77 protein-coding genes and 6 pseudogenes are annotated in these 85,861 nt (G+C 69.0%); 37 read left to right on the plus strand and 46 right to left on the minus strand.

Features of this window, described 5'->3' with window-relative positions; translation table 11 throughout:
• Positions 1-294 (minus strand): WXG100 family type VII secretion target (locus tag IEY89_RS32720; protein ID WP_506004856.1); only part of this gene is annotated, 294 nt, incomplete at its 3' end.
• An 83-nt stretch (positions 295-377) separates the two neighbouring features.
• Entirely contained in the window at positions 378-1,025 is a 648-nt protein-coding gene (locus IEY89_RS32725; protein ID WP_189151160.1) for a hypothetical protein, read from the minus strand.
• A gap of 123 nt (positions 1,026-1,148) precedes the next feature.
• Here IEY89_RS32725 and IEY89_RS32730 point away from each other — a divergent pair, with 123 nt between their 5' ends.
• Positions 1,149-1,502 (plus strand): hypothetical protein, encoded by a 354-nt coding sequence (locus IEY89_RS32730; protein ID WP_189151161.1) that lies wholly within the window; start codon positions 1,149-1,151, stop codon positions 1,500-1,502.
• Positions 1,503-1,522: 20 nt separating this feature from the next.
• On the opposite strand, the gene IEY89_RS32735 is transcribed toward IEY89_RS32730, so the two are convergent.
• From IEY89_RS32735 to IEY89_RS32775, 9 genes are all read right to left on the minus strand, one after another.
• Complete coding sequence (locus IEY89_RS32735; RefSeq protein WP_189151216.1) at positions 1,523-1,993, minus strand: pilus assembly protein TadG-related protein; 471 nt, start codon at positions 1,991-1,993, stop codon at positions 1,523-1,525.
• Positions 1,994-2,007: 14 nt separating this feature from the next.
• Complete coding sequence (locus IEY89_RS32740; RefSeq protein ID WP_189151162.1) at positions 2,008-2,439, minus strand: TadE/TadG family type IV pilus assembly protein; 432 nt, start codon at positions 2,437-2,439, stop codon at positions 2,008-2,010.
• Entirely contained in the window at positions 2,439-2,987 is a 549-nt protein-coding gene (locus IEY89_RS32745; protein WP_373287323.1) for a TadE family protein, read from the minus strand. The genes IEY89_RS32740 and IEY89_RS32745 overlap by 1 nt, the downstream gene beginning before the upstream one ends.
• Positions 2,988-3,036: 49 nt before the next feature.
• On the minus strand, positions 3,037-3,288 hold the full coding sequence (locus IEY89_RS32750) for a hypothetical protein (RefSeq protein WP_189151218.1): 252 nt from the start codon (positions 3,286-3,288) through the stop codon (positions 3,037-3,039).
• 76 nt (positions 3,289-3,364) lie between these two features.
• Positions 3,365-4,288, minus strand: coding sequence for a type II secretion system F family protein (locus IEY89_RS32755; protein WP_189151163.1), 924 nt, complete (start codon positions 4,286-4,288; stop codon positions 3,365-3,367).
• Positions 4,285-5,289: a type II secretion system F family protein gene (locus tag IEY89_RS32760; RefSeq protein ID WP_189151219.1), complete on the minus strand. Its 1,005-nt coding sequence runs from the start codon at positions 5,287-5,289 to the stop codon at positions 4,285-4,287. Before IEY89_RS32760 ends, IEY89_RS32755 begins: the two co-directional genes overlap by 4 nt.
• 83 nt (positions 5,290-5,372) lie before the next feature.
• Positions 5,373-6,683 (minus strand): TadA family conjugal transfer-associated ATPase, encoded by a 1,311-nt coding sequence (locus IEY89_RS32765; protein WP_189151164.1) that lies wholly within the window; start codon positions 6,681-6,683, stop codon positions 5,373-5,375.
• Positions 6,680-7,597, minus strand: a complete 918-nt coding sequence (locus IEY89_RS32770) for a hypothetical protein (protein WP_189151165.1) — start codon at positions 7,595-7,597, stop codon at positions 6,680-6,682. Before IEY89_RS32770 ends, IEY89_RS32765 begins: the two co-directional genes overlap by 4 nt.
• Positions 7,598-7,613: 16 nt before the next feature.
• Positions 7,614-8,342 carry a hypothetical protein gene (locus IEY89_RS32775; protein WP_189151166.1) on the minus strand — a complete coding sequence of 243 codons (729 nt, stop codon included), beginning with the start codon at positions 8,340-8,342 and terminating at the stop codon, positions 7,614-7,616.
• Between the two features lie 980 nt (positions 8,343-9,322).
• Between IEY89_RS32775 and IEY89_RS32780 the strand changes: the two are divergent.
• From IEY89_RS32780 to IEY89_RS32810, 7 genes and pseudogenes are all read left to right on the plus strand, one after another.
• Positions 9,323-9,998: pseudogene (locus IEY89_RS32780) on the plus strand (hypothetical protein).
• A complete protein-coding gene (locus IEY89_RS32785) occupies positions 9,995-11,080 on the plus strand; it encodes a hypothetical protein (RefSeq protein WP_189151167.1) in 1,086 nt (361 codons plus the stop codon). Before IEY89_RS32780 ends, IEY89_RS32785 begins: the two are co-directional and overlap by 4 nt.
• A 103-nt stretch (positions 11,081-11,183) precedes the next feature.
• The gene (locus tag IEY89_RS32790) at positions 11,184-11,471 is read left to right on the plus strand and encodes a hypothetical protein (protein WP_189151168.1); all 288 of its coding nucleotides are present in this window, start codon (positions 11,184-11,186) and stop codon (positions 11,469-11,471) included.
• Between the two features lie 48 nt (positions 11,472-11,519).
• Positions 11,520-12,875 (plus strand): putative T7SS-secreted protein, encoded by a 1,356-nt coding sequence (locus IEY89_RS32795; RefSeq protein WP_189151169.1) that lies wholly within the window; start codon positions 11,520-11,522, stop codon positions 12,873-12,875.
• A gap of 13 nt (positions 12,876-12,888) precedes the next feature.
• Complete coding sequence (locus IEY89_RS32800) at positions 12,889-13,308, plus strand: hypothetical protein (RefSeq protein ID WP_189151170.1); 420 nt, start codon at positions 12,889-12,891, stop codon at positions 13,306-13,308.
• On the plus strand, positions 13,298-13,975 hold the full coding sequence (locus IEY89_RS32805; RefSeq protein WP_189151171.1) for a hypothetical protein: 678 nt from the start codon (positions 13,298-13,300) through the stop codon (positions 13,973-13,975). Before IEY89_RS32800 ends, IEY89_RS32805 begins: the two co-directional genes overlap by 11 nt.
• Positions 13,972-14,586: a hypothetical protein gene (locus tag IEY89_RS32810; protein ID WP_189151172.1), complete on the plus strand. Its 615-nt coding sequence runs from the start codon at positions 13,972-13,974 to the stop codon at positions 14,584-14,586. Before IEY89_RS32805 ends, IEY89_RS32810 begins: the two co-directional genes overlap by 4 nt.
• Before the next feature lie 229 nt (positions 14,587-14,815).
• On the opposite strand, the gene IEY89_RS32820 is transcribed toward IEY89_RS32810, so the two are convergent.
• Positions 14,816-15,409, minus strand: a complete 594-nt coding sequence (locus IEY89_RS32820; RefSeq protein WP_189151173.1) for a hypothetical protein — start codon at positions 15,407-15,409, stop codon at positions 14,816-14,818.
• A 591-nt stretch (positions 15,410-16,000) separates the two neighbouring features.
• The gene (locus IEY89_RS32825; RefSeq protein WP_189151174.1) at positions 16,001-16,300 is read right to left on the minus strand and encodes a WXG100 family type VII secretion target; all 300 of its coding nucleotides are present in this window, start codon (positions 16,298-16,300) and stop codon (positions 16,001-16,003) included.
• A 275-nt stretch (positions 16,301-16,575) separates the two neighbouring features.
• On the opposite strand from IEY89_RS32825, the gene IEY89_RS32830 reads away from it, so the two are divergent.
• Both IEY89_RS32830 and IEY89_RS32835 read left to right on the plus strand, forming a co-directional pair.
• Entirely contained in the window at positions 16,576-21,168 is a 4,593-nt protein-coding gene (locus IEY89_RS32830) for an FtsK/SpoIIIE domain-containing protein (RefSeq protein ID WP_189151175.1), read from the plus strand.
• A gap of 103 nt (positions 21,169-21,271) precedes the next feature.
• Entirely contained in the window at positions 21,272-21,880 is a 609-nt protein-coding gene (locus tag IEY89_RS32835) for a hypothetical protein (protein ID WP_189151176.1), read from the plus strand.
• Positions 21,881-21,890: 10 nt separating this feature from the next.
• Here IEY89_RS32835 and IEY89_RS32840 read toward each other — a convergent pair whose 3' ends face one another.
• Positions 21,891-23,624 carry a serine/threonine-protein kinase gene (locus IEY89_RS32840; RefSeq protein WP_189151177.1) on the minus strand — a complete coding sequence of 578 codons (1,734 nt, stop codon included), beginning with the start codon at positions 23,622-23,624 and terminating at the stop codon, positions 21,891-21,893.
• Between the two features lie 111 nt (positions 23,625-23,735).
• The gene (locus IEY89_RS32845) at positions 23,736-24,584 is read right to left on the minus strand and encodes a menaquinone biosynthetic enzyme MqnA/MqnD family protein (RefSeq protein WP_189151178.1); all 849 of its coding nucleotides are present in this window, start codon (positions 24,582-24,584) and stop codon (positions 23,736-23,738) included.
• 288 nt (positions 24,585-24,872) lie between these two features.
• Here IEY89_RS32845 and IEY89_RS32850 point away from each other — a divergent pair, with 288 nt between their 5' ends.
• A complete protein-coding gene (locus tag IEY89_RS32850) occupies positions 24,873-25,076 on the plus strand; it encodes a cold-shock protein (protein WP_006380707.1) in 204 nt (67 codons plus the stop codon).
• A 167-nt stretch (positions 25,077-25,243) separates the two neighbouring features.
• Positions 25,244-25,945 (plus strand): class I SAM-dependent methyltransferase, encoded by a 702-nt coding sequence (locus IEY89_RS32855; protein ID WP_189151179.1) that lies wholly within the window; start codon positions 25,244-25,246, stop codon positions 25,943-25,945.
• A gap of 28 nt (positions 25,946-25,973) precedes the next feature.
• On the opposite strand, the gene kstD is transcribed toward IEY89_RS32855, so the two are convergent.
• From kstD to IEY89_RS32870, 3 genes are all read right to left on the minus strand, one after another.
• Positions 25,974-27,725: a 3-oxosteroid 1-dehydrogenase gene (gene kstD, locus IEY89_RS32860; protein ID WP_268240774.1), complete on the minus strand. Its 1,752-nt coding sequence runs from the start codon at positions 27,723-27,725 to the stop codon at positions 25,974-25,976.
• A gap of 166 nt (positions 27,726-27,891) precedes the next feature.
• The gene (locus IEY89_RS32865; protein ID WP_229695534.1) at positions 27,892-28,404 is read right to left on the minus strand and encodes a CPCC family cysteine-rich protein; all 513 of its coding nucleotides are present in this window, start codon (positions 28,402-28,404) and stop codon (positions 27,892-27,894) included.
• Positions 28,405-28,443: 39 nt separating this feature from the next.
• Entirely contained in the window at positions 28,444-28,869 is a 426-nt protein-coding gene (locus IEY89_RS32870; protein ID WP_189151180.1) for an ATP-binding protein, read from the minus strand.
• 120 nt (positions 28,870-28,989) lie between these two features.
• On the opposite strand from IEY89_RS32870, the gene IEY89_RS32875 reads away from it, so the two are divergent.
• Together IEY89_RS32875 and IEY89_RS32880 are read left to right on the plus strand one after the other, a co-directional pair.
• On the plus strand, positions 28,990-29,877 hold the full coding sequence (locus tag IEY89_RS32875) for a helix-turn-helix domain-containing protein (RefSeq protein WP_189151181.1): 888 nt from the start codon (positions 28,990-28,992) through the stop codon (positions 29,875-29,877).
• Positions 29,874-30,104 carry a DUF397 domain-containing protein gene (locus IEY89_RS32880; protein WP_189151182.1) on the plus strand — a complete coding sequence of 77 codons (231 nt, stop codon included), beginning with the start codon at positions 29,874-29,876 and terminating at the stop codon, positions 30,102-30,104. The genes IEY89_RS32875 and IEY89_RS32880 overlap by 4 nt, the downstream gene beginning before the upstream one ends.
• 20 nt (positions 30,105-30,124) lie before the next feature.
• On the opposite strand, the gene IEY89_RS32885 is transcribed toward IEY89_RS32880, so the two are convergent.
• Together IEY89_RS32885 and IEY89_RS32890 are read right to left on the minus strand one after the other, a co-directional pair.
• On the minus strand, positions 30,125-31,285 hold the full coding sequence (locus IEY89_RS32885; RefSeq protein WP_189151183.1) for a N(5)-(carboxyethyl)ornithine synthase: 1,161 nt from the start codon (positions 31,283-31,285) through the stop codon (positions 30,125-30,127).
• Positions 31,286-31,459: 174 nt separating this feature from the next.
• On the minus strand, positions 31,460-32,059 hold the full coding sequence (locus IEY89_RS32890) for a DUF6817 domain-containing protein (protein ID WP_229695535.1): 600 nt from the start codon (positions 32,057-32,059) through the stop codon (positions 31,460-31,462).
• Positions 32,060-32,241: 182 nt separating this feature from the next.
• On the opposite strand from IEY89_RS32890, the gene IEY89_RS32895 reads away from it, so the two are divergent.
• Entirely contained in the window at positions 32,242-33,132 is an 891-nt protein-coding gene (locus IEY89_RS32895; RefSeq protein ID WP_189151184.1) for a LysR family transcriptional regulator, read from the plus strand.
• A gap of 146 nt (positions 33,133-33,278) precedes the next feature.
• Here the strand turns inward: IEY89_RS32895 and IEY89_RS32900 are convergent, their stop codons facing one another.
• Both IEY89_RS32900 and IEY89_RS32905 read right to left on the minus strand, forming a co-directional pair.
• Positions 33,279-34,403: a hypothetical protein gene (locus tag IEY89_RS32900; protein ID WP_189151185.1), complete on the minus strand. Its 1,125-nt coding sequence runs from the start codon at positions 34,401-34,403 to the stop codon at positions 33,279-33,281.
• Positions 34,404-34,513: 110 nt separating this feature from the next.
• On the minus strand, positions 34,514-36,412 hold the full coding sequence (locus tag IEY89_RS32905; RefSeq protein ID WP_229695540.1) for an AMP-dependent synthetase/ligase: 1,899 nt from the start codon (positions 36,410-36,412) through the stop codon (positions 34,514-34,516).
• A 458-nt stretch (positions 36,413-36,870) separates the two neighbouring features.
• Between IEY89_RS32905 and IEY89_RS32910 the strand changes: the two genes are divergently transcribed.
• Positions 36,871-37,746 carry a MaoC family dehydratase gene (locus tag IEY89_RS32910; RefSeq protein ID WP_189151186.1) on the plus strand — a complete coding sequence of 292 codons (876 nt, stop codon included), beginning with the start codon at positions 36,871-36,873 and terminating at the stop codon, positions 37,744-37,746.
• An 85-nt stretch (positions 37,747-37,831) separates the two neighbouring features.
• Here the strand turns inward: IEY89_RS32910 and IEY89_RS32915 are convergent, their stop codons facing one another.
• From IEY89_RS32915 to IEY89_RS32950, 8 genes are all read right to left on the minus strand, one after another.
• Positions 37,832-38,503, minus strand: a complete 672-nt coding sequence (locus IEY89_RS32915; protein ID WP_189151187.1) for a TetR/AcrR family transcriptional regulator — start codon at positions 38,501-38,503, stop codon at positions 37,832-37,834.
• Between the two features lie 27 nt (positions 38,504-38,530).
• Positions 38,531-38,839 carry a DUF4229 domain-containing protein gene (locus IEY89_RS32920; RefSeq protein WP_189151188.1) on the minus strand — a complete coding sequence of 103 codons (309 nt, stop codon included), beginning with the start codon at positions 38,837-38,839 and terminating at the stop codon, positions 38,531-38,533.
• A gap of 85 nt (positions 38,840-38,924) precedes the next feature.
• Complete coding sequence (locus tag IEY89_RS32925) at positions 38,925-39,449, minus strand: GNAT family N-acetyltransferase (protein ID WP_189151189.1); 525 nt, start codon at positions 39,447-39,449, stop codon at positions 38,925-38,927.
• 58 nt (positions 39,450-39,507) lie between these two features.
• A complete protein-coding gene (mqnE, locus tag IEY89_RS32930) occupies positions 39,508-40,671 on the minus strand; it encodes an aminofutalosine synthase MqnE (protein WP_189151224.1) in 1,164 nt (387 codons plus the stop codon).
• A gap of 81 nt (positions 40,672-40,752) precedes the next feature.
• On the minus strand, positions 40,753-41,208 hold the full coding sequence (locus IEY89_RS32935; RefSeq protein WP_189151190.1) for an Lrp/AsnC family transcriptional regulator: 456 nt from the start codon (positions 41,206-41,208) through the stop codon (positions 40,753-40,755).
• Positions 41,209-41,367: 159 nt separating this feature from the next.
• Positions 41,368-42,066 carry a UbiX family flavin prenyltransferase gene (locus IEY89_RS32940; RefSeq protein ID WP_189151191.1) on the minus strand — a complete coding sequence of 233 codons (699 nt, stop codon included), beginning with the start codon at positions 42,064-42,066 and terminating at the stop codon, positions 41,368-41,370.
• A gap of 35 nt (positions 42,067-42,101) precedes the next feature.
• Complete coding sequence (mqnP, locus tag IEY89_RS32945; RefSeq protein WP_189151192.1) at positions 42,102-43,016, minus strand: menaquinone biosynthesis prenyltransferase MqnP; 915 nt, start codon at positions 43,014-43,016, stop codon at positions 42,102-42,104.
• Positions 43,013-44,470 carry a menaquinone biosynthesis decarboxylase gene (locus IEY89_RS32950; RefSeq protein ID WP_189151193.1) on the minus strand — a complete coding sequence of 486 codons (1,458 nt, stop codon included), beginning with the start codon at positions 44,468-44,470 and terminating at the stop codon, positions 43,013-43,015. Before IEY89_RS32950 ends, mqnP begins: the two co-directional genes overlap by 4 nt.
• 97 nt (positions 44,471-44,567) lie before the next feature.
• On the opposite strand from IEY89_RS32950, the gene IEY89_RS32955 reads away from it, so the two are divergent.
• On the plus strand, positions 44,568-44,963 hold the full coding sequence (locus IEY89_RS32955) for a PLD nuclease N-terminal domain-containing protein (RefSeq protein ID WP_189151194.1): 396 nt from the start codon (positions 44,568-44,570) through the stop codon (positions 44,961-44,963).
• A 264-nt stretch (positions 44,964-45,227) separates the two neighbouring features.
• On the opposite strand, the gene IEY89_RS32960 is transcribed toward IEY89_RS32955, so the two are convergent.
• Entirely contained in the window at positions 45,228-47,018 is a 1,791-nt protein-coding gene (locus tag IEY89_RS32960) for an acyl-CoA dehydrogenase family protein (RefSeq protein WP_229695536.1), read from the minus strand.
• Between the two features lie 278 nt (positions 47,019-47,296).
• Between IEY89_RS32960 and IEY89_RS32965 the strand changes: the two genes are divergently transcribed.
• The 3 genes and pseudogenes from IEY89_RS32965 to IEY89_RS32975 form a co-directional block, all read left to right on the plus strand.
• On the plus strand, positions 47,297-47,923 hold the full coding sequence (locus IEY89_RS32965; protein WP_189151195.1) for an RNA polymerase sigma factor: 627 nt from the start codon (positions 47,297-47,299) through the stop codon (positions 47,921-47,923).
• On the plus strand, positions 47,920-48,504 hold the full coding sequence (locus IEY89_RS32970; protein WP_189151196.1) for a hypothetical protein: 585 nt from the start codon (positions 47,920-47,922) through the stop codon (positions 48,502-48,504). Before IEY89_RS32965 ends, IEY89_RS32970 begins: the two co-directional genes overlap by 4 nt.
• A 38-nt stretch (positions 48,505-48,542) precedes the next feature.
• A pseudogene (locus IEY89_RS32975) lies at positions 48,543-49,706 on the plus strand (acyltransferase family protein); the annotation flags it as partial.
• A gap of 374 nt (positions 49,707-50,080) precedes the next feature.
• Here IEY89_RS32975 and IEY89_RS32980 read toward each other — a convergent pair.
• The 3 genes from IEY89_RS32980 to uvrA all read right to left on the minus strand — a co-directional run bounded on the left by IEY89_RS32980 (position 50,081) and on the right by uvrA (position 53,641).
• Entirely contained in the window at positions 50,081-50,425 is a 345-nt protein-coding gene (locus IEY89_RS32980; protein WP_373287321.1) for an SCO0607 family lipoprotein, read from the minus strand.
• A 268-nt stretch (positions 50,426-50,693) separates the two neighbouring features.
• A complete protein-coding gene (locus IEY89_RS32985; RefSeq protein ID WP_189151197.1) occupies positions 50,694-51,059 on the minus strand; it encodes a hypothetical protein in 366 nt (121 codons plus the stop codon).
• Positions 51,059-53,641: an excinuclease ABC subunit UvrA gene (gene uvrA / locus IEY89_RS32990; RefSeq protein WP_229695542.1), complete on the minus strand. Its 2,583-nt coding sequence runs from the start codon at positions 53,639-53,641 to the stop codon at positions 51,059-51,061. The genes IEY89_RS32985 and uvrA overlap by 1 nt, the downstream gene beginning before the upstream one ends.
• Before the next feature lie 140 nt (positions 53,642-53,781).
• On the opposite strand from uvrA, the gene IEY89_RS32995 reads away from it, so the two are divergent.
• The 6 genes from IEY89_RS32995 to IEY89_RS33020 all read left to right on the plus strand — a co-directional run bounded on the left by IEY89_RS32995 (position 53,782) and on the right by IEY89_RS33020 (position 60,440).
• On the plus strand, positions 53,782-54,531 hold the full coding sequence (locus IEY89_RS32995) for a MerR family transcriptional regulator (protein WP_189151199.1): 750 nt from the start codon (positions 53,782-53,784) through the stop codon (positions 54,529-54,531).
• A gap of 125 nt (positions 54,532-54,656) precedes the next feature.
• The gene (locus IEY89_RS33000; RefSeq protein WP_189151200.1) at positions 54,657-55,019 is read left to right on the plus strand and encodes a hypothetical protein; all 363 of its coding nucleotides are present in this window, start codon (positions 54,657-54,659) and stop codon (positions 55,017-55,019) included.
• Positions 55,020-55,053: 34 nt separating this feature from the next.
• Positions 55,054-55,569 carry a nucleoside deaminase gene (locus IEY89_RS33005; protein WP_229695537.1) on the plus strand — a complete coding sequence of 172 codons (516 nt, stop codon included), beginning with the start codon at positions 55,054-55,056 and terminating at the stop codon, positions 55,567-55,569.
• Positions 55,550-56,590, plus strand: coding sequence for an isopenicillin N synthase family dioxygenase (locus IEY89_RS33010; RefSeq protein WP_189151201.1), 1,041 nt, complete (start codon positions 55,550-55,552; stop codon positions 56,588-56,590). The genes IEY89_RS33005 and IEY89_RS33010 overlap by 20 nt, the downstream gene beginning before the upstream one ends.
• Positions 56,591-56,724: 134 nt before the next feature.
• On the plus strand, positions 56,725-58,854 hold the full coding sequence (locus IEY89_RS33015; protein ID WP_189151202.1) for a hypothetical protein: 2,130 nt from the start codon (positions 56,725-56,727) through the stop codon (positions 58,852-58,854).
• Positions 58,854-60,440 (plus strand): ABC transporter substrate-binding protein, encoded by a 1,587-nt coding sequence (locus IEY89_RS33020; protein WP_189151203.1) that lies wholly within the window; start codon positions 58,854-58,856, stop codon positions 60,438-60,440. The genes IEY89_RS33015 and IEY89_RS33020 overlap by 1 nt, the downstream gene beginning before the upstream one ends.
• Before the next feature lie 18 nt (positions 60,441-60,458).
• On the opposite strand, the gene ccsB is transcribed toward IEY89_RS33020, so the two are convergent.
• The 7 genes from ccsB to hemL form a co-directional block, all read right to left on the minus strand.
• Positions 60,459-61,586 carry a c-type cytochrome biogenesis protein CcsB gene (gene ccsB, locus IEY89_RS33025; protein WP_189151204.1) on the minus strand — a complete coding sequence of 376 codons (1,128 nt, stop codon included), beginning with the start codon at positions 61,584-61,586 and terminating at the stop codon, positions 60,459-60,461.
• Positions 61,587-63,329, minus strand: a complete 1,743-nt coding sequence (gene resB, locus IEY89_RS33030) for a cytochrome c biogenesis protein ResB (protein ID WP_189151205.1) — start codon at positions 63,327-63,329, stop codon at positions 61,587-61,589. It abuts the gene before it with no gap.
• Between the two features lie 3 nt (positions 63,330-63,332).
• A complete protein-coding gene (locus IEY89_RS33035; protein WP_189151229.1) occupies positions 63,333-64,109 on the minus strand; it encodes a cytochrome c biogenesis CcdA family protein in 777 nt (258 codons plus the stop codon).
• Between the two features lie 22 nt (positions 64,110-64,131).
• A complete protein-coding gene (locus IEY89_RS33040; RefSeq protein WP_189151206.1) occupies positions 64,132-64,770 on the minus strand; it encodes a TlpA family protein disulfide reductase in 639 nt (212 codons plus the stop codon).
• Positions 64,771-64,928: 158 nt separating this feature from the next.
• A complete protein-coding gene (locus IEY89_RS33045; protein WP_189151207.1) occupies positions 64,929-66,251 on the minus strand; it encodes a polysaccharide deacetylase family protein in 1,323 nt (440 codons plus the stop codon).
• A gap of 152 nt (positions 66,252-66,403) precedes the next feature.
• Positions 66,404-67,138 (minus strand): histidine phosphatase family protein, encoded by a 735-nt coding sequence (locus IEY89_RS33050; protein WP_373287322.1) that lies wholly within the window; start codon positions 67,136-67,138, stop codon positions 66,404-66,406.
• Positions 67,135-68,457 (minus strand): glutamate-1-semialdehyde 2,1-aminomutase, encoded by a 1,323-nt coding sequence (gene hemL / locus IEY89_RS33055; RefSeq protein WP_189151231.1) that lies wholly within the window; start codon positions 68,455-68,457, stop codon positions 67,135-67,137. The genes IEY89_RS33050 and hemL overlap by 4 nt, the downstream gene beginning before the upstream one ends.
• Positions 68,458-69,085: 628 nt before the next feature.
• On the opposite strand from hemL, the gene IEY89_RS33060 reads away from it, so the two are divergent.
• A complete protein-coding gene (locus IEY89_RS33060; protein WP_019061278.1) occupies positions 69,086-69,523 on the plus strand; it encodes a hypothetical protein in 438 nt (145 codons plus the stop codon).
• A 67-nt stretch (positions 69,524-69,590) separates the two neighbouring features.
• Here the strand turns inward: IEY89_RS33060 and IEY89_RS33065 are convergent.
• The 3 genes and pseudogenes from IEY89_RS33065 to IEY89_RS33075 form a co-directional block, all read right to left on the minus strand.
• A pseudogene (locus IEY89_RS33065) lies at positions 69,591-70,459 on the minus strand (tyrosine-type recombinase/integrase); the annotation flags it as partial.
• Entirely contained in the window at positions 70,456-71,010 is a 555-nt protein-coding gene (locus tag IEY89_RS33070) for a flavoprotein (protein ID WP_189151208.1), read from the minus strand. The pseudogene IEY89_RS33065 and the gene IEY89_RS33070, both read right to left, overlap by 4 nt.
• Positions 71,007-72,278 (minus strand): helix-turn-helix domain-containing protein, encoded by a 1,272-nt coding sequence (locus tag IEY89_RS33075; protein ID WP_189151209.1) that lies wholly within the window; start codon positions 72,276-72,278, stop codon positions 71,007-71,009. Before IEY89_RS33075 ends, IEY89_RS33070 begins: the two co-directional genes overlap by 4 nt.
• A 247-nt stretch (positions 72,279-72,525) precedes the next feature.
• On the opposite strand from IEY89_RS33075, the pseudogene IEY89_RS41725 reads away from it, so the two are divergent.
• Positions 72,526-72,756 (plus strand): annotated as a pseudogene (locus IEY89_RS41725) (ATP-binding protein); the annotation flags it as partial.
• Here the strand turns inward: IEY89_RS41725 and IEY89_RS41730 are convergent.
• Positions 72,673-72,945: a hypothetical protein gene (locus tag IEY89_RS41730; protein ID WP_308437470.1), complete on the minus strand. Its 273-nt coding sequence runs from the start codon at positions 72,943-72,945 to the stop codon at positions 72,673-72,675. The pseudogene IEY89_RS41725 and the gene IEY89_RS41730 overlap by 84 nt on opposite strands.
• 19 nt (positions 72,946-72,964) lie before the next feature.
• Between IEY89_RS41730 and IEY89_RS33085 the strand changes: the two are divergent.
• The 3 genes and pseudogenes from IEY89_RS33085 to IEY89_RS33095 all read left to right on the plus strand — a co-directional run.
• Positions 72,965-73,333 (plus strand): annotated as a pseudogene (locus IEY89_RS33085) (carboxyvinyltransferase); the annotation flags it as partial.
• Positions 73,308-74,272 (plus strand): annotated as a pseudogene (locus tag IEY89_RS33090) (glycosyltransferase family 4 protein); the annotation flags it as partial. The pseudogenes IEY89_RS33085 and IEY89_RS33090, both read left to right, overlap by 26 nt.
• A gap of 92 nt (positions 74,273-74,364) precedes the next feature.
• A complete protein-coding gene (locus IEY89_RS33095) occupies positions 74,365-75,417 on the plus strand; it encodes a serine hydrolase domain-containing protein (RefSeq protein ID WP_189151210.1) in 1,053 nt (350 codons plus the stop codon).
• Positions 75,418-75,429: 12 nt separating this feature from the next.
• On the opposite strand, the gene IEY89_RS33100 is transcribed toward IEY89_RS33095, so the two are convergent.
• The gene (locus tag IEY89_RS33100; protein WP_189151211.1) at positions 75,430-76,119 is read right to left on the minus strand and encodes a YdcF family protein; all 690 of its coding nucleotides are present in this window, start codon (positions 76,117-76,119) and stop codon (positions 75,430-75,432) included.
• A 540-nt stretch (positions 76,120-76,659) separates the two neighbouring features.
• Here IEY89_RS33100 and IEY89_RS33105 point away from each other — a divergent pair.
• From IEY89_RS33105 to IEY89_RS33130, 6 genes are all read left to right on the plus strand, one after another.
• The gene (locus tag IEY89_RS33105) at positions 76,660-77,667 is read left to right on the plus strand and encodes a LacI family DNA-binding transcriptional regulator (RefSeq protein WP_189151232.1); all 1,008 of its coding nucleotides are present in this window, start codon (positions 76,660-76,662) and stop codon (positions 77,665-77,667) included.
• Between the two features lie 397 nt (positions 77,668-78,064).
• Positions 78,065-79,363 (plus strand): extracellular solute-binding protein, encoded by a 1,299-nt coding sequence (locus tag IEY89_RS33110; RefSeq protein WP_189151212.1) that lies wholly within the window; start codon positions 78,065-78,067, stop codon positions 79,361-79,363.
• 34 nt (positions 79,364-79,397) lie between these two features.
• The gene (locus tag IEY89_RS33115; RefSeq protein ID WP_189151213.1) at positions 79,398-80,381 is read left to right on the plus strand and encodes a carbohydrate ABC transporter permease; all 984 of its coding nucleotides are present in this window, start codon (positions 79,398-79,400) and stop codon (positions 80,379-80,381) included.
• A gap of 6 nt (positions 80,382-80,387) precedes the next feature.
• Positions 80,388-81,275 (plus strand): carbohydrate ABC transporter permease, encoded by an 888-nt coding sequence (locus IEY89_RS33120; protein ID WP_189151214.1) that lies wholly within the window; start codon positions 80,388-80,390, stop codon positions 81,273-81,275.
• 246 nt (positions 81,276-81,521) lie between these two features.
• Entirely contained in the window at positions 81,522-83,738 is a 2,217-nt protein-coding gene (locus IEY89_RS33125) for a glycoside hydrolase family 3 N-terminal domain-containing protein (RefSeq protein ID WP_373287324.1), read from the plus strand.
• Between the two features lie 121 nt (positions 83,739-83,859).
• A complete protein-coding gene (locus IEY89_RS33130) occupies positions 83,860-85,335 on the plus strand; it encodes a glycoside hydrolase family 32 protein (RefSeq protein WP_189151215.1) in 1,476 nt (491 codons plus the stop codon).
• The last annotated feature ends 526 nt before the right edge of the window (positions 85,336-85,861 follow it).

Genomic DNA, 85,861 nt, shown 5'->3' on the forward strand with positions numbered 1-85,861 from the left:
GTAACCCACCAGCGCATCGCCGCACAGGTCGTACGACTTCTTCAACTTCTTCAAGTTCTTCAAGTTCTTCGGCACATCCGAGAACTCGTCCTGGAACACCTCAGCGGTCTTGCCCGCCCACTCCAGCGTCTCGTTCTCCGACGCCATCCCCTTGACCAACCGCAACGCGTCCGCGACATCATCCGCGAAGTCATGCAACGTACGAGCCAGTTGACGCACCCGATCCGGATCACCCGGCGTCGGGTCCTTGTCGAGGTCCAGCACATGCCAATCCGCCGGCCGATACCCCACCATCCCGCAACCCCCGTCACATACACGTCATCAACAACCGTGTGCACACGTGAACCTACAAGGAAGGGTCGTTCGATGTGAAGGAGCTACTCGGCGAACCGGAACGTTGAGGTGATCGCGTCGAAGATGTCGAAGAACGACTCCGCGAGGTCCAGCACCTGGCTGCTGCCCGCCACCAGCGCCACCTTGCCCTCCTGGCCCGGCACCGGGATGAACGTCTGCATCAGCACAGCGCGGATGGTGCGGCCGAGTTCGTCGCCCGGTACGGCGATGTCCTCGACGCCGTACGTACGCGCCGCCGAGCCGACACCGGGGATGTCGACGGTCGTGACCTTGCGCCAGGAGTCGCCCTCCCTCTTCGCCTCCTTGACCGCCAACTGGGCGGCGATGACCGCCGGGTCGGTCGAGAGCGGCTCGCCGTCCGCCTTACGGCCGCCGACCATCGAGACGGTCACCGAGCCGGTGATCGGGGTGTCCCCGCCGAAGCTCTCCGCCATGCAACCGCAGTACAGCGCGCCCGACTTCCACGCGTCCGCCGCCGCCTTCCGCAGGAACTCGGTGTAGGTGTCGCGGTACGGGGCCAACTCCGTGCGCTGCCGCACCCGTTCGTCAACCATGCGCCGGATGGAGTCGTCACGGGACTCGGGGCGCACGTCGAACTCCCACCACGACTCGGGCACCTTGATCCGGAACCCACCTCGCTCGACCGTCTGCGTTTCGCTGTAGCGGGCCATGTCCTCACTCCACCCCGTTCACTCGACCACTCGTCGACTCGATCTCCCGTGCCCGCATCGTTCCGTTGTACGGTGCCGATCAGACGTTGGTCAGACTACGAGGCGCTCCTGGGGGACTCACACATGGGCAAGGGCAAGTCCGACCTCACGCTCCCGCTGAGCGAACTGGAGGAGTACGGCAGCCGGCTGCGGTCCGTCAAGACCCGGCTGAACCACACCAAGAAGCTCTTCGAGTCCTACAAGGACGACATCGGCGACGGCAGCGTGAACAACGCGCTGGAGGACTTCGAGTCCAACTGGGAGGACGGCCGCGAGGACATCACCCAGCAGCTCGACGCCCTCGCCGACATGTCCGACGCCGTCGTACGCGAGTTCAAGAAGCTCGACGACGAACTCGCCAAGCAGGTCAACGAGAAGATGACGACCAAGGACACCCGGGGTGGCGGCGGCCAGGGCAACAGCGGTGGCGCCCAGTGAGCTGAGGGCTACCTACCCCCTCACCCCACCTCGTTCTCCGCCACCGCCTCGCCCCGTACCGTCACGTCCCCGCCGTAGAACAGCCCCGTGAACACCGGTGAGTACGTCAACTGCACCTCGACCTGCACCTCGTCGGCGTTCGCCGCCACGCAGTGGGACGCGCCCGTGTCCGCGGCGGACATGCCCATCTCCTGGGCGAAGGCCTTCACGCGTGCGTCGCAGTTCTGGAAGTTGATCGGGGCTCCGCCCGCCGCGTTGCCGTAGAGGGCTTCGAGGTCTATGTCCTGGGCGGCGTAACGCGCCGCCTGTTCCGCGATGTCCGCCGCCCGTTCCCGCTTCGAGATGGACATGCCGCCGTCGATCACGAAGGCGGAGAGGGAGAGGAAGAGGAGGGCGAAGATGATCACCGCGCCCGCCCCCGAGCCTCGGTCGTCCAGGCGGGCCCACCGACGCTCGGACCAGTCGCGCCAGTCGCGTACGGCAGAGGGCACTCTCGGTCTCGGCGTCACACTGTCCTCCGGAACGGGTCCAGCGGTGAGCTGAAGGTCGCTGTCAGTGTCGTCGGGATGTCCAGGCCGAGCATCGCCAGGCCCCGCACCTCGCAGCTCACCTCGACCGAGAAGATGGTGTCGGGCTCGAAACCGGCGCTGGTCTGGGTCACGGTGACCGGGCCCGAGCAGACGTCCGTCAGGTCGGCCTCGGCCGCCTTCTTGGCCTCCGCCATCGCCGTCACATGATCCTTCTGGATCGACCCGGCCCGGGCCGCGTCCCGCGCCGCCCCGTCAAGTGCCCCGCGCCCGTCGACCAGTTGCCCGAAGGCCACCAGCACCAGGATGAACATGATCATCACGGGGGCGAGGATCACCACCTCGATGGTGGAGAGGCCTCGGTCGCCGTGGTTCCGCGCGAAGGAAGGCACCCAGGACGGCAGGTTCATCAGTTCTCCCCCTCCCGCACGAACCGCTCCACCGGTCCCACCGACTGCGCGTGCACGGTCAGATCGAAGCCCGGGAACACCATGGGCACCCGTGCCGTGATCTCCACGCCCACCGTGTTCTGCTCCGGCTGGAGCATCGTCACGTCCGGCGACAGGACCAGGGTCGGGCCCAGTTGCTGGATGTAGCTGTCCACCACGTCCTGCGCCTCACCCCGCCACGCGCCCGGCTGGTCGTGCGCCATGGCGCGGGCCTTGCGGGCACCGGCCTGGGCCGCCGCCTGGGCCACGTGGTCCGCGAAGAAGTACAGCGCGAACTGCACTGTCGCGAAGATCATGAAGAAGAGCACGGGCGTCAGCAGCACGAACTCGATCGCGGTCATGCCGGAGTCGGACGTACGGGAGCCGGACCTGGCGGAACCGGACGTGCCGGAGCCGGACCTGCCGGAGCCGGACCTGCCGGAGTCCGACGTCCCGGCGTCGCCGCGGGCGGACGCCGACTTCCGTGCGGCCTCCACCCTGCGGCGTACCCATCTGCCTGCGCCACCCACGAGCAACCCCGTCAACTCGACCCCGTACACCCCGTTTTCGTACGTACGATCAGCAGGTGCCGCTTGCCTTGGCGCCCTTGATGCAGTCGCCGACCTTGTTGGCGCCGTCGCTCAGCGCGGTGTTGATGATCGCGGCGACCACGCCGACGATCGCCACGACGACCGCGGAGATGATGACCCACTCGACCGCGGACGCACCGCGGTCCAGTTCACCGGAGCGGGCGCGCTGCACACGGCCCTGCAGGAAGGTGACCAGGAAGTCCATTGCCGGGATCCCGGTGCCGAAGTTCCGTCCGTTCAATCCGTTCATGGTGAGTTGTCCTCTCAAAACATCTTGGGGCATTGGCCATGGGCCATGGGCAGTACGGGAAACGACTTCAGACCTGGAACACGCGCATCGCCGCCGGATAGATCAGGAACACCAGGAACCCCGCACACAGGAGCAGTTGGGCCACGAGCATCGACTGTGACTTCTCGCCCGCGCTGCCCTCGATCTCCGCCAGTTCGCGGTGCCGCATCGTCTCCGCGCGGGAGGCGAGCGACTCGCGGACCTTCGCGCCGTCGTCCGCGACCAGGGCGAGGGAGGCGGAGAGGTCCTTGAGTTCCTCTACGCCCAGTTCCTCGCCCAGCGAACCGAGCGCCTGCCACTGGCTGGTGCCGGTGATACGGGCGTCCGCGAGAGCGTTGCGGATGCGCTGGGTGGCCCAGCCGTCCGACACCTCCGCCGCCGCCATCAACGCCTCGGGCAGACCCCGGCCGCCGGCCAGGCTCATCGACACCAGGTCGAGATACGCCCCGATCACGCGCCGCAGGTCACGCCGTTTGTCGGCAGCGTCCCGCCGTACCTCCAGGTCGGGCAGGAAGAAGAAGACCAGCGCGAAGAGCAGCGCCATCCAGACCGGGATGGCCGGGCTCCTGCCGAGGCCCAGCGTCAGGACGATGACGAAGAGGAACGGGCCGAAGAACAGACCGGCCGCCCCCAGCAGCACCTTAGTTGCGAGGAAGTTCTCCCAACTCCGGTCCAGGACGGCCAGGTCGGCCCGCAGTGAGCGCTGCTCCCAGCCCTGCTGGAAGTAGAAGTCCGAGACGCGGGCACCCACTTGGGCGCGGAACGAGCCGATCCGGCCGGCGTCCTGCGTGCGATGGGCCGACTCGTACGCCGTCCCCCGCGCCCGCATCGCGTCGACGCGCGCGACCTGCGAGACCGCGCTCCGCTTCGACGGCATCAACGCCCGTACGAGGACGTAGATGCCGAGGCCCAGGACGGCGCCGACCAGCACGGGCATGGTCAGATCGTTCATCGACGTACCCCCTCTTCAGCGCCAGCGCCGGCACCGGCCCCGTACGGCGGCTGTCCCTGCGCGCCTTGCACGCCATGCGCTCCTTGCGCCCCTGGGTTCGGCGTCCGGGCCGGCCGCACGAACTGCACGGACGTGTCATCCCGTACCAGGAAGCGTTCGGGCGTCTCGATGGTCGACAGCTTGCGCAACCACCAGAAACCGAGCGCGAACAGGCCGCAGACACAGGCGAGTACGAGCTGTCCGATCGGCGTTCCGTACGGCTCGACGAACTCCCGGTTGAAGATGGCGAGTCCGAGGACGAAGCCGACCGACACCACGACAACGATCTGTACGGAGCGGCGAGTCGACGACCGCTGGGCCATGACGCGCTGACGCATGTCGACCTCCTCGCGTGCCGACTTCGCGAGTGCGCCCAGGACTTGACGCAGACCCGGGCCGCGCAGCCGCGAGTTGAGGATGAGCGCCGCGACGATGATGTCGGCGGACGCGTCGTCGATCTCGTCCGCGAGCTGCTGGAGCGCCTCGGGAAGCGGGGTGCGGGAGCGGAGCCGGTCGACCATCGCGTCCAGGTGCGGACGCAGTACGGGTGCCGCCGCGCGCGCCGACGCCGGGATCGCCTGCTCCAGACCGACCGCACCGGCGATCGTGTCGCGCAGCGACTCCGTCCAGGAGGCGAGGGCCTCCACGCGCCGCATGCCGGCCCGTTCCTCGGCCGCGCCGCCGAAGAGGCGGTCCCAGAAGAAGACGAGGACGCCGGCAGCGATACCGGCCACCGCCCACCGGGTGAGCACCAGCACGGCGAGTCCGACGAGGGCGGCGAGCGAGCCGCGCTGGCCCGCGAACCGGATGAGTTCGTTCGCGCGCTCGGTGGCCTTCTGCTTCTCGTGCTCGGGCTTGACCGGCAAACCGCGGATCGCGACCGCGAGCAGCGCGAGCCCGCCGCCGACAGCGACGCCTGCTCCGAGCGAGTACAGGACCTCGATGGAGAACAGTCCGCCCATGGAGCCGAGCGAGCCGACGGCCGCCGAGTACGTGTGCCCGTACGAGTCCCCGTAGGTATGCATATTGCTGTACGTCGTCATGGTCACCCCCAGTTCCCGCCGGGCAACCGGTACCCGTGCGCGACCAGATCGTCGAGGCAGGAGATGGGCGCGTGCGGCACGATGCGGCCGTCCGGGGTCTCGGCGAAGACCTCGCTGGACAGCACGCGGCCGTCCACGCCGTTGACCTCGCGGACCGACGTCACCATGCGCTGAAGCCGGCCGCCCGTATGGAAGTTGTTGCGCCGCGTGATGAAGACGACGAAGTTGACGGCGCCCGCGACGAGCATCTGGCTGGCCTCGATGGGCAGCCGCTCCGTCGCCTGGAGGGCGTAGGTGGAAATACGGTTGAAGACCTCGTGCGAGCTGTTGGCGTGGATCGTGGAGAGCGAACCGTCGTTGCCCTGCGACATCGCGTTGAGCATCGTCACGATCTCGTCGCCGAGCACCTCACCGACGATGACGCGCGAGGGGTTCATACGCAGCGACCGCCTCACCAGCTCGGCCATCGAAATCATGCCCTGGCCCTCGGAGTTGGGCAGCCGCTCCTCGAACGCCACGACGTTGGGGTGGAGTTCGGGAAACTGGTCGAGGCCCAGCTCCAGCGCACGTTCGACGGTGATGAGGCGCTCGTGCGGCGGGATCTCGTTGGCGAGGGCCCGAAGCAGCGTCGTCTTACCGGCGTTGGTCGCACCCGCGATCATGATGTTCTTCCGGGCGCGCACGGCACAGGCCATGAAGTGCGCGACCTCCGGAGTCACGGTGCCGTTGCCGACAAGATCGGAGATGAAGACTTTCCCCATACGCGCACGACGGATGGAGAGCGCCGGCCGCCGGGTCACGTCCATGACCGCCGACAGACGCGACCCGTCAGGCAGCCGCAGGTCGAGCTGCGGATTGGCGGAGTCGAAGGGCCGGGAGGAGAGACCGGAGTACGCGCCGAGCACCTGAATGAGCTCGATGAGCTCCTCGTCGGACTCGGCGACGGGATCCCCCGCGACCTCGCGCCCGTCCGAGTACCCGACGAAGACCTGGTCGTACCCGTTGATGTCGATGTTCTCGACGTCGACGTTGTCGAGCAGCGGCTGCAGCCGCCCGACGCCGAACAGCGCGGCGTGCACGGCAGCCGCGTACTGCTCCTCGGTCTCGGCATCCAGCGGCGTACGCCCGGCGTTGATCTCCGTCCGGGCATGGTCCTCAAGGATCTGGGCGATGACGGCCCGCGCGTACTGCCGCTCGTCCTCACCGGACATCGGCGTGACGTTGGAAGCCTGGTCGAGCCGACGCTGCTCGGAGATCCGGTCACCGGCTTCCTGCCGGAACCGCTTGACCAGCGAGTGGTCGACAGCGGTCATCGGCCGGCTCCGGCATGGCCGGGTTGACCACCGGCGTGACCGGGCTGCCCGTGCATCGGAGGCTGGTGGCCCTGGCCCGGCACCTGCCCCTGGATCTGGACCTGGCTGGGTACGGTCCAGGCGGCCCCGTACTGCTGATACAGGTCCGAAGTCACCTTGCGGGCCGACCGGATGAGCATCGACTTGTCGAGCCGCCCGCGCTTGCGCCCGGCCAACTGCTCGGCCCCGGCCGGGTCTTCGGCGAGCGTGCCGACGACGCGTGCACCCGTCTGCGCGTGTACGAGCATGTCGTTGACCTGGTTGACCAGCTTGCCCGAGTTGTTCGGATCGGCGATGAGGACGACCCCGATGAGGGGTGTGGCGAGACTGGCGGCACCGCGCGGACCACCGTGCAGCTTGGCGGAGAGGGCGGCGGCACGGTCGCGCACGCGGGCGATGGCCTCGGGCTCGGTACGCGAGATGAGCAGCACGAGCGCGGCATGCGGAAACAGCTCGACGACAGGCGTGTCCCCGCTGATGCGTCCGCAGTCGGCGATGACGTCGGCGGGCGCGTTCGGGGAGTCACCGAGCTGCGCGAAGGCACTGCCGAGGGTGGGCCAGAGCCCGGCGAGCCCGGCGGCCTGTTCGGCGATGCCGAGCCCGACGAGCACTTCGAGGCCACCGCTCAACGGCTGTACGTGGTCCCAGAGTTGATCAGGAACGAGCCCGCGCCGCGCGGTCGCGGCAATCGACAGCATGCCGGTGTTGGGGTTGAGCATCCCGCCGTGCGCGGCGGCACTGCGGTAGACGAGGTCACCGCCGGCCGGGTCGGTCTCGGCGAGCAGCGCCCGCCGAGGCCAGACCGCCGCGAGCGCGACGGCCGCGGTGGTCACGCCGGGTGAGCCCTTGTCGGCGGCAAGAACGATGAGCGCCATGGTTCCGGGGCCGCCTTCAGCTGCTGGGGATAAGCACGAGAGCCACTTGGCCCGCGGCAGCGGCCTGAGCCAGCTCGGCGGCCTTGGTGGCGTCTACGGTGAGGGTGACGGGCAGGTTGGTGCTGCTTATCACCTCACTGTCATCGGCCTTCTTCAAGTCGGTGACCTTCGCCTTGTCCACGATCAGGCTGGTGCCGGCGCCGGACGAGGAGGAGTCAGTGGAGCCCGTACTCGATCCGGTACCGGTGCCGTTGGAGGTGACGCGGTAGGCGGCGACGAGGTCACCCTGCTTGAGGCTCCCCGGGTACTGCCCCTCCTTGAGGGAGAGCCCGACGATGGCCTGCCCGGCGGCAAGGCCGGTCTCGCCGGTGAACATCTGCCCGACAGGAACGACTCCCGCAGGGATCGCGCTGACAGCCTTCAGCTTCATCAGACCGTTCAACTGCTCCCACGGGATGTAGTCGATGCCGTCGTCGGCCGCGACCAGGACAGACGCCGTGTTCGCCTTGCTGACGGACCCCCCGGCCGGGATGGGAGCGGTCACCTTGACGACCTCGATCCGGTCCCCCGCCCGCAGCACGAGCATCGTCGCGCCCAGCGCACCGACCAGAATCAGAAGCACCGCAAGGGCGGCAAGAGCCGGTTTGCGCTCGCGAGGCGGTGCCGGGAGTCGCTCACCGGACATCGGCTGAGCGGGCACCGAGGAACGGCCGCCGCCCGCACCCGTACGCTCTTGGATCTTCACGCAACAGCTCCCCGTACACCCAAGAAAATTCTGCCAATTTACGTGCTAAATAGGACACTTCACTCGCGGCATGCGCGACGCACGCTATACACCCTTGCTGGACGTACCGCCCGATCCGGCCGATTAGCCAGCGCTGGAGTGAGTGTCAAGCCATGGCACCGTATCAGCCGCACATAAGCCCCTCAAGGCGCGTTCTGGATCGTGAACAGCCCGGGACACAACGTTATTCACGTGCAACTTCGACCGTGCGGTTCCCCGTTGAGCACAGCGATATGAATACGAGACCCGCTGTGCACGCGCGAATCCGTTGCCGACCCGACATCCGCAGGCCAGACAACCCGGGCCACCGCCCCACCCTTCACCACGGGTCTGCCATGAGCCCTGCACGATTCGCTCACGCGACGCCGGGACGGGTCCGGAAGAGGCCGCGCCATGATCCCCTACTGCTCCCCTTCAGGGGACGCCCGATTCCGTCGCACGAGGGACATCGGTCACTACCGCGTTCCCTCCCACAGCGCCCCCTCGAAGAACTCCAGGACCTCGTCCAGGCTCATAGAAAGTCACGCTGCTGTCGGAGCCGCACGCCTCCGGATATGGACGGGCTATCGAGACCCCGTACGGGGGAACCGGTCAGCTTCACTCTGGCTACCGGAGAGCGCGTGAAGGTCGACACCAGCACTTTCCCGACGCGGGAAGCGTGACAGACAGCCAGGCGGACCGGGTCCCTGAGGTGCCGGGTACCCCAACGGGCCCGTAGCTGCCGCGAAGACGGCCGAAATATCCTGCCCTCTGACGTCGTCCCACCGTCCGGGCCACGTGCATCCGTGGGTGGACACGATCAGGACACAGGGCGCATCGATTTTGCACCAATAGATTCACAAACACCCCCGCTGTGAAGGCAGTCCAGGCTGGCAGGACCACAGGCGCCCCAGATACCGTCAGGGCTCTCAGCTGTATCGACATCTCACGGGGAGCCCACCTTGAAGCGCCGTTCTTTGCCCGTTGCTGCCGCGCTCGTCGCGTCCGCCGCCCTGCTGACGGCCTGCGGCAGCGGAGACGGCAAGTCCACCGACAACGACAAAATCGCCGGCGCCGAACAGAGCACGGCGACACCGGCAACGTCGACGGAACCCTCGGCGTCAGCGGCGGCGGACAAGCCGGACGGCGTGGACGTGTCCCTGCCCAAGGACATCAACCTGGTCTTCGATTGGACCAAGCCGACCAACAAGAACGAAGCGGCTGCGATGGACGACGCCGCCAACTACATCCGTGCCATCTACCGGGGCGTCGACAAGCGCACGACCAAGGACGCGGCCCTGACCGCCTACTCCACCGGCAATGGGCTGAAGTACGCGAAGACACAGATCGACGTCAGGCTCAAAGGCGACTGGACGGCAACCGGCAACCGGCACCCGGCGCCACTACCAGGCCACCACCCGGTCCGCCTCGAACGGGAACTCGGTGGAGGTCGCATTCTGTGTGGACTCGACCAAGTTCTACTCCAAAGAGGTCAAGACCGGAAAGGTCCTGAAGGGCGCGCCCAGCATCACGGACTTCGACTACTTCAAGATCATCATGGTCAAGTTCCCCACTGGAGACAGTCTGTGGCAGGCGTCCAAGGTGTACGTCGAGGCGAAGGCGGCGAAGTGTCAGTGAACAGGTCACGGCGTGCAGCCCTCAGCACCCGCGCTACTGCCCTAACGCTGGCCTTGGGCATCCTTGCCCTTGCAGAACCGGCCTACGCGGGAGAGCTGCCGGGCAACACCCAAGGCTCGGACACAAAACAATCGGGCGGCAGTGACGACACCGGCATCTACGCCGCCGCCAAGATCCAGTACTCCGGTTCAGTCGCCAAGGGCGGCAACACCGGCAACGTAACGTCGGCCGACGTCAACTGGACGCCCCCCGCCTGCTGGTACGCCCCTTACCTCGGCGCCAAGGACTTCAAGGCGAAGATGTCCAAGAGCATCGAGGACTCGCTGAGCACTCCCGGTATGGGAGGCACCGCAGGCTCGGCGATCGGCGAGGTGCAGCGCCACTACGAGGACGACTACGGCTGGACCGACACCCCCGGCTACAAGGACTACAACGTCGACAAGGACGGTGAGGGGATGTTCTGGGCCGGCGTCGAGAACCCCAACGAGCCGGACGTCCTCAAGCGAACCGCTTGCAGCGACCTCCCCTTCTGGGTGGACAACGGCGAAGCCCCGCCACCGCAGTACGAACAGGCCATCAGCCCGGAGATACTGGCCGGCCTCGCCTACCAGCACATGCAACTCCCCGACACCAAGGTCACCCTCGCCCCCGCGGCCAACACCAAGGTGAACCTGCCGACTTGGGCCTGGCTCGACAAAGCCGTCTTCGACGAGGTCCAGGCGACGGCCGCCCTCAACGCCCCGGGTTTCAACATCCAGGCCACGACCACCGCCAGGCCGGTGTCCCTCAGGCTGGAGCCGGGCACCGAGGACGCAGAGATCTACCCGGCCTCCGGCGAGTGCGTCATCAACGCCGACGGTTCCATCGGCGAGCCCTACGCTCAAGGCAAGTCCAACCTGACACCGCCTTGCGGGCTCAAGTACCTCCGCTCCTCGGGCGACGGAACGTACAAGCTCAGGGCGACCATCACCTGGGACATCGCCTGGACCGGCACCGGCGGCGCGGGCGGCGACCTGCCCAACGGCACCTTCGGCAGCGAACAGGCGATCACCGTCCAGGAGATCCAGGCCGTCAACCGGTGAGCGCGGAACCATCACCACCTGGGTCTCGTACTGCCCATAAAAACCGCCCTGCGCCTACATCTCCACCACTCGCGCCTCACTACGGACATTCGGGGGAATGTCAATGTCGGACCTGATCGTCGATTTCGATCTGCTCAATACGTCGGCAAAACAACTCAACACCATTCAGCGCGAGTTCAAGAACCTCGGCGAATGGAAGGACGAAATCAAGTCGGTCGTGGGAGCCTCCGAACTCAAGGAAGCCATGACCGAATTCATCGACAACTGGGACGACAACCGCAAGCGTCTACTGGAGTCGCTGGAGTCCGTCGGGAAGATGGTCGAGGGGACTCGGGACACGTTCAAGAACCTCGACGACGAGCTGGCCAAGGCCGGCAAAAAGAAGAAATAGAGGCCGTACGTCCCGTACGCCGGCTGAACGCCTTCTTCTGGGGGAGAAATGGCACGACCGAAGGACTGGCACCCACTACGCGAGAGTGATCCCGTACCAGGGGATCCCGAGGGCATCCGCAGCCAGGTCACGCACATGAAGAAGATCGCCGAGTTCTTGCGTACGCAGGCCGCGGCGCTCACGGCGATGGCCGACGCCGACAATCTCAAGGGCCAGTACGCCGAGAAGCTGGGCGAAGACGCCCGCGGCCTGGGCCGTAAGCTCGACGAGGCGGAGGACCGCTATCGCGAGGTGAAGGGACACCTGTCCAACTGGGCAGACGAGCTGGAGGAGTTCCAGAAGAAGGCCGACAAGGCTCTCGGTGACGCTCAAGAAGCCCAGCGCATCATCGACCGTCACGCTGCCAAGGCAGAAGACAAGGCGGACTCAGAAAAGAAGAAGGACAAGAACGGGGAGAGCGGGAAGGACGACGGTACCCCTGCGGAGGACCCCGAACTCAAGCGCGCCAAGGAGGACTTGGAGGACGCGCGGAAGCGGGTCAACACGGCGGCCGGCGACTACGAGGAGCGGGCCGGCCACTTCGCGGGCAAGATTCGGTCGTCCATTGATGACGACATGAAGGACAGCTGGTGGAACGACGTCAAGGGGTGGGTGGCTGACGCCGAATGGCTCGGCGATTGGGCCGAGTATCTGAGCTGGGCCGCGACGATCGTGGGCATCGCCGCCATGTTCTTCCCTTTCCTCGGGCCCCTGGCACTCGCGCTGACCATCGCCGTGACACTGATCCATCTCACCCAAGCGCTCACCGGGAACGGCTCATGGTTCGACGTCATCATGGACATCGGTGCGCTCAAAATGGCACGGAACGGCATCAAGGCAGCCAAGGCGGTCAAAGCCCTCCAGGCAAGTTCCCGAAAGACCGCGGCCGGGCTGGCCAAGGACAAGGCCGCGGCGCAGGCTTCACGGGGAAACGCGGGAGCAAGGAATACCGCGGCCCGCGAGGGGCGGAAACGTGGTGGCACGTCGCGCAAGAACCGTGAAGCTGCCCGCGCCCGCCGCCTGCGCATGGAAGGCGAGAACCGCGCGGCCGGCAAGCGTGCTTCCGACGAGGTGCGCGACGCCGAGATGCCCCAGGTCAACGCGCAGGAAACAGCCGACGCGCTGGGCGACAAGGCACTCGGCCGCCAGATGAAGGACATCAACAAGCTGCGGGACGAGTACCCAGACAGCAGCATCCTCGCCGACAACGCTCGACAGGCAGCGCGCCACAAGGATGTCATCCGGGGCTCGTGGGGTGTTTCCACCGTGCTGGACGTGTCCGACAAGAGCGGGGACGCTGTCAGCGGTGGCGAGTACGGCAGGATGAAGGACGGAATGACCGCGCCCGTAGGCTCGCAATGGTGAAGGAAACCCGCTGATGACCGACGTCCCTGGCACTGGGGAAGCCGACCAGGCCAACCTGCGAGCGCCGAACCTTCTGTACGGCATGGCAGCCGTCAAAGTGGTCTTTATCCTGGCGTTGCTGCGTGTCTTCGTCGGCCCCATGACCAAGGATTTCTTCGACAAGGAACTGATCTCGATGCCGACCTGGGAGTGGGCCCTGTGCTCGCTCACTCCGGGAATCTTGGTCTTTCTGGCGCGGCGCCCGCAGGACTGGGCCTCGTTCGCAGGTGAGCGTAATTTTCTTAGGATTCCGCTGAGTTTCTACTTCCTCTACGGGCTAGCTTTCGCGGTTTTCCAAGGCGTGTGGATCCTCTGGATCGCGGTCGCCGCGAGCATCGGAACCTTCGTGGGCATCCGGTACCTCAACGGCAAGGAGGCCGCCCGTGACCACTGACCAAGCCACCACATCGGATAAAGCCGCCACACTGGTCTCTGGCTACCGTCTCCTCCTCCCCGACCAGTGGGCCCAGATCCCTCTGCGCCACGGCACCGAGGAAGCCATACACCACATCCTTGAAGATGCCTTTACCCGGATTCCCAAGGACGCGCCACCCGACAAGGTTGGCCCGTACAAGCGGGAGCTGGCTCGAAGGTTCCGGCGGGGCGTCGCGCAGGCCCAGCAGACCAAGGGCCTTGACCTCTACCTGCCGGTGAAGCCTATGGGCGGCAGCGAGTTCAACTTCAGCCTGGGCGCCTCAATCCTCGTCTCGGAAAGCGTGCTTCCACGGCGCCCCGGGGCGAACAGCACAGCTGAACCAACCGACGTAGCCGTGCAACTACTGTCCCGTGACGCGGCGGAAGGGGCCGATCTCAGCTCGGGGGAGATCGACGGTGCCCTCGCAGTGCGCCACGAGTACGTGGCCGCAGCCAACCCGGACCGGGGCGCGGAGCTGCCCTCACGGCGGGTGGAATACATCGTGGCCGTACCGGGCGATCCCGACCGCTGGTTCGTGGCCGCCTTCTCCACCATCGGAGGCGGGAACCCGCGCGACGAGTTGGCCGAGGTTCTCGTGGAGTGGTTCGACGCCGTGATGGCGAACTTCCGCTGGAGGCGGGGATGAGCGAGTTCTGGCCGATCATCGACATCGAGTACGTCGACGAGTACAACTGGGTCGTCGTTCCGCCCCGCGCGGGCCCGTCGGCCCCGTTCGAGGAGTGGGACGACATCCAGGCCTGGGGTCGTGAGTACGCGAAGGACCTGTGGGAGGACCGTGGACTCGATCCGGGTCCGAACGGCGTGGATTTCGTAGGCACCACCCTCACCCGCTGCGCCGAGTCCTTCTGCCCGCCCGGCTCGCAGCACTGGCTCTTCCTGCACCTCGACCACCCCACCGACCTCCCGATCCCCGTCTGCGTGGCCATCGGGCCGGCCGAACGTCCCCGCGAGGAGACTCTTCGGTCCCTGACTCTGGCGGACGATCCGGAGGCCGTCGAACCGCCGGTCGTCAAGACCTTCAAGGCCGAGCGGCTGGGGGAAGGCCTGACAACCTTCCGGTACGTCCCCCAGGACGACTCACCGCACCTGCTCGCCTGCGTGCGTTACGCGTGGCAGGTCGAGGAACACGGGGCAGATGTAGTGATGTGGACCGCGATCGATGACATTCCGCGTCTCATGAGCGCCTCCGAGGATCTGGAGAACCTCGCGCACTCCCTGGCGATCTGGATTCCCTGAACTGAAAAGTCTGGGCAGCGGAGGCCACTCGGTCTTGCCTCCGCCGGCCTGGAGAGCGGCGGCGAGAACTGGGTCGGTAGGTCACGGTCAGGCGGCCGTGCGCGAAGCGAAGCGACGGCCTCGGTTACCTCGACGAACACCGCGAAGGCTCCGAAGCGGAAGGCCAGTGTGGCTTCGGCCGGGGCATTTGAGTCGCGTATGGCCACCTGGGCGGACGATGCGGCCCGTCTCAGGTGGCGTCGTACTCCCGGTCCCATCGGCTCTGCCGCACCCCACCCCACGTACCCATCACCACGGCCGCCACCATGAGATACGCGAGCAACTCCCCGTACGAGGCCGTGTCCACGTCATCAACCGGTCGGGCGACGCCTTCGGGGTCGTAGCGGACACGCAGTGTGTCCCCCTCCGATACCGACTCCCTACAGCCGTCTCCCTCCGAAAGTGAAGGCCAGATCTCACGCCCGCCGGACGTCCGCATCATGCACCTGTCGGTCTTGCCCTCCTCCTTGTGCACCACCACGGCCTCGGTCCACCGGCCGCGATCCGCCAACCCGACCTGATCACCCGCCTGTTTGCCGAGCACGCCCAGTACCACTCCCGCGACAACAGGCATGATGAACTGCCACGCGACCTTTCGCTGCTTGAGCGGAATTCGGCGCAGCCACAGCAGGGGTACCAGTACGGCCGCGAACGGCAGCACGATCCAGGCCAGCAGCAGAGCCGCGCCGTCGAAAGGGTTCGGCAGAGGTGCCGCGGGGACGAGCCAGCCCAGTCCTGCGGAACCGCCGGCGCACGCGAGGGCACAGAGAGACCAGCGGATCATCGCGGTTCGCCGCGAGGAGACCTCATCCGCACGCCCTGGGCTCACGTCGGCCCGGGACGATTTCACTGTCATTTTTCTCCGCACTCACCACTCGACGGTCCAGGACAGGAGGGTGACCCAACACGCTCTCGGCGCCGGTCGGCAGCACTCCATACATGAGTGTCTCCAGCCTGGCTCCCGGCCGCCGAGGGAGACAGCGGTCGTCCCTCTGGACGATCGGAGTCACGACGGCTCCCCAGCATCGAGCCGGTCACAGGACAAACAGCTGGTGAACTGGTGAACTGGTGAGCTGATGCGCAAGAAGGGGCCCAACACATCAACGACGGTCAGAGCAGAGAGGATCCGCGCCGCTCGCGCCGAGTCGGCCTCCGCGGAGAGGACGTACTCCGACAACCCCTCCCGAGCAGTCCCCGCAGTGCCCGTAGTTCCCACCCCAACAGCTGACGAGGCCAAAGTCGACGCAGGGGACACGACCGGGCGCCGCCCGGTGCGTACAGCATCCGCTGCCGCACCAGGTCGGCGCCTCGCAGTCCCTGCCTCTGAACTGTGCCTCGGCTACTGCCTCGACTGCCGCTTCGGCAACCTCTTCGCCTACCGCTTCGCCGACTTAGCCAGTTCCTCGTCGATCTGCTCGAACTTGTCCGCGGCCATGGTCAGGTAGTCGCCCATGCCGTCCAGGCCGTCCAGCGTGTCCTTCGCGCCGCGGGTGAACTCCTCGAAGTTCTCGTCGAAGGCCTTCGACGAGCTCTTCGTGACGTAGCCGGACTCGACCAGGTTCGCGATGTACTTGCGCAGGCCGTCCAGCTTCTCCTGGAGCCGTTCCTTCTCCTTCACGACATGCTTGGCAGCATCCCGCATGTCCTGGTATGTGACATCAAGGTCTTTGGCCATGAAGCCGCTCCCTCGTCAAAGTGCCGCAGGGCCAACCCCCGTGGCTTCCCTGTTCCAAGTTCCAACTGGCTGAGGCAGCAGCTTACGGGTGTGGCACGAGTGGAGACATCCCGGTTCTGGAACAAGACTGTTCCACACCTTTCCGTCACCGATTCACCATAGGGAAGAGTCCCGATCGCACCCGTTGCCCTTCTGTCATAGGGAGCGGATATCGTCGCTCTGTACGGTGGCCGGCGTTGTCGAAGCGGCCACGGGGGCCGTTGGGGAGGACAACCGTGCGCCTGACTCTGACCGTCGTCGATCCGTTCGGCGGGAGTACCGCCGACGTCGTGCTCGACGCGGATCCCGAGTCCACCGTCGGGGACATCGCCCAGGAACTGGCCAAACAGGTCGGCCACAGCGGTGCCCAGATCATTCCGCTCGGGCATCACGGGCAGGTACCGGCCAACAACTCCCCCCTTGTCTATGTCGACGGTTACGCCGTCGACCCGAGTTCGAACGTCTCCGGATCGCCCTTGCGTGAAGGGGCCGTTGTCAGCCTGCAGGATCCGGCCGGGTGTCTGCCCGGGGAGCCGACCGGGCTCGTCGAGCTGCGGGTCGTGGGCGGGCCCGTCGCCGGGTTCGTGCACCGGCTCGGGGTCGGGCGGTACGACATCGGCAGCGGGCCCGGCTCGTACATCCGGATCGACGATCCCGAGGTCGACGCCCGCGCCCTCACGTTGTCAGTTGCAACCGATGGCACCTGCCAGGTCAAAGTGCACGGCGGGAAGGGCGGGGGTGAGGATGAGGACGAGGGTGGTGTCACCCTCGACGGCAAGCCGATCAAGGACATCGAGGGTGACGAGTGGCCCCTCGGCGGGCAGATCGCCATCGGCAACTCCCTTGTCGAGCTGGCCCGTTACACCCCGCCCAACGCCGCCCTCAAGTGGTCCGAGGACGGCGTCGGCCTCGACTACAACCGGCCGCCCCGGCTGCGTGCCCCCGACCGGCAGACCAAGTTCCGGCTGCCGTCGCCGCCCCGGGACTTCGAGGCCCGGCCGCTGCCCTGGCTGATGGCGTTGACGCCCCTGGTGGGCGCGATCGTGGCCGTGGCGATCTTCGGGCGCTGGTACTACCTGATCATGGCCGGCCTCAGCCCGATCCTGCTCTTCGCCAACTACTTCATGGACAAGAAGCACGGGCGCAAGTCCCATGCCAAGCAGGTCAAGGAGTACAAGGAGCAGAAGGCGCGGATCGAGAAGGACGCTCAGGACGCCCTTGTCGCGGAGCGGCAGGACCGGCGGCACGCCATTCCCGACCCCGCCACCGTGCTCTCCCTCGGCACCGGGCCTCGTACGCGGCTGTGGGAGCGGCGACGCACCGACCGCGACCATCTGCTGCTGCGGGTCGGCACCGGGCAGTTGCCGTCCGAGGTCGTGCTCGACGACCCGGAGCAGGACGAGCACCGGCGTCAGGTGACCTGGAAGATCGACGACGCCCCTGTCGCCCTGTCGCTGCGCTCGCTCGGGGTGATCGGTATGGCCGGTCCCGGGGATTCGGCCCGCGCGCTCGGGCGGTGGGCCATCGCCCAGACCGCCGCGTTGCAGAGCCCCATGGACGTCCAGTTCTACGTGCTCAGCGAGAGCACCGCGCAGGACAGCTGGGACTGGGTCCGCTGGCTGCCGCACACCAGGCCGTCCGGCGGGCAGGACGTCAACGTCCTCATCGGGACCGATGCCGAAACCGTCGGCGCGCGTATCGGTGAGCTGACGCAGATCCTCGACGCGCGCAAGAAGGCTCTTGAGCAGAACAAGGGGCAGCGGGCGTCGTTCAGCGACCCGGACATTGTTGTCGTGTGGGACGGGTCCCGGCGGCTGCGGTCGCTTCCCGGTGTCGTCAAGCTGCTGCGGGAGGGGCCGGCGGTGGCGATGTACGCCCTCTGCCTCGACGCCGAGGAGCGGTTCCTGCCCGGTGAGTGCCAGGCCTTCGTGGTCGCCGAGCCCAAGGCCGAGGAGCACGCCGACCCGGCGTACGCCAGCGGCACACCGTCTCCACCGCAGGTCGCGGGCGGTTTCCCGTCCTTCCACGCCTGGCATGCCGCCGACAGCGAGCCCGACCCGCGGGCCCAGGCCGACAAGCTGCGGCTGCGCGTCGAGGAGGAGAGCGCGGAGCGCGTGCGTGACGTACGGCCCGACTTCGTCTCCGCCGCCTGGTGTCTGCGTCTGGCCCGGTCCCTGTCCGCGCTGCGTGACATCAGCGGCGAGACCGAGGACTCGGCGCTGCCCGGCTCGAGCCGGTTGCTCGACGTACTTCAGCTGGAGCCGCCGACGCCCGACGCGATCGCCGCGCGCTGGCGCATGGGCGGGCAGTCGACGATGGCGGTCATCGGTGAGTCGTACGACGGCGCGTTCGGCATCGACATCCGGAAGGACGGTCCGCACGGGCTCATCGCCGGTACGACCGGTTCCGGCAAGTCGGAGCTGCTGCAGACCATCGTGGCGGCGCTCGCCGTCGCCAACACCCCCGAGAACATGACGTTCGTGCTCGTGGACTACAAGGGTGGCGCCGCCTTCAAGGACTGTGTGCATCTCCCGCACACCGTCGGCATGGTGACCGACCTCGACGCCCACCTCGTCGAGCGGGCCCTCGAATCGCTCGGCGCCGAACTGCACCGCCGGGAACACATCCTGGCGGCTGCCGACGCCAAGGACATCGAGGACTACCAGGATCTCGTGCGCAGGGATCCCTCGCACGCGCCCGTTCCCCGACTCCTCATCGTCATCGACGAGTTCGCCTCGATGGTGCGCGACCTCCCGGACTTCGTCACCGGGCTGGTCAACATCGCCCAGCGAGGCCGTTCCCTCGGTATCCACCTGCTGCTGGCCACGCAGCGGCCGTCGGGTGTCGTGTCGCCGGAGATCCGCGCCAACACCAACCTCCGTATCGCGCTGCGCGTGACGGACGGCGGTGAGTCGTCCGACGTCATCGACTCGCCGGAGGCCGGGCACATCTCCAAGAACACCCCCGGGCGCGCGTACGTACGGCTCGGGCACGCCTCCCTCGTCCCCTTCCAGTCCGGACGGGTCGGTGGTCGCCGGCCCGGGGCCGCGGACCCCGCGGTCCTCATGCCCTGGTCGGGCCCGCTGGCCTGGGAGGACCTGGGCCGGGCCGCGCTGAAGAAGCCGAAGGTGGAGGCACGGGAGGACGAGGAGATCACCGACCTCAAGGTGCTCGTCGACGCGGTGCGCGACGCCAACCGGTCGCTCGGCATCCCTCCCCAGCACAGCCCCTGGCTGCCCGCGCTCTCCGAGACGCTGCTGCTCGACGAGATCGAGGTCCCGGCCTTCGCCGACCACGGCACGGGCAAGCTGGCGCCCGTCCCGTACGGCATCGAGGACCTGCCGGCCGCCCAGGCGCGCCGCCCGGTCGTCGTCGACTTCTCCACCTTCGGGCATCTGATGATCGGCGGTGCCCCGCGCAGCGGCCGTTCGCAGATCCTGCGGACGATCGCGGCCTCGCTGGCCCGCACCCACTCCACCGCCGACGTCCACCTGTACGGCATCGACTGCGGCAACGGCGCGCTCAACGCGCTGAGCCGGCTGCCGCACTGCGGGGCTGTCGTCAGCCGTAACCAGACCGAGCGCGTGATCCGGCTGGTCAACCGGCTCAAGGGGGAGATGTCGCGCCGCCAGGACCTGTTGGCGGAGAAGGGGTTCGCGGACATCGGTGAGCAGCGGGCCGCGTCTGCGGCGGACGAGCGGCTGCCGCACATCGTCGTGCTGCTGGACCGCTGGGAGGGCTGGGTGCCCACCCTCGGCGAGGTCGACCACGGTTCGCTGACCGACGAGTTGACCACGATGATGCGTGAGGGTGCGAGCGTCGGCATCCATCTTGTCCTGACCGGTGACCGCACGCTGCTGGTCGGCCGGATCGCCACGCTCACCGAGGAGAAGTACGGGCTGCGGCTCGCCGACCGCAGCGACTTCTCGACGCTCGGTATCCCGCACCGCAAGGTCCCGGAGGAGATTCCGCCGGGCCGTGGCTACAAGAACGAGTCCGGTATCGAGACCCAGTTCGCGCTGTTGTCGGAGGACACGACCGGTCAGGGCCAGGCCGCCGCGATCACGGCGATCGGTGAGGCCGCGGCGGCCCGGGACGCCCAAGTCCCGCGCTCCCGGCGCCCGTTCCGCGTCGACAGCCTCCCCTCCCGGATCTCCTTCGCGGACGCGTGGGGGATGCGCGACCCGGAGACCTCCGGCTCCCGCCTTTGGGGCCTCGTGGGTATCGGTGGCGACGACATCACCGGCTTCGGTCCCGACCTCGCGACCGGTGTGCCGACGTTCGTCATCGCCGGGCCGGCCAAGTCGGGCCGCTCGACGGTGCTGATGAACTTCGCGCAGTCGTATCTGTCCCAGGGCGTACGTCTGGTCATCGCGGCCCCGCGTCAGTCGCCGTTGCGTCAACTGGACGGTGCGGACGGGGTGTTGAAGATGTACACGGGCGACGACATCGACGAGGACGACTTCGAGGAGCTCATCGACCAGGCGTCGGTCGAGGAGCCGATCGTGGTTCTCATCGACGACGGGGAGATCCTCGAGGACTGTGACGCCGCCAGCCAGATGAAGAAGATCGTCTCGCGGGGTGCGGAGCGCGGGCTCGGGCTGGTCATCGCCGGTGACGAGGAGGATGTCTGCAGCGGGTTCAGCGGCTGGCAGGTCGACGCGAAGAAGGGGCGGCGGGGGATTCTGCTGTCCCCGCAGGAGTCTTCGAGCGGGGATCTGATCGGGGTGCGCATCAACCGGAGCATGGTGGGTGGGCAGGTCGCGCCGGGCAAGGGGATGTTGCATCTGGGGGATGGGGAGTTGCGGACGGTCGTCATCCCTGGATGAGTCCGAGAAGAGGCGAGCAGCAGCACGGGTGTGCCCGGTCCCGGTCGACCGGGACCGGGCACACCGGGCGTTGACGTGAAGTGATGCGAGGGGTGCGGTACTCATGGCTGGGGGCTCGGCCAGGCCGAAGCGGCGACGAGCGGCGAAGGGCTCGCTGGTGTACGAGCGGGCGCGAGGGCGTACGGTCGCACCGGCCGCCCCCGAGCGTCGGCGGCGTGGCCCGAGCCGGGCCGGTGTGCTCCGCTGGAGCGGCGGCGTCCTGGGGGTCGCCGCGATCAGCGGGCTGTTCGCCGGCGGCCAGGTATGGGGGCCCGGTATCTGGAGCGGCCTGGCTCCCCGCTGGCCGGGGGACGGGTACGGATTCGCCGTCTCGGCCGGGGTGTTGCTTCCGTGGGCCTCAGCCGCTGCCGTCATGCCGCTGCGTGGCGTCAACTGGCGTACACCTGAACGGGGTTGGTTCACCCGGGGAGCGATCTCGTTTTCCGGTACGGCGGTCGGCGCGGCGATCCTCGTCGTGTTCATGGGCGCTTTCCGCCCCAAGCCGCGCCACCGAGGCCCCGACTGCTACCGCGAGGGTGCTCCCTGCTGGGTGCACGAGCAGAACCCGTACATCTGGGCCGTGATCCTCGGCGCCCTGCTCATCGGCGCGGCCTCGCTCTACAGGTACGCCACCAAGCACACAGCCAACTCGACTTCCCCCGAAGGCACTTGACCTTCGCCGGCTACTCGACCCTTGACATCCGGGCCACCGGATCCCCCGCCTCCGGGTTGTCCGTCTCGTACTTCAGGTCGTCGCCGACCGGAGTGAGCAGCACCCTGTGCGACCCCGTGGTGCACACGTTCCTGTTCGACTTGTCGGCGATCGAGGTGACGACGAGCCGGGTCTTCGTCACCTGTTTCAGGATCAGTACGTCGTCGCAGATGCCGCCGATCTGGTCGGTCTGCCGGAAGGTGCCCAACTTGTCGCCCACGGCTGCCTGTTGGACCGTCACCCGGAACGTCCCCATCGGCAGCGCACCGTCGAGGGCGACGGCCGGCCCCTCCCAGGTGCCGACGTAGGACGCGGGGACCGCACCCGTGCCAGTCGCCGGGTCCGGCACCGTGCTCTGTGACGGGCTCTCCGCGGACTGGTCGGAGTCGGAGCCGGAGTCCTCGCTCGCCGTCGGAGAACTGGCCGCCTCGGAACCGCTGCTCTTCGCCGCGCCGTTGTCCCCGTCCCCGCCCGGCAGCAGGTCGAACACGAACGCCGAGCCCACCGTCACCGCGGCCATCGCACCCGCCACCGCGAGAGCCACCGTGCAGCTCAGCTTCCTCCCGCGCCCGCCGGCGACGGGTGCCGAGGTGGCCGCCACGCTCACGGAGACCTTGCCGGGCGTACGATCGGCCGGCTCCGGATCCGGATCCGGCTCCGCGTCCCGAGGTCCCGGCAGCCCCGGAAGGACCGACCCCGGCATGACCGGCGGCGGCCCGAACTCTCCCACCCCGACCCCCGCCCCACTCACCGCAGGCGCCCCGAACCCCACCGGCCCGGACAGCGCACCCTCCTGAGCCTCCGCCTCCGCGACCTCCAGATTCAGCAGTGCCACCGCGCTCCGGCTGACCCGCTCCACCACCGGCCCCGGCAGCCACCCGCCCGCCACCAGCCGCGCCGCCCCCTCCGGAGCGAGCCGCCGGGCCACCTCACCGGGCGCCGGTCGCGCCGACGGGTCCTTCGCCAGGCACCCCTCGACCACCTCCCGCAACTCACCACCGAGTCCGTCGAGTTGGGGTTCCTCGTGGACGACCCTGTAGAGCAGGGCCGCCGAGGAGTCACCGGGGAAAGGGGATCTGCCGGTCGCCGCGTAGGCCAGTACCGCGCCCAGGGAGAAGACGTCCGCCGCTCCTGTGACCGGCTTGCCGAGGATCTGTTCCGGTGACATGTAGCCGGGCGAGCCGACCGAGACACCGGTCGACGTCAGGGACGCCGTGCCGTCCGTGGCCCGGGCGATGCCGAAGTCGATCAGGAGGGGGCCGTCGAGGGTGAGGAGGACGTTCGAGGGCTTCACGTCCCGGTGGACGAGGCTGAGCGCGTGGACGGCGGTCAGCGCCTCGGCGAGGCCGGCGCCCAGTGCCCGTACGGAATCCAGGGGCAGCGGACCGTCGTCCGTGATCGCCGCCGTCAGGGAGGGGCCGGCCGCGTACGCCGTGGCCACCCAGGGCACCGGGGCCTCCGGGTCCGCGTCCAGGACGGAGGCCGTCCAGGCGCCACCGACCCGCCGGGCGGCCTCGACCTCGCGCCGGAACCGGGCCCTGAACTCCTCGTCGAGCGCGAAGTGCGGGTGCACGATCTTGACCGCGACGGTACGGCCGCCGGCGCTGCGCCCCAGGTAGACGCGGCCCATCCCGCCCGAGCCGAGCCGCCCGAGCAGCCGGTAGGGCCCCACGACGGTCGACTCACCGACATCCAGCGGCTGCATGGCGCCCACCTCTCCCCCGTACACACCTCATACGCCCGCATGCACACGCATACGCCCGCATCACGCGCGCCGGTCCCGTAGCGCGCCGGTCCCGTCTCCGCGACCAGCAGCCTACGGCTCCAGGAGGTCGACCTCCACGTCCGCGGGGAAGCCTGTCGTGGGGCCCACCCTGCGGGCGAACTCCCGCACGGCCGCCAGCTGCGGTCCGCCGAAGCGGAAGTCGAGGGTCGTGAAGTAGCGTTCCAGGACCTGCGCGTCGAACTCCTCCCAGCGGGCCGCCTGTTCGGCGACCTTGGCGACCTCCTCCAGGGAGACGTCACGGGAGGCGAGGAACGCTTCGTGGACCTTCCGGGTCAGTGCCGGTTCGCGCTCCAGGTAGTCCCGCCGGGCCGCCCACACCGCGAAGACGAACGGCAGACCCGTCCACTCCTTCCACAGGGTGCCCAGGTCGTGCACCTCAAGGCCGTAGCGCGGGCCGTCCAGGAGGTTGGCGCGCAGGGCGGCGTCCCCGATCAGCACCGCCGCGTCCGCCTCCCGCATCATCAGGCTGAGGTCGGGCGGACACGTGTAGTAGTCGGGCTGTACGCCGAAACGCTCGGCCAGGAGCAGTTGCGCCAGGCGTACGGAGGTGCGGGAGGTCGAGCCGAGTGCCACCCGTGCGCCGTCCAGGCGGTCCAACGGGACCTGGGAGACGAGCACGCACGACATCACCGGGCCGTCGCAGCCGACGGCGATGTCGGGGAAGGCGACCAGGTCGTCGGCGTTGCGGAGGAACTCGACGAGCGTGATGGGCCCGATGTCGAGGTCGCCGCGCACCAGCTTCTCGCTGAGCTTCTCAGGGGTGTCCTTGGTCAGCTCGAAGTCGAGGAGCGTGCCTGTTCTCGCGAGCCCCCAGTACAGGGGCAGGCAGTTCAGGAACTGGATGTGGCCGACGCGCGGCCGGGTGCGAGAATTGTCCACATCGCGAGGCTAACGGGCACGAGGAACAGTGCGCCCTCCCGGGGGTTGTCAAGGCCACGCGCCGCCTCTCAAACGTCCGGGTGACGTGATCTTGACCTCTATTGCATTCGGGTGCCTGCATGCTAGGCTCGCCCCAAGTTGCAGTTTGGTTTCCCTTGCAGTACAGAGCCTGCGGAGCATCTGACCGCGGGCTCTCGTCGTATTCAGATGAATGCAGTTGTTTACAAGTCTTTGTTTACACCTTGCAGGTTCTGGAGCAGGGCAACCCTTTGGGCCCAGGGAGGGCTTATGGCTACCGGAACCGTGAAGTGGTTCAACGCCGAAAAGGGCTTTGGTTTCATTGCCCAGGAAGGCGGCGGCCCGGACGTCTTCGTCCACTACTCCGCGATCAACGCGAGCGGATTCCGCTCTCTCGAAGAGAACCAGGCGGTTTCCTTCGATGTCACGCAGGGCCCGAAGGGCCCGCAGGCGGAGAACGTCAGCCCGATCTAAGTTGTCGGCTCAGCTGAGCCGCATGCTCTGATCCGGAACGTGTGCAGTACCCCAAGGAGCTCCGAGCCGTCACGACGGCATCGGAGCTCCTGCCTTTTGCTCCTGCCTTCTGCTCCTGTCTTTCCGGACGCGTCGGGTTGTCAGTGGGCCCCGCTAGGGTCCCCGCCATGACTGACGCAGCGGCCACCGCCGCCACCCCGGGTGACGACACCGACACCGAAACCGACTTCGTCGCCGCCACCCGCGTCTTCTACGACGCCATCGCCGAGGACTACTTCGACCGCTTCCGCGCCGGGCACGCCGCCCAGCCGCTGGAGCGGGCCGTGCTCGCCGCGTACGCCGAGTTCGTACGGGGTTCAGGGGGCGGTAGCGGCCAGGTCGCCGATCTCGGGTGCGGGCCGGGGTGGGTCACCGGGTTCCTCGACTCGCTCGGGCTGTCGGTGTTCGGCCTGGACCTGTCGGCGTCGATGCTCGCGGTGGCCCGGCGGGAGCATCCGGGGCTGCGCTTCGAGCAGGGCTCGATGCTGGAGCTGGACCTCGCCGACGGGACGCTCGCCGGAGTCGTGTCCTGGTACTCGACCGTCCACACTCCGGCCGACCGACTGCCCGCCCTCTTCGCCGAGTTCTGCCGCGTGCTCGCGCCGGGCGGGCATCTGCTGCTCGGCTTCCAGGTGGGGGACGTGCACAAGCACCACGACCAGCCCTTCGGACGTCCCGTGTCCATGACCTTCCAGCGGCGCCGGCCCGAGCGGATCGCCGAACTGCTGACGGAGGCCGGGTTGACGCTCGTGTCGCAGACCGTGCGGGCGGCGGACGAGCAGGCCGGGGAGTCGTCCCCACAGGCGTTCCTGATGGCCCGCAAGCCATGACGGCCTGCGGGCCTGCGGGCCCCGGTGGTCAGAGCACCCCCGCCGCCGCCAGTGCCGCCACGTACCCGAACGTCATCGCCGGGCCGATCGTCGAGCCCGCGCCCGCGTAGCTGTGGCCCATGACGGCGGCGCTGGCGTTGCCCGCCGCGTACAGGCCGGGGATCGCCGTGCCGTCGGCCCGCAGGACGCGCGCCCGGGCGTCCGTCCGTAGGCCGCCCTTGGTGCCGAGGTCGCCGGGGACGATCCGGAAGGCGTAGTACGGGGGCAGCCACAGGGGGGCCAGGCAGGAGTTCGGGAGGACGGCCGGGTCGGTGTAGTAGTGGTCGTACGCGCTGTCGCCGCGCCCGAAGTCGGTGTCGTCGCCGTTCAGGGCAAGGGAGTTGAAGCGGCTGACCGTGGTGCGCAGGGCCGCGGACGGGACGCCGATCGAGGTCGCCAGGGCGTCGAGGCTCCACGCCTTGTACGCGGCACCGGAGTTGTACCAGTCGGCCGGGAGTACGAAGGTCGGCGAGACGTCCTTGAAGAGGTAGCGGTTGCGGTAGTTCTGGTCGACGATCAGCCAGGCCGGGATGTCCGGGTCGGTGGCGTTGCGCTCGTACATGGTGTGGACGACGTCGCTGTAGGGACCCGCCTCGTTGACGAAGCGGGAGCCCGCCGCGTTCACCAACAGGCCGCCGGGAAGGGTGCGTTCGGCAAGGCAGAAGTAGGGCTCACCGGGGAGCGGGATCGCCGGACCCCACCAGGCGTCGTCCATCAGGGCCAGGGAACCGCCGGCGCGCTCGCCCGCCCGGATTCCGTCCCCCGTGTTCTCCTTCGCGCCGACCGTCCACTGCGTACCGATGGGCTGTTGCTGGTACTGGGCGCGCATCGCCCCGTTGTGCTCGAAGCCGCCCGAGCCGACGATCACGCCACGTCGGGCGCGCAGGAGACCCGGGGAGCCGCTACGAGTGACGACGGCACCGGTGACAGCTCCGGACTCCAGGTGGAGGTCGGTGAGAGGGGTGTTGAGCCACACCGGCACCCCGGCCGACGCCAGCCCCGCACGGAGTCCGGCCGCGAGGGCCTGGCCCATGGTGAGTGGGGTCTGCCCCTTGAGGGCGGCCTTCGTGCCACGCGCCAGGCACTCGACGGCGACAGCGGCGCCCTTCGCGTTCACGGCGGCGAGGGCCAGCCACTTGTAGTCGGCGCTGAAGACGACCATGCCGGAAGGGACGGCGAGATAGGGCGGGTTGAGACGGGCGAGTTCGGCGCCCAGGACCTTCCCGTCGAGCTGATCGGGCTCTATGGAACGGCCACCCGGGAGCCCGCCGGGCAACTCCGGGTAGTAGTCGCTGTATCCCTCCATCCAGCGGAAGCGGAGGGGACTGTTCGCCATGACGAAGGAGAGCATGGCGGGTCCGTGGGCGAGGAAGGCCTGTTGGCGGGCGGCGGGGACGTCCGGTCCGACGACCGCCGCGAGGTAGGTGGCGGCCTTGGCCGGGGTGTCCGGTACCCCGGCCGCCAGGATCACGGGGTTGTTCGGAATCCAGATCCCGGCGCCGGACCGGGCGGCCGACCCACCAAATGTGGGCGCCTTCTCGACAACAACGCAGCTCAGCCCCTGCTTTGCGGCCGTGAGCGCGGCGGTCATCCCAGCGGCGCCCGCGCCGACCACGACGACGTCGTACGTCCCGAGGAGGGGTGGCGGGGCCGCGGCAGTGGCGGCGTGGGCTGTTCCCTGCCCCGCCGCGACACCCACCCCGACGGCGACACCCGCCGCGGCGGCGGCGCCGGTCAACAAGCCTCGCCTGGAGGGCAGTCGGGTGCCTCCGGAGGGTTCGGTACGGTCGGTAGGTTCGATACGTCTGGCGGGGTCCGCTTCTGGGTTCATGGGGCGGGAATGTCGTACTTGGGTCTTGTGAAGTCAAGGCCCATACCTGACCGACAGTGAAACCCGCTCGGCCGGCTCAACCCTCAGACGGTGAAGAGGGGGTTGCCGGGTGCTCGTCACGCCGCCAGAAGGTAGGACGCCACCAGTACAGGACCGTCAGGTCGTCGGGCCACGCGGCGCTGCCGCCTGGCTCTTCGAACGAGTCCCGGGACAAGTCGATCGGACGCCACCCAGGGTCCAACGGTTCGTCCTGCGCAGGCGGCCGCACATTCTTGACGAAACGCTCTTCCATGGCGCCGAAGCGCTGGTAGTTGCGCTGCGCCTCCACCAGCCCCGGGCCGTTGGCTCCGCAGGTCCACGGCCATCGCAGCTGTGGCAGGTCGTCCTCCCAGTAACAGACTGAGCAGATCTCATAGGCGCCGTGCTCGGCGAACATCTGGTGTCCGCAGCAGGGGCACGGAAGCCAGCCCTCTTCGGGGGGCGTCAGGCCACTCCCCGGGGTCACCAGCGGCTCCCCTCGCGCCTCCGCCGCCTCAAGAGCCTCCAGCTCAGCCAGCTCGGCGAGTACGACCGGATCTGCATCGTTCACGAGAACAACCCTACGAGCCGGTCCCGCGCACATGGGCACTCACGTGTCCTTGAGAGGCAGCTCCACCCACACCGTCTTGCCGACGTCCCGTTCCGCCACGCCCCAGATGCGGGCGAGGACCGACACGATGATCAGGCCCCGGCCACCTTCGTCGATCTCCCATCTGGGCACCATGCGCAGCCGCCGGTCGCCTCGTGCGTCGCTCATCTCGATACGCAGGGTGTCCGGCGAGAGCAGCAAGAGGCGGAGCTCGACATCGCGTCCCGGTACACGGCCGTGCGTGACGGCGTTCGCGGCGAGTTCGGCGACGACGTGCTGTGCGGCCTCGTTCACGTCGCTGTCGTGCGGGTATCCCCACTCGGCGAGCTGCTGGGCGGTGAGGCGTCTGGCCAGGCGGGCGCCGCGTGGGGTGCAGCTGAGGCGCTGGGTGAGTTCGTCGGGGTGGGTGGAGATTTGTGAGTTCACGTCACCGAGCGTGGCCGCCTGGTCCTACCCTGACCAGGGGCGACGGGTGGACTCCGGGTATCCGTACGGGTGCGGTGGGTGAGAGGTACGGGTTGTCGGCCGTGACCATGGGCGTCCACGATGAGGGTGAGGGCGGTGGCGTACGTGACCGAGGACGCGGAGCGGAAGCCGGAGACTCCGGCGGAGGAAGAGGGTACGACGGGACTGTTCACCGCGCTGGGCAAGATGCTCAAGCGATTGCGGGAACGGGCGGGGCTGACCCAGAAACAGTTCGGGGAGTTGGTGGGGTACGGGCCGGACGCCATCTCCGCCATGGAGCGGGGGGTGCGTATCACGAGGCCCGAGCTGCTGGAGAAGGCCGACGACATCCTCAACGCCGGTGGGCTGTTGAAGGACGCGATCCCCGAGGTCGAGGAGACGATGAGGAGGGCACGGACTCGTCACCCCGAGTGGTACCAGGGCTACGCCAACCTGGAGAACGTGGCGGTCTCACTGTACGACTACAGCACGATGGGCGTGCTTGGGTTGTTGCAGACGGAGAACCACGCACGTGCGGTGTTCACCAACCGGTACCTGCCGCTCGACGAGGCGACCATCGAGCGGCGGGTGGCAGATCGTCTCTCACGGCAGCAACTCTTCGAGCGGTGGCCACCGGTGGAGTGCAGCTTCGTGATGGAGGAAGCGCTGCTGGAGCGGTCGATCGGCGGACCCGAGGTACACGCGGGGCAGTTGCAGCGGTTCCTGCACATCGGAAACATGCGGAACGTGCAACTACAGGTGATGCCGACCCGCAGCCCTAACCACCCTTGTCTGGGCGGCTCGTTCACCTTGCTGACTCCCAAGGGGAAAGAGCAGGTGCGGTACATGGAGATCCAGGGATATCCGAGGCTGATCACCGACCGCGAAGAAGTCCGTGTCCTCGCCGCCCGCTTTGGGATCATCCGGGCACAGGCGCTAACCCCGTTCGAGCCCCTGGCCCTGATCGAGAAGATGCTGGAAACGCTATGACCATAGAGCAGTTGAGCTGGTTCAAGTCGAGCTACAGCGACGCCGAGGGCGGCCAGTGCCTCGAAGCCGCCTACACCTGGCGCAAGTCCAGCCACAGCAGCGGCGGGGGCGAACGCGTAGAGATCGCCACCTGCCCCCACGCCATCCACCTCCGCGACTCCAAGGACCCCACCGGCCCCTACCTCACCCTCTCCCCCACCGCCTGGTCCGCCTTCCTCCAGCGCTGATGAGGGCATGAGGATCATCCCTAGGGAGCTGCCGGGCTCAGCAAAGGCGCATGGGGATAGGCCTCCGACCGGTGCTGGAAGCTGAGGATCTTCGGGTTCTGGACGACGCCGTCGCGGATCTCGATGGCCTTGCTGACCGTCACGTCGGCGTCCCATTCCTCCGGGCCGCTCATCACCTTGCGCAGGTACGGCAGCAGCGCCTCGCTGATTTCCCAGGTGGCGGAGTTCCACAGGTGGGACGGGCTGTGATCGACCGCGTAGTAGTGGCAGCCAGGTCCCACCGTGTGCATGGGCTCGCCGAAGGTGGTCGGGCGGGCCCACTCGAAGCCCATGCCCTCGTCGCAGGAGACGTCGACGAAGAAGGTCCCCGGCCGGAACAGGGCGAGTTCCTCGTCGTTGACGAAGGTGAGCGGCGCGTCGGTGTCCTGCAGGATGCAGTTGACGACGATGTCGAAGCCGGCCAGGTACTCCGCCAGCGGCACCGGACCGGTCGGGGTGGCTGCCTGCAGGCGGGACGGATCGTCCTCCTGCTCCTCGAAGTGGGCCATCACGACCGAGGGCATCGGCGAGGCCACCGCAGCCGCGGCACGCTGGGTGAGCACGGTGACGTCGGTGACCCCCATGGCGCCCAGGCCCGTGACCGCTCCGCGTGCCGTGGCGCCGAAGCTGATGACCACCGCGCGCAGGCGACGGCCGTAGTGGCCGGTCAGCCCGCCGAGCTGGAGGGCGTGCAGGACCGAGCAGTAGCCGGCCAGCTCGTTGTTCTTGTGGAACACATGGACGCTGAAGGCGCCCGTGGAGGTCCAGTGGTTCATGGCCTCCCAGGCGATCAGGGTCAGCCGGCGGTCGATGGCGAGCTGGGTCATCTTCTCGTCCTGCACACAGTGCGGCCAGCCCCACAGCACCTGGCCCTCGCGCAGCTCGGCGACGTCGTCGTGCGTCGGCTTGGGCAGCAGCAGAATGTCGCACTCGGCGAGGAGCTGCTCACGGGAGCGCAGGCCCGCCACGAGAGGGCTCAGCGCGTCGTCGGCGACGCCGAAGCGCTCGCCGTAGCCCTGTTCGAGGAAAATCTTGTCGCGCAGGTCGGGTGCGATTCGGTCGAGGTGGCGGGGGTGCAGCGGCAGGCGGAACTCGTTCTCCTTGTGCGAGGAGGCGAGTACTCCGAGAGTCATCAGGCTCATGTGGGGCGGCTCATTTCCGACCGGACGCGTTGCGTCCCGGCATTGCCGTTCCCCGAGGGCGACGCCGACATGGATGACGGCGTGCGAAGTGCGCTCGGTACCGCCACCGTACTCCGGTCCAGGCCCGCGAAGTGCCCACCGCGCGTCCGAGCCGGAGGGACCGGCCTCAGCGGCTCAGTACCTTCGGCGCCCCAGCGTCACCGCCACGTCCTCCCAGGCCAGGCCGCTCAGCAGTGGCCGGAGGCCGGTGAAGAGGGCGAGGAGGTCCGGGCCCCACTGTTCGCGGAACACCGGGCTCACGCGGACCAGGTCCAGCTCGTTCGCGGCCGTCAGCTCGGCGAGGTCCTCGCGCCGGCTCCGGTACACCGTCCGTGTGCCGCCGGTGAAACGGTCGTGGAACGGCGCGTCCGGGGTGGCCAGGCCCGGGTAGGTGGCCTTGCGGTCCATGGCGGCGTAGACGTGGACGATCTCCTCCGCCTCCGGGCCGATCACCCCGGCCAGTTCGGCTCGGCGGTCGAGGGAGAGCAGGGCCGTGGGGAAGCCGTCGCTGCCGTAGGCCGCGTGGCAGAGGCCTGCCAGGCGGAGGGCGGGACGGGCCTCCCAGGCGGCGAGCAGACGGTAGACCCGGCAGAGGTGGGCGAGCAGGGTGCCGCCGGGGTGCGCTATCTGTTCGGCGCCCAACTGCCTCAGGAATCCAACGGCTTGGGCGGCGGCGGAGGGAGCGAGGGCGGGGGGAGCGGGAGGCGAAGGCAGAGACGGAGGGGAAGCGGACATGGGGTGGCGTCCTCTCGGTGCGCGAAAGGTCGGCACCCGTCCGCTCCCCACCCTGTGGTCCGGACCCCGGCGGGGGCGCGGGACGGGTTGCCGCCTGGGCCCTGTGCTGATCGTGACGCAGCCGCCCGCGCCCAGTCAATCCTAAGGTTCTGTCACCAACTCCAAGTGTTAGCTTGGGCGTTGTGACCCTGGACGACCTCCGTGTCTTCGTCGCCGTGTGCCGGGCGGGCAGCCTGAGCGCGGTGGCCCGTGACCTCGCGTGTACGCAGTCGGCCGTGAGCCAGCATGTGAAGCGGCTGGAGCGGGAGACGGGCGTCGCACTGCTGGAGCGGCACGCGCGAGGCGTCGTACCCACCGAGGCCGGGCGGGTGTTGCAGACCGCCGCCTCGGAGGGCATCGCCGGGCTGGATCTCGCGCTGAGGCGGCTCAGGGATCTTGTCGACGGGGAGAGCGGATCGGTGCGGGTCGCCACCGGCGCGACGACCGTACGGCACTTCATGGCCGACGCCGTGGTCACCTTCCGGCGTCAACACCCCAAGGTGAGCCTGGAGTTCCGTACGGAGAACTCCAGCCGTGGGTGTTTCGCCGCGCTGGCCGACAGTGAGCTGGATCTGGCGTGGATCACCATCGGGGGGCCGGTGCGGGGGATCGAGCAGCGGGTGGTGATGGAGTTGCCGTGGGTGCTTGCCGTGGGCACCGGTGACGCCCTCGCGCGACAGGCGTATGCCGAGGTCGACGATCTGCGCGACCTGCGGTTGATTCGGTTGCCGCCCAACTCCACTTCCGCCGCGCGCCTGGACGCGGCGTTCGCGGAGGTGGGGGCGCGGCCGGTGTTCGACACGAGTGTCGCCGACTGGGACACGGCACTGCTCCTCGCCGAACTGGGCCTCGGGTACGCCATAGTCCCCGCCGTCCCCGACCTCGCGGTGCCGGGCACGGACGGGCCGGTACGGCTGATTCCGGTGCCCGCGCTGCGGCCGTTGGCGGTGGGGTGGGCTGTGCGGCGGTGGGACGCGCTGAGTCCTCTTGCGCGGGTGTTCGCGGACACCGTCGCTGAGAGTTGCGGTCGTTAGGTTGTTCGTCGGCTGCGGGCCGGTGGGGGCTTGTCGCGCTCCGCGGCGGAGCCGCAGATCGGTACAGCTCCGCGCCCCTGTCGGGCGCGTGTCCGCAGCCCCTTCGCGAAGTCCCCCCGCAGTCCGCCTCCCCGAGCCGGAAGGTGTCAGCCCTGCGCCGGACTGCGGCGTATGACCTCGCCCTTGCCGTCCGCCACCAGGGACGCCGTGTCGCCGCCCGCCCCCGTCACGCTCACCCTGATGTTGAGGGAGCCCGTGAGGCGGTCTGCCGTCAGCTGCCAGGACTCGGGAGAGCGGACCCCGAGAGTCGTCCTCGCCTCGTTCACCAGGGCCGGGATGCGCTCGTACGGCAGGGAGTTCGGGTCGAAGAGCGGGATCTGGGGGCCCTTGGGCGGGAACACCACCGACAGCGTGCTGTCCTGTAGGGCCACCGTGAGCGCCCGGCCCTTGTCGCCGCCCCCGGTCAACGACTCGACGGCCTTCCGCAGCTCGCCCCTGTCGAGGAACGACTTCCCCGAGCCCAGGACGACCGTGCCGGACCCCGACGACACCACCGTCGTGGTGGACGAGGAGGACGTCGAGGTCGAGGACGACGAAGTGACCGAGGGCCTGCCCGCGTCGGACTCCGAGCCGTCGAAGCGGGCCGTCAGGTCGGTGCGGAACGACAGCAGCACGACCGCCACCCCGACCAGCAGGCCGACGACGACGGCCGCTCCGTACGCCCGGCCCTTCGGCGGCTCCCGCACGAGCGTCGACTCGTGCGCCGAGTCGAGGACGGCGTCGGCCGCCCGGCGCTTCCATTCCGGGGGCGGTTCCTTGACGAGCTTCACCTGCCAGGGCCGGTCCGGCGGATACTCGACGACCAGGATGTCGCGCGGCCGGTAGTCGGGCACGTCCACGAGGTTGACGTGGTCGCTCATCACGACGCGGAACGCGGGTGCGTCGTCCGGGGCGACGGTGAGGTCGAAGTCGATCGGTACGTTGGCCGACAGTTCGGACCCGGTGGCGTGCAGGCTCTCGATCATGGCGAGTGCCCTGACGGGGAGGACGGCCGCCGTACGGGCCCGTTTCGGCGCGCCGGCAAGGTGGTTGAGCAGGACGTACACCACCGGCAGGACGAGGCTGCCGACGATCAGCTGCACGCTCTCGATGACGCAGCCCACCGCGAACGCGGCAAGTGAGGCTCCTGACACGCAACTCGTCAGGAACCCCCGGACGAGGGCCACCGGATTGCCGTGCGTGGTCGGCGGCGCGCTCGTGATGATCGGCATGCCGTGATGGTGACCCACCGGGATGACCGGCGGAAGACGCGGGCGCGACCACGATCCCAACGCCCGCCCAGGGTTGCCCCAGGCCACCGTCCCGACGACCCCACCCGGGCCTACGTCTCGTAGAGCCCTTCCACCTCCGCCGCGAAGTCCCGCATGATCTCGAACCGTCGCAGCTTCATCGACGGCGTCAGATGACCGGCCTCCTCCGTGAAGTCGACGGGGAGGATGGCGAAGCGGCGGATCGACTCCGGGCGGGAGACGAGCTTGTTGGCCTCCTCCACCGCCCGTTGGATGACCGCTCTCAAGTCGGCGTCGTCCAGGAGGAGTTCGACCGGCACCGGGTGCTTGTCCTGCATCTGGCGCCAATGGGTGAGGCCCGGGGGGTCGAGGGTGATCAGGGCCGAGATGTAGGGGCGGCCGTCGCCCACGATCATCGCCTGCGAGATCAGGGGGTGGGCCCGCAGCCAGTTCTCCATGGGTGCCGGGGCCACGCTCTTGCCGCCGGCCGTGATCAGGATCTCCTTCTTGCGGCCGGTGATCGTCAGATAGCCCTCTTCGTCGAGGGAGCCGATGTCACCGGTCGCCAGCCAGCCCTCCGGCGCCGCCGGGACGACACCGCCCGCGCCCGGGTCCCAGTAGCCGCGCAGGATCTGCTCGCCCGCCAGCAGCACCTCGCCGTCGGCGGCGATCCTCACCCGGGTGCCGGGGAGTGGCCAACCCACCGTGCCCACCCGGGGTTTGAGCGGAGGCGTGACCGTGGCCGCGCCCGTGGACTCGGTCAGGCCGTACCCCTCGTAGATCTCGATGCCCGCGCCGGCGAAGAACCCGGCCAGGGGACGGCCGAGCGGGGAGCCGCCGCAGATCATGTAACGGACCCTGCCGCCCATGGCGTTGCGGATACGGCGGTAGACCAGGGGGTCGTAGAAGGCGCGCGCGGTGCGCAGCGCCCGGCTGGGGCCGCTGCCGACGCCGTGCCGCTGCTCCTCCACGGCCTCGCTGTAGCGGCGGGCCACGCCCACCGCCCGGTCGAAGGACGAGACCCGCTTGGCCGTCTCGGCCTTCGCTCGGGCCGTGTTGAAGACCTTTTCCAGCATGTAGGGGATGGCGAGCAGACAGGTGGGCTTGAAGGCCGCCAAGTCCCCCAGCAGGTCTTCCGACTTGAGGCTCGGCGCGTGGCCGAGCCGCACGCCCGCGCGGATGCACGCGATGGCCACCATCCGGCCGAAGACGTGCGACATCGGCAGGAACAGCAGCACCGACGCCTCCTCCTTCGTCCGTTCCCGGAAGACGGGGTAGAGAAGTTCGATGGCGTTGTCGACCTCGGCGAAGAAGTTGCCGTGCGTGAGCGCGCAGCCCTTCGGTCGGCCGGTGGTGCCCGAGGTGTAGATGAGCGTGGCGAGGGTGTCGGGGCCCAACACCCCACGGCGTACGGCGACTTCCTGGTCCGGCACGTCCTTGCCGAGTTCCGCGAGCCGCTCGACGTGCCCCTTCTCGAAGACCCACATGTGCTTGAGGTCGGGGATGCGGTCGCGTTCCGGGCCGAGGGCTGCGGCCTGCGCGAGGGTCTCCGCGGCGAGGGCCACGGCGCCGGAGTCCTGGAGGATCCAGCGGGTCTGGAAGGCGGAGGACGTGGGGTAGATGGGTACGGTCACCAGGCCCGCCGCCCACGCGGCGAAGTCCATGAGCGTCCACTCGTATGCCGTCCGCGCCATGATGGCCAGCCGGTCGCCCGGCACCAGGCCCTCGGCTATCAGCCCTTTGGCCACCGCGAGGACCTGCTCGGCGAAGTCGGCCGCCGTGACGTCCTCCCAGATCCCGTCGGGAGTACGGCGGCTGAGGGCCGTCGCCTCGGGGTCCTCGTTCGCGTTGTCGAAGGGGATGTCCGCGAGGGATCCGTATGTCACGGGCGCGACGAACGCCGGTACGGACACCTCCCGCACGGCCCCGTCCAGTCGCCGGATCTCGGGCTCGACCAGGAGCGGCTCGCCGTCGTAGCCGACGGCGGTCACGATCCGCTGGGAGGCCGGGGAGGACGGAGAGGACGGGAACGACGACGACACGAGCGGCTCCTGTGGCGTGCAGCGGCCTTCCGGTGGGCGTGCACCTCCGGTGGGTTCACCACAGATGTACGGATTCGGCGCCGCCGCTGTTCAGAAACCGGATCGTACGGCTCGCACGTGTGGGGGTCGTGCGGGTTCGGGGGTGGTGGAGCGGCGGGGGTGTGCAAGCTCAGCCGTCACACAGGTTACCGATGGGTCACCTTGCCCTGTCCTGAGTATTTTTCACGCCAGTACCGGCCATGGGCGCCTCCCTGCCCCTTCTTCACACATCCCACACCGGACGAGTCGTGTCCGTCAGGGGCGACTTGCGGCTTACCTCCGGTAACCTTACTTCAGAGTAAGTAAGCCGTCGAGCCGTTCGAACCCACCCGTAGAGACTCGTATCGAGCCGGGAGTCGCGTCGCCGTATGCCTGCTCACCCCCTCGACCGGACACCTTCCCTCGCTCCCCTGCTCACCCGGGGCGCCCTCCTCTCCCCCTTCAAGAAAGCCGCCCTCAACAGGCCCCGCCCGGACGCCGGCCTCCCTAGCGCCCGCCTCGTCCTGCCCGACGTACGCATCGATCTCGCCCGCCTCGCCGCCTACGAGCGGGTCTGCGGCTTCCCCGTCGGCGACGACAGCCTCCCCCTCACCTATCCGCACGTCCTCGGCTTCCCCCTTGCCATGCTCCTGATGACCGACCGCAGCTTCCCGCTTCCGCTGCTCGGGCTGGTCCACACCTCGGTGGAGATCGTCCGCCGGCGCGCGCTCCCCGCCACCGGTTCCTACGAACTGTCCGTGTACGTCGACGAGTTGACGCCCCACCGGCGCGGTACCGAAGCCTCGGTGCGGACGGAGGTGCGGGAGGGCGGGGAACTGGTGTGGGAGTCGCGGAGCACCTATCTGGCCCGGCACCGGCGTGGGCAGCCCGCCACCGCTGCGCGGCCCGCCGACGGGGAACGCGAGGCGCTGCCCCTGGTCGCCGAGTGGCGGCTCGGTGAGGACGTCGGCCGGCGGTACGCCGCCGCCTCCGGCGACCGCAATCCCATCCACCTGCACGCTCTCACCGCCCGCCTCTTCGGCTTCCGGCGCGCGATCGCCCACGGCATGTGGACCGCCGCCCGCTGCCTCGCCGCCCACGGCACCCCCGAATCGGCCCTGGTCCGGACCGACTTCAGGGCGCCCGTGCTGCTGCCGGGCACGGTGGAGTACGGGGCGGACGGCTTCGGGAGCTTCGAACTGCGGGGCGGGGGACGCGTACATCTGCGGGGCGAGGTACGAAGGGCTCCGCCGGTAGCGCGGTGAAGGGCTGCCGGTTGTCGATTCGCTGCGGCGCCGTCGTGGCTGGTCGCGCAGTTCCCCGCGCCCCTGAGAGGGGCCGGCGGCCCTCTCAGGTTTCCTTGTCGGCGGCGCCCGGGGGCTCCGCCGGGGGTGACCAGGGGTTTCCCTCCATCAGGTTGTCCAGGCCCGCCCAGGCGAAGTTCATCAGGGTCGTCGCCGCCTGTCTCGCGGTGACGCCCGGGGTGGCGTTGGCCCAGGCTGCGAGGGACTCGGCGGCGCCGACGAGGGCCACGGCGAGGCCGGCGACCTCCCGCTCCGGCAGCGAGGGGTTCCGGTGGGCCTCACGGGCGGCGACCACGATCAACTGGGTGACGAACGCGACGAGTTCCTCGCGCATCACGGCGACCTCGGTCGCGAACGGCTCGCCGTGCGTACGGGCCTGGAGGTGCAGCACCGACCAGCCGTCCGGGTTCTGGGCGGTGTGCGTGAAGAACGCGCGCAGGCCGTCCCAGAGCTGGCGGTCGGCGGGCAGAGCCGGTTCGACGCCGGCGCGGACCGCTTCGGTGAGCGTCCTGGCCTCGCGCCGGATGCAGGCGGTGAAGAGGTCTTCCTTCGAGTTCAGGTACAGATAGACCAGCGGCTTGGAGACACCGGCGAGTTCGGCGATCTCGTCCATCGACGCGGCCATGTAGCCGCGCTGGCCGAAGGTCCGTACGGCGGCGTCCAGCATCTGCTGCTCACGGACGGCACGCGGCATCCGTTTGTTCTTCACAGCGCCCATGGGGGCAAGGGTAGTTGGGCTTTCGCGTCAGGAGGGCTGACCCTGGGCCCGGGCGCGGGCCGCCTCGTCGACGGCCTCGTCCTCCTGGCTGCGGTTGGCGTCCAGGTTGGCCTTGACGCGGTCCACCTTCTCGACGATCTGGATCGACGCCCGGTCCCGCTCCTTGCGGAGCGCCACGAAGCTGATCGGGGCGGAGATCACGAGGGAGAGCAGGATGATCCACATGCCGTTGGAGCTGCCCAGGCCACGCGGGGCGATACCGGAGTACACGAGGCCCCATACGGCCAGCAGGCAGGCCACCAGGATGCCGAGGCGCATCAGCGTGTAGCGGAGCATGTCAATCCACTCTTCCGGTTCCAGACGGGGGCACCGTCCAGTGAAGCACGGCGGGGTCCCGATCTTGCAGGTGGGTGCGGGGGGCTCACGTCAGGGGCAGCAGCATGACGATGTCGTCGCGGTCGTCGCCGGGTGCGACCCGTATCGCGCCGGGTATGCGGCCGACCTCCTTGTAGCCGCAGGAGCCGTAGAAACGCTCCAGGCCGTGGCCGCCGCGGCAGGTGAGGCGGATCGCCTCCGTGCCCTCGAAGGTGCGGGCCGCGTCGGCCGCCGCCGCCAGCAGATCGCGGCCGTAGCCCCTCCCCTGATGGCGGGGGTGCACCATCACCGTGTACAGCCACACCCAGTGGGTCATCAGACGGTGGGTGTTGAAGGCGAGGAAGGCGGTGGCGGCGACCCGTCCGCCCTCGTCGTGCGCGACCAGGAGCCGGGTCCGCCCGCCCGCCATCCCCGCGAAGTGCTTCACCAGCTCGGGCCGGATCGTCTCCCGGTCCACGGGTGCGACGAAACCGACGGCACCGCCCGCGTTGGACACGTCCGTCCACAGGTCGAGCAGCCCGTCGCGGAGGTCGGGGGTCACGGCGGGATCGAGGGTGAAGGTAAGCGTCACAGCCGTAGAATACCCATTACCTCACCGACGCCCCGTACCGGCGTTCGAAGTCGTACCCTCACACCCGCATCGGCTGCGGCGAATCCCGGCGTGCCGGGTCCGGGCCGTCGTACTCGCGGATGATCTCGTACCGCGTGTTGCGCTCCACCGGGCGGAAGCCTGCGTCCCGGATCAGGTCGAGCAGGTCCTCGCGGGTGAGCTTGCTGGGGGTGCCGTAGTTGTCGGCGTCGTGGGTGATCTTGTACTCGACGACCGAGCCGTCCATGTCGTCGGCGCCGTGCTGAAGGGCGAGCTGGGCCGTCTGGACGCCGTGCATGACCCAGAAGACCTTGACGTGCGGGACGTTGTCGAAGAGCAGCCGGGAGACCGCGAAGGTCTTCAGGGCCTCGGCGCCGGTCGCCATCTGGGTGCGTGCCTGGAGGCGGTTCCTGACCTTGCCGTCCTTCATGTCCACGAAGTCGTGCTGGTAGCGCAGCGGGATGAAGACCTGGAAGCCGCCGGTCTCGTCCTGGAGTTCGCGCAGGCGCAGGACGTGGTCGACGCGGTGCCGGGGCTCCTCGATGTGGCCGTACAGCATCGTGCTCGGGGTCTTGAGACCCTTCTCGTGCGCGAGGCGGTGGATGCGCGACCAGTCCTCCCAGTGCGTCCGGTGGTCCACGATGTGCTGGCGGACCTCCCAGTCGAAGATCTCGGCGCCGCCGCCGGTCAGCGACTCCAGGCCCGCGTCGATCAGCTCGTCGAGGATCTCGGACGCCGACAGGCCGCTGATCGTCTCGAAGTGGTGGATCTCCGTCGCCGTGAACGCCTTGAGGGAGACGCTCGGGAGGGCCGCCTTCAACTCCCGCAGGGAGCGCGGGTAGTACCGCCACGGGAGGCTCGGGTGCAGTCCGTTGACGATGTGCAGCTCGGTGAGGTTCTCGCCCTCCATCGTCTTGGCGAGCTTGACCGCCTCCTCGATGCGCATCGTGTACGCGTCCTTCTCGCCCGGCTTGCGCTGGAACGAGCAGTAGGCGCAGGAGGCGGTGCACACGTTGGTCATGTTGAGGTGCCGGTTGACGTTGAAGTGCACGACGTCACCGTTCTTACGGGTCCGCACCTCGTGCGCCAGCCCGCCCAGCCAGGCCAGGTCGTCCGACTCGTAGAGCGCGACGCCGTCCTCGCGGGTCAGCCGCTCACCGGCCCTGACCTTCTCCTCCAGCTCGCGCTTGAGCCCGACGTCCATGCTCATCCCTCGCTCATCCCTGTCCCCGGACAGACCTCGTGCAGACCTCGTACAGACCCCGTCAACCGTACGCCCACCCCCCTACTGCTCTTCCGGCAGCTCACCGACCCTGTTCTCCCACTTCGTGGAGAGCACGATGGTCGTACGGGTCCTGGAGACGCCCTGGGTCCCGCTGAGCCGCCGGATGGTCTTCTCCAGCCCGTCGACGTCGCTCGCCCGCACCTTGAGCATGAACGAGTCGTCGCCCGCGATGAACCAGCAGTCCTCGATCTCGCCGAGGTCCCTCAGCCGGCTCGCCACGTCCTCGTGGTCGGCCGCGTCGGAGAGCGAGATGCCGATGAGCGCGATGACGCCGAGCCCGAGCGAGGCGGAGTCGACGGTGGCGCGGTACCCGGTGATGACACCGGCCGCCTCCAGCCGGTTGATGCGGTCGGTGACGCTGGGTCCCGACAGACCGACGAGGCGCCCCAGCTCGGCGTAGGAGGCCCTGCCGTTCTCCCTCAGGGCCTGGATGAGCTGCCTGTCCACGGCGTCCATGCGATCGAGCCTTCCGATGAAGAATCCTGAAAATTACCGAAGGTGCAGATTGCTGCGGGTACTTGGGTACTGAGGTCCTGAAAGTGATGTGCGGTGGTGAAGTGACGAGCGGTGGTGAAGTGATGAGCGGTACTGCCAGTTGCTGATACGTACGCCGGCTCAGTCGTTATCAGTGAGGGACGCACGCGACCCCCCGGCCCCGCCGCCGAGTTCACCCTTCCAACGCCGGTACAGCCCGTGCGGGACACCCGCCGCGTCGAGCACGCGCCCGGCGACGAAGTCCACGAGGTCCTGGATGTGGGTGGCACCGGCGTAGAAGGCGGGCGAGGCCGGTACGACGCTCGCGCCGGCGTCGTCCAGGGTCACCAGGTGACGGAGGGTCTGCCCGTTCAACGGGGACTCCCGTACGGCGACGACGAGTGCGCGCCGTTCCTTGAGGGTGACACTGGCAGCCCGCTGCAGCAGGTCCTTCGACAGCCCGAGCGCGACCCCGGCCACGCAGGCTGTGGAGGCCGGCACGATCAGCATCCCCTTGGTGACGTACGACCCGGAGGACGGCCCGGCCGCCAGGTCCCCGGCACTCCAGTGCCGTACGCCGCTGATGTCCACGTCGAAGGTGTCGGGCTTGCCGTCGGCGCCCCTGCTCAGCCATTCCCGCAGGTCGTCCTGCCAGTGGGCGTCCCGGAAGGAGATCCCGGTCTCGTCGAGCAGCGTGAGCCGGGAGGCCCGGCTGACGACCAGATCGACGGCTTCCCCCGCCGCCAGCAGCGCGCGCAGCACAGCAGCCGCATACGGCGTCCCTGAGGCTCCGGACACCCCCACGATCCAAGGCGTGCGCTGCGTTTCTCCTGCGTTCACACCCTGAGCCTACCGGCGGTCACCCCCAACGGATGTCAGACCGTGAGCCCACGGACGACCAGATCGAGCAGCGCACACCCGAAAAGAGCGATGCCGATGAACCCGTTGACGCTGAAGAACGCCCTGTTGAGTCGCGAGAGATCATGCGGCCGGACAATTCTGTGCTCGTACACGAACGCGCCCGCCACGATCAGCAGTCCCAGCCAGAAGAACGCGCCCGCGTCCGTGACCAGCGCGTACCAGACGAACAGGCCCGTCGTCAGCGCGTGGCAGACCCGCGCGCTCCACACCGCCGCCGGGATGCCGAAGCGGGCGGGCACGGACAGCACGCCGGTCTCGCGGTCCGTCTCGACGTCCTGGCAGGCGTAGATCAGGTCGAAGCCGCCGATCCAGATGCCGACCGCCAGCCCCAGGATCACCGCGTCCCAGGACCACTCCCCCGTGATCGCCAGCCAGCCGCCGACCGGGCCCATGGCCTGGGCGAGGCCCAGGATGGCCTGGGGGAAGTTCGTGAACCGCTTGCCGTACGGGTACACCACCATCGGGATCACCGCGACGGGGGCGAGGGCCAGGCACAGGGGGTTCAGCAGGGCCGCCGAGCCGAGGAAGACGACGAGGGCGATCAGGGCGCCGGTCCAGGCGTGCTTCACGGACATCGCGCCCGTGACCAGTTCACGGTGGGCCGTGCGCGGGTTACGGGCGTCGATCTCGCGGTCGATGATCCGGTTGACCGCCATCGCGAAGGTGCGCAGGCCGACCATGCAGACGGTGACCAGGAGGAGTCGGACCCAGTGGATGTTCCGGTCCGTCTGGAACATCGCCGTCAGCGCCGCGATGTAGGCGAAGGGCAGCGCGAAGATCGAGTGTTCGATCATCACCAGGCGCAGGAATGCCTTCGTACGGCCCGGCTGGGGCAGTGCGGCGGATGCGTCTGCGGATGCGGAACTCACAGCCCGTATTCCTTCCAGCGTCTGTCGACCTTCGCCGCCGTGTCCGGGTCCGACACCACCATCTCCGGCCAGCCGCCGTCCCGCGTGTACCCCTCCTCGGGCCACTTGCGGGTCGCGTCGATGCCCGCCTTGCCGCCCCAGAACTGCTGGTAGGAGGCGTGGTCAAGGTGGTCGACGGGGCCTTCGACAACGGTCAGGTCGCGGGCGTAGTCCGTGTTGCCGAGGGCGCGCCAGGCGACTTCGTGCAGGTCGTGGACGTCGCAGTCCGAGTCGACGACGATGATCAGCTTGGTCAGGGACATCATGTGGGCGCCCCAGACGGCGTGCATCACCTTCTGCGCGTGCTTGGGGTACTTCTTGTCGATCGCCAGGATCGCGCAGTTGTGGAAGCCGCCGGCCTCGGGCAGGTGGTAGTCCACGATGTCCGGGATGATGATCTTCAGCAGCGGCAGGAAGAAGCGCTCCGTGGCCCGGCCCAGCGGGCCGTCCTCCGTAGGCGGCCTGCCGACGACGATCGACTGGAGCAGCGGACGGCGCCGCATCGTCACACAGTCGATGGTGAGCGCCGGGAAGGGCTCCTGCGGGGTGTAGAAGCCCGTGTGGTCGCCGAAGGGCCCTTCCGGAAGCATCTCTCCGGGCTCCAGCCAGCCCTCCAGCACCACCTCCGCCTGCGCCGGCACCTGCAACGGCACCGTCTGGCAGTCGACCATCTCGATCCGCTTGCCCGCGATGAACCCGGCGAACAGGTATTCGTCGATGTCACCGGGGAGGGGCGCCGTGGACGCGTACGTGACGGCGGGCGGGCAGCCGAACGCGATGGCGACCGGCAGCCGCTCGCCCTTGCGCGCCGCCACCTGGTAGTGGTTCCGGCTGTCCTTGTGGATCTGCCAGTGCATACCGATCGTGCGCTTGTCGTGCCGCTGAAGGCGGTAGAGGCCCAGGTTGCGTACGCCGGACTCCGGGTCCTTGGTGTGCGTCAGCCCCAGGTTGAAGAAGGAGCCGCCGTCCTCCGGCCAGGTGAAGAGCGCCGGGAGGCGGTCGAGGTCCACCTCGTCGCCCTTGAGGACGACCTCCTGCACCGGCGCGTTGTCGGACTTCACCTTCTTCGGCGGTACGTGCGTCATCGCGCCGAGCTTGCCGAAGGCCTCCCGCACGCCCACGAACCCCTGCGGCAGCTCGGGCTTCAGCAGCCCGCCGATCCGGTCGCTGATGTCCGCGTACGACTTCAGCCCCAGCGACTTGAGCAGCCGCCGGTCGGTGCCGAACACGTTCATCGCCAGCGGCATCGCCGACCCGCGCACGTTCTCGAAGAGCAGCGCGGGCCCGCCTGCCTTCTGCACGCGGTCGACGATCTCCCCGACCTCCAGATACGGGTCCACCTCGGCCTTGATGCGCTTGAGGTCGCCCTCGCGCTCCAGCGCCCTGAGCAGGGAGCGAAGATCGTCGTAAGCCATGCGTTCCAGTATCCGTTACGCACTACCCTGGACTGGTCAGCGGGGGCCGGACGCGACCGTCGGAGCGCCCGGACAGCGACTCAAGGGGACCGAATACATGCTGCGGGTGCTGTTGATCCTGGTGCCTCTCGCACTGAGCATCTACGCGTTCATCGACTGCGTCACCACGCAGGAGAAGGACGTCCGCTTCATGCCCAAGCCCGTGTGGGCCATCCTGATCCTCCTGTTCCCGCTGGTCGGCTCCATCTCCTGGCTGATCATCGGCCGCAACCGTGCCACCTCCCGGCGCATCGGCGGTGCCTCGGGCGGCCAGTGGGTCGCCCCGGACGACAACCCCGAGTTCCTGAAGTCCCTCAAGGACGAGAAGAAGGACGAGAAGACCGAGGACGCGGTCGAGGACGACGACGCCCACCTGCGGGACTGGGAAGCCGACCTGCGTCGCCGCGAGGAGGAGCTGAAGCGCCGGGAGAGCGGCGAGGATCCCAAGGAGTAGCCCCTCCGCCCCCGTGACCCCGGCCCCCGGCCCCCGGCCCCCGAGAAGGGCGACGACTGCGATCGGGCGGTTCTCCTTCGGACCGGGCGTGCGTCCCCACACGCCCGGCGCACATCGGATACATCGGATACATCGGTTCGCATTACGTCGGTTCAGTACGCGTCGTTCGCATACATCGGTTGAGCTCGGACACACAGATGAGCGTCATGTGCACGTCATTTTTAGGCCAAGAATCGTCCCGCCACAGCCCGGCGGAAAGACGGGTCAGGCGCCGCTCAGCATCGGCAGCGACGACAGGTGTTCCTCCGGGACCTCGAAGGCCCGCGTCAGGGTGTCGAGGTGCGGGGCCAGCCGGGTCCTGAGGGTGTGCAGGACCTGCGGGAGGTCGCGTACCTGGTCGGCGGTGAGCGCCTGTTCGGCGAGCAGCAGGCCGCTGCGGGCGCTGACCTGACGGAGGAGGAACAGCGCGCTCAGGTCCTCCAGGACCGTGCGCGCGATCGGGTCGGACACACGGGCGCAGGCGGCGAGTAAGGCGTCGGCGGCCTTGCCCACCGTGTACACCTCCACAAGTTCCAGGGCGGCGCCTGACGCGTTGTTCCAGCGGCCAAGGGCGTCGCCACCCTGACCGGCGCGCAGGTCGCGGCGGGCGGCGAGGTGCCAGTAGCGCTCGGCGGTGGTGAGGGCGCGGCGCAGCAGACCCGGGTCGGTCAACTGCTCGGCGCCGGTGGGCCGGACGGGCTCCTCGGCCAGGTCGTGCCCGAAGATCATCTCGGCGCCGGCCTTGCAGCAGATCGCCAGGTTGTCACCCTCGGCGGTGATGCCGCCGTCGATGTTGGCGGCCATGTCGGCGAGCCCGTTCACGGGAAACAGCCCCCGGGCACCGCACCGCTCCCGGCTCTCGGTCGCGATGTCGCGGGCCTGCCAGGTGATCCAGGCCTTGGTGACGGCGACCGTCCGCTCGGCGTCCTCCCGCTCCTCGGGCGTGTGGGTGACCCAGCGTTCGGTGGCCACCCGGTGCAGGAAGGTCATGGCGTAGGCGGTGGCGGTGTGGTCGAGGAGGCGGCTGTGGTGGCTGCGGTGCGCGGCGAGCGGGACGCGCTGCCCGGCCACCGGCCCGGATATGTGCCGGGTGTACGCGTACCGGACGGCGATGGCGAGCGCCGCACGGGCCACTCCGAGGCCGGCGGCGCTCATGCACAGCTTCCCGACGGTGACCCGGCCGATGGCGTGCAGGAACCGCTTGCGCGGACTGCCGACGGCACTGACGAGGGTTCCGTCGGGCAGGAGTTGCCCGTGGGCGCCCTGGAGGAGGGCGGTGCGGGGCAGCCGTACGGTGTCGAAGTTCGTGACGCAGTGGTCCACCGGACTGCCGGTGCGCTCCGGCAGCAGGGTGACGGTGACGCCGGGCAGGGTGCCGTACTCGTCGCTCAGCGGGGTGAGGAAGAGGAAGGCGCCCAGGTCCTTGTCGTCGACGACGAGGCGCGCGGCGACCACGGCGGTCTTGGGCCCGCCCGCGGAACTGGTGTTGGGCATGTACTTCTGCGCCCCCGGATGCGGGGTGTGCAGGACGAACTCGTCGCTCTCACGGTCGTAGCGGGCGACTGTCTCCAGCGCCGCCGCGTCGTTCCCGTGCGCGCGCTCGGTGCACAGGAAGGTCCCCATCCGGGCCATGGTGGTGAAGTCCGTCAACTCGCGCGGCGGGGACACCCGGTCGTCGACGACGCTGCCGAGGAAGAGGTTGTAGTGGATGCCGGCCACCGTGATCGTCGCCACGTCCATGGGGGCGGCCCACTCGTGCAGCGCCGCGATTCCGCGGGGGTCGTCGGCGAACCGTTCGGGCGACGGAACCTCGTTGTTGAGGGCGCGCAGCCGCTCGTACGCGAGCTGCCGCCGTTGCCGGGTGCTCAGTTCGGGTCGATACCGGAACAGTGCGCTCGCGACCGCTCTCTGCCATCGGTCGTGGAGGTCTTTTCCCTCCGGTCCGTCCTGGAAGAGGAGGCTGGCGACGGCAGCTTGATCAAGGACTGGATGGGGCGTGCGCGTCTCGGTTTTCATGGTGATCGGGATGCCCATTGTCATGGGGGGATCAACCAATAGTGACCAGGAGCACTTAAGAAATCGACCAATATGCGTCATTAATAGACAGGAATCGGCCGAAGTGCGACAGCGGCGATTCAGGCGACTTCGAACACCTAATCGACCCTAACGCGACGCCCGGAGCCGGTTAACCGGAATCCGGATCGGGCCGTCTTCCTCGTAACGCTTTTCGTGTCCCGGCCCAAGAACGGGTGAAGGGCGAGTGACGCTACGAACAGGACGCGAAGGAGACTTCAGTGGACGGTGCGGAGCCGGAGAGGTTACGGGGTGGCCCCGCCGAGGCCGTGCGGGACCCGGCGCTCTTCGAGGCGTTCTACCGGCGTCATGTCGACGCGGTGATGCGCTTCGTGGCCCGGCGGGTCGACGACCCCCACACGGCGGCCGACCTGACGGCTGAGATCTTCCTCGCGGTTCTCGACTCGGCCCACACCTACCGGCCGCGCCTGGGCAGCGAGACGGCCTGGCTGTACGGCATCGCGCGCAACGTCGTGTCGTCGGAGCGCCGCCGGGTCGCCCGGGAGGCCGAGCGGGACCGTCGCTTCTCCGGGCGCCGGTTGCTGGAGGCCGACGACATCGTCCGCATCGAGGACAGACTCGACGCGGAGAGTCCGGGGCGGCGCGCCCTGGCCGCTCTCGAACGGCTCCCCGAGGGCGAACGGGCCGTCCTGGAGCTGATCGTGGTCGACCAGCTCACGATCCCGGAGGCGGCAGCCGCGCTGGGTATCCGCCAGGTCACGGCCCGGGTCCGACTCCACCGGGCGCGAAAGGCACTGCGCGGCGAGGCGAACTCCGAGGCGGCTCCCAAGGGCGCGGAGCCGACGCCGGACACATCACTTCTGTACGTCAGTAGGGGCGAGGCATGAGCACGAGGACGACAAGGTTCGAGGACCGGCTCCTGGCTGAGCTGAAGCGGGAGATAGAGCTGCGCGAAGGCCTGTCGACAGAGGTCGACACGGGCGGGCGCGGGACGAACACCCCCGTAGGGCGCCTGGTCACCCCGCGCCGGATCGCCCTCGTCGCGGCGACCTGCGCGGTGGCCGGGCTCGCCATGGTGCTCGTACCGGGTACGTCGGCCGACTCGGTGGCGTACGCGGTGGAGAGCCACGGTGACGGCAGTGTCACGCTCACCATCAAGGACCAGAAGATCGGTATCGAGGCACAGAACGAACTCGCGGAGAAACTGCGCCCGAAGGACATCCAGGTGATGGTGAACGTGCTCGCCCCCGGCTATGTCTGCGACTACGACGTCGTGGTCTGGGCGACCGGCAAGCAGGGCAAACGTGAACCCATCGTCGCCCTTCAGTGGAACCGGGAGATCACCCTGGGCCCCGGCAACGTGCTGGTGTTCGAGAACCTCAGCGGCCACACCGAGCCGCACAGAGTCAACGCCTACACGGGCAAGAGGGAAATCAAGCCCTGCGTCCCCGTGAAGTCCGCCCCGTGACCGGCCCCCCGGACGCCTCGGCGGAACGTACAGGCCGACTGGGCTGGCTGGACGCCCTGCGCGGGATCGCCGCGCTCGTCGTCGTGTTCGACCACTCGGCGTACTCCTTCCTCCCCGAGTTCCGGCGGGAGTTGATGCCGGAGTTCAACACCAGCCGGTTCGGCATCATGGTGTTCTTCCTGGTGAGCGGGTACATCATCCCGGCGTCACTGGAACGCCGGGGCTGTGTACGGACGTTCTGGATCGGGCGGGTCTTCCGCATCTACCCCCTGTGCGTGGCCACCGTCGCCGCGCTTCTCGCCCTCAGCCTGCTGGGCGTCGCCGAGTTGCGCACCGACCTCGGCACCGTCACCTCTGCCATCGCCCATCTCACCCTGTTCCAGGAGCTGTTGGGCACCCCCAGCATCCTTCTCGTCCTGTGGACGCTCTCCTACGAGATGGCGTTCTATCTCCTGGTCGTCGCCCTGTTCACGGTTCGCCGGCACGAGCGGCCGGCGCCGGTCGCCGCCACCCTGGCCGTGCTCGCCGCCGCGAGTGTGGCGGCGGGGGTCGCTGTCCCGGCCTCCGCGCTCTCCGGCGCGGTCGGCACCGGCCGGCTGGTCGCGGTCGCCGCGGTCGCGCTGGTGATCGCCGTCTGCTGTTCGAGCGCCGGATCGCCCCGACTCCGGGTGTTCGGGGGTGTGGTGGCCGGTTCGCTGGCGCTCGTGCTGGTTCTCTTCAACGGCACGGTTCCGGTGTGGGAAGGCCTGGTGATCCTCGCCGTGATGTTCCTCGGCACGGTCGTCCATCGCGCCGAGCACGGTCGGACCAGTTGGCAGTACGCCGCCGGCACAGCCGTCGTGGTCGTCGCCTGCGCCGTGGGGAGCGCCTACGGGTTCGGTGACGGGGACCACTTCACGCGGCGCGCCTGGATCACGGCGTTCCTGCTGGCCGTCCTCACCTTCGGCGCCGGACTGGCGCTGCGCGACCGCCGCGTACCGCGTGCGCTCATCGCCCTGGGGACGATCAGCTACTCGGTCTATCTGCTGCACCCGGTACTGCTGACGGTCACCGACAGCACGATCGGCCGGTGGCGGCAGGACAGCCCCGTACTCGAAGTGGCCTTCTTCGCCGTGCTGTTGCCGCTGTGCGCGCTGACCTATCTCTGCATCGAGGCGCCGGGGCAGGCGTGGGGGCGGCGGCTGGCGCGGCGGTGGCGGCCGAACAGACCTGGTGGGAGCGGGTCAGGCCCGGCCGGGCCAGGTGCCGATGCCGGCACCGACCGAATACGTTGGCGCGCGGCGGCGATGACGACGACGCGTCACCACCCAGGAGGCGTCGCCGCTCGCGAGTGGCTGTCAACTCCCGTGAGGCTGACAGTAGTTCCACCGCGGGAAGTGCTGGTGCCACTCGGCCCGAGTGATCGTCGGAGAGGCGGTTTCGCAGATCCGTTGGCGCGACGGGCACCCCCGATGTCCCGTGCCCGGAGCTCCGAAAGCGCCCTGTGGGTGCTGCCTGATCGACGCTGCTGACGGGCGGCCTGCCCGGCCTCGGCTCGTCGGTCAGTGGGCGCTACCAGGAGGGTGGGTTGTCCGGATCAGCCCGCGTCGGGGACGGTGATTATCTTGCCGTCCTTGTCGAACGTGTGGGTCTCCCAGTACACGTCCCACTTGTCGCCGACCTCCTGCGGCACCTTGCCCTTCGGATAGCGCACCGATCCTGCCGGCGGCTCTTCCTTGTCCGACACACAGGAGCTGCCTGTGCTGCCTACGGACAGGACGGGGTACTCGTCGCTGCCGCAGACGTTCTCCACGTACTCGAAGCCGGAACATCCGGTGAGGGCCACGACCGCTGCCGCGCTCACGAGAGCAGCAGCGGCGATACGGACCCTTCCGGGCCGAATGGCAGTGGCGGCTCGGCCGGTTCTGCGGGGCAGGTGCATGGTCGTCTCCAGTCGTCTTGGTCCGTCTGCCGCTACTCTCGCCTCCAGGGAGCGCCCCTTCCATGAGTACGCGTACTCAGCACCGCACTCGCGGATACTCAACCGCTTTGATTCCAGGGGGATTTGAAGGGGTCGGGCTCGCATCGGCCAACCTGAACCGCACGTCACGAGGCTGGCGTGGGCGAGGTTGGGGTGGTCCTACTGGTGACGCCGTCACCAAGCACACCCAGGAGACCCGCCACACGCGCTACCGCCGTTGCTTCGCGGACTACTCCGTACTGGAGCCGCAGGCGGCCTTCTGACCTGCGCGGCGCGGAAGGAGATCCTTCGCGCAACGCCCCACCGATCCCACCACGCATACGCCGGTCAGCAGTGCCAGTACGACGACGGCCGGGTTGACCCACACCGGCACGAGGTCGTGGTCGGCGTCGCACTTGTTGCGCAGCGGGAACCACTGACCCGGCTCCCGCCAGTGCTCGGCGCGGTACTGATCGTCCATGGGCCGGCCGACGGAGGCGCATGTCTCGTCGATCTCGTGGCCGCCGGAGAACATGCCCACGAAGTAGGTGATCCCCAGCAGGAACGAGGAGGCGACAGCCACGGCCAGCCATGCCAAGGGGCTCAACCGGCGCATCAACCACTCCCCCGGCTCATCGTCCGTACGCCCTCCCGCAGAAACCCGCCCGTCCGAGAACCGGTCGTCCCCTCGGCCACCGCGTCCGCGACCTGCTCCGGTGTCCCCTCCGCCACCACGAGTCCTCCCCCGGCGCCGCCCTCCGGGCCGAGGTCGATGATCCAGTCGGAGGCGCGCATGACGTCGAGGTTGTGCTCGATGGTCACCACCGAGTGCCCTGCGTCGACGAGGCGTTGGAGTACGTCGAGCAGGCGCGCGGTGTCGGCGGCGTGCAGGCCTGTGGTCGGCTCGTCGAGGAGGTAGAGCGTGCGGCCGGTCGTGCGGCGGCCCAACTCCTTGGCCAGTTTGAGTCGTTGGGCCTCGCCGCCGGAGATGGTGGTGGCGGGCTGGCCCAGGGGGAGGTAGCCGAGGCCCACGTCCGAGAGCCGTTGCAGGCGGGTGGCGATCTGCCGTACGCCCCGGAAGACGGTGAGTGCCTCGTCCACCGTGGCGGCCAGCACCTCGGCGATGTCGTACCCGTCGTAGCGCACCGCGAGCACCTCGCTCCGGAACCGGCGGCCCCGGCAGCCCGGGCACCGCACCTCCACCGCGGGCAGGAAGTGCATGTGCACGGCGAGCACACCGGCGCCCTCGCACCGTTCGCAGCGTCCGCCGGGCACGTTGAAGGAGAAGGCGGCCGGAGTCAGCCCCCTCGACCTGGCCGCCTCCTGCGCGGCGAAGAGTTCCCTGACCGGGGTGAAGACGTCCGCGTACGTCGCCGCGTTCGAGCGCGGGAGGCGGCTGATCGGCTCCTGGTCGATCGTCACGACCCTGTCGAGGTGCTCCCACCCGTCGATACCGTCATGCTCTCCCGGCGCCACAGTAGACATCGACAACACCCTTGGCGGGTCAAGACGTTGGTGCGCCACCCTGCCCAGCACATCCAGTATCAGCGTCGACTTGCCGGAGCCGGACGGCCCGGTGACCGTCACCAGCCGCCCGAGCGGAATCCGTACGGTGACGTCCCCGAGGTTGTGGGCACGGGCTCCGCGAACCACCAACTCCGCGCTGGACAAGGGCCGTTGCTTGCGTACGGGGTGCTGGAGCCGACCCGACAGATACGCCCCGGTGACGGACCCCTCCGTCGCCGCCACCTCCTCCGGAGTTCCCTCGGCCACGACCCGGCCGCCGTCCCGGCCCGCGCCCGGACCGATGTCGACGACATGGTCGGCGGCCCACAGCACGTCCAGGTCGTGCTCGATGACGAGGACCGTGTTGCCCAGGTCCCGCAGGCGGCGCAGTACGTCGATGAGGCGGGCCGTGTCCGCGGGGTGCAGTCCGATGGTCGGCTCGTCGAGGACGTACAGCATGCCGGTGAGGCCGGAGCCGAGCAGCGCGGCCAGGCGCAGCCGCTGGGACTCGCCCGCGGAGAGGCTGGTGCTCGACTGGTCGAGGGTCAGATAGCCGACCCCGGTGTCGACGAGCCGGCGTACCCGCTCCTCCAGGTCGGCGACGACGGGTTCGGCGAACCGCCACTCGTCCCCGGTGGAGAACGCCTTCAACTCCGCTACCCAGTCGGCGAGTTCGTCCAGGGGCAGGCGGGACGCGTCCGTGATGCCGAGCCCGTGCACGGTGACGGCCCGACTCTCGGCGCGCAACCGTGTCCCCGCGCACGCCCCGCAGGTCTCCTTCACCATCGAGCGCTCGGCCTTCTGCCGGTAGGCGGTGTCGTCGACGCGGTCGGCGTAGCGCCGCATGAACGCGGTGACGACGCCCTCGAAACGCCCCGCCGAGACGGTGGCCGGGGGCTCGATGCCGGGGACGGGGAGGTGGCTGCGGAACTCGGGCGACTCGACCCCGTACAGCAGCAAGTCCCTTGAAGACACGGCCAGTTCGGCCACGGGAGCGTCGGTGTCGAAGGTGAGGTCGTAGTGGCGGGCCGCGGCTCGCAGCAGGGGCAGGTTCCGCTCGACGAGCTGCCTGGGCCAGCCGCGCACCGCACCGGCGGCGACACTCGACTCCTCGTCGACCAGGGTCCGTACGTCCACCCGGATCACCTCGCCGAGTCCGGTGCAGGACGGGCAGGCCCCGGCGGGCTTGTTGAAGGAGAAGGAACCCATGACGAGTGCGGGCACGGGGGCGGAGCAGTGCGGGCAGGCGGCGCCCTCCCCCTCGGCTCCCGCCTCCACTCCCCCCTCGTCCGCCTCCTCGTCGCCCTCCGGGGCGTGGGCGTACGAAGGAGGGATCTCCGCACCGCAGTTGGGGCAGGGGCGTACGCCGATCCGGGACCAGAGCAGCCGCAGATAGGTGAAGACCTCGGTCGCGGTGCCGACCGTCGAACGCGGGCCGCGTCCCGCCGGACGCTGGTCGACGCTGACGGACGGGGACAGACCGGTGATCGAGTCGACGGAGGGCCGGCTGACACCGGCGGTCGCCACGCCCCACGCCTCCATGTACTGCCGGTGACTCTCCCGGTGGAGGGTGTCGAGGACGAGCGTGGACTTGCCGGAGCCGGAGAGACCGGTCACGACGACCAGTTTCTGCTTCGGGATCGTGAGCGAGACGTTCTTGAGGTTGTGCAGACGGGCGCCTTCGATGTGCATCACGGGAGTTCGGTGGTCAGCCGTACCTTCAACCAGGCCTTCATCCATGCCTTCAAGTTTTTCATTGAAGCTCCTGTTGAGGCTTTGAGCGGGAGACTCCCGGGAAACCCGTGCCCGTACTGCCTCTAAGCTTCAAATCCGTGACGAACCATGAGGTACGGCTGCGGCCCGTCGACCTGGCCCGGCTGTCGGGCCTGTCGACGCAGCAGATCCGCAACTACGAGGACGCGGGCGTGCTGCCCCCGGCGACGCGGACGGAGTCGGGGTACCGCGTCTTCGGGGACGTGCACCGCCGCGCGCTGCTCACCTACCGCGCCCTGCAGCCCGGGTACGGGCCACTGGCGGCGACCGCCGTCATGCGCACCCTGCACGACGGGGACCTGCCCGGCGCCCTCGCGCTCGTCGACGCGGCGCACGCCGGACTGCACGAGCAGCGGACCGCCCTGCGGGCGACGCGCGAGGCCCTGGAGACGCTGGCCGGCCGGCGGACGCCGAAGGCGACGCCCCGTACGGCCGACCTGCGCATCGGCGAGGTGGCCGCACTGCTCGGCGTACGGACGTCCGCGCTGCGGGTGTGGGAGGCGGCGGGCCTGCTCACCCCGGCCCGCGAACGGGGCACGCGCTACCGGCAGTTCGGGCCCGACGACATCCGAGACGCCCGCCTGATCCAGACCCTCCGGCGCAGCCACTACCTCCTGGACCAGATCCGTCCCGTACTGGAGGAACTGCGCCGGGAGGGCGGCACGGAGGCACTACGAGCAGCGGTCACGGCACGCGGGGAGGCACTGGCGGGACGTACACGGGCGATGCTGGCGGGGTCGGGACGGCTGGCGGAGTACATGGACTCCCTGGACTGCACGGACGGCACCGAGCGGGCCGCGAACAGCTAAAGCAGCAGATCCAGCATCACCGCACAAGGCAGCGACTGATCGCCGGCCGCCGCCTCCACCACCCGCGCTCTTGTTCCGGTCGCCGGGCTGTGGCTGACTGGCGGCGGCGCCGAGGGGGAGTGAGCATGGGCAACTGGGCCGTGGTCTCGCAGTACGGGTTCGGGGAAGCGTACGTGACCGAGTTCGTCTGCAGTGGGCTGGAGACGAAGGAACAGGCACTGGCGAAACTCCGTGCTGTCCTCCGCACGTATCTGCCGAGGAAGAGCATTCGTGAGCGGTGGCGCCACGTGTACCGCTTCACCGACCAGGAGACCTATCTGGTGGTGATCAAGGGTGCGACCTCGACATTCGAGTGCACCCTGCGCGTCGCGGAGCTGATCTCGGACTCGCCCGACTCGACCGTGGCCGCGCGGGCGCGGGCGCGATGGGAGGACAGGCGCGCCGGAGGCGGCGACGGGCCGCAGGACCGGACCCCGCCCGGCCGCTGAGCGGCGACGCACCGAGCTGGGGCAGAGTGGACCCATGGGTCAGGTGGATGACGCGGATCCCGCGCAGGCAGAGGCACAGGCACCGGTGCCGCTACAGGCACAGGTACAGGCACAGGCGCGTTCATGGCTCTCCGTCGCCGTTGCCGAGGCCCGCGCCGGGCTCGCCGAGGGCGGGATTCCGATCGGCGCCGCGCTCTACGGGGCCGACGGCACGCTGCTCGGGCGTGGGCACAACCGGCGGGTTCAGGACGGCGACCCCTCCATGCACGCGGAGACGGCGGCGTTCCGGAACGCGGGACGACAGCGTTCGTACCGTGGGACGACCATGGTCACCACGCTCTCGCCGTGCTGGTACTGCTCCGGTCTGGTCCGGCAGTTCGGTATCTCGCGGGTGGTCGTGGGCGAGGCCGTCACCTTTCACGGCGGCCACGACTGGCTCGCCGAGCACGGCGTCGGGATCGTGCTCCTCGACGACCCCGAGTGCGTCGACATGATGCGTGACTTCATCACGACCAATCCCGCACTGTGGAATGAGGACATCGGTGAGTGATCCCACGTCGGCGCAGCCCCCCGCCACCGCCCCCCGTATCCCCACCGTCGACCTGCGCCCCTGGCTCTCCGGTGACCCCGAGGCCCGTGCCGCCATCGCCCGTACCGTCGACGAGGCCCTGCAGACCGCCGGTTTCCTGCTGATCACCGGGCACGGCGTCGACCCCGCCCTGCGGGCCGGTATCCGGGAGGCGGCCCGTGCCTTCTTCGCGCTGCCCGCCGAGGTGAAGGAGCGGTACGCGGCGAAGGTCGGCGGGAGGGGGTGGCTGGGGCCGGGGGCCGAGGCCAACGGGTACTCGGAGGGGACCGAGACTCCGCCGGACCTCAAGGAGTCGCTGACCTTCGCCACGCACGAGCCCTTCGACGACCCGGCCGTCAACGCCGAGTGGTACGCGCCCAACGTGTGGCCCGCCGAGGCGCCCGAGCTGCGGAGGCTGTGCGCGGAGTACCTCGACCGGATGGGTGCGCTGGAGAAGGAGCTGCTGACTCTTCTCGGGTCCGCTCTCGGGCTCGAACCCGACTTCTTCTCGCGGCACATGGACCATCCGACGTACGGCTTCAACATCAACTGGTATCCGGGGGTCGAGGTCGTCGGCGAGCCGGAGCCCGGGCAGTTCAGGATCGGGCCGCACACCGACTTCGGGACCGTCACCATCCTCGACCGGCAGGCCGGGAAGGGCGGCCTACAGGTCTACACGGACGAGGGCGGCTGGGAGGACGCGCCCTTCGACCCCGCGGCGTTTACCATCAACATCGGTGACCTGATGGCCCGTTGGACCGGCGACCGGTGGCGCTCGGGCCGGCACCGGGTGCTGCCGCCGCCGGCCGACTCCCCCACCGAGGAGCTGATGTCCCTCGTCTACTTCGGCGAGTGCACCCCGGGCACGATCGTCGAGTCGGTACCCGCGCCGGTGGGCCGGGTCACCTACAAGGCCTTCGACTCGCACGTCTACCTGCGGGGCCAGCTGGACTCGATCACGGTCAAGGAGGGCTCCACGCAAAGGTCAGCGCCGGATCGATAATTTCGTAACACAACGGACATCCGGCGCTCTGGTCCGATCCAACTCCCTCTTCTTACACTGGTGTTGCTGTACTGCACACCACACTGCACACCACACTGAACAGCACTTTGGACCGCGCCAGGGGGAGGGATGCGGTGCTCAGACGGCTGCACGGACGCGGGGCGCTCTTCGACACCGAACCGCCGGGGCTCGCGCCCCGGCTCGTCGGACTGCGACCGCACCACCACATCGCCGCTCCCCTGGAGCATCCGCGGGAGCTGCCGTTCGTGGTGCTCACCGCGGGGCGCGGGCTCGGCAAGAGCGCGGTCCTCGGTGAACTGCGCGCCGCCTACCAGCGGCACACCCCGGTCGCCCTGATCGACTGCGAGGACCCGCAGTTCACCCTGTCGCCCGAGCGGCACCCGGCGCAGGCCTGGTCACCGCTCGCACAGGCGCTCCTGGTGATCGCCGAGCAGCTAGCCGAACCGGTCACCGGCGCCCGCCGGATCGCCTTCCCGCGGCTGATGTCGGGCCTGATCGCGGTGGCCGCCGGCGGCTGGGGCAACGCCGACACCGAGCGCATCCGGTGGGAGGTCCAGCGGATGCTGCTGCTGGGCGAGAGCGGCTCGTGGTTCAACGGCTTCGCCGCGCGCTGGGCGGGCCGGGTCGCCGCGAAGGCGGTCGCGGCGGCGATCAGCGACGACCCGCTGGTGGCGGCGGTCATCGAGGCGACGCTGGAGGCGATGACGGAACGTTCCGCGGGCGCACGGCAGCGCAGGGCGTCCACCTGGTACCGGACGTACCCGAACGCCGGTGACCGCGCCGAACTCGGACTCCGCCTGCTCTCCGACCACTTCAGGGCCGGCGGCACCTCCCGCGAGCACGCCGAGCGCTATCTCGTACGCGCCCTGCTCGCCGACCTCACCGACGCGTACGCCGGGATGCGGGCGCAGCTGCAGCGTCTGGGCCGCCCGCTCGTCCTGGTCGACAACGCGCAGGGATCTCCGGGGCGCGAACTGATCGAGCAGGTGCTGCGCGACCGCGCCGAGGGCATCGCCGACCAGGTCGCGTTCATCACCGCCGTGCGCGGCAGCGGCGGCCAGTCCTCGCTGCGCAACGCGGTACGCCGGGACCTGCGCGAGACCGCCCAGCGCACCCGCTGGACACCGGGCGACACGGTCTCCTCCCGAGCCCTGCTGGTGTCGCTGCCGCCACTGTCCTCCGACGACACGCTGCACATCGTCGACGCGGTCTGTACGGCGGTATCCGTGCCCGCCGAACTCCCGCCCGCCACGCACCGGTTGACGTGCGGGAACCCGCTGGGCATCGCGCTGGTCGCCGAATCGGCGCGGCAGAACCTGAGCCGACTGCCGCCCACCGCACCCTTCGGCGCCCTGCTGACCGCCGAACTCGCCCTGCACGAGGACCGCGAGGGTCACCCCGCCTACCGCGAACTCCTCGACCGGCTCGTCCCCGCCGACCGGCTCGACGAGCTGACCGTGCTGGCCGCAGCCCACGACCACGACTCGGCCTGCGTGCTCGCCGCCGCCGGGCTCCCGGACGACTTCGGCCCGTCGAGCGTCCGCGCGCTGGAGACCCGGCTCGTGACGGAGGGACTGCCCGCCGTTCCCGGCCAGTTCGTCGGCGACGCCTTCGTCCGCACCCTGCTCCTGCTGCGGCTGCACCACCGGCACGCCGACCACGGCAAGTGGCGGGACGTCCACGAGACCCTCATCCAGCACTACGAGGGACCCGAGCCGTCGAAGGCCCGCTACCGCCTCCACCACGAACTCGCCCTCGGCGACACCGGACCGGCGGTCGCGTATCTGCGTGACACCTTCCACACCCTCGACACCCGCATCTGGCTCGACAGCCTCCTGTTCATCGCGTCCGCGCCCTACTTCCACGCCCACGACGCCGAGGGCCACGACTTCGTCGGCGGCGACCACCAGCGCGCCCGGATCGCCTTCGGCCACACCGACGCCGAGCAACGGCCGCCCAACGACGTGGACGCCGTACTGCATCTGCGGGTACGCCGACTCCTGCACGCCGTCTGGCAGTTGACCGATCCGCTGGTGCTGCCCGACCGGAAGCTGTGCGACCGGCTGCGCTACGAGCTGGAGCAGCTGTCCAACGACCCGCGCGCGAGCAACGCACTGCTGTGGCAGGCCTCGCAGGAGTGGCCCGAGGCGGCGCTGGCCGGCCGTCCGCCGCGCACCCCGGGTGACGACGAGGACGCCGCCTCCGACGACCAGAACCGGAACCGCAACGACGGAGGCACGTGATGGCTCGCAGCGGTTTGAGGGGTGTCGGGGTGTGGCTGCGCGAGGGGGTGTGGGCGATCCCGCTGCGCCGCTATCTGGCCCTGCTGGTCACGGCGGCGCTGGTGGCCGGGATCGGCTTCGCGGTCAGGTCGCTCACGCAGGACGACCGGTCCTGCGCGCCGGGGGTCGTCCGGCCGGCGGGCAGCGACGAGTGCGTGGGCGTGTCGACGACCGACTACGCCTTCGGCCGGAAGCAACTCGCCGACACGATCAGGGCGATCGACCGCGAGAACGACTCCCTCAGGAAGGGTTACGTCACCGTCGCCCTGTTCGAGCCCTTCACCGCGACCGACGCGGACAACCTCGGGGATGTGCTGCATGAGCTCCAGGGCGCGTATCTCGCCCAGTGGAAGGTGAACCACGACGCGAACGGTGAGGGTCCGCCGATCCGGCTCGTGCTCGCCAACCCGGGCCGTACGGGCGCCCATTGGGAGCACACGGTCGACCAGCTGGAGCGGATGACGAAGACCTCGGACCGGCTGCGCGCGGTCACCGGGATAGGGCTGAGCACCGAAGAGAACACCCGGGCCGTGAAGGAGCTGACGAGGCGCGGCATCCCCGTCGTCGGCACGTCCATCACGGCCGACAGCCTCGCCAACGGCCAGCAGGGCAACCCGGAGGGCCTGAAGCCCTTCCCGGGGCTGGCCCGCACCTCCCCCACCAACACCGACGAGGCCCGCGCACTCGCCTCCTTCGCCGACGTGGCGGCCGACAAGGCGGTGCTGGTGTACGACGATCCGGGCGACCCGTACACGCTCACGCTCCAGGCGTCGTTCGAGAAGCTGCTGACGGGCTCGCGCTATCAGCCGTGGCCCTTCACCCCGCTCACCGACCGCAGCAAGGAGGGGACCACCGCCAACGACTTCCGGCAGATCAGGGAGCTGCTGTGCGACACCGCGCCCGGCGTGGACACAGTCCTGTTCGCCGGACGCCACACCCAGCTGCGCCAGTTCATCAACGCGCTCGGCGAACGAGGCTGCCAGCAACGGAAGTTCACCATCCTGACCGGGGACGACGCCTCGTACCTCACCGGCGACAGGAAGCTCGACCCCGAAGCCCTCAAGCACGGCGTCTCGGTGCGCTACAGCGCCCTCGCCCACCCGGACGCCTGGATCGAGAACCCCCCGAAGACCGGGGGTTCGGCGGCGGACGCCCAGGATCTGAACGAACTGCTGAGCGCCGCCCAGGCCAACAGGACCGCCAGGAGCGACAGGCCCTCACCGATCGGCCCCATCGACCTGGAGGACGGCCAGCTGATCATCGCGTACGACGCGATGCGGCTCACCGTCGAGGGCATCCGCGAGGCCACGCCCCGCGGTCGGAGCGCGCCGACACTCGCGGACGTGGGCGACGAGTGGACGCTCATCAAGGGCTCGTCGGGGCGGGTGAACGGCGCGAGCGGCTGGATCTGCCTGGACAACTACGGCAACCCGTACGACAAGGCGGTGCCGATCGTGGAACTGACCCCCGACCGGCACGCCCGCTTCGTGGAGATCGCCTGGCCGACCGGAAAGCCCCCGGAGAGGGACTGCCTGCCGCCGTCGTAGCCAACCGGACCAAGGGAGTCACACGCCCGCGTACGAGTGCTTGCCGCTGACGAAGATGTTGACGCCGTAGTAGTTGAAGAGGAAGCACGCGAAGGCGATCAGGGCGATGTACGCGGCCCTGCGGCCCTTCCAGCCTGCCGTGGCGCGGGCGTGCAGGTAGGTGGCGTAGGCGACCCAGGTGATGAACGCCCAGGTCTCCTTGGGGTCCCAGCCCCAGTAGCGGCCCCATGCGTCGCCCGCCCAGATCGCGCCCGCGATGATCGTGAACGTCCAAAGCGGGAAGACGGCGGCGTTGACGCGGTACGAGAACTTGTCGAGGGACGCCGACGCGGGCAGCCGCTCCATGACGGAGGTCGCGAAGCTGCCGGGCTCGCCGCCGGACGCGAGCTTGTTCTCGTACGAGTCCTTGAAGAGGTACAGGATCGTGGCGACCGCGCCCACGTAGAAGACCGCGCCGCAGAGGATCGCCGTGGAGACGTGGATGTACAGCCAGTACGAGTGCAGCGCGGGCACCAGCTGGTCGCTGGCCGTGTACAGCACGGTGACGGCGAGACCGAGGTCGAGGAGGACGGTCGTGACCAGGGGGAGGCCGAGCCAGCGGATGTCCTTCTTCAGCGCGAGGAAGACGAGGTACACACCCACGGCGGTGGTGGAGAAGGTGAGGTTGAACTCGTACATGTTGCCCCACGGCGCCCGCTGCACGGACAGCGCGCGGGCGAGCACCCCGGCGAACTCCACGAGGAACGCGACCACGGTGAGGGACACGGCGATACGCCCGTACAGGTCGCCCTGCACGTCCCCGCCATGGGCACCGGGCCCGTCCGGCACGTCCCGGGCCCCCGCCGCGGCCCGCACGACGACCTTGGGCCGCTCCAGTACGGCGGTCCCGCCGGCGTTCTTGACGGTCACCTCCGGCGCCTTCGCCCCGGCCGCCCCGGCCGGCTTCGCGGTGAGCGCGGCGGCCGTCCGGCTGACCTTGCTGCGGCTGCCGAAGATCCACTCGGCGATGTAGGTGAAGAAGGCCAGGGTGTAGACGGCCATCGCGGAGTAGATCAGCGTGTTGCTGATGTTCGCGAGGTTCTCGTTGGTCGCGGCGGCCAGAGTCGTCGTGTGGACGAGGTCGGTCGCGGTGGCGAGAGCGGACATTTACTTCTCAGCCCCTTCGGCAGGTACCACAGTGGGGTCGGGGGTTTCGGAGTCGGCATCGGGCGCGCCGGGCGCCTGGTCGTACAGGGTTCCGGCGATCTCGCCGAGTTCCTCGGGCACCTTCGCGGACTCACTGCGGCCGAGGCCGCCCATCTCGACGACGGTGACCCCGTCGGGGCCCTTGACCGCCCGCACCCACACCCGTCGGCGCTGGATGAACAGGGAGCCGGCGAGGCCGACGATGGCGACGATCGCGCCGCCGAGCGCCCAGCCGGCGGCGGGCTGCCGGGTGATCTGGAAGTTGGCCCACTCCTGGGTGCCCTTGTAGGTGATCGAGCCGGCGCCGTTCGGGAGCTGCATGGTCTCGCCGGGCTTCAGGTTCTCGCGCACCTGCTGGCCCTTGGCGTCCTTGAACGCCTTCATGTGGGTCTTGTCGAGCTGGTACACGCTCTGCGGGAGACCCGCGTTGACCCCGAGGTCGCCGTGGTAGGGCGCCAGGTTCAGCACCGGGTTCTCCAGTGCGGGGAACTGCGAGGCGATCTCGTTGCCCGGCACGTAGGTGGGCAGGAAGAAGGCCTGGATGCCGAGCTGTTCCTGGACGCCCTTGGCGTTGCGGTAGCCGTCCATGACCTTGATCGCACCGGAGGAGGTGACGTTGGAGTCGAGAGGGAGGAGAGCCACGGGCTGGTCGAAGACGATGTCGCCCTTGCCGTCGCGGACGGTGATGACGGGCGCGTAGCCGTGGGCGGTGAGGTAGACCTTCGAGTCGCCGATCACCAGCGGCTCGTTGACCTTGACGGTGCGCTTCTGGGCCTTGCCGTAAGCGCCCACTCTGTAGTCGACGTCGGCCTCGTAGGTGCGCGGGGTGCCGCGGTTGGGTCCCGACTCCTCGTACGTGCCCTTGAAGTCCTTCAAGTTGAAGCTGAAGGGGTCGAGGTCGTCGGTGTCGAAGAGGGTGCCGGACTTGAAGTCGTCGTACTGCGTGAGCGTGTTGGAGAAACCGTCGCCTTCGAGGATCAGCTTGTTGCCCTCGGACTTGTACAGCTGGCCCCAGGCGAAGGCGGTCAGCATCACGATCAGCGCGATGTGGAAGGCGAGGTTGCCGACCTCGCGCAGATAGCCCTTCTCGGCGGCGACCGAGTCCCCGGCGATGGGGATACCTCCCGCGTCCTTAGGACTGTGGGGGAGGGCGCGGAAGCGGCGCTTCCTCAGCAGGACGAGGGCTGCCTCGCGGACCTGCTCGGGCTCGGCCTCCGTACGCCAGGTCGTGTAGGCGGGCAGCCGGGTCAGACGGCGGGGCGCGCCCGGCGGGCGGCTGCGCAGCTGGCCCACGAACTGCCAGGTGCGGGGCACGATGCAGCCGATGAGGGAGACGAAGAGCAGGATGTAGATCGCCGAGAACCACACCGAGCTGTAGACGTGGAACAGGCCGAGCTTCTCGTAGAGCGGCCCCAGGAAGTCGTGCCGCCGCATGAAGTCGGCGACCTTGGTGTCGTCCGTCCCGGACTGCGGGATCAGCGAGCCGGGGATCGCCCCGAGCGACAGCAGGAACAGCAGCAGCAGCGCGACCCGCATCGAGGTGAGCTGCCGCCAGAACCAGCGGGCCCAGCCGATGACACCCATGGAGGGCGGGCCCGGCGCGTCCTCCTGGGGGGCGGTGGACAGCTGGGAGGCGGCGGCACCGAGTCCCTGGTCGTCGCTGCTCCCGGAGGAACCGGGAGCAGGGGCGGTGGTGTTGCTCATCGATCAGATCCCCACAGTGAAGCCGTTGGACCAGGTCTGCATCTCCTGCACCAGACGGTCCCACGCGCCGGTAAGGAGCAGCACACCGGTAAGGATCATCATCGTGCCGCCGATGCGCATGACCCACACATAGTGGCGCTTGACCCAGCCGAACGCACCGAGCGCCTTGCGGAAGGCGACCGCGGCGAGCACGAACGGCACCCCGAGGCCGATGCAGTAGGCGACGGTCAGTACGGCCCCGCGCCCCGCGCTGGCCTGCTCGATGGCGAGGGTGTTGACGGAGGCGAGGGTCGGGCCGATGCAGGGCGTCCAGCCGATGCCGAACAGCGCGCCGAGCAGGGGGGCGCCGACCAGTCCGGCGGCGGGCTTCCTGTGGAAGCGGAACTCGCGCTGGGTGAGCCAGGGCATCATGCCCATGTAGAAGACGCCCATGAGGATCATGAGGACGCCGAGCACCTTGGACAGGATGCCCTGGTGCTCCTGCAGCGTCTGCCCGAAGTATCCGAACAGGGCCCCCGTGGAGACGAACACGGCGGTGAACCCGAGCACGAAGAGCGAGGCCCCGGCGACCATCCGCCCGCGGCGGGCCTCGCCGAGGTCGGTGCCGGTGACGCCGGTGACGTACGACAGATAGCCGGGTACGAGGGGCAGCACGCACGGCGAGAAGAAGGAGACGAGGCCGCCGAGCAGGGCGATGGGGAGGGCCAGTATCAGGGCACCGGTCAGCACGGTCTTGTTGGCCTCGGGGACGGAGGCGGCGAGCGTGAGCACGCCGGTCACGTCCGTGATCGCGCCGCTCACGTCACTTCTCCGCGAGGACGGGCTTGAGCATCTTGCGGAGATTGTCCTCGCTGAGCGCCTGGAGAGTGCGGGCGGCGATCTTGCCCTGCCGGTCGAGGACCAGGGTGGAGGGGATCGCCTGCGGGTTGAGCGTGCCCTTCTTGAAGCGGAGCATCAGCTTGCCCGTGGGGTCGTACAGGCTCGGGTACGTGACGCCGTACTGCTTCTCGAAGGCGACCGCCGGACCGGTGCTGGTGTCGCGGGTGTTGATACCGACGAACTGGACGCCCTGGTCCTTGAGGTCGGCGGAGACCGCGACGAAGTTCTTCGCCTCCAGCCGGCAGGGCCCGCACCACGAACCCCACACGTTGATGACGACGATCTCGCCCTTGTAGTCGGCGACGTCGAGCTGCTTGCCGTCGATGGTCGGCCCGGAGAGGTCGGGGGCGGCATCCCGCTCGCCCTGGGCGACGGTGGCGATGCCGTCGGTCCCGGTGATGAAGTTGGTGTCGCCCGAACCCCCGGACGTACCGCCCGAGCCGCAGGCGGTCAGAGCGAGCGCGGAGGCGGCGACCGTGGCGGTGAACAGCATGGTTCGACGGCTACGGGCATGGCCTCGGGGACGGTTCGAGCGCAGGGGGGCGCGGCTGGCGGCACTCATGTGAAAAGTTTCGCATGTCCGTTCCGGGGATCTTGCGCACCCCCCTTGCGGGCCACTGCGCCATCCCGGGGGACGACCCCCGGACCCCCGGCAGACAAGCCGGCCGGTTGGTGTGACCGGGGCGCGCACCGAACGGCGAATCTGGGCAAACCCGCATTTCAGGCGGCGTTTCCGGCCCCCGCCGCGCCCCCGGTGGCGGTCTTCTGCGGGTCGGCCAGGAACCCCTTCCAGCCGCCCACCGGCTGCTGCCCGACATCGAGGGTCCGCAGCTTCTCCAGCACCTCGGGCTTCTGTACGTCCAGCCAGTCGACGAACTGCCGGAAGGAGACGAGCCGGACGTCCTCGCCCTTCTCCTTCTCGCGCGCGATGTGCTTGAGGGCGGCCTCGACGGCGTCCATGTAGATGCCGCCGTTCCAGTGTTCGAAGTGGTTGCCTATGAAGAAGGGAGCGCGGTTGGTCTCGTACGCCCGCCGGAAACCGGCGATGTAGGAGCCGGTCGCCTGCTCGCGCCAGGCGGGGTAGTTGTGGGCGGGGGCCTTGGTCGAGTTGATCGACTGGTTGGCCAGGATGTTGTAGTCCATCGACAGGACCTCGAACTGGCGGCCGGGGAAAGGTATCGCCTGGAGGGGAAGGTCCCAGACGCCCCCGTTCTTCGTGGGCCACACCTGCCGGCCGCCGGGCGAGGAGGCGTCGTACCGCCAGCCGAGGGCGCGGGCGGTGGGCAGCAGGTTGTCCTGGCCGAGGAGACAGGGCGTACGGCCGCCGATGAGCTCCTTGTCGTAGTCGAAGGGAAGCGCGGGCAGGTCGGTCCACCCGGTGTTGGTCCGCCACTCCTTCACGAACCCCTTGGCCTGCTGGATCTCGCTGCGCCACTGCTGGGGCGTCCAGTTGGCGACCGTGCCCCGGCCGGAGCAGAAGTGGCCGTTGAAGTGGGTGCCTATCTCGTGCCCGTCGAGCCAGGCCCGGCGGACGTTGGTGAGGGTCGCCTTGACGTGGTCGTCGGTGAGGTAGCCGATGTCGGAGGCGCCGGGGGCGTTGTTCGGCGGGAGGTACCTGCGCTTCTGCGACTCGGGGAGGAGGTAGAGCCCGGAGAGGAAGAAGGTCATGTGGGCGCCGTGGGTCTTCGCGAGGTCAAGGAAGCGCGGGAAGAGCCCGTTGCCCACCTCCCCCGCGCCGTCCCAGGAGAAGATCACGAACTGCGGCGGGGTCTGCCCGGCCTCCAGTGGCACGGGCCTGCCGGGCTGGTGGGGCTGCCTGCCGGTGAACGAGGTCGAGCCGTCACCGATGGGCCGCGCGGCGGGGACGGTGGACGACGGCTTGCCGGAAGGCCGGTCCCCGGTGGAACCTCCGGTACCGCCCGGCCCCTCTTGCAGGACGGTTCCGCAGCCGGCCGTACCGAGAGCGGCGGCGGCACCGAGGCCGAGGCCGAGCGCACCCCGCCGGCTGAAGCCGCCGACGCCGTCACCGTTCTTGCCGTGCATGGGATCCCCATTCGTCGTACTCACTGCTGGTTCACCCAGTCAGAGGGCACGACGAACAGGGAGGTTCCCCGCATTGTCACGCACTTCGGAACAAATGCAACAAGCGTGTCACTAATCACCCAAAGGGCGAAAGTTTCCGAAGTCTTGGTTGATCAGGCCCCGAAAGCCTTGCTCTTCCCCTTCACCGGCTTGGCACCGGCGAGGAGATGGGCCGGGACGAGGTCACGGGCGGGCTCGGTGTAGCCGACGGACACGATCTTGTCGCCGCGGTAGGTGAAGGTGGTGAGGGAGGCGAGCGTGCACTGCCGCTTGCGGGGGTCGTGCCAGAGCCTGCGCCGCTCCACATAGCTGCGCACGATCCAGATCGGCAGCTGGTGACTGACGAGCACGGCCTCGTGCCCACGGGCGGCGTCCTTGGCGGCGTCCAGCGCCCCCATCATCCGTACGACCTGATCGACGTACGGCTCCCCCCAGGACGGCTTGAACGGGTTGACGAGGTGCTTCCAGTTCTCCGGGCGCTTCAGGGCGCCGTCCCCGACGCCGAAGGTCTTCCCCTGGAAGACGTTCTCGGCCTCCAGGAGCCGCGCGTCGGAGGCGAGATCGAGCCCGTGCGCCTTGGCGATGGGCGTCGCCGTCTCCTGCGCCCGCTCCAGCGGGGAGGCGCAGACGTACGTCACGTCACGCGGGGCGAGGTGCTCGGCGACCCGGTCGGCCATCCGCCGGCCCAGCTCGGAGAGGTGGTAGCCCTCCAGCCGCCCGTACAACACCCCTTCGGGGTTGGCGACTTCGCCGTGCCGCATGACGTGGACGACGGTGATGTCGCGGTTCGTCCCGCTGTTGACGTCGTTGTTGATGTCGTTGTTGATGTCGTTGTTGATGTCGCTCATGCTGCCGTTGCCTCCGCCGCCGCACGGGCCGCCGCCGGGAGGGCGTCGGCGATCTTCTGGATGGCTCGCTCGTCGTGCGCCGTGGAGACGAACCAGGACTCGAAGGACGAGGGCGGGAGATAGACGCCGTTCGCCAGCATGGACTGGAAGAACGCGGTGAAGCGGAACGACTCCTGCGTCCTGGCGTCCTCGTAGTCGCGCACCGGCCGGTCGGTGAAGAAGACGGAGAACATGTTGGAGGCGTTCTGCACGGTGTGCGCGACCCCCTCCTTGCTCAGGGCCTCGCCGACGAGCCCCTGGAGCTGCGCGGAGACCGCGTCGACGGTGACGTACGCGGCCTCGTCGAGCAGCCGCAGCTGGGCGAGCCCGGCGGCGGTGGCGATGGGATTACCGGAGAGGGTGCCGGCCTGGTAGACGGGCCCGGCGGGAGCGAGATGGGCCATGACGTCGGCGCGCCCCCCGAAGGCGGCGGCGGGGAACCCACCGCCCATGACCTTCCCGAAGGTCATCAGGTCGGGCCGGACGCCGTCGATCCCGTACCAACCACTGCGACTGGTCCGGAACCCGGTCATGACCTCGTCGGACACGTACAGCGCGCCATTGGCCGCACACGCGTCCTTGAGCCCCTGGTTGAACCCGGGCAGCGGCGGTACGACGCCCATGTTGCCCGGGGACGCCTCGGTGATCAGGCAGGCGATCTCACCGGGGTGCGCGGCGAAGGCCGCGTGCACGGCGTCGAGGTCGTTGTAGGGGAGGACGATGGTGTCGCCGGCCTGGGCCCCGGTGACACCCGGGGTGTCGGGCAGCGCGAAGGTGGCCACTCCGCTCCCGGCCGCCGCGAGGAGCGAGTCGACGTGACCGTGGTAACACCCGGCGAACTTGATCACCTTGGCGCGCCGGGTGAATCCACGGGCGAGGCGGATCGCCGACATGGTGGCCTCGGTCCCGCTGGACACGAGCCGCACCTGGTCGAGGGGGTCGATGCGGGCGACCATCTCCTCGGCGAGAGCGACCTCGCCCTCCCCCGGCGTACCGAAGGAGGTGCCGCGCGAGACGGCGTCCCGCACGGCGGCGATGACCTCCGGGCGGGAGTGCCCGAGGATCATCGGGCCCCAGGAACAGACCAGGTCGACGTATTCGCGCCCGTCGGCGTCGGTGAGATACGGACCACGCCCCGACACCATGAACCGGGGCGTACCGCCCACGGCACGGAAGGCACGCACCGGCGAGTTGACGCCGCCGGGTGTGACGGCCGTCGCACGGTCGAAGAGGCCCTGCGAGACGGGCGCTTCGTATGAATAGGGCAACCCACTCGCCATTCCGCTGGCTGCCCCGCTAGACGTTTCGCTCATGACCTGCGACTTCTCCGACTTCTCGGACTCCGGTTGCCAGTGACCCCCTCAGGGTAGGCGGCCGGACAGGGGGGCGTCGGCCCCACCCATCTGCGAAACTGGGACCGGACACACACACGGACACAGAGACACGCAGCTCATCGGCCCGTACATATGGACGATGGGCGGACGAGGGTGTTCAGAGGCTGCGAAGATCCTGCGGACAGGTGTTTCAACGCACGTTTCGGCGGGCGGACGTGGGGGAGGTCACTGACACGATGATCGGGTTGCGCGACGGGGCTCGCGCGTCCTAGAACAGCAGTCGGGTGGAGATATGCATCGCGGTGGCGGACTGGGCGAGGGGACTGACGACCTGGGTCCTCGACGTGCCCGGCGGGGAAGGCACCGACGCGACGTGGAGGAAGCGGCAGCGGCAGAAGCGGCACGGCAGGCACAGGCCCAGGGAATGGGCCCCGGCCAGGGAACAGGCGCCGGCCAGGGCATGGTTCCTGGACAGGGCCCGGTTCCCGGGCTGGGCACGGGATCGAACGGTGTGCCCGAGAGCGTCGACCGGAGGGTCGAGCGACTCCGGGCGGCGAGTGGGAATGGTGGTCGGGTGGGGGTGACGTACAAATACTTCGGCGCACCGGACGGCGCCACGGCAGCCCGCGTCCCGATCTCGATGCGCCCCGAGGAACTCGGCGGCGACGAACTCGGTATGAACGGCATGTTCACCAAGATCAAGCCCGAGACGATGGCCGCGATGGTCCTCACGGGCATCGAGGGCGTCCCCCTCAACAAGGTGCCCCCGCTGGAACTCGTCGTCCTGCACCCCGACTACGCGGTCGTGAAACTCCCGATGACGGTGGTCGACCCGCTGCGGGGCATAGGCGAGGAAGCGGTGGGCGCGGCTGCGTTCATCTGGTCCACGGTGCCGGATCGCGGAGGCCCGCGAGACGCGTTCAACGTGTACCAACTGCTGCACGAGTGGCAGGACTTCAGCCATCGGCTGCATGAGGCGGGGCATCAGCCTTACTGCTTGGTCTGGCCCTGACCTGGGGTTTCACTGGTGGCGGGCGAGGTCTTCGGACCTCGCCTTCTTCATGTCCCCGGAGGGGCCGTCAGGCGGCCAGGGCACATTGAGGGCACATGGGTTTCGGCGGGGGCACTGATGTGCCCTGGGCTACGGGCGGGTCGCCGTCGTCTTCCGCCTCGGCTTCCGTTTCCGTGAAGGCGTCGTCGATCGCCTTGCGGGTACGGGTCTCGCTGGACGGCAACAGGTGCGTGTACGTACGCAGCGTGAAGCCGGGGTCCGAGTGGCCGAGGTACTCGGAGAGCGCCTTGATGCTCTCCCCCGCGTCCAGGAGCACGGAAGCGTAGGCGTGCCGGAGGGCGTGCATGCCGCCTTCCGGGGCCGCCTGGAGATACCTCGCACCGCGCTCGCGCGGAGGGATCACGCCGGCGGCGGCCAGGGCGAGCTTCCAGGCGCCCATGTTGAAGACGCTGCGGTTGTAGGCCCGGCTCTTCTCGTCGACGAAGAGGAGGCGGAAGGTCTTCGGTTCGCCGTCCGGCTTGGCCCAGGGCAGGGTGACGGCGACGGGCGGGAACTCCTTCATGTGGGCCTTGAGGGCGGCGACAAGTTGAGCCGACAGGGGCACTGACCGGATCTTGTTGCCTTTGGGCAGGGCGAAGACAGGCTTCGTACCGACCAGCCTCACCTGGCGGTTGACGTGGATCCAGCCGCCCTTGAAGTCGATGTCCTCGACGGCGAAGCCGAACACCTCTCCCTGGCGCAGGCCGCAGCCGAAGGCGAGCTTGCCGCCTGCATGGAAGCGCTTCGGCAGCCCGGCGATGACGGCGTGTACGCGCTCCAACGACCAAGGGATGACCTTCTTCTTGGTCGCCGTCGGCAGCTTGACCGACTTCGCCTTGCAGGGGTTCTTCGGCAGCAACCCGTCCTCACGGCCGCGCCGAGGATGCTGCGAATTACGCCCGCGCGGACAGCCGGGGAGCGAGAAGTTCCAGCGCCTCCTCCCAGCGGAAGCGGTCGGCCCCGCCGCCGGCTTTCGGCTTGTGTGGCTCGTACGAGCCGATCAGAACGCCCATCCCGCGTAGCCGTTCCAGGCTCTGCTGGTACGCGGGGTGGGCGGCCTGAGCCGCGTTGAGGTACGGCACGACGGCTGTGGGGATTTCCATGCCGTACGCCTCGCACAGGATGCCCAGGGCGAGGGTGTCGGAGATACCTGCGGCCCACTTGTTGACCGTGTTGAAAGTGGCCGGCGCGACCGCGATCGCGTCCGCGGGCGGGAGCGGCCGGAGCTCACCGGGTGTGCGCCAGGCGGAGCGGATCGGATAGCCGGTCCGCGTCTCGATCGCCTCGGTGTCGAGGAAACCCAGGCCCTGCGGGGTGGCGACAACCCCGACGTCCCAGTGGCGCTCCTGGGCTGCGGTGATCAGCTTGCCGACGTCGCCGGCGATCCCGCAGGCGCAGACGACAACGTACAGGAAGGGCTTCTTCTCCGGGGCGTTCGGCTCGGTCACGCGGGGGCTCCCAGTTGGCGACTGAAGTGGTGCAGTTCCGGAAGGGTACGGCGCCGGTCACGGGCAGCCATGTCGGCGACCAGGTCGCGCACGGCGGGGCGGCGGACGTCCTGAGCAGCGCAGGTCTCGGCGATGCGCACGGCCTGGTAGCCATCGGAGAGACGGCCCTGCTGGCTGTAGGCACGGGCAGCCTCCACCCACAGAGCGGCACGACGCTCGGGGACAGGGATGTGCCGACGCATGAGCGGGCGGGCTGCTTGGAGAGCAAGCCCGGAGTCGCCGAAGGCCACCAGAGCGCTCAGCTCGTGGAGAGCGACATTGGTGGGGCTGAAGTTGGCCCAGGCATCGGCCCTGTCGAGGGACACGTACCGTGCCACCTCTTTGGCCTCGGCGAGGAACTCCTCCGTGGCCGCGCGGTCGCCAGCGCCGCTGGCCGCGGTCACCCCACGCAGCAGCAACAGCCCTACGGCCGCCAGGTACTTCGGGGAACGGCGATCGTAGGAGCCGGTGAGCTGGTCGGCCGTGTGCCGGACGAGGGTGACGGCCTGGGTGGTGTGCTTCTCGCGGGCCAGGACATGGGCCTGCACCCGGACACTGGAGGCGAGGACCACCGGATCACCGGAGCGTTCGGCCTCGGCCATCGCTCGGCCGACCGCGAGCCAGGCGTTGCCCTGGTCGTGCTGTTTCAGCAGGAGGCTGGTCGAGGTCTGGTAGGTAGTGGCCAGCAGCGCGGACAGTACGTCGCTGTCCACCACACCGCTGGAGGCCAGCCTGAGGTCGGCGATCAGGCCCGGCAGAGCGCGTTCCAGTTCCACGTAGTCGCACGTGTAGAAGAGCCTGCGGGCCGCGCCGACCCGCTCACGCAGAACCGTTGTATCCACGGGGGCACCGGTGTTCGCCGGGCCGAGGCCAGGCAGAAGGGCTTGGACCAGGTCGTCGTGGGCGGCGGTTGGGGTGGCGGGGGTCGCGAGCGCTGCGATGCTCGCGGCGAGGAAGGTACGGCGGTGCATCTCTTCGGCTTCGGGATCGGCGGTGGCGGCATCGCGAACGGCGGCGAGGCCCAACTGCTCGGGTGGAATCCTGAGTTCCTGCGCAATGGCACGCAGGACACGGATGTCCTCCGTGCCACGGCCGCCCTCCAGTCGGCTCACCTTGGACTGGTGGTAGCCGAGCGCGGCGGCGACGTCCTTCTGCGAGCGTCGCCTTAACACCCGCGCCTGACGGATCGCTTCGCCGATCCGTCTCGCTTCGCTGTGTATCTCGGCCATCTGCCACGGCCCCTTCCGCCGTCGCCGATCCTGCCTGCTCAACCGAGCGTAGATCAGCGGTACTTCGTCGCGATGCAGCTCCTGCATAACCGATGCAGCGCCAGCACCTGGGCTAACCACCCACCGCGACGAGCTGGTTGCGTGAAGTGGCCGCACCAACCTCGGGAGGCCGCTCATGGCAGCGCACCAGCTCACTCTGTCCGTACCCACAACACCCGCCGCGGTCACCGCCGTCCGGCACCAGGCGATGAACGCCATAACGGGCTGGGAGACGGAGCTGGACGACGCGCTGATGCACACCGCCGAACTGGTGATCAGCGAACTGGTCACCAACGCAGTCCGGCACGCGGGCACCGGGCAGGTCTCCCTGTCGGTTCAGCTCGTCCAAACCGGCCTACGCATCGAGGTCGACGACTCGAACCCTGCGCTCCCCCAGCTCTGCCTCCCGGACGAACACGCCGAGAACGGCCGCGGCCTGTTCCTCGTCGCCGTTCTGGCCGACCGGTACGGCGCCGATCCGACACCCACCGGCAAACGGTGCTGGGCCGAGATCACCCTGCCCACCTGCCCACCTGCCCACCTGCCCACCTGCCCACCTGCCCGGGCAAGGAGATCGCCGTCTCCCTTCCTCTGCAAAGGAGTTGACTGTGACGACCACCACCTCCACCCCGGCACGGGCCGCCGAGGTGATCGCCGTACGCCCCGGACCCCCACTCGCCGGCACCGTGACCGTCGATGGTTCCAAGAATGCCGCCCTGCCGCTGCTGGCCGCCGCGGCAGCTTCGGGTCGCCCAGTCCGGCTGAGCAACCTCCCTGCGAACACGGACGTCCAGATCATGCTGGCGCTGTTGCAGCAAGCAGGCTGGCATGTCGCGCAGCCCGTCGGGGAGCCGGCCACTGCGGTGATCCTGCCGGCCGAGAACCGGTGCGTATCTCCCGTACTCGCGCAAGCCGCCCACATCCGTGCCTCGTACTACCTGGTGCCCGCTCTGCTCGCCCGGCACGGCGAGGCACGGCTGCCGTGGCCCGGCTCCTCCGCCTCGACTGCCCGCGGGGCTGGAACTGATGGCTGTGGCCGGCAAATGCCTCTCCGGACCGCCCTTCACGACGTACGTCAACGCGTTGCGCCGGGCCCTGGCGCAACGCATCGACCCGTTCAGCGTCGATGTCCTCCACCTGCAGCACCTCGCCTTCGGCGGAACCCCGGCCCTGATCCGCGCGCTGCCCGCCCACCCCCGCATCGCGCTCGTCCACGGCACCGACCTGCTGTTCGCCGAAGCCCACCGCGACCGACTCCGAGTCCTACAGGAAACCGCGCGACTCGCCGATGCCATCGTCGTCCCCACTGGCGCCATGGCCGATCACCTCCTCCAGCTCGTCCCCACCACCGATCGCAGGAAGCTCACGAAGATTCCCTGGGGCATCCCCGATCACCTGCTCACCGCCCCTCCGGCGCGCCCCGCCCGCCGACCAACTGGGCACCTGCGGCTGCTCTATGCAGGACGCCTCACTCCCGAGAAGGGCATCGAGGCGCTCCTGCGCGCGATGCCCGTCGCCCAAGCCGTCGAACTGAGCACGCGGCACCCCGCCACCAGTTCCAGGGCCTGACTCCGCTCCTGCGCCTCCTCAAAGTCCACGTCCGCTACCTCGGCTGGCTCAGCCGTCCACAACTGTGGAAAGCCTTCGCCGATCACGACGCCCTCCTCATGCCCTCGACCACCCTCGAAGCCATGGGCCTGGTCGCCCTCGAAGCCCAAGCCTGCGGGCTGCCGGTCGTCTACCAACCCGTTCCCGGGCTGAATGACACCCTCGCCGCAAGTGGCGTGGCCACCGACTTCACCAACCCGGCCACGCTCGCGAAAGACCTCAACCGGCTCCGCTGCACCCCCGGCCTCCTGCCCGCTCTCCAGGCCGCAGGCCGCACCAACGCCGCCCGCTACCCCCTCACCACCACGGCAGCTGCCCTGAACGACCTCGGCAAACAGCTCGCCTGACGACCCACGCCGCAACGGGAACTGCACCCGGCTCATCACTACGCTGAGCACCGGGACACCCCACGGCACGGCCCACGATCGATCGGGAGACCATGGCGCTCGACCTCGACAGCGACCGCATCCAGCAACTCCTCCACGACGGCGTCCGCGACAAGGTCTACCCCGGCGCTGTCTGGGCCATCGGCGACAGCCTCGGAATCACGGCCAGCAGCACCGTGGGCGTCCTGGATCCCGAGCGCTCCGGCGAACCGATGCGACGCGACACCGTCTTCGACATCGCCAGCCTGACCAAGATCCTCGCCGTGTGGTCGACCGTCGGCTGCCTCGTCGAGGATGGCAAGCTCCAACTCGACACGCAGCTTGGAGACTTCTGGCCCGAGGTGAGCGGCCATCCGCTGGCCGAGGTGACCGCACGCCACCTGCTGACGCACACCGCCGGCGTCCCTCTCCGGGCCAGCCTCCGGAACCTCTACGGCTCCGATCGCCAGGATGTCCGCGACGGCGTCCTCCGTGAAGCCCTGCACCGGCCACCCAGCGAGGCCGTGGAGTACACCGACCGCGCCGCGCTCATCCTCGGCTACCTCGCCGAACACCTCTCCGGGCAGAGCCTCGACGCGCTGGCAGACAGCCGCGTGTGGCAACCCCTGGGCATGACACAGACCCGCTTCGGGCCACTACCCGACGGTGCAGCGGCCAGGTGCGCGCCAACCGAGCTCGACGACGGCACGGGAACCCATCTCAAGGGATCCGCACACGACTTCTCCGCCCGCTTGCTCGGCGGGGTATGCGGCATCGCGGGCGCGTTCTCCGTGCGCGAAGACCTCATCATGTTCCTGCGCTACCTGCTCGCTCCAGCCCAGGTGAGCGAGTCACCCGGATTCGGCGCGGGGTGGATCAAGGAATCCCTGCAGATCCACACAGGCGAACTGAGCCCGCCCCGTGGCCTCTTCTGGCACCCGGCCCCAGGCACCGCACCCAAAACCGACGACATCTGGGTCCACTACGGCTTTACCGGCACGGGTGTGTGGATCTCCCCCGGAAAGGACCGATGGGCGACTCTGCTCACCAACAAGCTTTACTACACCCGTGACCGCGAGCCGCTCACCCTCGTCCGCAACACATTCCGCTCTCTCGCCTTCGCCTGAGCCGAGCCGGTTTCAGGCTTCGAACAGTCGACTGTCGAAGCCCGCGCGGACGAGGCGTTCGTAAGCATCATGGACATCGCTCGGTACGTCCTGCTCGATGGCGAAACCGCGATTCGGGTACTCGATCACCCGTTGCAGGTCCCCGACGAGCATGTCGACGACGAGCTTCTCGTCGCTGATGGACTTGATGTAGTCGTCCAACTCCAACGGCTCGGAGGCGCATACGACTTCGGCCTCGGGCCACAGCTTTCGGCAGGTCGCGTACGAGCGGCGTTCCATGTACGGCTTGGAGATCAGCAGCAGCGACTCCACCTCCACACCTGACTCGGCCAGCAGTTCGCGGGAGAGGGTGATGTTCTGGCCGGTGTTCGCCGCCTTCGACTCGACCAGGATCGCCTCGTCCGGCACGCCCAGGCTCAGGGCGTGCTCGCGGTAGTGGACGGCCTCGCCGCGCGGGAAGCGGGCGCGGGTCGTGGGGCTGTTGCCGCCGCTGAACACCACGACGGGGAAGAGACCGGCGCGGTAGAGGTCGGCGGCCGTGGTGGCCACGCCCAGGTCGTGGCTACCCAGGCCGATCGCCGCCGAGCAGGGGCGCTCCTCATGTCCCATCTGGTGGTAGTTCCAGATCAACGTCGCATCGTGGAACTGCTCGTCGGTGATCTGACGCTGCTGGTGCTCCGACACTGGCACTCCCTGACTCATCCCTGCTGGCCTTTTCGGATGCCCTCGGCGCAGCGGTGACTGCGGCCCCGGCGCGGACGGACCGAAAAGTGACATCCCAGCGGCGTCGACGTCCACGCAGCCGACTGGGGTGTCAACGACGACGTATGTCATCGATGACAGCGAGTGCCCGATTATGAAGGGCAATCCAGCCAGTGCGTCAACGGTTCGGGCGCGATTGCTCCGGGAGGGGTCTGCGGTCCGTCGGGCGTCGCCTGCGGTCGCGAACCGCACCAACGAGCTCGGCTGCTGGGTTGGAGTCGGCAACCGCGCAGGTCAGAGCGGTCATGTGGGTGGCAACCGGCAGGCTTCAGCAGCATCGCGCGAGACCGAGACCGGCCGCGTTAACGAGTTGTTTCCGGGGTGTTGACCGGTGGGGCCTCGCGGTGCTTCACTTCCGGGACCGGTACCGAAACCGGTTCCGGGATCGATGTCGGTACCGGTTGCACGGGTCTCTGTACGATCGGCCCTTCGGTGCGGGAGGGAAGTCTTCCGCCTCTGCAGGAAGGGAGGGGAGGTGACATGGGAGTCACTATCGCCGACGTGGCCTCGCGGGCCGGGGTCAGCAAAACGACGGTCTCGCGGGTGCTGAACAGCAAAGGCGAGATCAGCGAGGACACCGTCTCGAAGGTCCGCAAGGCGATCTCGGAGCTCGGTTATGTGCCGAGCGCGGGGGCCGTGGGGCTGGCACGCGGCACGACACAGATGATCGGCATGCTGGTCCCTGACCTGGCATGGGTCTGGGCCGGCATCGTGCAGGCGGTCGTCGAGACGCTGGAGGCCGAGGGCTTCGGGCTGCGGATGCTGACCGTGAACGGCGGTGAGGAGTCACTGCGCAGGCTGGGCCTGCAGGTCGCTGCCAAGTCGTTCGACGGGCTGCTGGTGATAGAGCCCGAGGGGGCCCTGGCGGCCATCACGGAACTGCACGAGGCCGGACTGCCGGTGGTGCTCATAGACGACCGCTTCCAGCGGCCGGGATTCCCCTATGTGGCCACCACCAACCGGGAGGGCGGTGAGCAGGCGGCGCGCCACCTGCTGGACCTCGGTCGCCGTCGCCCTCTGGTGGTGACCGGTCCTGATGAGTACGGCTGTACTCAGGAACGGTTGGGCGGCTTCGTCGACGTCTATGCGCAGGCCGGGATCGAGCTCGAACCGCGCAGCATCATCTGCGGCGACTTCTTGTTCGACAGCAGCCGGAGGGGGGTGGCGCAAGCTCTCGCGGACGGCGTGGAGTTCGACGCGGTCTTCGGGCACAACGACCCCTCGGCGGCCGGTGTGATCGCGGCCTTGCACGAGGCCGGCCTCAAGATTCCGCGGGATGTCGCCGTGGTGGGGTTCGACGACGTCGAGGTGGCGTCGTACACCTATCCGGCCTTGACCACCGTCCGCCAGCCGATGCGGGAGATGGGTGAGGCAGCGGCGCGTCTGCTGCTCGACCACGTGCGCAGATCGCCCGAGGCCGCCCCTTCTCGCATCATTCCCACCAGCCTCGTGATCCGCGGCTCGACGTTAGAGCCGAGCTCGAACTGACGCGACGTCATCACGATGCGTACGTGATGGCGCCTCGCAGCCGGGCGGTGCGTCGCCGGTGACGCACCGCCCCCCGTCTCCTTGAAACCTCGGCGCCCCATCTTCGGCCTCGCCTTCCTCGCAACCATGGCGGCTGCACACGCGTTCATGCGGCACCGCCCACCTGCACCTTTCCGCTCGCGCGTTCCCGATCCGGGACACCGAACGGCGCGCCTGGCCCACCCCGCCCGGCCCCTACCCACTCAGCGTCGGACGCTCCAGCCGCGCCCTGCGGCTGACCGCCGATGCCGCTGTCACCGCAGACGGTCCCCACCCGTGCGCCGGCCCATCCGGGCGTCCACCCGTCTCGCCCTTAGCCCCCCGCGCCCTGTATCGCTCAACGGCAAGGAGCCGCATCATGCGTATCACCACCCGTCACGCTGTCAGAACCGTGCAGATCCTGTGTGTCACCGTCACGGCCGCCCTGGTGGCCACCGGCTGTGGCCGGAGCGAGGATTCCGCCACCGGCAAGGACGCACCCGCCGAGATTGCCGCGGGCAAGGCCAAGGGGACAGTGGTCATGTGGTCCATGGGCGACCCCGACGAGGACCTGAAGGCGCTGGCCAAGAAGTTCGAGCAGGAGAATCCCGGCGTCAAGGTCCAGATCACCGCGGTGCCCTGGGCCTCCGCCCACGACAAGCTGACCACCGCCATCGCCGGCGGCAACACGCCCGACATGTCCGTTATCGGCACCACCTGGATGGCCGAGATGGCCGGCATGAACGGCTTCCAGGCAACCCCGACGTCGATCAAGTCGTCGGACTTCTACCCGGGTCAGTGGGACACCACGAAGTACAAGGACACCTCCTACGGCGTCCCGTTCATCGCCGACACCCAGGCGGTCTACTACCGCACGGACCTCGCTGCGAAGGCCGGTATCACCGGCACCCCGGCAAGTGACTGGGCCGGTTACCTGAAGGATCTGAAGGCCATCCAGGCCACCGCGGGCAAGCAGAACCCGAAGCTGCGCTACGCCAGCGGGCTGTCGATCGGCTTCAACTCCTGGATCTTCCTGCTGCCGCTGGTCTGGCAGCAGGGCGGCGACATCTACGACCCGAGCACCAAGAAGTTCACCTTCGACTCGCCGGCGGTCGCCAAGGCGCTGGAGTACTACGCGAGCGTCCCGACAGAGGGCTTGGCGCCCACGGACAAGACGGACAGTCTGCAGGCTTTCCAGGACGGACAGATCGCCGTTTACAAGGACGGCGCGTGGGTCAGCGGCAGCCTCCGCAAAGACGCCCCGAAGCTGGACAGCAAGTGGAAGACCATGCCGCTGCCGAAGGGCAAGCAGGCGGCCGGGTTCGCCGGCGGCAGCGACCTGGCGGTGTTCAAGGACGCCAAGAACTCCGACGCGGCCTGGAAGTTCGCCAAGTTCCTCACCGAACCCGCCAACCTCGCCGCCTACACGAAGGCAACGGGCTCCCTTCCCGCCACGCCGGGGGCGTGGGACGCAGCGAAGCTGAGCGACGACGAGGCGATGCAGGCGTTCGCCGAGCAGCTGAAGGTCAGCAAGGCGCCGCCCGCCATCACCACCTGGCAGCAGGTCGCCGACGCCATCGACTCCGAACTGGAGAAGCTGAGCCTCGGCAAGGCCACCGTCGCCCAGGCGCAGCAGGACCTGCAGTCCAAGGCCACCAGCATCGGCACAGGCCGCTGAACGGCCGCCACGTGAGCACCCCTCGTACGGACGGATGACATCCATGTCCACGAAAACACTCCCCGGGCGCGACGCCCACGAACCGAGAACCGCACGGCCCGAGAGGGGCGCCGGCCGCCGGCGACTCGTCCTCCGCAGCACCGCGCGCGGCAGGCAGACTCGGGCCGCGTGGATCCTCGCGGCTCCGTTCCTCGCCCTGTTCCTGGCGTTCATGCTGGTGCCGGTTGTCTGGTCGCTGCTGATGAGCCTGACCGACACACAGAGCGTCGATCTGCGCACCCCGTTGAACGTGTCGTTCACCGGCTTCGACAACTATGTACGGCTGTTTGAGGACGAGCAGTTCGTTCATGCTCTGCGCAACACAGCCGTGTTCGTCCTGGTCGGTCTGCCGCTGACGCTGGCCACCGGACTGGCTGCGGCGGTCGCCCTCAATAGCGGCATCGGCCGCTTCCGGGCCGTCTTCCGGGTCGGCTTCTACCTCCCGGTGATCACCAGCGTCGTGGCCGTCGCAGTGGTGTGGAAAACGCTGCTGGAGCCGCAGGCGGGGCTGGTGAACACGGTTCTGGGCTGGTTCGGGATCGACGGTCCGGCATGGCTGGCGGACACCCGGTTCGCTCTCCCCGTCATGATCGTGATGGCGGTGTGGCGCAACCTCGGCACCGTCATGATCATCATGCTGGCGGGTCTGCAGTCCGTGCCCCGGTCCCTGATGGAGGCGGCCGAACTCGACGGTGCCGGGGCCTGGCAGCGGTTCTGGCGGGTCACCTTCCCGCTCCTGCGTCCGGCCCTGCTGCTGACCGCGGTCACGACCGGTATCGGCTATCTGCAGTTCTTCGACGAGCCGTTCGTCATGACCGACGGCGGACCGCTGGACTCCACCCTGTCCGCCACGATGTACGCCTACAACCAGTTCGGCAACGGCAACTACAACGTTGCGTCGGCCGCCGGTTACGTCGTCTTCGTCCTCATCATCGCGCTGACCGTGCTGCAGTTCCGCGTGTTGCGAGACAAGGACTGATGCCCCATGAGCACTCTCTCCGCCCTTCGGACGGCCGGGCCGGACACGGACCGGACTCTGCGGCGGCGTCGCATCCGGCAGAAATGGGGCCATCCCTGGCTGTATCTGCCGCTGTTCGGCTGCCTGTTGCTGATGGTCGCGCCGTTTTTGTGGATGCTCTCCGGCTCCTTCAAGCCCGAGGCGGACATCCGCAAGGTCCCGCCCGTCCTGATCCCCGGCAGTCCCACGCTGGCGAACTACCGCGAGCTGTTCAGCAGCCTGGACTTCACGACCATGTTCGCCAACTCGGTGATCGTGGCCCTGGCTGTGACCGCGGGCAACCTGCTGTTCTGCTCGATGCTCGGCTACGCCCTGGCCAAGCTGGACTTCCGCGGCCGACGTGCCGTGTTCAGCCTGGTCATCGGCACCCTGATGGTGCCGGGCCTGGTCACGTTCGTACCCCTGTACGTGCTGGTGTCCAACATGCAGCTGACCGGCTCGCTGCTCGGGCTGATTCTGCCGTTCCTGGCGGCCCCGTTCGGGGTGTTCCTGATGCGGCAGTTCATCTCCACCCTGCCCGACGAACTCATCGATGCCGCCCGCGTCGACGGCTGCCGTGAACTGGCCATCTACTGGAAGATCATCCTGCCTCTGACCAGGCCGGCCCTGGCCACCCTCGGGATCATCACCTTCCTCGGCTCCTGGAACAACTTCCTTTGGCCCCTGGTCGTGGCCCAGAACGAGAGCCAGTACACCCTCCCCGTCGGCCTCGCCCTGGCCAGCAGCGGACAGGACTTCACCCGCTTCGGCGTCCTCCTCGCCGGCGCTGTCGTCGTCCTGCTGCCGGTGATGATCGTCTTCCTCCTCTTCCAGCGACAGTTCGTCGCCGGCATCGCCACCACCGGCCTGAAGTGACACCTCTGCTCCCTGCCCGCCGCCCCCTGCCGCACCGGTTCGCCCGGGGCGGCGGGCAGGCAGCGCGCGAGCCCCGCCGCGCAGGTCGGCAGCGTGCGCGCGACGAGGCACTCGCGTCGCCCATCAACTCTCTGATCTGTGACGACTCATCTCTTGGAGAACACCGTGGGACAGCCGGTCCACTCTGCCTTGTACCTGGATCCGGAAGCGGCCGTGGAATCGAGAACCGAGGACTTGCTGTCCCGGATGACCCTGCCGGAGAAGGTCGGGCAGTTGCTGATGCTCGACGCACAACACGGGGACCTCGTGGACATTCTGTCGGCCAAGCTGGCCGGGTCCGTTCTGCATGTGACTCCCGAACAGATGCCCGAGGCCATGAAAATGGCCCAGCGGACACGGCTCGGCATTCCGCTGCTCACAGCCGACGACGCCATCCACGGCCACTCGTTCTGGCCCGGCGCGACCATCTTCCCGACACAGCTGGCCATGGCCTGCACCTGGGACCCCGCCCTGCTCCACCGAGTGGCTCGCGCGTCCGCGACCGAAATCGCGACGACCGGAATCCACGGGACCTTCTCCCCGGTCCTGTGCATCACCCGGGACCTGCGCTGGGGCCGGATCAACGAGACGTTCGGCGAGGACCCGTTCCTGATCGGTGAACTCGGCGCGGCAATGGTGCGCGGCTACCAGGGCGAGGGCCTTGGCGACCCGACAGCCGTGCTGGCATACGCCAAGCACTTCGCGGGCTACTCCGAAACCATGGGCGGGCGCGACGCGAGCGAAGCCGATCTCAGCCCGCGCAAGCTGCGCTCGTGGTTCCTGCCCCCGTTCGAGCAGGCGGCCCGGGTCGGCTGCCGCGGCTTCATGCTCGGGTACCAGTCGATCGACGGCGTGCCCATCACCGCGAATCAGTGGCTGATCAATGATGTACTCAAGGGCGAGTGGGGCTTCACCGGGACCCTGGTGACCGACTGGGACAACGTCGGCCGGATGGTCTACGACCAGCGGACCTGCGCCGACCACGTCGAGGCGGCGGCGGTCGCCGTCAACTCCGGCAACGACCTCATCATGGCCACGCCGGCGTTCTTTGAGGGCGCGCAGGAGGCGGTCGCCCGCGGCCTGATCGAGGAGAAACAGATCGATGACGCGGTGCGGCGGGTTCTGCGGCTGAAGTTCGAGCTCGGACTCTTCGAGGACCCCCGCACCCCCGACCTCGAACGGCAGGCGCAGGTGATCGGCTGCCGCACCCACGCCGACCTCAACCTCGAGACCGCCCGGCGCTCCCTGGTGCTGCTGCGCAACGAGGGGATCTTGCCCCTCGAAGGCGGGCTGGCCTCGGACGGAACCGGCCGCGCCGGGGGCCAGGGCACCCCGCGGACGATCGCGGTCATCGGCCCCAACGCCGACAGCCCGGAAGCCATGCTTGGCGACTGGGCAGGCGCCACCGGTCAGGTCCCATGGATGCCCGACGGGCATCCCCGCGAGACGGTGGAGACGGTGCTCGACGGCCTGCTCGCCGTCGCACCCGCGGACTGGACCATCACGCACGCCCGCGGAGCCGACGTAGCAAGCCCCGCCCATGCCCCCGAGTGGTCCACCGGGCCCGACGGCCAGCCGCTGCCGCCCGTTTTCACCCCCGCTCCGGTCGACCAGGCGCAGCTTCGGGAGGCTGTCGCCGCAGCAGAGGCCGCTGACTACGCCGTCGTGGTCGTGGGGGACACCATCGCCCTCACGGGCGAGACGCGCTCGACGGCCACGCTCGACCTTCAAGGAAGCCAGATCGCTCTGCTGGACGCGGTCGCCGCCACCGGCACCCCCGTGATCGTCGTACTGGTCCAGTCGAAGCCGAGCACCCTCCCGGAGTCGGCACTGAACGCGGCAGCCCTCATCGAGGCGTTCAACCCGGGCATGCGCGGTGGCCGCGCGATCGCCGAACTCCTCCTCGGACTCGTCGAACCCAGCGGCCGGCTCCCGGTCTCCTTCGCACGCCACGTCGGTCAGCAACCGGTCTTCTACAACCAGGTGCGAGGCCAGCACGGGGAGCGCTACGCGGACCTCACCCAAGACCCCTTGTTCGCGTTCGGCGAGGGCCTCACCTACACCACCGTCACCTACTCCGACCTCGTCGTACACGATCCGGACGTCACGGCCGACGGCACTATCAACGCCACGGTACGGCTCACCAACACCGGCAGCCGCCCGGCCCTGGAAACGGTCCAGGCGTACATCAGCGACCTGACCACTAGCGTCACCTGGGCCGAGCAGGAGCTGAAGGGTTTCACCCAGGTCGAAGTCCCTCCCGGCGAAAGCCTGGACGTCCACCTCGGCGTCCCTGCCGCGCAGTGCTCACTCGTCACGGCCGACAACCGCCGAGTGGTCGAACCAGGTGAGTTCATGCTCCGCGTCGGCCCCAGCTCACGGCGGGAGCAGCAGCTGAGCGCGGGATTCCGCATCGGGACCTGAACCTCGTATCTGGCCCTGGGCCCACATACGGGCTCGAAGACCCCCGCCCCGCCAGCCTGCCGCCCCGCCAAATCGAGGGCCGGCGGGGCGGGTTCCATCTGAAACACCGAAAGGCACGCGTGTGTCCACCACACCCCGCGATCCGCACCGCCCCGTGGCGCACCTGCGACCGCCCCGCAACTGGATCAACGACCCCAACGGGCTGGTCTTCCACGACGGCCATTACCACGTGAGCTACCAGTACAACCCGTCCGGAGCGACCCACGCGAACATGCACTGGGGCCACTTCCGCAGCCCCGACCTGCTGACCTGGGAGCCGCTGCCGATCGCCCTGTCCCCGAACCCCGATGGCGTGGACGCCGACGGCTGCTTCTCCGGCAACGCCGTCTCCGACGGCGACCGTCTCGTCGCCTTCTACTCCGCGCACCGCGAGGACCGCTCGCCCCAGCACCAGCCGATCACCTGCGCCGTCTCCCACGACGGCGGCAACAGCTTCCGCCCGCGCGGCGAACTGCTCATCCCCGAGCTGCCCGAGGGCTGCACCATGTACCGCGACCCGTACGTCTGGCAGGACGGCGACGGCTGGCGGATGCTGGTCGGCGCCGCCCTCGCGGACGGCCGCGCCGCAGCCCTTCTCTACGACTCACCCGACCTGGAGAACTGGACCTACCGGGGGCCCTTCGCAGCCCGCCGCCCGGAGCCCGTCGGCGGCACCGAGGAGTTCACCGGCGATGGCTGGGAATGCCCCCAATACCTCCCGGCAGCCGACGGACCCGGCGCCCTCCTCTTCAGCACCTGGACCGAACCCACCGGTCCCCAGAGGGTCGCGGTCCTGATCGGCGAAGAGCACGACGGCCACTTCAAGGCCGGCCCAGCGGTACCCGCCGACCACGGCCCCGACTGCTACGCACCCGCCCTGCTGCGCGCACCGGGCGGCCGGTGGCTGCTGTGGGGTTGGTCGTGGGAAGCCCGCGACGAAGCCTGGGCCGTCGCGGACGGATGGGCCGGCGTCCTCACCCTGCCCCGCGAGATCCATGTCGACGACGGCACACTGCGCCAGCAGCCCGCCACCGAACTGCTCGCCCTGCGCGGCGAGCACGCTGTCCACGCGGAGGGCGTGACCGACGGCCCACAGCGGGTGGACCTCGGCAGCGTGGGCCGCGCTTTCGACCTGACGGCCCGTCTGGAGCCGACCGGAAACGCCGGTCTGCGGCTGCTCACCACCCCGGACGGCTCCGAGTACCTCGACATCCGCGTCGATACCGATGCGGGCGAACTGGTCGTCGACCGCGACCACGCCTCACTGGACCCCCGGGCCCGCGGCGGCTCCTACCGGATGCCCTGCCCCTCTGGTCAGCCGGTCGAGCTGCGGGTGGCCGTCGACCACTCCATCGTCGAAATCTTCCTGATCACCACCGGCCAGGTCCTCACCCTGCGCTTCTACCCCACAGGGCAAGGCCCGTGGCGACTTGAGGCCCGCAGCGCATCGGGTACGCGCCTCGGCTTCGCGGTCGACGCGTGGGAGCTGCACCCGCTCGTGATCAAGGAGCCGAGCACCGGCACCGCAGAGCCAGCGCCGACGTCGCCGTCGCCGTAGAACCGACTCCAACCGGTCGATCCCCAGGGGCCCTCCCGAGGGCACATCCAGGGCACATGAGCCTGGGAAACGGCGCCGAACCGTGAGAACTATGGAGTGGTGTTTTCCCAAGTCAGCGCACATTTCCCTACGAAACCCCAGGTCAGCCCGACGCCGCTCCCATTCGCTGCACGAGTGGCAGGACTTCAGCCATCGGTTGCATGAGGCGGGGCATCAGCCCTATTGCCTGGTGTGGCCGTGAGCTGAGGTTTCGCTGGTGGCGGGCGGGGTCTTCGGACCTCGCCCCTTTCAGTGCGGAAGAGGGCCGTCAAGCGGTCGGGGGAACAATCTGGGCCGGTCGGTCTCGGCGTGTCTCCTGGTCTGGGGATGCTGTGGCGAACCGTTCACCCGCCGCTTTCCGGGCGGGGTGGTGCCGTCGTCCTCTCCGCATCGGTTGTGGTGCGGCCGGTGGCGGCGAGGAACGCGAGGAGTGCGAGCACGGCCAGCAGGACGATGACCAGCAACAGGATGGTCAGCACCGTCGGGT

Source organism: Streptomyces lacrimifluminis (genome assembly GCF_014646095.1).
Taxonomy (GTDB): Bacteria; Actinomycetota; Actinomycetes; order Streptomycetales; family Streptomycetaceae; genus Streptomyces; species Streptomyces lacrimifluminis.

Coding starts and splice junctions, on each gene's coding strand:
- IEY89_RS32885 (WP_189151183.1), bottom strand. CDS start 31,285: ATGAGCCTGATGACTCTCGGAGTACTCGCCTCCTCGCACAAGGAGAAC.
- IEY89_RS32915 (WP_189151187.1), bottom strand. CDS start 38,503: ATGGGCGCTGTGAAGAACAAACGGATGCCGCGTGCCGTCCGTGAGCAG.
- IEY89_RS32935 (WP_189151190.1), bottom strand. CDS start 41,208: ATGGACGCCGTGGACAGGCAGCTCATCCAGGCCCTGAGGGAGAACGGC.
- IEY89_RS32730 (WP_189151161.1), top strand. CDS start 1,149: ATGGGCAAGGGCAAGTCCGACCTCACGCTCCCGCTGAGCGAACTGGAG.
- IEY89_RS33105 (WP_189151232.1), top strand. CDS start 76,660: ATGGGAGTCACTATCGCCGACGTGGCCTCGCGGGCCGGGGTCAGCAAA.
- IEY89_RS32970 (WP_189151196.1), top strand. CDS start 47,920: ATGAGCACGAGGACGACAAGGTTCGAGGACCGGCTCCTGGCTGAGCTG.
- IEY89_RS32755 (WP_189151163.1), bottom strand. CDS start 4,288: ATGAACGATCTGACCATGCCCGTGCTGGTCGGCGCCGTCCTGGGCCTC.
- IEY89_RS32890 (WP_229695535.1), bottom strand. CDS start 32,059: ATGTCCGCTTCCCCTCCGTCTCTGCCTTCGCCTCCCGCTCCCCCCGCC.
- IEY89_RS32960 (WP_229695536.1), bottom strand. CDS start 47,018: ATGAAAACCGAGACGCGCACGCCCCATCCAGTCCTTGATCAAGCTGCC.
- ccsB (WP_189151204.1), bottom strand. CDS start 61,586: ATGTCCGCTCTCGCCACCGCGACCGACCTCGTCCACACGACGACTCTG.
- IEY89_RS33050 (WP_373287322.1), bottom strand. CDS start 67,138: ATGAGCGACATCAACAACGACATCAACAACGACATCAACAACGACGTC.
- IEY89_RS32855 (WP_189151179.1), top strand. CDS start 25,244: ATGACTGACGCAGCGGCCACCGCCGCCACCCCGGGTGACGACACCGAC.
- IEY89_RS32795 (WP_189151169.1), top strand. CDS start 11,520: ATGGCACGACCGAAGGACTGGCACCCACTACGCGAGAGTGATCCCGTA.
- IEY89_RS32875 (WP_189151181.1), top strand. CDS start 28,990: ATGAGGGTGAGGGCGGTGGCGTACGTGACCGAGGACGCGGAGCGGAAG.
- IEY89_RS32985 (WP_189151197.1), bottom strand. CDS start 51,059: ATGCGCCGGTTGAGCCCCTTGGCATGGCTGGCCGTGGCTGTCGCCTCC.
- IEY89_RS33125 (WP_373287324.1), top strand. CDS start 81,522: ATGACCCTGCCGGAGAAGGTCGGGCAGTTGCTGATGCTCGACGCACAA.
- IEY89_RS33075 (WP_189151209.1), bottom strand. CDS start 72,278: ATGGCCGAGATACACAGCGAAGCGAGACGGATCGGCGAAGCGATCCGT.
- IEY89_RS32910 (WP_189151186.1), top strand. CDS start 36,871: ATGCCTGCTCACCCCCTCGACCGGACACCTTCCCTCGCTCCCCTGCTC.
- IEY89_RS32800 (WP_189151170.1), top strand. CDS start 12,889: ATGACCGACGTCCCTGGCACTGGGGAAGCCGACCAGGCCAACCTGCGA.
- IEY89_RS32850 (WP_006380707.1), top strand. CDS start 24,873: ATGGCTACCGGAACCGTGAAGTGGTTCAACGCCGAAAAGGGCTTTGGT.
- IEY89_RS32920 (WP_189151188.1), bottom strand. CDS start 38,839: ATGCTCCGCTACACGCTGATGCGCCTCGGCATCCTGGTGGCCTGCCTG.
- IEY89_RS32760 (WP_189151219.1), bottom strand. CDS start 5,289: ATGGGCGGACTGTTCTCCATCGAGGTCCTGTACTCGCTCGGAGCAGGC.
- IEY89_RS33120 (WP_189151214.1), top strand. CDS start 80,388: ATGAGCACTCTCTCCGCCCTTCGGACGGCCGGGCCGGACACGGACCGG.
- IEY89_RS32765 (WP_189151164.1), bottom strand. CDS start 6,683: ATGACCGCTGTCGACCACTCGCTGGTCAAGCGGTTCCGGCAGGAAGCC.
- mqnE (WP_189151224.1), bottom strand. CDS start 40,671: ATGGACGTCGGGCTCAAGCGCGAGCTGGAGGAGAAGGTCAGGGCCGGT.
- IEY89_RS32810 (WP_189151172.1), top strand. CDS start 13,972: ATGAGCGAGTTCTGGCCGATCATCGACATCGAGTACGTCGACGAGTAC.
- IEY89_RS32900 (WP_189151185.1), bottom strand. CDS start 34,403: ATGCCGATCATCACGAGCGCGCCGCCGACCACGCACGGCAATCCGGTG.
- IEY89_RS33010 (WP_189151201.1), top strand. CDS start 55,550: ATGAGGACATCGGTGAGTGATCCCACGTCGGCGCAGCCCCCCGCCACC.
- resB (WP_189151205.1), bottom strand. CDS start 63,329: ATGAGCAACACCACCGCCCCTGCTCCCGGTTCCTCCGGGAGCAGCGAC.
- IEY89_RS32790 (WP_189151168.1), top strand. CDS start 11,184: ATGTCGGACCTGATCGTCGATTTCGATCTGCTCAATACGTCGGCAAAA.
- IEY89_RS33110 (WP_189151212.1), top strand. CDS start 78,065: ATGCGTATCACCACCCGTCACGCTGTCAGAACCGTGCAGATCCTGTGT.
- IEY89_RS32880 (WP_189151182.1), top strand. CDS start 29,874: ATGACCATAGAGCAGTTGAGCTGGTTCAAGTCGAGCTACAGCGACGCC.
- IEY89_RS33005 (WP_229695537.1), top strand. CDS start 55,054: ATGGGTCAGGTGGATGACGCGGATCCCGCGCAGGCAGAGGCACAGGCA.
- IEY89_RS33100 (WP_189151211.1), bottom strand. CDS start 76,119: ATGAGTCAGGGAGTGCCAGTGTCGGAGCACCAGCAGCGTCAGATCACC.
- IEY89_RS33115 (WP_189151213.1), top strand. CDS start 79,398: ATGACATCCATGTCCACGAAAACACTCCCCGGGCGCGACGCCCACGAA.
- IEY89_RS32840 (WP_189151177.1), bottom strand. CDS start 23,624: ATGCAGCCGCTGGATGTCGGTGAGTCGACCGTCGTGGGGCCCTACCGG.
- IEY89_RS32740 (WP_189151162.1), bottom strand. CDS start 2,439: ATGAACCTGCCGTCCTGGGTGCCTTCCTTCGCGCGGAACCACGGCGAC.
- IEY89_RS33045 (WP_189151207.1), bottom strand. CDS start 66,251: ATGCACGGCAAGAACGGTGACGGCGTCGGCGGCTTCAGCCGGCGGGGT.
- IEY89_RS32770 (WP_189151165.1), bottom strand. CDS start 7,597: ATGGCGCTCATCGTTCTTGCCGCCGACAAGGGCTCACCCGGCGTGACC.
- IEY89_RS32955 (WP_189151194.1), top strand. CDS start 44,568: ATGCTGCGGGTGCTGTTGATCCTGGTGCCTCTCGCACTGAGCATCTAC.
- IEY89_RS33020 (WP_189151203.1), top strand. CDS start 58,854: ATGGCTCGCAGCGGTTTGAGGGGTGTCGGGGTGTGGCTGCGCGAGGGG.
- IEY89_RS33095 (WP_189151210.1), top strand. CDS start 74,365: ATGGCGCTCGACCTCGACAGCGACCGCATCCAGCAACTCCTCCACGAC.
- IEY89_RS32820 (WP_189151173.1), bottom strand. CDS start 15,409: ATGATCCGCTGGTCTCTCTGTGCCCTCGCGTGCGCCGGCGGTTCCGCA.
- IEY89_RS33040 (WP_189151206.1), bottom strand. CDS start 64,770: ATGAGTGCCGCCAGCCGCGCCCCCCTGCGCTCGAACCGTCCCCGAGGC.
- IEY89_RS32725 (WP_189151160.1), bottom strand. CDS start 1,025: ATGGCCCGCTACAGCGAAACGCAGACGGTCGAGCGAGGTGGGTTCCGG.
- IEY89_RS33000 (WP_189151200.1), top strand. CDS start 54,657: ATGGGCAACTGGGCCGTGGTCTCGCAGTACGGGTTCGGGGAAGCGTAC.
- IEY89_RS32835 (WP_189151176.1), top strand. CDS start 21,272: ATGGCTGGGGGCTCGGCCAGGCCGAAGCGGCGACGAGCGGCGAAGGGC.
- uvrA (WP_229695542.1), bottom strand. CDS start 53,641: ATGCACATCGAAGGCGCCCGTCTGCACAACCTCAAGAACGTCTCGCTC.
- IEY89_RS32980 (WP_373287321.1), bottom strand. CDS start 50,425: ATGCACCTGCCCCGCAGAACCGGCCGAGCCGCCACTGCCATTCGGCCC.
- hemL (WP_189151231.1), bottom strand. CDS start 68,457: ATGGCGAGTGGGTTGCCCTATTCATACGAAGCGCCCGTCTCGCAGGGC.
- IEY89_RS32950 (WP_189151193.1), bottom strand. CDS start 44,470: ATGGCTTACGACGATCTTCGCTCCCTGCTCAGGGCGCTGGAGCGCGAG.
- IEY89_RS32825 (WP_189151174.1), bottom strand. CDS start 16,300: ATGGCCAAAGACCTTGATGTCACATACCAGGACATGCGGGATGCTGCC.